This is a genomic window from Campylobacter concisus (assembly GCF_902460535.1).
Classification (GTDB): domain Bacteria; phylum Campylobacterota; class Campylobacteria; order Campylobacterales; family Campylobacteraceae; genus Campylobacter_A; species Campylobacter_A concisus_AS.
In genome coordinates this window covers 1-112,244 of the sequence record NZ_CABPTV010000002.1, presented here as the reverse complement: position 1 = coordinate 112,244, position 112,244 = coordinate 1, and the positions used below count along the sequence as shown (strand labels likewise).

Below are 112,244 nucleotides of genomic sequence, written 5' to 3'. Positions count from 1 at the left end.
GTTATCGAGATCAGCTCTGATCTAGTCGTAAAAAAGACAGCTGAAGAGAAAGAATTTACTCCAAGAACTAGAGAAAGAAGTAGCTTTGGTGATAAGCCACGTGAAAGACGTAGCACGAGCGATCGTGGCAGTAACAGGGGCAGCAGAGATGATAAATTTAAAAAAGATGACAAGCCAAGAAGAAGCTCAAACAAAGATGGCTTTAGAAAGATAAGCTACGCCGATGATAAGAAGCCAAAAGTAGTCAAAAAGGATAAATAATGATAAGTGCTAAGCTTATAGAACATATCTTTAAAGCAGCATCTATATCACGTTGGAACGACTATCCAAAGATGACAAATTTAGTCGAGCTTGACAAGCAGGCTCATAAATTTATCATCGCTTATTTCATAGCAAAACAAGAGCAAAATGCCGACATGAACTACATCATCGAGGCTGGAATTTTTGAGTTTTTAAGCAGGGTCGTAGTCACAGACATACGCCCTGACGTCTTTCACCACATCCAAAAGACAAAAAAAGAGCAGATAAATAGCTGGGTTTTAAGCAACCTTGAGACGCTCATCTCAGATATCGAGGGAGGCGAATTTTTAGAGAGATTTAAAAACCACTATAAAAACGACAAAACTCACGAAAAAGAGCGCCTTATACTAAAAGCAGCCAGCTATCTTGCCACGAGGTGGGAATTTTCTATCGTCTATCAAACGAGCCAGTTTTTAAGTGATATCGACGAGCTTAAGGGTAAAGTTGAGGAGGAGATGGAGGATTATTACGAGCTAATCGGCGTTAGAAAGATCGCTATGAACCAAAAGCTAGCCCGTCTTGTTGATCTAAGTGGCAGGCTAAGGTTTCAAAAGCGCTGGGCACAAACGCCTCGTATCCCTGAAACTGCGGTCTTAGGACATATGCTAGTTGTTGCGATACTTAGCTACTTTTACTCACTAAAAGCAAAAGCTTGCAAAAAACGCTTGGAAAATAACTTCTTTTGCGCACTATTTCACGACCTACCAGAGAGCCTTACAAGGGATATCATAAGCCCTGTAAAATACGGCGTAAAGGGGCTAAATGAGATTATCAGCGAGTATGAGATGAGGCTTATTGATGAGAGGATTTTGCCATTTGTGCCTGAAAAGATCAAAGATGAGTTTAGCTACATCCTTGGTATCAGAAAAGATGGCGAGAAATTTATCAAAGATGAGTTTGAAAATAGGACTTATGAGCGCAAGATCATCTGCCACGAAGGGACTATGGAGAACGTAAATGAGGATAAATTTAACCCAATAGACGGCAAAGCGCTAAAATACTGCGACAAGCTCTCAGCCTATATCGAAGCTGGAATTTCCATAAGCTACGGCGTCAAGTCAAAAGAGCTAACTGACGGCTTTAATAATATGTATAAATTTTTTAGCGAAAAACCTAAGATTGACGGAGTGGATTTTTTAGAAATTTGTGATAATTTTAATGAGCATTTTGGTTTAGAAAGACCCCCTCTCAGATGACTGCGGCACACACTTAATACAAGTGCTCTGCTGTGTTCCCACCCTGAAGCGGTGCTCATAAAAAGCATTGCACAGGTCTAAGAAGGAGCTTCGCAATCATACAAAAACTATACTTAAATTTAGTTTTATAGTTACATTTTTAAAAATTTAGCTTTAAGAGTATATAATCTCACATAAATTTCACCAAAAGTAGGGCAATGCCAGGAAAGATCAAGCTTCGTTTTTTATCGGCTTTTAGGGATTTTTTCATCTATCACCACAAGTCTTTAGAGTTTCGTGCCAAAATTTTTGCTGCTATGATTTCAGCTAAATTTGACCCAGACGAGGATGATTTTTACGTTTTAAACGATATCGTAAGTGAAATTTATGAAAACGACCAAACTAGAAAAGACTTCTTAATCCAAACCGTTAGAGAGTACGTCGCAAGGGTCAAAAGAAACGATAGGATCACGCTTGACACGCTTCTTTTATGCATAGATAAAGATATGAAAGACCACAAAAGATATGCTAAAAAGATAGACTTTTCGCACCTTCGCCGCTTGATGAGTGGCTGCGAGGAGGAAATTTTAGTCCAGCAAAGAGTTTATGAGTTTTTGATAAACGAGGTCAAACTCTACTCGCAAAGCGCTTAAATTTCACCCTAAATTTAATCATTTTCCGTGGCTTGTAGCTAAATTTTCTCGTTTCTGACCTTGTTTTTTCTATTTAACTCGCTAGTTTAGGCGATTTATGACTAAAAATTCGAAACAAAACTTTTACATTGATAAATGTGCATTATTTTGTGATAAAGCTGTTGCTAAGATAAAAAATAAGTGCATAGATTAGCCTGCTTACACTTTCTTGGCGTCGCTTGCTTGCTACCTTGCAAAGGGAAAGAGCTTAGAGGAGACCATAGGGCTTTCAAAAGAGTATATTTGCTCTATTATAAAAGAGAGTATCAATACAAAACTAGGCAAAAACCGCCTACTTTGGCACAGAGTGAAGTAAATTTAAGCTGCTTTTTGCACGGCGGCTGAGTGGGTGATGATGTCGTGTAAATTTAGCTTGTCTTTTCTAAAAAAGCAAAGGCAAAGTCCGATGATGCTAAAGCCAGCAAATGCAAAGCAAATTTGGCGCAAGATCGCGTGAAAAAGGCTTAGTTTTTTGCCGGTTTGTAAATTTATGAGATAAATTTCTTGCGCTTTGTAGCCTGGAGTTTGCGCCTTTATACTAAAAAATAGGCACATTATAAATGAGATGATGCTATTTACCACAAAGATGGCAAGCTGGTTGTGTAAAAACGCCTCTTTGCCGTCAAGCAAAAGATAGGTCGTGGCGTAAAATATCGGCATACCGATGATAAAAAGATCGATGATAGAAGCCTTTACTCTAGCCCAGATCGGTGCGATTTTTGCCTTTTGCTTTGCCAAGTTATTTTCCTGTGTTTATGTAGATACGGCTAAATTTCTCCCAATCATATAGGTAGATAAGGCAGTCGATCACCTCGCAGCTCTCATCATAAAGATCGCCGTCCTTGCCGTTGTCTTGCATGATAGGCAGCATGCCTGACCCTCTCAAAACCTCGCACCAATACTCATAAAAATCAAGCTTTTTGATATCGCTCTCTAGCACGCCAAACATGCCTAAAAACTGATAGACGCTAAGGTCAAAAAAACTCTTATTTTCAGTTTTTTGCAGGTGTTTTACACTATTTGTGTGCATCAAACTAGCTCAACGCCTTTATCACTTACCACTTCGCCGATCACGTAGCCATCGCTATTTGCTAGCACTGCATCAACATTTTCTTTAGGCACAACAAGGATCATACCAACGCCCATGTTAAAGGTCCTCATCATCTCGCTATCTTCTACTTTTTGCGCGAGGATTTTAAAAATTTCAGGCGTTTTTATAGTGCTTTTTTGCACCTTCGCACCAAGTCCAGCAGGAAAGACGCGAGGCAGGTTTTCAACTATGCCACCACCAGTTATATGCGCCATCGCTGTGATCTTATCTTTTAGGTTTAAAAAGTCGCTCACGTAAATTCTAGTTGGCTCAAGAAGGACGTCTATGAGCTTGCGCTCACCCACTTTTTCATCAAATTTTAGCCCAAGCTCGCTTACTACTTTTCTTGCAAGAGAGAAGCCATTTGAGTGCAGGCCGCTGCTAGGAAGTGCGACTAAAACGTCGCTTGCTTTTACAAATTTACTCCTATCGATCTCGTCAGCCTCAGCGATACCCACGGCAAATCCAGCAAGGTCAAAGTCGCCCTTTTCATACATCGACGGCATCTCGGCTGTCTCACCGCCGATCAGCGCGCACTGCGCCTTTTTGCAGCCATTTGCGATGCTTTTCACCACCTCTTTGGCGCTTTCTATCTCAAGCTTTGCAGTCGCGTAGTAGTCGAGGAAAAATAGTGGTGTGGCAAAGTTGCAGATGAGGTCATTTACGCACATAGCGACTAGATCCTCGCCCACGCCCTCAAATTTCTTAGCGTCGATAGCTAGGCGAAGCTTTGTGCCAACGCCATCTGTGGCACCTAAAATGGCTGGATTTTTATATCCGCTTGGCAGTCTGACCGCACCTGAAAATGATCCGATGCCGCCTATGACGTTTGGTGTTTGCGTAGATTTTACGAAAGGCTTGATCGCCTCAACAAAGCTATTTCCAGCATCTATATCGACTCCGGCATCTTTATAACTTATCATTTTCGCCCTTTTGGTTATTTTTTAAAACTTTAGCCAAAAGTTGCTAAAATTGTTATCAATTTTCAAAAATGGAGCGACTTTGCAAAAATTTCCAAACGCCTACGTCATCACAGGCTCGATCGCTAGTGGCAAAAGCACGGTTGTAAATTTACTAAAAGAGCGAGGATTTAGCGTGATCGATGCAGACCTTATCGCTCACGAGCAGCTTGAATTTTGCAAACGAGAGATCGTTAGAGAGTTTGGCGAGCAAATTTTAGATGAGGTTGGCTTGATAGATCGTAAAAAGCTTGGTGCTATCGTCTTTCGTGAGCCAAAGAAGCTTAAAAATTTAGAGCAAATTTTGCATCCAAAGATAAAGGCTGAAATTTTATCAAAGGCCTCGCAGCTTGAGCGCTTGGGGCAGGTTTATTTTGTCGATATCCCTTTGTTTTTTGAAAAAAAGGAGCGTTACGCTGAGTTTAAAAATGTAGCTGTGATCTACGCGCCAAAAGAGCTTTTGCTAAGCCGACTAATAAGCCGAAATGGTTTAAATTTAGAGGATGCAAAAGCTAGAGTAGGGCTTCAGATGGACATCGAACAAAAGAGAAAAATGGCAAAATTTGTTATAGATAATAGCAGCGACATGGAGAATTTACAGCTTGAGCTAGAGAAATTTCTAGGCCAAATTTGCGCTATTTCTTGATAAATTTACTAGCAAATTTATATGTTTGCATGGCCTCTTTACTACCCAAATCCCAGCTATCAAGCTCGGCTTTTACTAAATTTGGAAATTTCTTACTTATATCTTTTAAGGCATTGCCAACTGATTTTCTAAGATACTCGCTCGCACTATTTTTTAGACTAGAAAGCCGCCTAATGGCCTCATCTGGGTTATCTTTAAAATAGGGCCTACTAGTCCATATCCTAAGGCCCTCTGTTACGGCTCTTTTTGCATTTGTGTTGCCATTTTTTAGCCACTCATCGATGACAAAAAGTGCCTGCTCGTAGCCAACCTTTTTACAAAACTCATCAAACGCCTTTGCTAGCACCTCTTGAACTCGCCAGTTTTCATCCTTTGAAACCTGATCCCTCATAAACGCCAAAATTTCTTCACGATCCGAAAGGTGCCCAAAGAGAAAAACCGCATACATCCGCACTTGATAGAGCTTTGAGCCGTATGCTAGGTATGCAAGCTCTTTGCAGCGCTCATCTCCCTTTGCTTTATAGTCAGCCAAAGCCCTAGTTTCTTGCTCTTTAAAGCCATTTTCTATGAGAGAAAACTCTTTTTCTAAATTTAAGATGTAGCTCTTCAAGGTGGCTCCTTTAAATTTATTAACAACTCTTACCTAAATTTTAGTAAAATCAGGCAAAAAAAAGAAGGACAGCTCATGCAAGTCTCAAAGTACAACGCTAGTGGCAATGATTTTGTCATATTTCACACATTTTTAAGCAAAGATAGAAGCGAGCTTGCAAGGCAAATTTGTAGCCGAACAAACGGCGTGGGAGCTGATGGGCTCATCGTGCTTTTGCCTTATGAAAAGGGCGTGAAATGGGAGTTTTACAACAGCGACGGAAGCTACGCTGCGATGTGTGGCAACGGCTCGCGCGCGGCTGCTAGATATGCCTATCTAAACGGCCTTGTAAGTTCGAGCGAATTTGCCTTGCTGACTGGTAGTGGCGAGGTGATGGCAAGTGTGAAAGATGAGTGCGTCGAGGTCGTGCTAACAAGTCCAAAAATTTTAAGCGAGCCACTAAATGAAGGTGGCAAAACTTGGTATTTTTACGATACTGGCGTGCCGCACCTTGTAAATTTCACGCAAAATTTAGAGGATTTTGACGTCAAAGAGTGCAGGGCACTTCGTCAAAAATACAATGCAAATGTAAATTTAGCCAAATTTGATGGCGACGTTTTAAAGGTGAGAACCTACGAAAGGGGCGTGGAGGACGAGACGCTAGCTTGTGGCACTGGCATGGCGGCTTGCTTTTACGGTGCTACTTTAAATTTAAACGCAGCGCAATGCCTAAAAGTCTATCCAAAAAGCGGCGAGGAGCTTGGACTTAGGCTTGCTGGTGGCAAAATTTTATTTAGTGGAGCAGTGAAACACTGCTTTGATACGAGTATTGAAATTTAGTTATTTTGGTTGCTGGTAGTTAAATTTGGCTAGTAGTTTGTAAAAGTCGCGGGCTAAATTTCATATCAAATTTTGTGTAAAACAAAGAGTTTCTAGAGTTTTTGTTATTAAATTTTAAAGTATAAAAAAAGAAGATCTCCGCCGAAGCGGAGAAAAGGTGTTATTTCAAAGCATCTTTTGCTTGTTTTGCAAGTGCCGCAAATGCCTTCGCGTCATTCATAGCTAGATCAGCTAAAATTTTTCTATCAAGTTCGATCTTAGCTTTATTTAAGCCGTTGATAAATCTTGAATAGCTAATGTCATTTAGTCTGCAAGCTGCGTTGATACGAACGATCCATAAACGTCTGAAATCACGTTTTTTCTGACGTCTGTCGCGGTATGCGTAAACTAAACTTCTCTCTAGTTGCTCTTTAGCTTTTCTAAAGTGTTTATGTCTAGCACTGAAAAAGCCACGTGCTAGCTTTAAAACTTTCTTATGGCGTCTTCTTCTAACTACGCCTGTTTTTACTCTTGCCATATTTATCCTTTTACAAATTGGCGCTCACAAAGTGAGTCTTGCCCCTAAATTTGGGGGAGTTTGAATGACTTTTTGTCAAAAACTTAAATCTACAGCTGCTTATACGCCGAGCATTTTGCGAACGGCTGGGACATTTGTGCTGTCCACGTATTGTGGGCCACGAAGGTCTCTCATACGCTTACTAGGTTTTTTTGTTAAGATATGGCTTCTAAAAGCAGAGCCTCTTTTTATCTTATTTTTACCTACTTTAAAGCGCTTAGCAGCACCGCGAACGGTTTTCATCTTTGGCATGCTAATCCTTTTTGAAATTTTATACGCAAGTGCGTAAGATTTGGATTATAGCGAAAAATCCTTTAGAAAATTTAAATTTCACTTAGACAAAATTTGCAATAAATTTACATTTAACTTAAAAAAGTTTTAAAATTTAGAATTAAATTATTAAATTTGAAATATAATCACATATAAGAAATTTATTTTACTAAAGGAGTAAAAATGAAAGGCAAAATTCTTGCATCAATCGTCGCTATGAGTGCGATTTTAGGCACAAGTAGCTTGGCATGCACTACTATTTTAGTAGGAGATAAAGCTTCAAATGACGGCTCTATGCTAGTGGCTAGAAGTGCTGATAGCAAGGCTATAAAGGCTCAAGTCTTTTTGATCCATCCAGCTACGAAAAATCAAACTGGCATGCATAGCTCAAAGGCCCATGACGGCGCAAATGACTTTACATATCCGCTCCCAAAAGATGGCATGAGATACACAACCATCGCAAACTCACACACAAAGCTTCACGGAGCGGTCGGCTACAACGAGGCTGGCGTTGGACTAAGTGGCACTGAGACCATCTACGCAAAAGATGAGCTTTTAAAGATCGACCCATATAACGAAGAGACTGGTATCACCGAGGACGACATCCCAGACGTGCTTTTGCCACGTATGAAGAGCGCAAAAGAGGGCGTTAAGCTTCTTGGTGAGATAGTTGAGACAAAAGGCGCTGGAGAGGGCTTTGGCGTGGTATTTGTCGATGCAAATGAGCTTTGGTACTTTGAGACTGGCACAGGTCATAAATGGATCGCTTCAAAGATCCCGCAAGATGAGTATTTCGTCACTGCAAACCAAGGCAGACTTCACGCTTACAAAGAGAATGATCCAAATTTCATGGGTGCAAAAGATGTCATTAAATTTGCGATCGACAACAAGACTTATGACCCTGCAAAAGATGGCGAATTTAACTTTACAAAGGCCTATACAAGGGACGATGAAAGAGATGTGACTTACAACTACCCACGTGTTTGCTGGGTGCAAAGCATGTTTAATCCAAGCTTAAAACAAGACTTCGCCGATGGTCAGAAATTTCCAGTATTTTTAAAACCAGAGAAAAAACTAAGTGTTGAAGACCTAAAAGCTGCGATGAGAGCCCACTACGACGGCACTGCGTTTGACAACTACGCTAGCAAAGATGAAGATAAGAAAAACATCTACCGAGCTATAAGCGTCTTTAGAACATATGAGTCTCACATCATGCAGGTGCGCCCGTGGCTACCAAAAGAGATCGGCCGTGTGACCTACGTCGCTCTTGGCATGGCTGATCTTAGCGTTTATTTGCCGTATTACGAGGGACTTGATGGCTTTATAAAAGGCTACTCAGATGGCTCATACGATGCTGATGATACTTCGATATATTGGGTTTATAGAAAGCTTCAAACCCTTGTAATGACTGACTATGAGAAGTATTCGCCAGTGGTTAAAGAGGCCTACGCTAAATTTGAAAAAGAGTTGGCGGTAAAACAGGCAAAATTTGAAGATGAGTATGTCAAACTTTATAAAAAAGATAAGAAAAAAGCGGACAAACTCTTAAATGAATTTAGTAAAAAGACTATGCAAGAAGCTAAGGATTTAACTCAGGAGCTTACAAACAAGGTCTTTACTATGCTTACAGCCGATATGGACGCTAAGCTAAAATCCCTAAACAAAGGCAAAAAAGACTAAAAGTTTTGGGCGTGAAATTTAGTAGCGCCCAAATTTAAACAAAAATTTGGCAAAGAGCGTTTATAATTCGGCAAAAATTCACTACAAAGGAAAAACGCTGATGCCTTGTCCCATGCATAAAGCTCGTTAATCTCGGCAAAAAACATATCAGCGATTTTCAAAAAATACGCAAATTTTTAAATGATTTTACATTTTTTCACATTGATATTAGTCCATTTTTGCTAGCAGGTCCGCTGCATTGTAACTGCATTTTTAAAAATAAAACGAAGCAGTGTTTAAAATTTGGTAAGGATCTTTTTAGTAGGGTTTTTTATAAATTTTATTTTAGCTTAAGAAGAAGTGGGTGTCATCCACCGTGTTTGGGGTGATAAATTTAGTGCTTCGCACAGTTTTAATTTAAAAAGAAATTTAAAAAGGATAAAAATGATAAAAAGTTATGTTTTAGGTTTTCCAAGAATCGGTGAAAAAAGAGAGTTAAAGCGCGCGTTAGAGGGCTTTTGGGCTGGTAAAGAGGGTTTTAGTGAAGAGAATTTGCAAGAGACTGCAAAGACGCTTCGCCAAAGACACTGGAAATATCAACAAGACGCTGGCATTTGGGCTATTAGCGTTAATGATTTTTCATTTTACGACCTAATGCTTGATAACATCATCGCATTTGGCGCTACACCTCCAAGATTTGCAAATTTAAGTGGCTCGGAGCAATATTTCGCTTGCTCAAGAGGCAATAAAAATGGCGTTGCGATGGAGATGACAAAGTGGTTTAACACAAACTACCACTACATCGTGCCAGAGCTTAGCAGTGAGAGTAAATTTAGCCTAAAAGCGGACAAAATTTTGGCTGAATACAAAGAGGCGAAGGCTAACGGCGTAAAAGGTAAGGTAAATTTGATCGGCCCTATCACATTTTTGGCTCTTTCAAAGACGACTGACGGCAGCTGCCCATTTAAGCACCTTGACGCGCTTGTAGGCGAGTACAAAAAGCTGCTTGAGCAAATTTCTAAGCTTGATGATGAAATTTTAGTGCAGTTTGACGAGCCGATCTTTGTAACAGACAAAAACGAAGAGCTACTTTTGCCACTTATCACAAAGGTTTATAACGAGCTAACAGGCGTTGCAAACAACGTTAAGATCGTATTTGCGACATATTTTGAGCATGCGATCAAGGCAGTTAGCGAAGTGGCTAAAACTAAAATTTACGGCATCGCACTTGACTTTATCCACGGCAAGAGAAATTTCGAAGTCCTTGAGACTATCAAAAATAGCCATTTGACGCTATTTGCTGGCGTGATCGACGGCAGAAATATCTGGAAAAGCAACATCGACGAAAAAGTAAAACTTGTAGGTGAAATTTCAGAGAAAATAGGCGGTAAAGACCTTTACATCGGCACTTCATGCTCGCTTCTTCACGTACCATACACCCTAAAATATGAAGAGAATTTAAACCCAGAGATCAAAAGCTGGCTAAGTTTTGCGGTTGAGAAGCTTGATGAGATCAAGATCATCACAAAACTAGCAAATGGCGAGAAGCTTGATGAGAGCGAAACAAAAATTTACGAAGAGAACAAAAATGCTGTTAAAACTCGCGCCACTTCAAAGCTCATCCACTCTGAAAGCGTTCAAAATCGCGTTAAAAATTTAAGCAAATTTGAGCGTGACGAGAAATTTGAGGATCGCATAAAAATTCAGCGCGAAACACTAAAATACGGCATATTACCAACAACAACGATAGGCAGCTTCCCTCAAACGGTTGATCTTCGTGTACTTCGTCAAAATTTCAAAAAAGGCGAGATCGACGCGGCTGCTTATGAAGCAGGCATCAAAAAATATATCGATCACTGCGTGAAATTTCAAGAAGATATCGGCCTAGACGTGCTAGTACACGGCGAGCCAGAGAGAAACGACATGGTCGAGTACTTTGGCGAGCAGATCAGCGGATACGCATTTAGCCAAAATGGCTGGGTGCAAAGCTACGGCAGCCGCTGCGTCAAGCCACCACTTCTCTTTGGTGACGTAAGCCGCCCAGAGCCGATGACTGTTAAGTGGATGAAATACGCTCAAAGCATCACAAAACACGTAATGAAGGGCATGCTAACTGGACCTGTAACGATGCTAAACTGGAGCTTTGTGCGTGATGATCTTCCAAGAAGCGAGGTAGCAAAACAGCTTGCACTTTGTATCTATGACGAGATCGCAGACCTTCAAGATGCGGGCATTAGAGTGATCCAAGTCGATGAGGCAGCATTTAAAGAGGGTTATCCATTAAGAGCTGAAAATATCCCAGCTTATGAGAAATTTGCGGTTGATTGCTTCAAGCTTTCAGTAAGCTCAGCTGAGGCAAAAACTCAGATCCACACACATATGTGCTACTCTGAATTTAATGACATCATCAAGACCATCGAAGCTATGGACGCCGATGTTATCAGTATTGAGACTGCAAGAAGTGGCAACGAGCTACTTAAAATTTTCAAAGCTGTTGGCTACAAACAAGAGGTCGGACCTGGCGTTTACGACATCCACAGCCCACGTGTGCCAAGCGTCGAAGAGATCGTCGCTCAGATCAAAGCTCTGCTTGAGGTGTTGCCAAAAGAGCAGCTCTGGATCAACCCTGACTGTGGCCTAAAAACTAGAAAATGGGAAGAGGTCGAGCCAAGCCTTAAAAACATGGTAGAAGCCGTCAAGATCGTAAGAGGTCTATAGTACAAAATTTAGCGTCTAGGCTCTTCTAGACGCTAATCCTGCAAATTTAAAATCAAAGTTACGAAAAATGCTAAAAGAGAAAATTTTAAATAAAGAAAAAGGGCTCGTGCTCTATGGCCTCACGCCGCCAAAGGCTGAATTTGACGAGGCAAAGCTGCGTGAGATATCAGAGCGTTGGAGCGGGCGGATAAATGATATAAAGGCCGATGGGCTCGTGCTTTACGAGGTGCAAGACGAGAGCGAGCGAAATGATAGCGAGAGGACATTTGAGTTTAGTGGGACGCTAAGCCCAGAAATTTATTATAAAAAGTATCTAAATGTAGCCACTCCTAGTATATTTTATAGGGTGGCTAGCGGATACAGCGAGGATGAATTTCGCGCAGCGCTTGAGGCTCAAAGCTCAAATTTAAACGTTCTAGTTGGGGCAACTTCAAGCACGCAAAAAGTGAGGCTAAATTTAGCTCGCGCCTACGAGATAGCTAGCGAATTTAAAGAGTTAGCAGTAGGCGGCGTCTGTATCGCAGAGCGTCACGGCAAAAAGGGCGATGAGCCACAAAGGATGCGTGAAAAGATCGCAGCTGGGGCTAAATTTTTCATATCGCAAGCGATATTTGACGCACAGCTAACGCGTAAATTTTTAGAGGATTGCGCGGCTGCAAAGATAAGCGAGCCGATATTTCTTACATTTAGCACAGCGGGCAATGCAAAAACGCTTGAATTTATCAAATGGCTCGGAGTGAGCGTGCCAAACTCGGTCGAAGAGAGGCTAAATTTAAGCTCTGACTACCTAGCTAGTAGCTGCGAGATCATCAAAGAAATTTGGTGCGAGCTAAAGAAATTTGGCGATGAAAATGGGCTAAATTTAAGCATAAATATAGAAAGCGTCATGGCAAAACGCGCCGAGATCGAAGCGAGCCTGGAGCTTACAAAAAGCATAAGAGAGTTGGTGTAAAGCCAGCTCTTGCTATAAATTTATACAAATTCTTTCTTGATGACCTAGTGGCACTACAAATCCACAAAGAATAGTCGTTATGATTAGCTATCACAAGCTATTTTAAAGGTCGGTTGGCCACTGCTTTGCAAATTTTTAAAAAGTTGCTATAGCAAAAATGATATGGCTTGGATGAGATATATGATACGGCAGGCGCTACTACTATTTAAAATATAAAAAAAGGGGCAGGCAAATTTATATCAAAGCTGCCCCGAAAAATCGTTGCAATAAAATAGCCATACAAGACAAGAGTTTTTACAAATTTAAGCAAATTTGATCCAAAAGTATAGAAATTTAGCTTCAAATAAGATCTAAATTTGACTAAATCCCTCTCACTCTACCTTATATCCAGTGCCTCGTACGGTTTTTAGGCAAATAGTTGGTATCTTGGCTCTATCTCTCGTACGAGCGATCTTATGCGGTCTTGAGATAATGTCTCGTTTTTTGTATAAGTGATGATCTATCTCATCGTAGATGACGACGTAGGGCGAGTTTTTGCATAAAATTTCAAGTAGCTGGCTCTCTTTTTTGCCAAGGTAGATGACCTCGTCTCTTTTCTTATGCAAAGGGAGTCTTTGTCAAAGACTAGGCCATTTTTTAGCTCAAATTTAGAGCCTAAAAGCACCTTGCAAAGCTAAAAGTGTGAAATAAAAACTCTTCATGGCAAAATGGCTTAATGATAAAGTCACTCCCATAGCGTAGTAAATCCTCTTAAAAACGCTAGGGACGCTAACGCCCTGCAAAAGCATAATGGGAGTGATGTTTTAGCTATCTCTTATAAATTTAACCAGATCAAGGTTTAAATTTCTAGCCTTTACGTCAAAAACGTACAGATCATATCTGTTGCCACACTCAAAGTCCTTGATGACTGAGCACGCACTTTTGAGCTGGATCATCCTAAACCCAAAGCGGTAAAGCGATGTGTTTAGGATGACATTTTGCCAAAAGCCACTTGAGAGCGGTTAAGCTTTCTCGTCAGCCAGCCATGCCACCGCCAGCTGGTTTTTTGGCGTCTTTTTCAGCCTTTTGTTTTAAAAATTCTTCTTCGTCTTTTGTAGGTTTGTACTCATCTTTGAAGAATTTTTGCTTAGTTTCGATCCTCTTTTCGATCATCTTTTTATCATAAATTTTATATGTTGGCTTCCAATACTCAAGATAGTTTCTAAAGCCAGCACTGTGACCTGCGTCATAGTGGCAGCTTACGCATTTTAGCTCTTTAGGAGTGTCAAGGAGCTTTTTGTAGTGAACGTGCATCTTTTGAGCTTGCGCTGAAGTGTTGTTGCTATCTATCACGTTTGTGTGGCAGCTTGTGCAGCCGTTGTCAAATACGAAATGCTCGCGGTTTTTGAGGTTTTTGTGCCAATCAATAGCACTAGGATCGCCAAAGAAATGCACCCAGCCCTCTAAAATGCCGTTTTTCGCCTTTGTTAGGGCGTATTTTGCGATGTTGTCATGTGGTATGTGACAATCCACACATCTTGCTTTTATACCTGTTTTGCCGTTTCCGCTGTGGACATCGTCATTGTAGGCGATGACCATAGGGTCCATCTCGTGGCAAACTATGCAGAATTTATCCCCACTCGTCTCATCAAGCGCATAATGAACTGGTAAAACGACTAAAAATCCAACAATTCCGCTTATTAATATGATAAGCGCTAGTAGTTTTTTTGAAATTTTCATGGTGTTACTCCGTTCATCCATTGTGGCACCTCGTGTTCATGGCACTCAGAGCACATGTTTGTAGATTGTTTGTGCTCGTTGTGGCACTCGTCGCAGTACAAAGTTGGACCATCGTGAACAGAGTTGTGAGGATTTGCCTTTAGAGTATCCATAAATTTTAGCCTCTGGGCTAAGAGCTTTTTGCTCTTATGACAGGATAGGCAGCCAGCGTCGCCGATCGCTTTAAATTTGCTAGGATCATCGCCCTGGTTTTGGTGACAATCAACGCAGTCAAAGCTTAGGTGTTCATGATGAGGTTTGATCTTATACTTGGCTCTTAGCTCATCAGAGACTACTACTTTTGTGACGTTTAGATCGCCCTTTGGCATATCGGCGCCAAATAGATGAAGCGAAAATAAACAGGCAAAAATAGCGATGAATTTAAGCTTATTCATACCCTTTTCCTTTCTTTTAAAGTTTTATAAACATCAAATTTCAATGGAAAACTAATATTTTTACTTAAACTTATTTTTATGAAATTATAGTCCTTGCTTGATTAAATCTGCATTAATAATAAATTAGTGTGCCAAAATATAGACCAGTTTTATGAAGTTGAATTTTAAAGAAAAAGATAATTAAGCTAAATAAAATGGAAAATAAAATATAATCCCAAATCTTTGGTCCCGTAGCTCAGTTGGTAGAGCACTACCTTGACATGGTAGTGGTCGATGGTTCGAGTCCATTCGGGGCCACCATTTCTATATCAAATTCTCCAAAACACAAAAATCCAAAAAAATAAAATTTAAAAATATTTTTGTAACTCTGCCATTTTTAAATTTTAAACTAAATCCCTAAAATACAGCAAATTTTTACTAAATTTAACTCAAAAATTTATAACTTTACATTTCTAAAATGTCACAACTGTACCAAAGTACAATAGCTATAAAATAAATTTTTTACTTATAATTGACAACATAAAATACGCAAAGGGGAAAAATTATGAGTAAAGTTAAAGGACTAATCAAATCAATAATCGGCACGGATGCCATCGTCGCAGTTGATGCTAATGGAAATCAAAGAACTCTAAAAGCAGGTGACGTGATCTATGACAACGAGGTCATAAAAGAGCAAGACGGCGTAAAGGTTGAGGTGCAAGCTGCGCAAACTCAAAATGAAAATGCTAGCGATGAGACTAGCAAAGAGATAGCATCGCTACAAGAGCAATTATTAAATGGTAAAAATATCTCTGATCTTGAAGAGACTGCAGCTGGCGGCACTCAATCAGCAGGAGGAGTAAGCTCGAATGGTGTTAGCCTTGGCGCTGCTGGCTTTGCAAATGGTGGTCATGAGTCAAACGTAAATGCAAATTTTGAAAACCTAAGCTCTCAAGCAAACGCTAGCGCAGAGGCTTTTACAAATGTAAGCGGTGGCGCAAGCGAGGATGGCTTTAGTCTTGATACGCTTGCGGCTGCGATAGATAATGCATATAACAATATATTCTCGCAGACGCTAGAAGTATCTGTCACCGCAGTAGATGATAATGTAGTGACTGGCAATACAAACACTGTGACAAGCAGCAACCTTGACATTGAGGGCAATATCTTAGAGCATGAAAATTCACAAAGAACAGGTCTGCATATCACAAACGATAATACTCCAACTTTAGTTGGCAAGGCTACTTCAAACGCTACTATAAGCATATTTGATGGCGAAGGTGAAAATGCACCACTGCTTGGCACGACAACTGCTGATAATGATGGCAACTGGTCATATACTCCAACTTCGCCTTTAGCTGATGGAGATCATAAATTTACTATCGAGGCTAGCAAAGTAGCTGCAAACGGCGAAGAGCTAAAAGCTACAAGCACGCAAGAGATAACTGTTGATACAAGCAATAACACCTTGTCTATCACAAAAATATCTACTGATGATTTTACCGACTTAACGCAAGGTAGCCAAACGATGTATGATAGTAATAAACAATACGACTTCTCACCAACTATCGAAGGTAAGGCTGAGCCATTCGCTGATATAAATTTGGTTATTAGGATAGCGGATAATAACACTTCAGAAGGTCATATAGTTGAAGAATTAAAGACCAAAGCTAAAGCTGATGGCAGTTGGGAAGTTGAAAGTCAAATATTGGATAGTGAAAATTCTATTAAATACACAGTCCAAGCATCATCGGTAGATGAGGCAGGTAACAAATACTCTGAGCCTCAAGCATCAACGTTTTATTTACCGACAGAGCCTATATACCTAGCTCCAATTGACCACCTATAAAATAAATTTAATGTGGAGAGGCCTCTCTCCACGCACTCTTAAATTTACTTCAAATACTCTTTTACGTCGTACTCTTTGCCAGCATCGTGATCTTTTAAAAGTTTAGCCACGACTGGGCTTAGAAGGATAATGGCGATCAAATTTGGCACGACCATAAGACCGTTAAACATATCGGCTAAACTCCAGACAAAATCGACCTTTTGCAAGCTGCCTAAAAAGACAAAAACGACTACCAAAATTTGAAACGCCCTGACCGCTTTTGCGCCAAAGAGGTAGCGCACGTTGATCTCGGCAAAGTAGTACCAGCCAATGATCGTTGTAAATGCAAAGAAAAATAGGCAGATCGCCACAAAGCTATAACCGCCAGTTTTGCCAAAGATATGCGACGAGAAGGCCTCTTGCACCAAGGTGATACCTGTAAAGACTGCCTTGCCGTTTTCAAAGCTGATGACGTTTGCGGTTAGCACCACAAAAACGGTTATATTTAAGATGACAAAGGTGTCTATAAAGACGCTCATTATGCCAAGAACGGCTTGATCGACTGGGTGTTTGACGTTTGCAGCAGCGTGTGCGTGTGGAGTTGAGCCCATGCCAGCTTCGTTGCTAAAAAGTCCCCTTGCGATGCCGTATCTCATGGCAGCTGCTATGCTAGCTCCAGTTGCCCCACCCCAAGCAGCAGAAGGATCAAACGCAGCTCTAAATATTAGTGAGATCGCCTCTGGGATTTGATGAAAATTTAAAGCGATGATAGCCACGCCAACAACGATGTAAAGTAGCGCCATTAGTGGTACGATCTTTTCAGCGACCCTTGCGATCGCCTTTACGCCACCTATGAAAATTAGCGCGCAAATGAGAGCCAAAAACGCCCCTGTTAGCCACTGCGGTATGCCAAAAGCGCCGCTAAAGCCGTATGATATGGAGTTTGCTTGAACCATATTGCCGATAAAGCCAAGCGCGATGATGATAGCGATAGCGAAAAATCCAGCTAGAAATTTCGCCCATTTGCCCTTTAATCCGCGGCTTATATAAAACGCAGGACCGCCTATCGTGTGACCGCTGTCATCTTTGGTACGGTAAATTTGAGCGAGGCAAATTTCAGCAAAATTTGTAGCCATGCCCAAAAAGGCTGCGCACCACATCCAAAAAATGGCTCCAGGGCCACCCATGATAAGCGCTGTGGTCGCACCCACGAGGTTTCCAGTGCCAACTTGCGCCGCGATAGCGGTTGCGACTGCTTGAAACGAGCTCATGCCGGCCTTGCCAGCAGCTTCGCCGTGAAGCGAGAAATTCCCAAAAAGCTCTTTTAAGCCCATTTTAAATTTAAAAATTTGAACAAACCCAAGCCTAATAGTAAAAAATAGTCCAGTGCCGCAAAGTAGGGTAATAAGGAAGTATGGTCCCCAAAGAAATGAATTTATACTTTCAACACAATTATTTAAAATTTCAGCAAAATTTGTAGGCATTTTCTTGACTTTCATTGGTGTAGTTTAGAGAGCGAGTATATTTAAAAAAATATAAAATTAGAATAAATAAGAAAAATTTTTTAGCTTGGCTTAAAATTTCGTGCTAGTTTTCGGCTTACTCGCGGAGAACTTGCTTTTACTAGCAAGATTTTACGACCAATATTTTTACGCTCTAAGGCGTTTTTTGATTAATAATTTCTAAATTTATTCCGCAAAGACGGCTTATGAGGACTAAAATTATTTCTTGATTTTTGGATTTTAAAATTAGATTTTTACGTTTTTTAGAAGGCTTTTACAAACAATTCGCTGTTTTTCCTGCGTGGGCATAGCTTGGCAAAACGTATTTGGCTATTGATTTTGTTGAAAATTTTATCAAAGGCGTTTAAAAGGCTTTGACGCTAAAATGCTTAGCCACCTTTGTCAGAATTTGCCTGCCTTTTCTTAACTGGGTTAAATTTACCGCTTTGCGCCGATTTTTTATAAAATTAGGCAAACTAGCAAAATACCTTGCAGACTACCAGTAAGTTTTCTTTCTGGTTTAAGTTTAATGGTAAAATTTTCAGCCTTACCGCGTAATTTTAACGCTATTCTATAGGCTTAAACTGCGTAAAATCCACACCGGTCGCGTCAAGAACCGCACGCGAATAAAAGTAAAAACTATAAAACAAATCATCATCGTAAAAGTGCTCTTCCCAAAGCTCCTCGTCGTTTTCATCGCTTTGCGGCCACAGGTATTTTTCGGCTAGCATATCAGCAAAGCTACCCAGTGGTGTAGTATGATTAATTTTATCGGCATCGCTACAAACCATAAGCATAAACGCGAAAAATTCACCCAGACGGGACACGATAAGCTCTGCCACCTCGTCTTTATCGCCGTTATCAGCGACCAACTTCGCCCGCATAAAAATTCTCGCCAAAAATACAAGTGCAAAAGGCGTAGCGTGCCAAAAAGTACTTTGATGCTCTATTTCTTTAAAAATTTTATCAAGCACGTCACAAGCAGCTTTGGCGTTAAATTTTGCTTCATTGTTATTTGCTGGATTTGCCGTATTTTGTCCGCTATTTGACTTGCTGGTAGTCAAACTTTGCGTCAAATCTTTCTTGCCGATCGCTGCCGAAAGCTGTTTAAAAATTTCTGGAAATCTGCTTGCTCTGCCATAAGTCGTCGTTAATCTACTCCAAGGCACGTCTTCTATCTTTAAATTTGTGATGTATGCTAAATTTTGCCCATTCATCTACATACCTTTAAAATTTACTCTTATGCTTGCCATAAATAAATCTGACAGAGTAAAGCCCAAAAATTAGTCCTTAGATTTTATTTTATCTAGCCATTCATTTAGCGTTTTTTCAAAGCCTATGCCCTTGCTTTTGTAAAAAACGAGTGGTTTTTCTAGGTATTTTTGCTCGACCCAGCCGCCAAAATCATGCGGATAAAGGTAGTCTTTGCTCTCTTTTGTGTGATTTTTTAGATATGGCGGGATCTTTAAAATTTCTTCGCTTTGCACGTATCTTAGGGCGGCATTTATCGCGTTGTAGCTGGAGTTTGACTTTGGCGAGCTAGCTAGATAGACGGCGCACTGAGCCAGTATGATCCTAGCCTCTGGAAAGCCTATCTCTTTTACGACGCTAAGCGTGCTTGCGGCTAAATTTAGCGCATTTGGGTTTGCGTTGCCGATGTCTTCGCTGGCAAATATCGCCATCCTTCTAGCGATAAAGTCAGCACTCTCGCCAGAGTCTATGAGCCTTGCAAGGTAGTATATGACGGCGTTTTCGTCACTTCCGCGAAGACTTTTTATAAAAGCGCTTGCTAGCTCGTAGTGCGTGTCATCCTCTTTTGCCCCCTCTTTTAGGGCGTTTTGGCGAAGTGTTTTTAAATTTTCTATGCTAACATTTTCATCAAGCGTAACGGCAAATTCTAGTAAATTTAGCATAGCTCTTGCGTCGCCACCGCTACTTTTAAAGAGATACTCTTTGGCATCTTCATCTATGCTAAATGAAATTTGCTCCCTTATCTTGCCAAGAAGCTCCTCAAAATCACCACTGCTAAGCGGTCTAAACTCAAAGAGCATCGAGCGGCTTCTTATGCCTGAGCTTAGCGTGAAAAAGGGATTTTCCGTGCTAGCGCCGATGACTAGGGCTTTGTAGTTTTCCATGGGGATGAGCAGCGCTTCTTGCTGGGTTTTGCTAAGCCTGTGGATCTCGTCTATGAAAAAGAGCGGCTTATTTAGGGCGTTTTCGTAGTATTTTAAAATTTTGCGAAAGTCATCTATCTTTAAATTTCCGCCGTCAAACTCATAAAAGTCGTAGTTTGCCCCACTTGCCACAGCCCTTGCAAAGCTCGTCTTGCCACAGCCTGCTGGACCATAAAATATGGAGTGCGGTATCTTGCTTGTGGCTATAAATTTTAAAAAGGCCGCTTTAACCGCCTTTTGTCCGCAAATTTCATCCAAGTTTTTTGGTCTAAACATCAGTGCAAGTGAGCTCAAATTTACTCCTTTACCGCTTTTGGTAAAATTTTGGCCTTTGCGCTAAGGCTCTCTATCTTTAGCTCGTAAATTTTCATATTTTTTAGCCCATACTCGGCCGCCACGTCAAAGGTACTCATCGCGTAGGCGGTGTATTTTTGGCTGAGAATTTTTAAAATTTCATATCTTTTGGCTTCATCTGTCACTTCGTAGGCTCTTGTTTTTGCGATGGCGCTTTTGTATTCAGTCGTAAAGACCTTGCCACCAAGCGCCTTGCCATCGTCTTTTATCATTTCTAGCTCGCTATCATTTAGGTGTGGGACTTTATTAAAGCTAACGCAGACAAACTCCACTTTTCGCCCATTTTGAAGCAGTTTTGCCTTGCTACCAGCGCTCGCTCCGTGGATAAAAATGCTCTCACCAACTCTAACAGGCGAGATCGGTACGCTAAAAATTTCTCCCTCATCATCCACGCATGAGATCACGCAGTATTCGCAGTTATCGATAATCTCAAGCGCCTCGTTAGGGCTTAGTTCTCTATCTTTTCGCCTCATTTTTCATCCTTTTTTTGCAAAATATTTTAAAATTTAAGTGCTTAAAGGCTAGTATAACGCAAAAATTTCAAGGAAAAATATGAAAAAATCTCTAATTTTTGCCCTTTTGCTGGGCGTAAATTTATTTGGTGCAAGCGAGGTTTGCAAGGAGTATGTCAAACAAAGTAGGCTCTATCTTGACGAGCTTTATGCCAAAGAGAGCAAGAAGCTTGCGGGTGATGAGAAGGCGCTAAGGCTTTTTGAGCTTAAATTTGATGAGTTTAAGCAAAGACAAAGCGGTCAAGAGGCGATGATAATGCAAAATAACGATGAGAAATTTTGCAAAAGCGAGCTTGAAAAGGTAAATAAGCTTCTTGCTGAGCTTAAAAAATAGCTCAAATTTGAGCGTTTAAGTCCCACTCTATGGGCGTTTTGCCGTGGTTTGCTAGGTAGATATTTGCCTTTGAAAAGTGCCTGCAGCCAAAAAACGCCCCACGAGCTAGCGGACTTGGGTGGGCTGCTTCTAAGATGAGGTGCTTGCTGGCGTCTATAAGCGGTGCTTTTGCCTTGGCTGGGTTGCCCCAGAGCATAAAAACTATGTTTTGTAAATTTTGGCTAATCTTTCTTATGACGGCGTCTGTAAAGCCCTGCCAGCCAAAGCCAGCGTGAGAATTTGCCGTTCCAGCACTTACGCTTAAAGTCGAGTTTAGAAGTAGCACGCCTTGCTTTGCCCATTTTGTGAGATCGCCGCTATTTGGCTCTTTTATGCCAAGGTCGGCGTAAATTTCTTTATAAATATTCACAAGGCTTGGCGGCACTCTCACGCCACTTGGCACTGAAAAGCTTAGTCCCATGGCTTGATTTGCGCCGTGATATGGGTCTTGGCCTAGGATGACGACCTTTACGGCGTGAAATGGTGTTAGGTTAAATGCGTTAAATATAAGCCTGCTTGGTGGATAGACGACGCCAGCGCTCTTTGCCTTTAAGAAATTCTCTTTGATGCGAGCGAAATTTTCGCTCAAAAACTCATCTTTTAGCACCTCTTTCCAGCTTGGCTCGATCTTTACGTCATCTAAATTTATCTGCATTTTCCCGCCCTTTTTTGGTTTCAGCGGTATAATTTTAACTAAATTTATCCAAAGGAAAGAGCTGTGTCAGAGCAAATTTTTAATAAAATCCACGAGCTTCTTAGCAAAAATGGGGCTAAATTTAGAGTGATAGAGCATGAGAGTGCTAGGACTTCAGAGGAGGTCGCTAAGATAAGAGATACGAAGATGAGCCAAGGCGCAAAGGCGCTGGTCTGCTCTATAAAAGGGGTGGACGAGGAGAAATTTAGGCAAATTTTTAAAGATGAAAATGTGCTAGATGGCTACTTGCTAGATGACGAAAAGCCAGCGATGAAGGCTGGTAAAATTTACTTGCTAGCGGTCTTACCAGCTGACGAGCAGGCTGATCTTGACGCGCTTACGCAAAAATTTGATGGTAAAAAAGCAAGCCTTGCTAGCCCAGAGGAGGTCACAGCCTTGGCTGATTGCGTTTTTGGCTCGGTTCCACCATTTAGTTTTCATAAAAATTTGCACCTTGTTGTGGATGAGAGTTTGCTAGAGCGAAACGAGGAGATCGCCTTTAATGCAGGACTTCTTGATAGATCGCTCATCTTAAACGCAAAAGACTATGCCAAAATAGTAAGACCAACTCTTGTAAAATTTGTGAAAGAAAAGTGCTAGGCTAACCACTTCCTAGCACTAAATTTGTCGGGAGAAAAATGAATTTAAGTAATGCAAAGACGAGAAATTGCTAAATTCATTTCAAGAGCAAATATTATCAGGGATAATCTTAAAGTATAATAAAGTATATTGATAAAATATGTATATTTTAGGGATTTTTATATTTATATATAAAAAATTATATTTTAAAATCCAAAAATTTTGGCTCAAATTTTACTAAATTTAAAAAGAATTTATAAAAATTTGCTTAGCAATTATTAAGTTTAGCTTAAAGCCCATTTCGATAAAATCCTTAATCGTTCTTTTATCGTAAAAAAGACAATTTGATATAAGGAAAAACAATGAGCGATATCATCGCATACAAACTAAATGGCGAAATAGTCGATACTCAAAGTATCGCAGGGCGTGAGAGTAGTGCTGAGCCTATCTATTTTGACAACTCAAAAGAGGCACTACACGTTATCAGACACTCCTGTGCGCACCTCATGGCACAAGCTATCAAATCACTCTATCCAAAAGCGAAATTCTTTGTCGGACCAAACGTAGAAGATGGATTTTATTATGATTTTAGAGTTGATGATGAGGGCACGAAGCTAGGCGAGAGCGATCTAGCAGCGATCGAAGATAAGATGAAAGAGCTTGCTGAGAAGAAATTTGACATCGTTAAAACCTGCTCAACCAAAGCTAATATGAGTGAGAAATTTAAAAACGACGATCTAAAACAAGAGGTCTTAAAAAGAATTCCAGATGGCGAAGTGAGTAGCTACGCACAAGGCGATTTTGAGGACCTTTGCCGCGGACCGCACCTGCCAAATACTAAATTTTTAAAATTCTTCAAGCTTACACGCGTAGCTGGCGCATATCTTGGTGGCGATGAGAGCCGTGAGATGCTAACTAGAATTTACGGCACAGCTTACGCAGACAAAGAGAGCCTAAAAGAGCACATCCGCATCATCGAAGAGGCTAAAAAGCGCGACCACAGAAAGCTTGGCATCGAGATGAAGCTATTTACATTTGATGAAGAAGTGGGCGGTGGTTTGCCTATCTGGCTACCAAATGGCGGACGCTTAAGATCAAAACTAGAGCAGCTCTTATACAAAGCTCACAGAGATCGCGGCTACGAGCCAGTGCGAGGTCCTGAGCTTTTAAAGGCTGATGTGTGGAGAAGAAGCGGTCACTACGCAAACTATAAAGAAAATATGTACTTTACAACGATCGATGAGACAGAGTATGGCATCAAGCCGATGAACTGCGTGGGTCACATCAAAGTCTATCAAAGTGACATCCGCTCTTACCGCGACTTGCCGCTTAAATTTTTTGAATACGGCGTCGTGCATCGCCATGAGAAAAGCGGCGTGCTTCACGGACTTTTCAGGGTTAGAGAATTTGCACAAGATGACTCACATATCTTTTGTATGCCAAGCCAGATCAAAGAAAATATCTTAGAAATTTTAAAATTTGCTGGCACGATAATGGAAAATTTTGGCTTCCACTATGAGATGGAGATTTCAACCAAGCCAGCCAAAGCGATCGGTGGCGATGAAATTTGGGAAACTGCTACAAAAGCGCTAAAAGAAGCTCTTGATGAAAATGGCTTTAAATACGGCATCGACGAGGGCGGCGGCGCATTTTATGGACCAAAGATCGACATTAAGATCACTGATGCGCTTAAGAGAAAGTGGCAGTGCGGCACGATACAAGTCGATTTTAACTTGCCAGAGCGCTTTGATCTAGGCTACATCGACGCAAACAACGAAAGACAGCGCCCAGTAATGCTTCACAGAGCACTGCTTGGCAGTTTTGAGAGATTTATAGGAATTTTACTTGAGCACACTGCTGGTGAGCTACCATTTTTCGTAGCTCCAACGCAAGTCGTCATTGTGCCTATTAGCGATGCGCATTTAGACTATGCAAAAGAAATTTCACGCGAGCTAAGAAAGATCAACGTCGATAGCGAGATCGCAAGTAAAAACGAGAGTTTAAATAAGAGAATAAGAACGGCAGAAAAACAAAGGGTGCCTATGATAGTCGTGCTAGGAGACAACGAAGTAGCGAACAAAAGCGTTGCGTTGCGCGACAGACAGGCTAGGACGCAGAGCGATATGAGCTTGGCGGAATTTATAAATTTAACGAAGGAGAAACTTAGTGAGGTACATTTTTGAGTAAGGAAAATGAAGTATTGCTCAATGAGGACATAAGGGCGAGAGAGGTAAGATGTGTAGGGGATGATGGCACGGCATACGGTGTCATCTCAAGAGATGAGGCTTTAGAGATCTCAAACAAGCTTGGGCTTGATCTAGTGCTTATAGCGCCAGATGCAAAGCCGCCAGTTTGCAAGATAATGGACTATGGTAAATTCCGCTATCAGCAAGAGAAAAAGCAAAAAGAGGCCAAGAAAAAGCAAAAAACCATCGAGATAAAAGAGATAAAACTCTCTGTTAAGATCGCCCAAAACGATATAAACTATAAGGTTAAACACGCAAGCGAGTTTTTGCAAGATGGCAAACACGTTAAATTTCGTGTATTTTTGAAGGGTCGCGAGATGAGCACTCCAGAAGCTGGCGTGGCTATGCTTGAGAAGGTCTGGGAGATGATCAAAGATGAAGCTGACCGCGACAAAGAGCCTATAATAGAAGGTCGTTATGTAAATATGCTTGTAACTCCAAAAAAGGGTTAAAATCTCACAAAGAGCAGGCTGGTGCTTGCTCTTTTACTAAATTTTTAATACAAAAACTCATAAATAACTATTTCTCAAAAAATCCTATCATTTTTATATTTGCTAAATTTACGCAAGGGCGTTTTACTGGGATGATGTGGCTTGTGATTTTGTAAATTTAAGTGTTTGTGGGGGTGTTTTAAACCAAATTTTGTCTAATTGCAGGCTAAATTTGGCAAGAAAATTGATTATTTGTAGCTTAAATTTAGCAAAATTTAAATTCCCTTGTCCAAATTTGATTATCTTGCTGTCACTCGCAAAAGCGCTGTATCTAAAAACTTCTTGTGAGTTTTAAATTTCGTTTATATGCTTGCATGAGTGTTTTAGGCTAAATTTGACAAGAAATTTGTTTGTAGCTTAAATTTATAAAATTTTAATTTTTGCTTACCAGAATTTGCTCCATCCTTTTTTCTGCCACTCATTATAAAGCCGTCTAGTAAAGTAAATTTGATAACTTCTTTCGATTTGTAAATTTATGGTGCGTGTGCGAGTGTCGTGAGCTAAATTTCATCTAATAGGTTGCTAAACTTGACGAGAGAAATATAGCTTTAATAAGTGCCCTTTGCAAATTCTTGACTGCTTTTATTTTATTTGGAGCTAAATTTAGCAAGAAATTTCTTTGTTTATAACTTAAATTTATAAAATTTTAATTTTTGCTTACTGGAATTTGTTCGATTTTTATCGTTCGCATGGATGCTTTACAGAAATTTGGTTGGGTGAGAGCCGCATACTAGAGTAAAAATGAAAGCTTCTTTTGAGTAAATTCGATATTTGTAGTGTTTATGCGAGCGTTTTGAGCCAATTTTTGCTTAATAGCTGGCTAAATTTATAAGTTAAATTTGGTTTTTCTTGTAAAAATGCGAGCAGTTTTATCGCTTTAAAATGCTTTTTGCAAAGGATTTGACTGCTTTTGTTTTATGCGGTAGTAAAATTTGATAAGAGAAATTTAGATGTGGCTTAAATTTATAAAATTTAACTATCTCTTGCCAAAAATTAAATTCTTTGTCGTCTGGCTGGTTAAAATTTGGGAGTTGCTCTGCTGATGGTAGGATTTCACCATTTATCATTATTATGTCGAAGTTGCAAGTGCTATGAAATTTTTCGCTCGCAACGCATTTGCTGCAAATTTCTTCATCGCCAAGTAGTCACGCATAGACCGCTCCACTATTTGCCGCCATATCGGCTCTTTTGACAAAATTTCTATAAAAAGCTCTAAAAAAGGTGGTATGCTCGCCACCCTAGTGAAATTTAACCAAGCTTCAAATCCATATCCGCCACGCCAGCAAAAATTTGTCAAAAACGAACACCGCATAAAATGCTTCAAGCTAGCGTAAATTTGATAGCTTGCTAGTAAAATTTGCCGTGCAAAAGCCAAATCCTATTTTGGCTAAAAACCCTAGCAAGCCTTATATTGATTTACGTCCAAATTTAGCTTGGACGTAAAATTTACAGAGCAAATCAGCCTACACATATCCTTGATCTATCATCGCATCAGCCACTTTTCTAAAGCCAGCGATATTTGAGCCAAGCACCAAGTTGCCCTCATCGCCAAACTCTTTACTCGTTTCGTAGCTTAGTTCAAAGATGTGGTTCATGATGCCATGAAGTCTGCGATCGACCTCTTCAAAGCTCCACGAAGTCATGCCAGCATTTTGCATCATCTCAAGTCCGCTTGTGCCCACGCCACCAGCGTTTGCCGCTTTTGCTGGAGCAAAGTGAAAGTCTTTTTGTTCAAGCATGAAATTTATCGCATCAAGCGTGCTTGGCATGTTCGCGCCCTCAGCCACGAAGCGGCAGCCATTTGCGTAAAGCACTTTTATGTCAGCTAGGTGAAGCTCGTTTTGTGTCGCACATGGGAAGGCTCCGTCGCATGGCACGTCCCAGACGCCGTTTCTGCCCTCTTTATACTCGCTCACGCTTACATATTTTGCATTTGGTCTAAATTTGGTGTATTCGCTAAGGCGAGCGCGTTTTACTTCTTTTAGCTCTTTAAGCACCGCTAGATCGATGCCCTCAGCGTCATAGACATATCCGTTTGAGTCAGAGACAGTGATAGGCAGTGCGCCTGCTTGATAGAGCTTTTCGACTGTGTAGATGGCGACGTTTCCGCTACCGCTGACGCTGCATTTTTTGCCCTCTAGATCAAGTCCAGCTTTTTTTAGCATGTTTTGAGTGAAATATACTAGTCCGTATCCAGTAGCCTCTGTGCGCGCTAGGCTGCCGCCCCAGTTTAGCCCTTTGCCAGTTAGGATGCCATCAAATCTGCCAGTTAGTTTTTTATACTGACCAAACATATAGCCGATCTCTCTAGCACCCACGCCGATGTCGCCTGCTGGCACATCCACGGTGTTGCCGATGTGGCGGTAAAGCTCACTCATAAATGCCTGACAAAAGCGCATTATCTCGCCCTCGCTCTTACCCTTTGGATCAAAGGTGCTGCCGCCTTTTGCGCCGCCGATATTTACGCCAGTGAGCGAGTTTTTGAAAATTTGCTCAAATCCAAGAAATTTTAGCACGCCAAGATCGACGCTTGGGTGGAGCCTTAGACCGCCTTTGTATGGGCCAACAGCTGAGTTAAACTGCACGCGGTAGCCGTTATTTACCTTTGGTCTGCCATCGTCGCCCGTGTATGTCACGCGAAAGATCACCGTGCGCTCAGGGATGACGATACGCTCTAGGATCGCGTGTTTTTGGTACTTGCTCTCTCTTTTTATAAGCGGCTCTAGGCTGTTTAGAACCTCAGTCGCAGCTTGGACAAAGACGCCTTGACCTGGGTTGGTCTTCTTTATCCACTCCATCGTTTGTTCGATGTACTCGCTCATTTTTGCTCCTTTTTCCTTTTTTTTGTAGTTAAATATTAGCTCGACTAGAAAAAATTTTTATTTAAAGATATTTTAATATTTTTATTTTGGGCAATGAGTGTTACATATTGAAACTAAATTTATAAAAAGTGGTTTTTGCTTTGGTTACTAGGATAATTTTATAAAAGAGGATTTGGCTAGAGTGAGCCTAAATTTACTAAATTTGCGCCATCTCTTGCCAAAAAGAAAGTGCTGTGTCGTCTGCTTGGACAAAATTTAGGATATTCTGGGCTGATGGTATGGCTTCATCATTTAGCCTTGCTATATAGGTGCTGGCAAGCGCTATGAAAAATTTTTCAAAGTCGCTCGCAACGCGCCTGCTGCAAAGCTCCTCATCTTCAAGTAGCCACGCATAGACCGCACCACTCGCGCAATCAAGCAAAAATATCCATGGATCACCCACGGCAAAAACTATCAAATTTGCCGGACGAGCTTCGCCCTGCCACCATTTGCCTCCAAACTCATCTACGCTATTTAGCCGCACTAGCTCGCTCGCGTAGTCGCCTCTGGAGCCAAAACTGACATTGCAAATTTCAAAGTTGCCAAGGTCAAATTTGCTTAAAAGCTCTGTAAATTTAGCTGGGAAATTTACGCCAAGGCTCTTTTGCGCTTGCACGAGCGCCGAAGCGTCCTTTTGTGGCAAAAGTCTTATGCCAGTCATGCCCTCTTGCTCTAGCGGCAAAAAAATTTGATCTAGTTTTCTAGCGATCTCGTCTAATTTTAAAAACATATCGCTCCTTAAATTTGCTAAATTTGGCAAATTTTATCAAATTTAGCCCAGTGCGCTTTTAAATTTGGGTTATAATCGCCATAAATTTAAGGAGCTAGCGTGGTTAGATCATATCCTCTTGATATGCCTGGCGTGGAGTTTCGCGGACACGGCGTGACTGGCATTTACGAGATGGATGAGCGCATTGCATTTGTGCATTTTGCTTTTGGGGCGCCTAGCGAGCTAGAGATAGCTCAAAAACTAACGCCAAACTACGTGCTACTAGATACATTTTCGCTCGACTTTAGCGAGCATAAAAGATCAACGCTTACCTACAAACAAAGCGAAATTTTTATAGCTAGCAATGCGCGTTGCTACCCAGAAAATGGCTACTTCGTGCTAAATACTAGATACTACAAGGGCTACATAAACTCCCCAGCAAAGCTTATAAAGATAGATAACGGGCAGATGAGCGAGCTCGGCGTTGCTAAGGAGCCTGTAAAAGAGATATATAACGACGCTAAAACGTATGAATTTGATGGCTTTTGCGTGCGAATGAGCTCGCCATTTATGATGGAGTGCAAAGAAATTTTAGGCGGCGCAGAGCTCAAAAGCGAAGCAAAAGATGAAAATTTAAACGCTAATTTGCCGCCCAAAGAGCAGGGCGCAAGGATAGGTAAAACCATCTGGCAGCTAAAACTTGGCGCATATCTCTACACGCCAGTTTGCCTGAATGATGGGGTGCTTTACTTTGGCACTGCTGGCAAGGGCGGAGATCTATACGCCGTGGATGCAAAAAGTGGCGAGGTGATGTTTAAGTTTAAAACCAGCGGCACGGAGCATTTTGTTTGGGTCGAGGGTCAAATTTTGCTCGCAAACCGCAAAAATAAGCCAGTTTTGATAAGCGCTAAAGATGGCTTGCTATTAAAAGAGATAGAGTTTGAGAAATTTAGACTTAGCGCAGATCAGATCATGCTAGTAAGCGGTGGCAGGCTCTATGCTGTGGCAAATGACGGAGCTAAAATTTACGCAGTTTGCGCAGAAATTTAGCTTTGGCGAAATTTATCGCCAAAGCTGCAATGAGATAAATTTATCTCTTCTTTTTATATCTTTTTATCGCCTCTACGATGACCTCTTCTAGGTCGTCATTTGGCTCTTTGTTCATATCATCGTAGGTGTTTTCAAGGATAGTTTTTAAGTTTTTCTCAACATAGCTAGTATCGAAAAATCCCCTTCTAAATTCCTTACTCTTGCTGATCGTTAGCAAAAATGGGATGATCGTTCGCACGCCCTCGATAGTAAATTCTTCAAGTGCTCTTTCAAGCTTATTTACCGCGAGATCGTAGTCGGTTGCTTTGACGATCAGTTTTGCGATGAGTGAGTCGTAAAATGGCGGTATGGTGTAGTCCTTATAGACGTGGCTATCGACGCGCACAGATGGGCCAAGAGCTGGGTAGTAGCCCTCGATCGTGCCTGGTGCTGGGATGAAATTTTCCCAGACATTTTCAGCCGTGATCCTTGCTTCTATCGCGTAGCCGCGTGGTTTGATGTCGCTTTGCTCGATCTCTAAAATTTCACCAGCTGCGATCCTTATCTGTCTAACGACAAGATCATGTCCTGTGATCTCTTCAGTGATGCCGTGCTCCACTTGGATACGGGTGTTCATCTCCATGAAGTAAAAGTTGTTGTAGTCATCTAGCAAAAACTCGATAGTTCCTACGTTTGAGTAGCCCACAGCCTTTGCAGCAGCCACAGCAGTCACGCCCATGATCTTTCTTAAATTTTCGCTAATCGATGGGCAAGGTGCGATCTCGATGATCTTTTGGTGACGCCTTTGGATAGAGCAGTCACGCTCGCAAAGGTGGATGATGTTGCCGTAGTTATCGCCTAAAATTTGAAACTCGATGTGGCGAGGATTGACGACAAGCTTCTCCATAAAAACTTCGTCGTTGTTAAAGTATGCTTTTGCCTCTCTGGTGCACGACTCAAAGGCATCTTGCATATCTTCTTCTTGCCAGACCTCCCTGATACCGCGGCCACCACCACCACCGCTTGCTTTTAAGATGACTGGATAGCCGATGCGCCTAGCGTGCTCTTTTATGGCATCCATGCTCTCATCATTTAGCTTTTCAGTGCCTGGCACTATCGGTATGCCGTTTTTCTTCATCAGATATCTAGCGATGTTTTTATCGCCCATTTTCTTGATGACTTCAGCCTTTGGACCGATGAAGATAAGCCCAGCGTCCTCGACTGCCTTTGCAAATTCGTAGTTTTCGCTTAGAAAGCCGTATCCTGGGTGTATCGCATCAGCTCCGCACTCTTTAGCAAGCTTTACGATCGCTTTGGCGTCAAGATAGCCTTTGATCGGATCTTCACCCACTTGATAGGCCTCATCAGCGATCCTGACATGCAAGCACTCGCTGTCTGGCGCTGTGTAAATTCCTACGCTTTGGATGTGTAAATCCCTACAAGCTCTGACTATCCTAACTGCGATCTCACCACGATTTGCGATAAGAATTTTATGTATCATAGGCTATCCTTTTTGAGTTTTTCTTATCATATAACTATTCGTTTTATTTTTAGATAAATTTGTTAAGTCTGGTTTTAAAATTTGAGTGCAAAGGCTAAATTTACACTCAAATTTCTTTATTTGCTGATGATTTGGGGAAAAGGTGTGGCTAGGGCTTTTTTGCTAAAATCTTGCGACTCGATCGTGAAATTTGTAGCAAATCTTTGAATGCCCTCTTTTTTATAAGCACGCCTTTGGATGGTAAAAAGGACTAAATTTCCGCCTTGTTTGGTGTAGCGATATATCGAGTGCTCGGCCGTTGGAGTGCCATTTAAATTTGAAAATATCGTGATATCAAGATAAATTTCATTTGCGAGCGAGCCCTTTTTATAAGCTACTTTTAGCCCTTTTGCCTTTAGCTCTTTTAGATCATTTATCTTTTGTTCGACTGCTTGCTCTGGCGTAGCGTCAAATTTAAGGGTATTTAACGAGAGCATATAGCTAAAACTATCTAGTTTCTCACCAGGGAGCAAGTACTCCTGCGTGAATAAATTTGGCACAGGCTTGGCTGAGCTTGCTAGCGAGTAGAGTCTGTTGTCAAATTTTATCTGCATTGGCTCAAAATACTGAGTAGCCGCGAGCAAGAGCGCTGGCAAAGCGATAAATGCTAAAAATTTCTTCATCAAATTCCTTTAAAATGGATTTACTATCATGACCCAGATGATGATGAGCATCGCGATAGTTGGCACTTCGTTGTAAGCTCTAAAGAAGATGCCACTTTTGTTACAGCGTTTCTCTTTGAGTTGCTTCATGTAGCGTCCAAGGTCTAGGTGATAGATAGCCATTAAGATGACAACTAAAATTTTGACATGGATGTGACCAGTTTTTATAAGATCAGGAATCGCGATAAGTATAAAAATGCCAGTAACAAATGAGCCGATGAGTGCTACCCAACCGATGTAGTGATACATCTTATACTCCATCACCTCAACCACTTTTACAAAGTCTGGTTTGTCCATGTTTTCTACGTGATAAACGTAGAGCCTTGGCTGATAAAACAGCACTGCCATCCACGAGATGAAAAACAAATAGTGGAGGTATTTTAAGTAAAGATAATATTCTGCCATAACGTCTCCTTATCTAAAAAGTATCTCTTTTCTAGCTTCAAATTCAGCCTTGCTGATCGCACCACTCTCAAAAAGCTCGTAAAGCCTTTTTAAGTCATCTTCTTTATCTTTTAGTTTTAGTCTCTCTTTTAGCTCGACTTTTTGTAAATTTTTCTCGACATAAGCGCCAACCAAAAATGCGTCGATGATCCACCAAATGCCCCAAATAGCTAAGAATGGTATGCCTATAATGAAATAAAACGTAGGGTAGCCAACGAAAAATAACCCCATCATCAAAAAGCCAGTGATAAATTTACCAAGGTAAATTCTATGCGCTCCAAGCCAGCCAGTAAGTAGCCAAAGCGCGTATGCGACGTAGATATTATTTCCCACTCTCTCTCCTTTTTCTAAAACTTTGCCAAAGTATCATCACCACGCAAAGATCGATCATCACATCAGCGAAGTTAAAGACCGCAAAGTTAAACCACTTGTGCCAAAAGACGTAATCCACGACGCCGCCATGGATAAATCTATCTGTGATATTTGAGCTGCCAGCTCCTAGCAAAGCTCCAAGCCAAATGGCATGTGAGCAAAGCAGCTTTTTCTCAACGACCAGATAGACAAAAACGCCTAAAATGAGGGCGATCTGGATAAATTTCAGCCACTCATCTAAAAAGGCAAACATCGAAAATGCAACGCCCTTATTATATGTAAGAACTAGCGAGAAAAACTCGCCCTCCCACGAAAAACCATCTATAAATATCATTTTTATCGCTTGATCAACGATAAAAATTAGAAAAAACGCTATGAAAAATTTAACTAAATTTTTACGCATTTAGGGCTTTTACAAAAAATTTCTCAACTTCATCCATGCGTTTTTCAACTAAAGTTTGATTTTTGCCCTCAAGCAAAAGTCTGATCAAATTTTCAGTACCAGAGTATCTAAAGAGCGATCTTATGCCCTCTTTTGCAAGGCTAGCCTCAAGCTCTTTTAGCCCCTCTATCTTATCAAGCGGCTTTTTCTCTGTGATCTTTAAATTTAGCAAAATTTGCGGATACGGCTTTAGCTCGCCAAAAATTTCACTAGCCTTTTTGCCTTTTTTAAGCATCATCGCGACAACTTGCATCGAAGTAACAAGGCCGTCGCCAGTCTTAGCGTAGTCGTTAAATATGACGTGGCCGCTTTGCTCGCCGCCAAAATTTATGCCATTTTCTTTCATCATCTCAAGCACGTATTTATCGCCTACGTTTGAGCGAAGTAGCTTGATCTTGTGAGCTTTTAGATAGTCATCAAGCGCGGCATTACTCATAACAGTAGCCACGATGGCTCCGCCTTTTAGAGTCTTTTGCTCGTGTAAAAATGCAGCTAGTGAGCCAAGTATCGCGTCGCCATGCACTACTTCTCCGTTTTCATCGACAACGACAAGCCTATCAGCATCGCCGTCAAATGCAAAGCCGATGTCAGCACGAAGCCTTTTTACCTCGCTTGCTAGATCTTCTGGGTGAAGCGCGCCGCAGTTTTGGTTGATATTGCTACCATTTGGCTCGTTGTTTATGACGATGACGTCAGCTCCAAGCTCGCTAAATACAGTTGGTGCGACCTTGTAAGCAGCTCCGTTTGCCACATCTAAAACTACTCGTAAATTCTTTAAATTTAGCTCTTTTGGGAATGAATTTTTGATCTGCACGATATATCTGCCGATAACATCGTCGATCCTCTTGTTTGCGCCGATCTCTGTCATCGTCTTTTGGGCGTTTGCGATGAGCTCGTCGTCGTAGAAAATTTTCTCTATCTCAGCTTCTATCTTTTCATCTAATTTGTTGCCAAAACTATCAAAAAATTTGATGCCGTTGTCGTAGTATGGGTTGTGTGAGGCGCTTATCATTATGCCAGCGTCACAGCGCATATTTTCTGTTAAAAATGCGATCGCAGGTGTTGGCATAGGGCCTATTTGAAGGACGTTGTAGCCAACCGCAGTTAGTCCCGCAACGATGGCAGTTTCGATCATATAGCCGCTTTTTCTAGTATCTTTTCCGACCAATATCACATTTGTCGCTGAGGTCTTTCTAAAATAAATTCCAGCAGCCATTGCAAGGCGCATAGATGTCTGAGCTGAAAGCTTTTCGCCAGCCTTACCACGAACTCCGTCTGTTCCAAAAAGTTTCATAAATTTATCCTTTTTATTATAAAATGGTGCTATTTTATCAGAAATTATCAAATTTAAAATCTAAAATTTTATTTGTTTTAAAGCAGACTTAAATTCAGTTACAATTAAATATATTTTTCATATAATCACGGACTAAAATTATCAAAAAAGGTATATTATGGCAAACCATAAATCTGCTGAAAAAAGAGCTAGACAAACTATAAAAAGAACAGAAAGAAATAGATTTTACCGCACTAGACTTAAAAACATTACAAAAGCAGTGCGCATAGCTGTAGAAGCTAAAGATCTAAATGCTGCAAATGAAGCTTTAAAAGTTGCTAACAAAAGCATTCACAGCTTTGTAAGTAGAGGCTTTTTGAAGAAACAAACTGCTGCTCGTCGCGTTAGTCGTCTTGCTCAATTAGTAAATACTCTAAAAGCTGCTTAATCTATTAAATTTTAATGTTTGCTGATAAACTTCATCCATTTTTGGATCGCTATGATGAAATTTCTACGCTTCTAAGCGATCCAAATATAGCAAACGATATCGAAAAGATGACAAAGCTCTCAAAAGAGCAATCATCTATCGAACCAGTCGCAACTGCTGCAAAAAAATATCTACAAATTCTAAACGACATCGAAGAGAATAAAGCCCTACTTGAGGACTCTGAGCTTGGCGAACTTGCAAAAGATGAGCTTAAAAATTTAGAAATTTCAAGAGAGAAGCTTGAAGAAGAGATCAAAATTTTGCTTCTTCCAAAAGATCCAAACGATGATAAAAATATATTTTTAGAAATTCGCGCAGGCACTGGTGGTGATGAGGCTGCACTATTTGTTGGAGATCTTTTTAACGCTTACATCAGATATGCAGAGCTTCGCGGATATAAATTTGAGATCGTTAGCCAAAGCGAGGGCAACACTGGTGGTTTTAAAGAGATCATCGTGCTTATAAAAGGCAAAGGCGCTTACTCTAGGCTAAAATTTGAAGGTGGCACACATAGGGTTCAGCGCGTGCCAGAGACTGAGAGCCAGGGCAGGGTGCATACCTCGGCTGTGACTGTGGCTATCATGCCAGAGGTCGAAGATAGCGAGATCGAGATCAATCCAAATGATATAAGAGTTGATGTTATGAGAAGCTCAGGTCACGGCGGCCAGTCGGTAAATACAACTGATAGTGCCGTTAGGATCACGCACATACCAACTGGACTTGTTGTCACAAACCAAGATGGCAAGAGCCAGCACAAAAACAAAGAAGCTGCGATGAAGGTGCTAAAGGCTAGACTTTACGAGATGCAAGAGCAAGAGAGACTTGCAAAAGAGACTAGTGAGCGCAAAAGTCAGGTCGGTACTGGCGACCGCTCTGGCAGGATAAGAACTTATAACTACCCACAAAATCGCATAAGTGATCACCGCATAAATTTAACTCTTTACCGCCTTGACGCTATCATGGCCGCGGGATTATTTGATGAGATCATAGAGCCACTTATCACTCACTATCAAGCAGAAGCGATGCTTGAAGCTGGAATTTAAAGACCCTAACTTCTATTATTTCTAAACTCAAATTTATAAATTTCTCTTGTTTAAATTTAAAATTTAGAGTCAAATTTTATAAAAATAAGGTAAAGGTAATATTTAGTAATATTTATTTGAAAAAATTATTTAAATTATTTTTGTAAATTTGACCTTATAAATAGCGTTATTTTAGCGTTTGAGAAGTTTTAAATTTTAATTTTTGATATTATAAAATTTCATATAACAATTTTAAGTTTGCATTAAAAATATTACTTTACAATGTCAAAACAATTTAAATCATAAAAAGGAAAAATATGTCACTAAGTGCAAGAAATCAACTAAATGTTGAGATATCAGAAGTAAGAACAGGTGCGGTAAATTCGCTAATCGCTGGTAAAATCGCAGGTGGCGAAGTGCTAAAAGCGACTGTAACAGTTGATAGCGAGAAAGCTCTTGATCTTAAAGTTGGCAAAAAAGCTATATTTTTATTCAAGGCTTCAAGCGTTATCGTTTCAAAAGATGACAGCATCAAACTTAGCGCTACAAACCAAATCAAAGGCGTTGTAAGCGAGATAAAAGACGGCGCTGTAAATGCTGAGGTTATCATCGACGCGAGCGGCAGCAAAATTTCAGCTATCATCACTAGAGAGTCAGTTCAAAATTTAGCTTTAAAGGTAGGCGACAAAGTAACTGCTATCATTAAAGCAACTCAAATCATAGTTGGCGTTAAATAATTTCTCGGGGCAAATTTGCTCCGATCTTCCTTTAAACTAATATTTTTTATTAAGCTATAAAAGAAAATCCTCCCAAAAATCTAAAAAAATTGATCTATAAAAAATTTAATTCATATTTATTTCTGGCAAATTTTAAAATTTAAATTTCTAAACTTTATGCTAAATTTACTTTAAATGCCTATTTTACGTCAATCCAAAGTCAAATTTGGATAAAAATAGTGTCAATAAATATTACCAAACTACGCTCTAATCGCACTTAGCTTTAATAAAATTTAATTTAAAAAATTAATTAGACTATTTTAATAATAAAGTCGTATAATCTAGTTAGTGAATATCTTACTTCAAAGGAGAGAGCATGAAAAATTCAGGTTTATCTAGAAGAGATTTTGTCAAATTTAGCGCTATCGGTGCTACGGCACTAGGCATGGGCGCAACAAATTTAATGGCCACACCAATGAACGAAAAAGATGTCAAATGGGACGAGGAGTATGACGTAGTCATCATCGGCTCAGGCTTTGCAGCTCTTGCAGCTGGCGTGACATCAGCCAAAAAAGGCAACAAAGTCGTTCTGATCGAAAAAATGGGTCGCACAGGTGGCAACTCTGTCATCAATGGCGGAATTTTTGCCGTTCCAAACAGCGACATGCAAAAGAAAGCTGGCATCAAAGATAGCACCGAGCTATTTATCAAAGACTGCTTAAAAGCAGGTCGCGGCATCAACCACGTTGATCTTTTGGCAAAGATCGGCGAGAGAGCGCAAGATGCTTACAAACTCACAATTGATTGTGGTGCAAAATATATCGACCAGATCACTCACGCGGGCGGTCACTCAGTGCCAAGAAGCCTTCAAACAGAGGTCGGCAGCGGCGCTGGCATCGTGCTCCCTATGACTGCGACATTTGAAAAGTTAGATGGCGCATCGATCAAAAAAAGGACAAAATTTGATGATTTCGTCTTTGACGACAAGGGCGCAGTTGTGGGCGTCATCGTCAGAGAAAACTACAAATTTGATGGCAATTTGATGAGTGACGATGTCGAAAACAAAGGTGGCGATACAAAATATATAAAAGCCAAAAAAGGCGTCGTACTAGCAGCTGGTGGCTTTTGTAGGGATAAAATTTTTAGACGTCTTCAAGATCCAAGGATCACACCTGAGACAGACTCAACAAACCAACCAGGCTCAACAGCAGGCGCGCTTCTAGCAGCATTTAGAGCTGGTGCTTATCCAGTTCAGCCAAGCTGGATCCAGTACGGCCCTTGGGGATGTGCTGATGAGACAGGCTTTGGCGTGGGATCGATGTTTAACGTAAATGGCGCTTTTCCGTTTGGAATTTCAGTCAATCCAAGAACCGGCAAACGCTACATGAATGAGCTAGCTGACCGCAGGACAAGAACTGAAGCGATGTTTAAAGTCATCCATGAAAAAGGCGAAGACGATAAAAATTTCCCTATCAACTTCTGTGACTCAAGAGCACTTCCTCACATGCTTCCAGCTCACTATGAAAAGGCTATCGCAGCTGGAATTTGCAAGAAATTTGACACACTTGATGCCTTGGCAGCTGAGTATAAGATCCCAGTTGATGAGCTCAAAAAAACAGTCGCAAGATATAACGAATTTGTCAAAAAAGGCGTTGATGAGGACTTTGGCAAACCAGTTGTTGCGACTACGACAAAGGGCATTGATATCTCAGTTCCGCCGTTTTACGCAGAGCGTGGCACGCCAAAAGTTCACCACACAATGGGTGGCCTAAATATCAACACAAAAGCCCAAGTCATGAACTCTCAAACAGCTATGCCTATACCAAATTTATATGCAGCTGGCGAGATCACAGGTGGCGTTCACGGAGCCAGCCGTCTAGGATCAGTTGCGATAACTGATTGCTTGACATTTGGCATGATCGCTGCTGAGACTATAGGCTAAAACTACTAGTGGCAGGCATTTGCTTGCCACTATAAATTTTTAAATCTATAAACCCCGTTTTTTACCCGCTCAAAAATTTTCTTCTCTTCAAGTAGCTTAAACGTGCTTATCACGGTTGGTTTGCTAACATTTAGCTTCTCGCAAATTTCTGAAATTTTAAGCATGATAAAGCCATTTTCATCGCTTAGCTCGCAAAGTAAATTTATGATCTCTACCTTTTTCTCGCCAAGAAGCGCTTTGTAAATTTCTTTTTCTAGCCCCAAATTTTATATCCTATCGCCACGCACCAAAGCGCGCCACATAAGAAATTTGCGATCATCACGGCTGCGCTTCCAGCGTCCTTTGCCGCTTTTGCTAGGGCGTGATAGTCTGGGCTCGCAAGATCAGTCACTCGCTCTAGGCCCGAGTTTAGGCACTCGCAAACTAGCACAAATGCCATGCTAAAGATCAAAAATAGGTTAAAAATAAGGTCAAATTTCCAAAAAAATAGCGAGATCGTAGCTACCAAAAATATACAAATTTCTATGCGAAAGCTCTTCTCGTTTTTAAAAATTTCAGCCAAACCCTCTCTTGCGTAGCCAAAATTTTTAAAAAATTTATACGTTGGCTGGTTTCTCATAACTTTCCTTTTTGTGATTTTTGGCATAATTATAATTAAAAAAAGGATGAAATTTGAAACTTATTAGCTGGAACGTAAATGGTCTGCGTGCAGTCGTGGCAAAAGAGGGCTTTGCTTGGCTCGATGAGATTAGGCCTGATTTTTTGGGACTGCAAGAGATCAAAGTCAAAGAGGACGACGTCCCAAAAGAAATTTACAACCTTGGGTTTAAAGATATCAGTGTAAATTCAGGCGCAAGGGCAGGATATTCTGGTGTGATGAGCCTGGCTAAATTTGACGTGCAAACGCAAAAAGCGGCCTTTTTTGACGACACGGAGGGGCGAGTTTTGGAGCATAGATTTGGCGATATCGTGCTTTTTAACATCTACTTTCCAAACGGCCAAAAGGACGACAAGCGCCTGGCATTCAAGATGGACTTTTACGATAAATTTCTAGCTTACTGCAAAGAGCTGATAAAGGGCGGCAAAGAGGTGATATTTTGCGGCGACGTAAATACCGCTCACCGCGAGATCGACCTGAAAAATCCAAAGGCAAACGCCAAAACTTCAGGCTTTTTACCTATCGAGCGCGCGTGGATAGATGAGGTGCTAAAAAGTGGCTTTATAGATACCTTTAGAGCCGTAAATGGCGACGTTGCGGACGCTTACTCGTGGTGGAGCTACCGCTTTAATGCAAGGGCTAAAAATGTCGGCTGGAGGATTGATTATTTCTTCATCTCGCAGGGTCTAAAAGATAGGCTAAAAGACGCCTTTATCCTGCCAGAGATCACTGGCAGCGACCACTGCCCAGTTGGCATAGAGATAGAAATTTAGAGCACTCCCTCTTCTAACAGGTGGGTGATGAGGATTTTAAAGCCTAGAAATATAAGTATCGCTCCGCCCAAAAATAGCGCCTTTTTCTCTAAAATTTCACCCATAAATTTACCGATGTAAAAGGCGGCTAGGCTTAGCACAAAGCAGACTACGCCGATGATGAGCGCACTCTCAAATACATTAACTGCTTCAAAGCTAAGCGTGACGCCAACGGCAAGTGCGTCTATGCTAGTGGCAAATGCGCCTATAAAAATGGTCTTAAGATCCATGCCCAAAGAGTCGCCAGCCTCGCTGCTACAGGCCTCTTTTAGCATTTTAAAGCCAAGAAAGCAGAGTATAAAAAATGCGATAAAGTGATCAATGGAGCTTATAAATTTAGCAAAGCTAATGCCTAGAAAATAGCCAAAAAGCGGCATGAGAAACTGAAAAAAGCCAAGCATAAAAGCGATAAATAAAATTTTGCCAAGTGTAAGACTTTTATACCTTGCGCCGTTTGCCATATTTAGCGCTGCGCTATCCATGCTAAGAGCGAAGCTAAGAAGTAAAAGCTGCATAAATTCCCCTCAAAAAAGGGTGAATTTTAGTGCAAAAATATTAAATTTATTTTAAGCGTTTAGATATTTTTTGTATGATTTTGCTTTAAATTTAAAAAAGGAGAGAAGATGAAAAGATCTCTTATTATTCTGTGTGGCGCGCTTGCTCTAAATTTACAAGCCGCAAGCATGGATGATATGATAAATAAAGGTGTGAAAATCGCCACTCATGCATCAAGCGGTGACTATAAAAGCTTAGTTAGCGAGGCGCTAAATGCCGCTGTAAGCGAGCTTTCAAAAGAAGGCTTTATGAACAACGCCACAGCTAAAATTCCACTCCCAAAAAGCCTTGAGATGGCGTCAAATTTAGCCAAAAAAGTGGGCGGCGAGAAGTGGGCGCAGGACCTTAGCAAGTCAATAAACAACGCCGCAACTACGGCCGTGCCAAAGGCTGCAGAAATTTTTAGCGAGAGCATAAAAAATATGAGCGAGGCTGATGTCAAAAAGCTCTTTAACGGCGGCAACGACAGCGTTACGAAGTATCTGCAGCAAAGCTCCAGCCAAAAGCTAAAGGCAGCATTTACGCCGATAATTGAGAAAATGATGAGCGATAATAGCTTTGCGACTGCCTATAATGGGCTAAATTCTTTCATCGGCAACTCAGCAAAAAACAACGAAACGATAAAATCAGTAAAGAGCCTAGCTAAAAATTTAGGCGCAAGCGAATATGTGCCAGATGATGACGAAGACCTAAACGCATATATCACGAGAAAGACGCTAGATGGGCTATTTAACGTGATGAGCGAGAAGGAAAAGGGGCTAAGAAGTGGCTTTAGCCTAGATAGCGGCAAAAAGGTGCTAGACTCGATATTTAAATGAGAAATTTGACCGCTCAAAACAGAGCCGACATCGCTCTTATCGTAGTTGCCATCGTTTGGGGCGCTACGTTTTTACCCATGGCAAACGCACTAAAGACAAATGGCGTCTTTGTCATGCTTTTTTGCCGGTTTTTTCTCTCGGCCATCTTTATGGGCTTTGTCGCGCTTAAATTTACTACAAAATTTGACAAAAAAAGCGTCATCTACGGCGTTATCCTTGGGGCGGTGCTATTTTTGTCATTTGCCACGCAGACTTACGCCCTAAAGCTCACATTTAGCTCGAGCGTCGCCTTTATCACGGGGCTTGAGTGTGTGATAGTCCCTTTTATGGCGGCGGTGTTTTTTAAAAATAAGATAAGTATTTTTGCTATTTATGGTGCACTCATCGCTATTTTTGGGCTTTGGCTCTTAAGTGGCGCCACACTCGCACTTGGGGCTGGCGAGGCACTAGCGCTTGTTTGCGCCATATTTTACGCACTTTACACGACGCTAAATGGCCACTTTGTAAGAAAGAGTGAGCTTTATCTGCTAGTCTTTGTGGTCTTTCTCACAAATGCCCTGCTCTCGCTCGTTTTTGCGCTTTTTCAGGGCAGTATCGTGCCAAATTTCGATAGAGAATTTTTCATAGCGATATTTATCACGACAGTGATTGGCACCATATTTTGCTACTTTGTCCAAACGATCGCCCAAAGATATACGACCGCTAGCAAGGCAGCCTTGTTTTTCTGCCTAGAGCCAGTCTCTGCAGGGCTCATTGGCTACTTTTTTGCTGGCGAGATACTTAGCATCTGGCAAATTTTTGGAGCCATGCTCATCATCTTTGGCGTCATTTTTAGCGAATTTGGCAAGCAAATTTGCTCTAAATTTAAGCTTTAAAAGACAAAAAGCTTCATTTGAGAGTCAATTTTCTCGTCTATAAACTCGTCCTCAAATCTCTCTTTTAACATAGCTAAAACCGCCTTTTCATCGTAGTTCTTAGCTCCGTTTATCTCAAGGTGCCAGCAGATATTCTCAGCTGCTTCTTGCACGCTTCGTCTAGCGATCCTTGTCTCATTTAAAATTTGACTTTTGTAAGCGATGCCTTGCTCTTTTAGCCACGCTTCAAGCCTATTTACAACGTTTTTTTGCGAGAGCGTTCGGCCAAATTTTTCGAAAAATGGCTCAAGCAGGTCAGAGCTTCTAGGCTTGTCCCAGCCAAGATAGAGCTTTTGCTTGGCGCAGTTTTGAAATTTAGCAAAGTCCTCGTCGCTTGCAATGGCTGGGCTCATCGTACAAATGGCGATATCAAAGCGCTTTTTAGGCTTAAATTCTCTCCACGAGCAAACCTCGCTACTTAAATTTGTCACGCCAAATTTCTTTGCATCTTCGTTTAAAATTTCTATCATCTTTTCAGAGCTATCAATGCCTGTTATATGTTTAGCCGTTTTTGATAAAAATATGCTCCAAACGCCCGTGCCACAGCCTATATCTAAAATTTCTTTGCCGTTAAAGTCTATCCCCCGAGCCAAGGCTTTGGCAAAAATTTGCTGCTGGATAGCGCTGATCTTGCCGTCAAATCTTTGGTAGTTTGACGCCTTTTTATCCCATAAATTTTGCATTTTAGCTCCTCTTTTTGGTTATAATTTTAGCAAAAAAGGTCAAAAATGAGAGATTTTATCTACCGAGTCATCATCCCGCCACAAGCCATAGACATGCACGGACACATGAACAATGTCTATTATTTCACGCTTATGCAAGAGGCCGCATTTGCCCACTCTGCCGCAGTTGGCGACACGGTCGAGGCGCAGTATAAAAGGGGTGAAATTTGGCTCATTAGAAAAAATGAAGCAAAATATATAAAAAGCGCAAAGCTGATGGATAAGATAGAAATTCACACCTACACGCAGGCCGATGGCAAGGCCACTTCGAGCAGGTATTTTGAGTTTAAAAAAGATGGCGAGCTAATAGCAACTGGCAAGACCGAGTTTGTCTATATCGACCTAAAGACAAACCGCCCAAAGGCGATCCCAGCTGAGATCATCGCGCTTTACTCGTGACCGCACTCGTCGCAAACGCCCTTTATCACGGCACTTTTTATATTTTTAGCGACATTTAGGTGGGGCATATCGATGTTTGTTACTTTGTGGCAGACATCGCAGATGAAGTAGGCTTTGGCCTCGTTTGCTAGCTCGTAGTAGCTCTTGTGGTTGTTTTCGGTTTTTATTACGAGATTTTCTTTTTCAAAAATTTCCATACTTCTATAAAAGGTCGTCTTGTTTGCGTCAAGAATTTGCAAAATTTCATCATAGCTTAGCGGTGCTTTGGAGTTTTGTAAAATTTCAACAAGCTTTATGCGAAGCGTCGTGGCCTTGATATTGTGCTCTTCTAAGAAATTTCTCGCGTTCATCTTTGCCCTTTTTATTTTGCGTATATTAACGCTAAAAGATTTAAACTATATTTAAAAGAAAAGGCTAAATTTAGGCTTTTGAACTTTAAGTTGCAACCAAGTTGCATTTTGCTAAACTTCGCAATTATTTTTTAAAGGAGAGATAATGAGAAAAATTATCGTTTTTTTAGCTGTTTGTGCTTTGTCTCTTTTTGCAAAGCCGGTTGTGACTACTAGCATACTGCCAACGAAATTTTTTGTCGAGCAGATCGCTGGAGATACGCTAGATGTAAATACGATGGTTGGCAAAGGGGCTGATCCGCACACCTACGAGCCAAAACCAAAGCAGATGAAGGAGCTTGAAAAGAGCGAGCTTTACTTTGCTATCGGCATCGAGTTTGAGGATGCGTGGCTTGATCGCTTCTCAAAGACGTTTAAAAATTTACGCATCGTAAAGACGCAGGAAGGCATCGAAAAGATCGCTATGAGCGATGAGCATGAACATGAAGAGCACCACGAGCATAAGCACGATGGAGAGCATAAGCATGAGCACCATGACCACGAGGGAGAGCACCATCACCACCACCACGACGGCCTTGATCCGCACATCTGGCTTGACCCTATCTTGGTAAAAACTCAAGCTGATAACATCGCAAAGGCGCTAATAGAGAAATTCCCGCAAAATGCAAAGCTTTATGAAGAGAATTTGGCTAAATTTAAAGCTAGCCTTGACGAGCTTGATGGCTTTATCAAAAATGAGCTAAAAGATGTCAAAACTCGCGAATTTATCGTATATCACCCATCTTGGGGCTACTTTGCAAAGCGCTATGATTTAGAGCAAATAGCCATTGAAATAGAGGGCAAAGAGCCAAAGCCAGCTGAGCTAAAAGAGCTTATAGAAGAGGCAAAAGAGCACGGTGTAAAGGTCATTTTCGTAGCTCCACAGTTTCCAACAAAGGCTGCAAATTTGATCGCAAAAGAGACTGGCTCAAAGGTCGTCATGATAGATCAGTTGCCTGAAAACTGGCTAGCTGAGATGAAAAAAACGGCTGAAATTTTCGCAAAAAGTCTATAGAAATGTTAGCACGCCTGATCGTCATTTGCCTACTAGCCATAAATGCCTTCGGGTGTGCTCTATGCTCGCTTTATAGCCCAACAGCTCACGTTAGTGCGAAATTTGTAGCACACGAAAACAACATCACGCAGATAGCTTTTACTTGGACCTTTTCGCAAAATTTCTCAGATCTTATGAAGCAAAATTTTGACCTCAATCAAGATGAAAAGATAGACGAAAAAGAGCTTAGAAAGATCCGCTTAAATTTGCTAGACTACCTCGTGCCAAGGCACTATTTGACGCAGATTGAGTATTATTACAAGGACGAAAACGCCACTAAAATAGAGCCAAATTTAAATAATTACAAGCTCTACTTTGACGAGGGCAGGCTTAAATTTGATGTTAGTTTTAAGACAAATTTAGTGATCGCTGACGGTCTTGTCGTGTCGGTTGATATGGAGGATAAAGAGGGCTATTTTAACTTCAAATTCACACAAAATAACGCATTTTTGGTGGGTGAGAGCTTCTGGGCGATACCAAATTCAAACTCAAATTTGATATTTTTTACATTTTCAAGCAAAGAAGCGGCCAAAGCTCACAACGAAAAGCCAGCGCTTAAAGAGCTGCTAAAAGAGCCAGTAGCTAGCGTGAGCGATGAAAATTTAAGTCAGATAGATAAGATCGATGAGGCTAAATTTGACATCGTCTCAAAAACTAGCCTAAGCTTGCTTGATAGGCTAAAGCAAATTTTAAGAAGCGTGGATTACAAAAGTCCGCTTGCGCTGCTATTTTTAGCGTTTATCTCATTTGGCTATGGCTTCTTGCACGCTGCTGGCGCAGGTCATGGCAAGGTGCTAACAAGCTCATATTTTGCCGCAACTGGTGGTAGCTACAAAAGGGCGTTTTTATTTGCGTTAAAGATCGGCTTTTTACATGTTGTGGGCGCATTTGTCTTTGTCTTTGCTAGCTTTTTGTTGCTACGAGAGGTGAGTAACGACCTTACAAAGGACACAGCTAGTATAACGACCGCGTTTTCTGGAGTTGTGATCTTTTTTGTGGCGATTTTTATGCTCGTTAAAAAGATCAAATTTTATCTCTCAAACAAAAATGAGACTAAATTTTATATTTTTGGATCAAATTTAAGTCAAAATTTGAGTAAAAATACAAAATTTACAAGTGATTGTGGCTGTCAAATTTGCTCTACTAAAAAACCAAAGAGCAAAGAGGAGTGGCTAGTAGCGGCTGCTGCGGCTCTTGTGCCCTGTCCTGGCACGATACTAGTCTTTGTGCTGGCAAATGAGATAGGCAGCTACTTTGCAGGCGTGATAAGTGGCCTGTTTATGGCGCTTGGCATGAGTGTGGTGATATTTGTAGCGGCAGTTTTTGGCTCAAAGATCAGCACGAACATTAAGCTAAAAAAGTTTAAAATCTACGCAGAATTTGCAGCCCTTGGCATCATGCTTTGGCTTGGACTTTTCATTTTTGTCACGACATTTACGCAAAAGAGCCTGTTTTGAAAGATATTATAAAAATTAGAAATTTAAACTTTAGCTACGATAAACAAGTCGTTTTAGAGGGTATTAACTTAGACTATAGTAGCGACGAGTTTTTAGCGATAATTGGTCCAAATGGCGGAGGCAAAAGCACGCTTTTAAAGCTCATTTTGGGTCTGCTTAAGCCTCAAAGTGGCGAGATCAAGCTCTTTGGTAAAGAGCCAAGCGAGGTAAGTAAATTTATAGGCTACGTGCCGCAAAATTTCCTCTCAAATCAAAGCTTTCCGATGATGGTTTTAGAAGTTGTATTAATGGGGCTAATCGATAAAAAAATCTTTGGTTTTTACTCAAAAGATGAAAAAGCTCTAGCGCTAAGTGCCCTTGAAAAGGTCGGCATGAGCGAGTTTGCAAACGCGAGGATCGGCGAGCTAAGTGGCGGTCAAAGGCAGCGCGTCTATATCGCTAGAGCGCTTTGTGCAAATGCAAAAGTGCTTATCCTAGACGAGCCAACAGCGAGCATCGACACAAAAGGGCAGGCTGAAATTTATGAAATTTTAAAGGGCATAAATGCAAATGGCGTTGGCGTGGTTTTAGTTAGTCACGACCTAAATATCGTGCTAAATTACGCTACAAAGATCGCTTACGTGAGTAAAAATTTACACATTCATAAAACGCATGAAAACCTTGCGAAGAGGGAATTTATCGAGCATCTAGCTAGAACGCATAGCCATTTTTGTGATGTTGAGATCGCACTTGGCGAGTGTGGTTGCGAAAAGACAAAGAGCAATGTTTTTAAATTTTAAAGAGAGAAAATGAGTGAAATTTTAGAGTTAAATTTTATGCAAAATGCCTTTATTGCGAGCATTTTAGTAAGCATAATATGCGGCATGATAGGCTCGCTTGTGGTGATAAACAAGATGACCTTCATCGCTGGAGGCATCGCACACGGCGCATATGGCGGCATAGGACTTGCTTTTTTCTTCTCACTCGAGCCGCTTTTTGGAGCGAGCATATTTTCGCTGCTTCTAGCGCTCATCATCGCCACGATCACGCTAAAAGATAAGACAAACATCGACTCTGTAATAGGCGCTATTTGGGCGATTGGCATGGCGATTGGCATCATTTTCATCGACCTCACACCTGGCTATAATGCTGATCTTATGAGCTATCTTTTTGGCTCGATCCTTGCAGTTAGCGGCACAGATATCGCGTTTATGAGTGTTTTAGACCTCTTGTTTTTGGCGCTCATCGCGCTTTTTTACCGCCAGTTTGTGGCGATCAGCTTTGATGCGGAGTTTGCAAGGCTAAGGGGCGTAAATACCACCTTTTTTCACTATCTGCTAGTTTGTATGATGGCGCTTTGCGTGGTGGCTACGATACGCGTCGTGGGGCTAATACTTGTCATCGCGCTACTTACCATACCACCATATATTGCGCAAATTTTTGCCAAAAGACTTGGACTAATGATGCTAATCTCAACCATTTTTTCTATCATTTTTTGCTTTATCGGCCTTGTGATCAGCTTTTATTTCAATCTCACAGGTGGAGCTAGCATCATCTTAGTCGCCTCACTTTGCTTTTTTGCATTTAGCTTTAAATTTAAAAGCTTGCGCTCGTAGCTCTTTTTAACCTAAAAAGCGTCCAAGCCAAAAAGCAAATCGCCGTAAAATAGACGCTAAAAAAGAGCGCTAGCCACATAAATTTGATCTCAAGTCCTAGCCAAAAGACCACCGCGTAAAAGAGCGAGCATTGAAGCACGAGCTGTCTAAAGCCATTTAGCAAAAAGATCGCTACTGGGCGTTTTATCGCTTGTAGAGTGCTGCCTGAGATGTTTATCGTGCCGTAAGCCATGTAGGCAAGTGAGTTGATGCCAAGGTAGAGTTTGGCTACCTCAAGCACGGCTGGAGTGCTGTCAAAGAGCCTGATCGCACTCTCGCCAAAAAGCCTTATAAAGATGTAGGCAAAGACGCAGTAGATGAGCAAAAAAAGAAGCGATAGTTTGTAGCACTGCAATACTCTTTGAAAGCTCTTAGCGCCGTAGTTTCTTGAGACTATGCTTAAAACTGCAGCTGCCATGCCGATGGTTGGAAGCACTAAAATTTGCTCGATCCTTAAGGCTATGCCATAACCTGCCACTGCATTTACGCCGTAAAAGCTCACAAATTTTAAAAGTACGAGCGAGCCAAGCGACATTGAGAGGTAGTTTAGGCAAGCTGGCAAGGCTTGCTTTAGTATCTTTGCCCAGACGGCGAAATTTGGTACGAAGTAGCCTAAATTTCTAGGATCTATCATCTTGCTCTTTCTAACTTTAAAAAAGAGATAGAGCATGCCTAAAAACTGCACGCTAGCCGTCGCTAGAGCAAGGCCCTTTACGCCAAGATCAAAGCTAAAGGCAAAAAGATAGCAAAAAAATGCGTTGATAAAAAGGCCGCAAAATAGCCAGTTGCGGTAGCTTTTAGTATCGCCAAGCGCGACTAGAACACCGTTAAGCGATTTTATAAGCAAGAAAAATGGAGCTGCAAGAAAGATGACACCAGCGTAGTCAAGTGCCTCTTTGATGTAGTGATGGTCAGCGCCTAAAATAACTAGTAAATTTGGTGCTAGCAAGTAGCCACATAGCCCCATAAAAATGGCAAAAACTAGCACAAAGATGATGCCATTTGAGGCGTAAAGTTTAGCCATTTTTGGTTTGTTTGCGCCTAGGCTGTTGCCTATTAGCGCGGTGAGTGCCGAGCCAAAGCCAAGCCCGATGCCAACGACGCTTAGATAGAGCAAAAAGCTCATCGCCATGCCAGCGACGGCTATGGTAGAAATTTTAGCGGCGAAAAATGTGCCAGTGACGTTGTAAAGCGTGTTAAACATCATGCCCACACCAGCTGGCAGCGAGAGTGAGATGATTAGTTTATTTAGCGGGTCTTTTAGTAGGTCCAAGCTGCCTTCTTGTTAAATTTCATATGAGCTAAGTTCTATTAAATTTCCATCAAAGTCGTAAATATATAAACTCTTCATTGCCCCAAGTACTCCGTTTCGCCTAACGATGCCAAGCTCGATCTCTACGCCTTTTGCAAGAAACTCTGAGCGCACGTCTTCTATGTCGTCTTCAACTATTAAACATATATCAGCACTGCCCTTTGTTGGATGCTTTGCCGCAGGTAAAAACTCGCCCTCAAACCTATGTAAATTTATCTTTTGTGAGCCAAAATTTAGGCTAATGTGACCGTCATTCTGAGATAGTCGCATGCCTAAAATGTCGCAGTAAAATTTAAGCGCCTCTTTAACGTCGCTTACTACGATCACGATGTGATCTAAATTTTTTATCTGCATTTTGGCTCACATTTTTATTTTTGATCTCTTAATGCCCTTTTTCTAGCGTAGATATTTATGCACTCAACCGCCAGCGAGAAGCCCATAGCAAAGTAGATGTAGCCTTTTGGCACATGCACGCCAAAGCCATCAAGCACGAGCGCAAAACCAACAAGCACCAAAAATGCTAGTGCGAGCATTTTTATCGTTGGGTTGTTATCGACAAATTCTGAGATCGCCTTTGAGGCAAACATCATCACGCCAACTGCGATGATGACGGCAAGTATCATGATATCGATGTGCTGAGCCATACCAACTGCGGTGATAACGCTATCAAGCGAAAAGACTATGTCTAAAATGCCTATTTCTAGGATAGTCGCGAAAAATCCTGGATGAGACTTGCTCTCGTGAGCCTCTTCATGCTTGCCAGTGGCGTTTGCGTGGATCTCCATTGATGATTTTACTATCAAAAATAGACCGCCTATTATGAGCACTAGATCGCGCCCAGTGATGCTAAGCTCGCCTATGCTAAAGAGCGGCTTTGTAAGCTTCATGATCCAAAATAGCGAAAGTAGCAGGATGATCCTAGTGATCATCGCAAAGCCAAGCCCTAAAATGCGGCCTTTACCCCTTTGCTCTGGCGGCAGTTTGCCTACTAAAATAGCGATAAATATGATGTTATCTATGCCTAAAACTATCTCCAAGCCAGTTAGCGTAAGTAGCGATATCCACGCCTCTGGCGAACTCAACCATTCAAACATTTACTTCCTTTGTTAAAATTTTTATTATGCTTTGGGGCAAAATTTCATGCTCTATGGCGTGAATTTTAGCCTCCCACTCATCTAAACTCATGCCATCCTCACGCTCAAACGCCCTTTGCGCGATCAGTTTGCCCCCATCAAGCTCCTCACTCACATAATGCACGCTCACACCGCCTATCATCATGTCGCTCTCAAAGCTCTCCTTTATCGCATGTGCGCCCTTAAAAAGCGGCAGGATAGATGGGTGAAGGTTTATGGCTTTGACCTGCGCCGTAAAAACTGGCGTTAGTATCCGCATAAAGCCAGCAAGCACCGTTAGATCAGCCCCATTTTTTAAAATTTGCTCCACCAAAGCAGCGTCAAATTCCTCACGATTTTTAAATTTAGCGCTTTCTATTATCGTCGTTTCAAGCCCAAATTTCTTAGCTCGCTCTATGCCAAATGCACCTGGCTTGTTACAGATACAAAGGCAAACTTCGATCTTTACACCGTTAAAAATTTGATTATGAACTTTTTTAAGTATCGCTTCTAAATTTGAGCCACTACCGCTAAAAAGCACGGCTATCTTTTTCGTAAGCATTTTACTCCTTTGATGATGTCTGTTGGCTCAAGCGCGTAGCTGTTTTTGCTAAAATTTTTAAGGCTAAGTGCATGAGATAAGGTGGCTGAGATGGCAGCATTTAGTGGCTCGTAGCCTTGAGCTAAAAGTGCTAGCACAAGACCGCTTAGCACGTCGCCACTGCCACCTTTTGCAAGCGTGTTTTTGCCATAAGGCATGACGTAAATTTGCCCCTCTTTGGCGATTATGGTGTTTGCACCTTTTAGCACAAGAACAGCCTTAAATTTCTCGCTCCAAGCCCTCGCGTAAGCGTATCTGTTTTCTTGCAAAATTTGCACATCTATATCGGCTATTTTGCAAATTTTTAAAAGCGAGCAAAACTCCTTTGGATGAGGCGTCAAGACGCAGTTTTCGCTTAGCAGCTCAAGCACTTTTGGACTGTAAAAGATATCAGCGTCAAGAACGAGCTTTTTGCCTTTTAAAATTTGCACCTCAAGCTCTTCTACGCCTTTTTTGCCAAGCCCCATGCCAAGGGCTCCAGCGTTCATTTTCTCGCTTATCTTGCTAGCTTGCATGATATGCGTTGGTAAATTTAAACCCTGCTCGCCTATCACGCTAACTAGCCCAGCCCCAAAGGCAAATGCCGCCTTTGCGCAAAGCTTGCTAGCTCCTATGTGCTCGCCAGATATGATAAATGCGTGGCCAAAATCGCCCTTATTTACGCATTGATTTTTTCTATTTGGAAGCACGAGGTCGCATTTTTCAAGCAGATGATAGTCGCTCTCGCACTCGTAGTTTTGCGCGCTTATGCCAAGAGTAGCGACCTTTATCTTGCCCACGTAGTCCTTTGCCGCGTCACTATAAAGCCCTAGCTTTCTAGCTCCCATCGTGATAGTGGCGTCTGCTTTTACGCAAGCGCCAAGCACTTTACCCTCGCTACTTAGCCCGCTTGGCACGTCGCAAGCGATGATATAGGCAGTGCTGGCGTTTATTTTTGAGATTAATTCTATGTGCTTTTCGTCTAAATTTCTATTTAGCCCTGAGCCAAAAAGCCCGTCTATGACGCATTTTGCGCTATTTAAGCTATTTTCTGCGTCTTTGCTCTCTCGCACGCCAGCAAATTTAGCCCTTTCAAGCTGTTTGGCGGCAAGCGGCTTTAAGCTTTGGCTAGCTAGGATAAATTCACACTCAAACTCGCCCTCTAGCATCCTTAAAGCGCAAAGCACGTCAGCGCCGTTATTTCCGCTACCGCAAATGCCAAGCACTCTCTCGCTTTTTTTAAATTTCTTACGGATAAAATTTGCTATGCCTGCAGCTGCATTTTCCATCAAAAGCTCTTCACTAAGGTTAAATTTCTCGCCTGCTCGCTCGTCCAAAACTCTCGTGTCTAAATATAAATTTTTCATTTTACGCCCTAAAACTAAGCGCCTCTAGGATGTGGGGCTTTAAAATTTGCTCGCTCTCATCAAGATCGGCGATGCTTCTAGCCACTCTAAGCGTCCTTTTTATGCCCCTTTGAGAGAGGTTGTATTTCGTGGCGGCCTTTTGTAAAATGTCACTTGCCTCGGCGTTTAATGTGCAAAATTTAGCCACCTGCGCGTCGTTTAGCTTGCCATTTAGCTCATCTTGACCCCGCCTTTTTTGAAAGATAAAGGCTTTTAAAACCATCTCACTCATCTGCTGTGAGCTCAAACTCGCCTTGTCATCTGGCGAGCTCTCGTCCATCGCGACTTTTAAGTCTATGCGGTCAAGCACTGGGGCTGAAATTTTGGCTTTGTAGTTTTTTATCTCATTTTCGCTGCATTTGCAGTTTAGGTTGCGGGAGAATAAATTTCCACAAGGGCAGGGATTTTGAGCGGCCACGAAGATAAATTTAGTCTCATAAGTCACTTTTGAATTTACTCTTGCGATGTGGATTTGATTGTCCTCAAGTGGCTCTCTGAGGCTTTCTATAACCTGTTTAGAAAAGTGTGGAAACTCATCAAAAAATAGCACTCCGCCATTTGCAAGTGCGATCTCGCCGATCTTTGCGACGTTTGAGCCTCCGCCAAAGATCGAGCTTTTTGTCGAGGTGTGATGTGGCGAGCGAAAGGCTCTAGTGCTTGTAAATTCGCTATCTTGAAGATTTAGCGAGCGGTAGGCGGCGGACTTTAGCACATCTTCTAGGCTTTGTGGCGCCATGATATAGACGAGGCGTTTTGCGCACATGCTCTTGCCGCTGCCTGGGCTACCTTCAAATAAGATATTGTGCATGCCAACGGCTGCGATGATGCAGGCTCTTTTGGCTCTTTCTTGACCTAAAACGTCCTTAAAATCAAGTTCGTAATTTAAATTTGGAACATATCTTTTGCCAGAAATTTCTATCACATTTGAAAATAGCTCGTGTGTGGCGCTAAAATGCATGCTTTTAGCAAATTCTGCGTCGCTAAAAAACTTTATCGCCTCCTCTAGTGTGCTAACGCCATAAACCTCTAAATTTGGGATCATCGAAGCTTTTGCAGCTATCTCTTTTGGCACTAAAATTTTTGCCTTTTGCACCTGCGTGCTTAAAAAAAGTAGGATCGAAAACAAATTTGCCGTGCTTTTTACACTACCATCAAGTCCAAGCTCGCCAAAAACAAAAATTTTCTCCAAGCTTTTTGCCTTTTGAAGAGCGATTAAAAGGGCGATACTTAGATCAAAATGTGAGCCACTTTTTGGCAGGTCTGATGGGGATAAATTTATGGTTATTTTTTGCGCTGGAAAGGCAAAGTCAAGCGCTAAAAGTGCCGCCTTTACACGCTCTGTGCTCTCTTTGATGCTGGTGCTTGCAAGGCCCACGATGCTAAAGCCAGGAAGCCCGCGAGAAAAGATCGACTCAACATCAATGATCTTTAGTCCGTCGCCGTAAGTAGCACATTTTAGGGACTTCATGATGTCTTTTCTTTTTTCTGCTTTTTGTATTCCTTGTCGAATTTTTTGCGTTTGTTAAAGCCTATTTTTTCTATAAAAAGATGTCCGTCTAGGTGGTCATTTTCATGCTGGATAGCAATCGCTAGTAGCCCATCAGTTTTTAAGGTCTGCTCTTTGCCAAAGCGGTCTTGAAATTTGATAGCAACGACCTCACTTCGTTTAACGTCCTCGTAGTAGCCAGGCACGCTAAGGCAGCCCTCTTGATAGACGCACTCGCCCTCACGTAGCTCAAATTTTGGGTTTATGATCTCGATTAAATTTTCTTTATCTTGCACGCCCTCTTCGTTGGCTAAATTTATGATGAAAATTCTCTTTGCAACGCCTATTTGTATTGCTGCAAGACCGATGCCCTCTTTTGCGATCATCGTCTCATACATATCATCAAGAAGTTTGTGAAGCTTATCATCGAAAACTTCAACCTCTTTTGAAATTTCATAAAGCTTTTTATTTGGATAGGATAAAACTTCTAGGATCAAACTAATTCTCTGCTTTCTCGTCTAAAAATAGTGGCTCATTTAGGTCTTGGTTGGTCTCTAGCTTGTCAAGTGCATGAGAGAGCAGCTCTTCGGTACTCTTTGTTTTTGAGATCATGCTTGAGACGATCTGCACGTCTAGTTTGCACTCTTCGTTATCGATCTTCCAAGGCATAGATGAGAGCATGTTTAAAATTCTCGCGCACGCTTGCTTTGTGCCATTTTCGTCGGTGTATTTCATCACCATAGCAAAGCAGCCATTGCCGTAGTGTGCAACTATATCGCTTCTACGTGAAGTTCTTAAAAGAAGTTGTGACATGCTTTTAAACATATTGTTTCGCTCTTTTAAATTTTTAACGCGGTTTGCAAATTTGTCTTTTATCTTGACTAACAAAAATGAGGCATTATAGCCATAGCGCCTAACAGACTCGATCTCGCTGCTTATGGTCGCTACTAGAAATTTCTTGTTATAGACCTCGTATGTTGTGTCGTAGATCGACTGCTCTTCGATCGCCTTAAACATCTTGCCGACCTCTTCGTAGCTCATCTTGATGACGTCAAGATGCTTGTCCATGAGATCGTTTAGCTTGATAAGGTCTTGGTTAAAGGCGCTTAAGACATTTTGAAGCGCAAGGACGTTTGTGTTGTTTTTAAGCCCATCCATACGCTTTTGCACTAGGCTTCTCATAACGCCTAAATTTTTATAGATGAGCACGACTGCTTGAAGCATGCTCTTTATCTGGATAAAGCCTTGTTTTACCTCTTTTTCGATAGAGATGTTGCCATTTGTTGGCACTGAGCTTTCAGAATTTGCCACGATGATATCGCCGATCTCTTTTCTAAACTCATCCGACTGCCCATCAAGCATCTTTTCAAAGTAGATAGAGTAGTTTGTCGGCGTAGATGGGACGTTGTCGTCGCTTAGTTCGTGCAAAACGTCCTCTGAAAATTTATAGATATTTACCTTTTCTTTTTTGACAGCTGGTTTTGCTTCAGCTGCTTTTCTTTTTGGATCTGGTGCGTTATCTATCTTTATCACTTTGGGCCTTATTTAAAACTTTTCTCCAAAATTTTATCGACAAGTCCGTATTCTTTAGCTTCAGCTGAGCTCATAAAGAAGTCGCGCTCAGTATCTTTTACGATCTTGCTTAGTTTTTGACCTGTATTTTTTGCCAAAATTCCATTTAAAATTTCTTTCAAACGCAAAATTTCGCGAGCTTGTATCTCGATATCAGTCGCTTGTCCTCTAGCACCGCCGAGTGGTTGGTGTATCATGATACGAGAATTTGGCAGCGCATATCTCTTGCCAGGTGCGCCACAGCTTAGCAAAAACGCGCCCATACTAGCGGCCTGACCGATGCAGATAGTGCAAACATCTGGCTTTATGTAGTTCATCGTGTCATAGATACTAAAGCCACTTGTTATCACGCCGCCTGGTGAGTTTATATAAAGGTAGATATCTTTATCTGGATCTTCAGCCTCTAAAAATAGCAGCTGAGCGACGATAGAAGCAGCCATGCCGTCCTCTATCTCGCCACTTAGCATAACGATCCTGTCTTTTAAAAGACGGGAGTATATATCATAGCTTCGCTCACCTCTACTAGTTCTTTCAACTACGACAGGAACGTAATAGCTCATTACTCAGCCTTCTCTTTTTTGCTTGCTTTTTTCTCGTCTTTTTCTTTGCTGAAAAGCTCGCTAAATAGCTTCTCTTCGATCATCGACATCTTTATAGCTGGAAGCATGCCTTGGTTGCGGTACATCTCAAGGTGTGCTTTTGGATCTTGGCCGCTTCTATATGCCTCAAAATAGATCGCTTGAACAACCTCTTGATCGCTCACTTTCACGCCTCTTACGCGAGCTAGCTCATCGATGATGAAAGTTAGGCGAACGCTATTTTCAGCGTCTTTTCTATACTCGTCACGTTTTTTAGCTAGAGCATCTTTGTCTTCTCTAAATTTCTTCATATCGTCTGGAGTAAATGAGTTCCATGCGTTTCTAAACTGCATATCGATCTCTTGCTCGACGATATTTTTTGGCACGTCAAATTTAAATTTCTCAACCGCAGCTTCAGCAAATTTTGGTTTTAGCTCTTCGTTTATAAGTTTATAAATTTTCTCTTGGCGAATTTGCTCTTTTATGCGCTCTTCAAGCAGCTCTTCAGTTGGTTTTTCTTCGTTTGGAAGGATAGTTTTTAGCATCTCTTCGTCTAGTTTTTCAGGGATCTTTCTCTCTTGAATTTCATGAAGTTTGACTTTAAAAACAGCGTCTTTGCCAGCTAAATGTGCAGCGCCATAGTTCTCTGGGAATTTAACCTCGATATCTTTTTCGCCGCCAGCTTTTATGCCTACCATGCCATCTTCAAAGCCTGGGATGAATTGGTTTGATCCGATCTCAAGCACGTAGTTTTCAGCCTTGCCACCTTCAAATGCAACGCCATCAACAAAGCCTTCAAAGTCAAATTTAGCAAAATCGCCAACTTTTAGGCCTCTTTTGCTCTCTACTTTTTCAAGTGGAGCTATCATTTTTAGAAGCTCAGCTTTTTTCTCATCGATATCTTTTTTCAAAACGCGTGGGTTTGAAAACTCAGGTATCAAGCTCTCATAGCCGCTCACATCGACGCTTGGCTTAAATGAAACTGTTAGCTCAACGTCGATCTTGTCATCTTTTCTGTCAAATTTTGAAACGATAGGCTCGCCGATAAGGTCGTCATTTTTCTTGCCTGCTTTTTTGATAGCCTCTTCGACTACATCTCTTAAGACATCTTGTTCAGCGTCGTTTGTTAGCTCTTTCTCGTAGCGTTTTAGCACGACAGCGACTGGCACATGGCCTTGTCTAAAGCCATCTACTTTCATAGTTTTTGCTGCTTTTTTTGCTAGTTTTTCTACGCTAGACTTTATAGTATCTGCACTTATGGTTGTGCTTGCTAGGGTATTTACGCTATCTAGAGCTTTGATTTTGATTTCCATCGAATTCCTTTATGAATACAAATTTTTAGCCCAAAATATAGCAGAATTTTCCTTATTTCATTGTAAATTTGTAAATTTTTATAGATATAAAAGGCGTTTTAACGTAGAATTTGGCGATAAAATTATGGAGAAAATTTATGCAAGAGAGTTTTGAAAATTCAGTTAAAAATATGCTAACTATCATCGGCGAAGATCCAAACAGAGAGGGGCTTATTAAAACCCCTGAGCGCGTTTATAAGGCTTTTAAATTTCTAACTAGCGGATACGATCAAGACCCAAAAGAAGTCCTTGGTGACGCGCTATTTACCAGCTCAAATAACGAGATGGTTTTAATGCGAAACATCGAGTTTTACAGCCTTTGTGAGCACCATTTGCTGCCTATTATCGGCCGCGTGCATGTGGCATACATCCCAAATGGCAAGGTCGTTGGCCTTAGTAAAATTCCACGCATGGTAAATATCTACGCCAGACGCTTGCAAATTCAAGAGCAGATGACCGAGCAGATCGCAAAGGCGCTTGAGGACGTTATCGCTCCAAAAGGCGTTGGAGTAGTCGTCGAGGCTAGGCATATGTGCGTTGAGATGAGAGGTGTGGAGAAGATAAACTCGACTACCACGACCTCGGCACTTAGGGGCTGCTTTATTAAAAACGCAGACACAAGGCGGGAGTTTTTCTCGCTGATAAATTCGCCTAGGGAAACGCATTTTTGAGTTTAGAGCGTATAAATTCAAGGCTTAAAGAGGGCGTGAAGCTCTCAAACACTTTTGGTGTCATCACAAAGATCACAGCTACTACGATAGAGATCACCGGACTTCGCCCAAGTATCGGCGACATCGTGCGCATAGTGGCAAAAGACAAGAGTAAAAACGGCCTTGGCATGGTCACGCAGATAAAGACAGATGGCGCTTATATCAGCCCATTTGGCTTTGTCGAGGGCTTTAGGATAGGCGACTTTGTCTATGAGAGCGATCAGGGCATGAGCATACCTGTGGGGCCAAATTTACTTGGCCGCGTGGTTGATCCATTTATGAAGCCCATTGACGGCAAAGGGGCGATTGATACGACTGAATATATGCCGATCATGAGAGCGCCCATAGATGCGATGAAAAGGGGTCTTATAAACGAGCCTTTTAGCGTTGGCATAAAGACGATAGATGGGCTGCTTACTTGCGGCAAAGGGCAAAAGCTAGGAATTTTCGCAGGTTCAGGCGTGGGCAAATCAACCCTTATGGGCATGATCGTAAAAAATACGCTAGCTCCCATAAAAGTAGTCGCGCTAATAGGTGAGCGTGGCCGTGAGGTGCCTGAATTTATCGAAAAAAACCTAGGCGGCGACCTAGAGGGCACGGTCATCATCGTAGCGACCAGTGATGATAGCTCGCTCATGCGAAAATACGGTGCATTTTGTGCGATGAGCGTGGCTGAATACTTCAAACAGCAGGGCAACGACGTGCTTTTCATCATGGATAGCGTCACACGTTTTGCGATGGCGCAGCGTGAGATCGGCCTTGCGCTTGGCGAGCCACCGACCTCAAAGGGCTATCCGCCAAGCTCGCTCACACTCTTGCCACAGCTAATGGAGCGCGCGGGCAAAGAGGAGGGCAAGGGCAGTATCACGGCGTTTTTCACCGTGCTAGTCGAGGGCGATGATATGAGCGACCCGATAGCTGACCAAAGCCGCTCTATCCTAGATGGCCACATCGTGCTAAGCCGCGAGCTAACGGACTTTGGCATCTACCCACCTATCAATATCCAAAACTCGGCCTCGCGTGTAATGGGCGACGTGATCGGCAAAGAGCACAAGCTAAATGCGATGAAATTTAAGCGCCTTTACTCGCTTTTAAAAGAAAATGAGGTCCTGCTTCGCATCGGCGCATATCAAAAGGGCAGTGACAAGGAGCTCGACCTTGCGATCTCGAAGAAAGAATTTATGGAGAATTTCTTAAAACAAAGCTCGGAAGAGGCCTTTGCACTTGAAGAGGTCGAAGAGCTGCTTGATAAGATCAATCAGTAAATTTTTGTATAAATTTGACTACTAAATTTTCATAACCTTTTATTAAAAAAATCGGTAAATTTTGCTTTTTTGGTGCGAAAAAGTGCTGATGTAAAAAGTGTTGTAGAAAATTTGAAATTTATAGGGTTTTGCTAGGTTAAATTTCACGGAGTGGGCGGCTTTTGTGTTAGGAAAAATGATAAAGTGTTTTTAAAAAAGTAGTCACGCTAGCGCTTTAAATGGCAGATAAAATTTAAAGTTTTTGGCTTTTTGATAAAAAATGCGGTAGTAAATTTGAAGCGACGAGCTAAAATTATATTAGGCGGTTATGAGTGCATTTATCATGCTTGTGGTTTTTTGCAAATTTGCATAGACAAAACAAAATTTAATGCAAAAGCATAGCGACAAAACGTGCAACTAAAGCTCATTTGTTTTATTTATCTGAAAAGCCACAGAGTGGAAAATTTCAAAATTTGCGGTTTTTTGGATAAAAACTACCTATCTGCAAAGGTTGCAGTAGTAAATTTATGGCAGATGAGTGGGTAATTTTCTATAAGTTAGCACTTGCTATGCTGTAGTTTTTCGCTCAAATTTAATAGAAAAAATTTCACACTTTGACCCGCAGTCCTATATTTTAATGTAAAAGTCCGCAATAGATGGCAAAGTAAGGAAATAGCTTATGTAAAAATTTATCTGCCTAAACGAGAGGTACGGAGCGGATAAATTTCAAAATTTGGGATTTTTAAAAAATGCTTGCTTACAAAGGATGCAATAGTAAATTTGAGGCAAGTGATCGAGTTAAATTTATACTATGTGGTTTTGAGTAGTATCAAACCTATCTTAGTTTTGCGAAAATTTAATTGTAAAAACAAAAAAATCACGTTTAGTTTTGGCAAGTACCGATACTTTAGGCTTTACCTCGTGACGCAAAGCGTATATTTAAAAAAGCATAAGAGAATTACGCTAAAGATCAAATTTGTTTCGCATTTTCTATAAATTTTTAGTGGTAGGCTTTGTGTAAATTTGACTATAAAAACAAATTTGATATCCGTCTTTGGTCTTTGTTGCAGCGCAAACATTGCAAGATAGCTTTAAAAAGCACAAGAATAAAACCTATTTTTTCATCGTCAGAGCTTGAATTTATTTTGTGATCTCTATGTCTTTTATGGGTATGCTCCGTATAAAAACAAAATTTCACACCCTCGGCACTTATCTGCATTTTTTATCACCAAAGTTTAAATTTAACTCGTATTTTTCATGATTTTGGCAGCAAAACTCGTCTAAATTTTATTGGGTAAAGCAAATTTCTTATCAAACCAGCGGTTTTGTGTAGCGCAAAGTCAAATTTATAAATTAAGGGAAAAGCTAAGAGCCAAATCCCATCTTTTTATCCTCGCCAAAGCTTGAGTTTAGCTCGCGCTCTATCGTGGTTTTGAAGTCCTCAAAGGTAAAAATCCCATCATCTTTTATAGCCACTTTCAAAGCGGTGTTTTTTAGCGCAAGGACGATCTGCGCGCCACTTAGGTTAAACTCAGCCAGCCTTTCTACGCTAAAGCCATCTTCAAAGCTTGCATTTTCAGGCAAAATTTTACGCCAAATGGCGAGCCTACCGTTATAATCAGGCTTTTTAAACTCGATCTTATAGTCAAATCTTCTAGAAAACGCCACGTCAAGGCTTTGTAAGAAATTTGTCGTGGCGATCAGCACACCCTCAAAGCGCTCGATCTGCTCTAAGAAGATATTTTGCATTTGATTGTGCATCTTCTCAGCCCCGCTCGAGCTCTCCACTCTCGTGCTTAAAAACTGATCAGCCTCGTTTAGCAAAAGCACTGGCTCGCTACCACTTTTTTTGCAAATTTCTTTGTAAGTGTCAAAAATTTTTCTTACATTTTGCTCGCTCTCGCCGACATATTTGCTTAAAATTTTTGAGCAGTCAAAGCTTAGAATTTGCTTCTTTAGGCTCTTTGCAAGCCCAACGGCGCTCATGGTCTTGCCAGTGCCAGGCTCGCCGTAAAAGATGATCTTGGCGTCTATATTTTTTCTAGTTTTTATGCCCCAGCTGCTTAGTCTAGCGAGCACTTTTTTATCGACTTGCTTTAGTATCGTGCTTAAAAGCTGCTTTGTTTTTTCGTTTAGCACGACGTCTTCTAGGCTCGTTACTGGCTCTATTAGCTCAAAAATTTCTTGCTCTTTTACTAGGCTTTCGATCTTGATTTTCTTGCTGTTTTTGTCATTTTTTGGGTGCATTATGCTTTGCAAAATTTCTTCGTTTATAAAAAAACTTTTGCTCACATTTCCATAAGCGTTTAAAACCTCGTCGTAGTCGATTAGAGTGCCCTCGATGAGCCTTGAACCATCCTCTAAAAGAGTGCGATTTTTGATGCGTTCAAGCTCATCTTTGCTTATTAGCCCAACTAGCGTGTTTAGGTCGCGACCATTTTCAAAATCACCCGCATACTCCTCTTTTAAAAGGGCTAAAAATATGATCTGCTCTTTTTCATCAAGCGAATTTTCTTTAAAAATTTGCTCTATCTTTAGGCTGATCTTGCTTAGTTTTACACGCTCATTTATGCGCTTTGTTAGCTCAGAAATTTGCTCGTTTATGCGCTTTTTAGCGTCATTTGAGCCACCTTCAAATATCGCAGCCTTTGAGTAAAGCTCTATCTTTAAAAACTGATCTTTTAAATACTCCAAATGATCTTCATAAGGTGCAAGCTCTGGTAAATTTATATCAGCGTTGCCATCTTCAAGTATCTTTAAAAACGTGCTTGAGAGTGAAATTTCAGAGTGAAGTAGCGAGAGTAGCCCTTGGCTTGAGCTTTTTTGCGAGTTCTCTGGCATTTTAAAGAGGCCGTAGTTTTGCACTATCCAGCCACTATCTAGCAAATTTTTTATAAATTTAAGGTATAAAAGCTGCTTTTCATTTTGCGTGCCAAAAACAGCTCCAAGCAGCTCAAAAACGCTAATGCTAGCTGTGCCTTGCACGTAGGCTTTGCTTAGATATTTTAAAATTTCTCCCTCTTCATCGCCGCACTTTATAAGCTCGTAAATTTTACTTTTTTTGAGATCTTGGTTTAGAAAATCAAGCAAATACTTCACTAAATTTTATCCTTTATCTGCTCTTTTAGCACACGTTTTAGCACCTTGCCAGTGGCGTTTCTAGGTAGCTCCTCGGCAAAATAAATGCTTTTTGGAATTTTGAAATTTGCTAAGTTTTTCTTTAGATGCTCTCTAACCGTCTTTTCATCAAGATCCATGCCATCTTTTACCTGTATGAAAGCTACGACCTCTTCGTCTGCATGCACATCTTTTACGCCAATCACTGCTGCAGCCTCGACGGCTTCAAGCTTATAGATGACTTCTTCGATCTCGCGTGGATAGATGTTTATGCCCTTTGATATGATGAGGTCTTTTTTGCGATCAACGATGTAGATAAAGCCCTCTTCATCGATCTTGCCTAGATCTCCAGTCTTTAGCCAGCCATTTATGATGGTCTCATCTGTCACGCCTGGCATGCCGTAGTAGCCTTGCATGACGCAGTCGCCTTTTACGATGATCTCGCCGATCTGGCCAACTGGAAGCTCCATCATCTCATCATCTACGATCTTGACCTCATAGCCATTTAGCGCAGGGCCCACGCTTAGAAGCTTTTGCTTGTCAAATAAATTTGCCGCCACGATCGGAGAGCATTCGCTAAGGCCATATCCCTCAACGAGCGTTGCACGTGGGAATTTCACTCTAAAATCATCGATAGTCTGCTTAGCAAGCGGAGCAGCGCCACTTACAAATAGCCTTATGCGGTTAAACCATCTAAAATACCATGGAATTTTTGCCTTGCCGATGGCTGTATAGATGGCTGGGATACCCAAAAATACAGTTACTCTTTTAAGCAGCGTCTGTTTTAGCACATTTGAAAATGGAAAGACCGATCTTACAAGCACCATCGAAGCGCCCGCATATATCGGTAAAAGCACCATCGCTGTGAGCGTAAAGCTATGAAACATCGGTAAAAATACGATAAATCTATCGCTTTTTTTAACCTTAAAACGCTCATGAGCGCCGATGACGTTTGAGAAGATATTTTTATAGCTTATCATAGCGCCCTTTGGCTTGCCTGTGGTGCCTGAGGTGTAGATGATGTGCATGAGATCGTCTATTTTAGGGTATTTTGTGATGCTTAGGGTGTATTTGTGATTTAGCGCTTCGCTGAAATTTACATTTTTTACAACGCCATTATTTTCATAGCCCTTGCTCATATCCTCTTTTGAAATTTGTGGAGTTGAAGATAGATAGGCACTCTCGCCATACTCCTCATCAACGCTTACATAGTCGTCCTTTGAGGCACTTTGAAGCTTTTTAGGCGTTTGACCGATCCAGATTATTTTTCTTAAAATTTCAAGCTCACTAAGTGCGATTAGCTCCTTTGCAAGCGAGCTGGAGGCAAAGAGCACCCTTGCGCCGCAGTCATTTAATATATACTCAAACTCATTTGTCTTTAAAAAGGTGTTCATCGGCACTGCGACCGCACCGATAGCCGTGATAGCAAGGTATGAGATGATAAATTCTTTCGAATTTGCCACCGCCATAGCCACCTTGTCGCCAAAATTTACTCCACAAAGCTGTAAGTAAGCCGCCACTTTATCGACGTTTTGCTTTAGTTCGTGGTATTTTAGCTTCTCTTTTTCATCAAAGATCGCTATCTGGTTTGGACTCTGCTTTGCTACTTTGGTCAAAATTTCATAAAAATTATTATAAGAGTATTGCATTTTTAGCCCTAGAAAGAGTATTTAAATGTCATTGCAGCTATCTGGACGCTACTTGCGTCAAATTCGCCAGACATTGAGCCAGTGCCAGTTTTTATATCTGTCGCACGCTTTTTGTCTCTGTGCTGATAGAGATAGCCTAGCCCTAGCTCTAAATTTGGTGTAAATTTATAGTTTGCTCCAAACGAATATGCTTGAGATGTGGTGTTTGGGAGCTCTAAGCCAGTGTGCTCGCTGCTAGTTATATCCTCATCGTATGAAAAGCCAGCCATTAGTCTAAGCTTCTCATTTACGTCGTAAGCAAGGCCTATCCTATATGTGTTTGTATCCTTTGCGTTTTTAACGACTGGATCGTCCATAAACATTTTAAAAGCAGGGTGGTGTGAATGAGCTGCTGTCTTATCATCATATTCAAAGTCATAATCTTTAAATTTAGACCAGTAAGTCCTTTCAAAAGCTAGCAAAAGAGTAAAATCACTAAATTTATATCCAGTCGCAAGCACTAGCTGAGCAGGCAGTGGGATCTCAACTCTTGTTTTGCCATGATAGCTTATAGCTGCTAGCGGCGCGTTAAAATCAGCATCAGCACTACCTTTAAGCTCTAAATTTACCTTCGAGCGGTAAGTGACTGCAAAGCTTAGATCCTCGATAGGTCTATATGTAAGAGCGACGTTGTAGCCGTAGTTTATGCCATCGCCTTGTATCTCTCTGTAGCCAAAACGTCCAAAGTCACTTGCTATCTTGCCCTTGCTATAAACGCCTCTAGCGCCCAGAGCAATGGCAAGTTTGTCATTTATGCGGTAAGCTACGGTTGGATTTATCTCGACAACTTGTAGTTTAAACCTCTTGCCAGTAAAAGCAGTCTCTGGATCCTCCCACGAGATGCCAACAGCAGCAGGCACGGCAAGGGCCAGTCCAAATCTCCAGTTTTCATAAATTTCTGGCGTTACGAAGCTAAATGTGCCAGCTAGTGAGTCAAATTTCTTTGAGCTGTAGCTCTTGCCATCATCGCTTTTAAAGTCGATGGAATTTATATGAAACCAACCAAGCGTGCTTTCAAAATGGTGAAGCCCGTCTAAAAACATCATATTTGCAGGGTTAAAATAAGCCGCATCAGCCCCAAAACTAAAGGCTATGTTGCTAGCAGCAAGCCCCAAAGAGTCAGCACTTTGCTCAGGGACTTTATATCCGCCAGCGTTTAATAATGAACAAGTCGCAACAATGCTTAAAAGCACTCTTTTCATAGCTTTTCCTTTTCTAGGTTTCTTAAAATTTTGATCTCATCTTCCCAAATGCTCTCGTCAATCGTCTCTAAAATCAAGGGAATTTCGCCTATTTTATCATCATTTATTATATTTTCAAAAGCGCCAAGCCCAAGCTCACCCTTGCCAAGGCTCTCGTGTCTGTCTTTTTTTGAGCCAAGCCCAAATTTAGCGTCATTTAGGTGCATGCCAGATAGAAATTTATAGCCGATGATCGCGTCAAATTCGCCCATCGTCTTAGCGTAAGCCTCTTTGCTTCTTAGATCGTATCCAGCGGCAAATGCGTGGCAAGTATCGATGCAAACGCCAACTCTGCTCTCATCATCAACTCGCTCGATCAAATACGCCAGCTGCGCAAAGTCAAAGCCTAAATTTGAGCCTTGTGCGGCTGTGTTTTCGATGACAAGCTTTACGCCACTTGTTCGTTTTAGCGCTTCATTTATGCAACTAGCGATGTTATCTAGGCACTCATTTTGGCTTATTTGCTTTAGGTGCGAGCCTGGGTGGAAATTTAAAAGCTTTAGTCCAAGCTGGCTAGCTCGCTCTATCTCATCGATAAAGGCTTCAAGGGATTTAGCTCTTGCCTCTTTTTCTGGATGGCCTAAATTTATGAGGTAGCTTGCGTGTGGCAAGACGTGATCAGCGCTTATGCCAGAGGCCTTTAAATTTGCTTTAAACTGCTCTATCTCGCCCTCGCTTAGCTCTTTTGCGCTCCACTGGCGCTGGTTTTTTGTAAAAAGTGCAAAGGCATTTGCTCCTATTTTTGCAGCATTTATCGGTGCATTAAAGACGCCTCCAGCCGCGCTTACGTGAGCCCCAATGTATCTCATTTTAACTCTTTTATTATTACTTTTATTTTATTTTTGCTATCGATAAATTTGACGTAGTTATCGCAAACTTCGTATTTTATAAAATAAGAACTTAGATCTTGTCTAAAGCCGCACTCTGTGGTGCTTAGATCTTTGCCGTCATAAATTTTTTGTCTTTGCAAAATCTCTTCAAAAAGGCTCTCATAATGCGGCGCTAGAAAAAATTTCTCGTTAAATTCAGTCTTTTTAAAACAAGCGCTATTTACGCAAATTTTGTCCTTTATATTGATATTTGCGGTATTTACGCCAGAGCTATAAATTTGCAAATTTAGATCATTTTTGTATGTGTGAAAAAATCCAACATCATTTATCTTTATCATCGGAGAAAATAAAGTGACCTGAAAAGCTTGCGATCTTTGCGGTGTTTTAGTCGCAACACAGCCTGAAAAAATGAGAGCAAATAATAAAACAAGTGAAAATTTCTTCAACGATTTGTCCTTTTATGTAAATTTAAGTTAAAAAGTAATATAATCCCAACTTCATAACCGACCGTGGCCCATTCGTCTAGCGGTTAGGACATCGCCCTTTCACGGCGGTAACACGAGTTCGAGTCTCGTATGGGTCACCACTTCTAAAAGACAAAATCTTATCCACATAAGCTTTAAAATCTAGTTAATCCAAATTTTCAGCTTTTTTAAAGACAAATTCTTAAATTTAATTGTTGTAAAAGAGATCAAATTTCACGTCTAGCAAAATTTAAAAAGTAGGTTTTGCGCGAGTATAAAAGTAAAAAGCAGTTAAATTTAGCCTTTTAATAGGCTTTAAAGTAACTGCAAAATTTACATCTGATGTGGCTTGCCTAGTAAAAATCCCTGTGCATACGAAATTCCAAATTTCTTTATATACTCTAAAATTTCTTCGTTGCTCACAAACTCAGCCACGATTTTATAGCCTTGTCTTCTAGCAAAGCTCACGATAGTCTCAACCAAAACCCTTGCGTTTTCATCAGTTGGTAGCTTTTTGATGATCGAGCCATCTATCTTGATGTTATCTATATCAAGCTCTAAAATTCGGTAGTAGTTAGAGTAGCCAGAGCCAAAGTCGTCGATCGAGATTTTACATCCATATTTTTTAGCTCTTTTTATAAATTCATTTGCCATGGCGTAGTCGCTAAGCTCTTCGCTCTCTAGCATCTCAAAGCAAACTCTACTAGGATCTGGGCAGCTCTCTAGCTTCTCATCTAAAATTTCTCTAACACCTGGATCAGTTAGATCCGAGCTTGAGAGGTTGATAGAAAATGTATAGTCTGGATATTTTTTCACTAGATCAAAGGCTAGGGCGATCACTTTTTTTGTTATCTGAAGATAAAGTTGTGTCTTCATCGCGATCTCTAAAAACTCACCTGGATAGCGGATCTTGCCATTTTGATCGACTATGCGCACCAAAACTTCGTAGTATTTTGCCTCTGTCTCATTTTCTTGCACGTTAAAAATTCCCTGACACTCAACTATCACCTTGTCGTTTTCTAGGGCGTACTCGATGAGTTCGGTTATGAGTTGGTTTTTATAGTATCTCATCTCGATCGCGTCGTTTTCGAGATAGTAGTAGATCTCGTTGCCGCTATCACTTGCTTGTTGATTAGCTAGGATTGACTGCATTAGACGGTTTGTTTGCGGTGTATCATTTGATAAAGATACGCCAAGAGTTATCTTGATACCAGGTAGGTTTTCAAATTTACCATCTATCTCGATGTTCATCCTGCTAAAGTTAAAATACTCTTTTATAAAGCCGATATCTCTAACGATGTCATCGCCTTGATACCAGATGTAAAACGCATCATCTTGAAATCTAAATAGCTCAGCATTTATAGAGTAGGTATCAACACAGAGTTTTAGTGTATTTGCCACCGCTTTTAACATAGCGTCAATAACCTTTGTCTGGTAGAAAAATCTTAGCATCTTGTAGTTTTTGATGCTTATGCTGATCACAATTCCATCTTTTTTCGCCTCTATCATCTCAGTCAGAGCAAAATAGTTTCCAAAGCCAGTTAGCTTGTCGATTGAGGATTGAATTTTTATCTGCTCATTTTTTTGAGTTAGCTCTTTAAGCATGCTAAGCTCTTTTGTCCTATCAAGCTTTATAGCCATGTAGCCCTCTAGCTTGCCCTCAAAGAAAAATGGCGCAAAACGCACCTTTTCATAGAGCAGTTTGCCACTTTTTGTTCTGCTTATCAGCTCGTCGCTTTCCCAAGAAGTATGCTTATTTATGGCATTTCTTATCTCAGCATAAAAGCTCTCTGGGTGCATATTTGATTTTAAAATTTTAGGGCTTTTTCCGATAACGTCTTTTAGTTTATAACCAGTTTTTGCCTCAAAGGTTTTATTTACATATAAAATTTTATTGTTATTGTCACAAAAGACTATAGAGCTGTGTCCAGCATCCACTGTCGTTTTTAGAAGTTTTATCTGTTTTAACTGCTTAGCTAGTACCCTTGCTTGATAAAAAGTTAAAGCGCAAAATAACACAAAACTGATAAAGCAAAGCACTTGCATTATTACTATATTTCGTATCATTATTTTGTAAGAGGCTAGGGTATCATCTCTAAATTTTCTTAGTGTTTCTCCAAGTTTTAGATCAACAGAGTCTTGAGCTACGGCACTTAGGTTTTTTGCAAATTCAAGTGCGTAAGTTGCCTTATTTAGCACCAAGATCGCTTTTGTGTCGTTTTTGTAAGTATCTTTATATTTTTCTATCTGCTCTTTTGTTTGATTTAGCGTTTCGGGGCTGATTAGGGCTGAGCTTTTTATCGCGTGAAATATCACATTAAGCGCATCTAGCTTCTTTTCTGATGCTATTTCAAACTCACCTGATAAGATATAAGCAGCCATTGACGAGCTAGCGTAGTTTGACCTATCTACAAGTCTTTGTTTTTTTAAAAAGTCGTCGTTTATGACCTTTAAAGTTTTGGCATTTTTCTCTTGGTAAAAGACCTGTATGATCGCGTTTAGCTCATCAAGCTTGGTTAAATTTTGATCAAAACTTCTTAAATTTTTATTTACATCGTCGTAGTTTAAGCGAAGTACGTTGTTCTCTAGGGTGAAGCTTAGCTCATTATCTAGCAAGATAAGACTTAAGATCGTATCGTTAAATTTACTAACAGCAGTAACTGCTTTATTTGCCATGTAGATGTAGGTTGAGCTAAAGCAAAAGATGATTGCTAGGACGATTAAGATGATATTTGCTTGTCTTTTATTCATTTAGTATCCTAGGTCTGCGTCCATTTAGCGTTAGCAAAAATTTATAAATTTGCCCTATCTCTTCGCTATTTAGTGTATGGATTAGTTGATGATAGCTTACAAAGCCTATGACTTCTTTTAGATCACTCATTTCGCCACTACTTAGATATGGAGCTGTTCTTGCTACATTTCTAAGTGAAGGCACGCGCATAAGGCGTCTGCTCTCGCTAGCATCCTTTAAGCCCACGTTTTGCATCAAATTTCCACCTAAATTTCTACCATTGTGGCAAGCCACACAGCCTACTTTATTAAAGAGCTCAAAACCTTTTTTTGCCTCAGCGTTTATGGAGTCGTCATTGCCAGCTAGATACTCATCAAATGGCGAATCTATGCTTAAAATAGCCTTTTCAAATTCTGCCAAAGCACCTACTATATTTTCATAGTTTATGCCATCACTATATGCATCATTAAATAAAATCCCATACTCGCCTATGCTTTTTACCTTTTTTACTATCTCATCTTTGTTTGAATTTAGCTCATTTCTAGAATTTATCGACTCTTTTACCTGATCTTTTAAGCTTCTTACCCTGCCATCAGTAAAAAATAGAAAATTTAAAGCCGAATTTAGCACGCTAGGTGGGTTTATAACGCCCTTTTGGCTGGTGTAAGATGAGTTTGTACCGCTTAAATTCCAGTATAAGTTGTGGCAAGTTTCGCATGAGTAGTTTTCGGTGGTGCTTAGTCTTTTGTCAAAAAAGAGCTTCTTACCGATGTAGGCTTGTTTTTCGTTATATTTTGATGAAAGCACTGGCTCAAATGATGAATTTGCGCTCAAAATGCAAAAAGATACTACCATCCAAAATAAAACTTTTTTCATAAAATCTCCATATTCTTGAGCGTCATTATAGCGGAATTCTTTTTCATAACTACCAAATCGGCTAAATTGTAAAAAATTTAGTTTTTATTTGCCTTTTGAAAAAAATGTTGTATAATCCGTGAAAAATTACACAAATTTCAAGGAGGAACCATGAAAAAAGGTTTTACAATGATCGAGTTGATCTTCGTGATCGTAATTTTAGGCATATTAGCCGCAGTCGCTATACCAAGACTAGCTGCAACAAGGGATGATGCAGAGGTAACTAAGGCCGCTACAAACTTATCTACTTTATTGGGTGATGTTGGTGCTTATTATACTTCTCAAGGTAAATTTGCTGACAACTTATCACAAATGACAAATGTATCATTAGATCCCGCAACTGGCAAGGTTGGTCAATTACTAGCAGCTGGCAAAAAATGTATAAAAGTTACACTAACTGACTTTGATACTACAACAAAAAAACCAGCATACATAAGAGTAGAAAAAGGTGATGATGCTTCTCCCGCAGCTGGTACAACTAATATTTGCTCTAAAATTATAGCAAACACCGGTGTAGATAAATTGCTTAAAAATAAATTTAAATTTACAAATAACAGTGGTGCCGAAACAGACAGTGGCGAAGGCGAGTACCCAGTTAGTGGTCTTAGCGTAGCGTTCTAATACTTCTAAACTCAAATTTTTGGCAAGGAATTTCCTTGCCATCTCTCTTTAAACTTTACTTAAAAATTTATTCTTCATTTATAAAAATTCTAGTTATAATCTCGCAACTTCAAATTCAAGGATGAAGTAATGAAAAAAGCTTTTACTATGATCGAACTAATTCTCGTTATAGTTGTCATCGGAGTATTAGCCGCTATTGCTATCCCAAGGATTAGCGCTACAAGAGATGATGCGGTCTTAGTAAAGAGTATGGCGGAGATTAGAACCGCTATCGAAGAGATAAATGCCTACTATATATCACAAGGCAAACTAGCCCTTGATACTACAAACAATAAAGTTAAATTTAAAGAGATGACAAATGCTGGGATTGTGGATAGCTCTGGTGATCTTGGCATTTTTGCCAAAAACGAAAGGTGCATTTTATTAAAATTCTTTGCTGCAGACCAAAGCTGCTTAGGAGTAGATATCAGTGAGCAAGGCTTATGCAAAAAGCTTTGGCAAGCTCCAGAATTTAAGCGCTTTAGCCAGACCATGATAAAGCCAGCACAAGGAGCATTGCCAGCTCATATCAGCTTTAGTGCTGTTCGCATCGTTTTTTAGCTAGATATTTTTATCAAAAGTTTTAAAGTCTGAAATTTACACTTAATTCTTGAAATTTTATAAAAATAAAGTCCAAAACTAATTTTTTCTTGACAACAATAACATTTTTAGATAGAATGTGACTTTTTAATGAGGTAGTGGCATAAACTTACAAACACGACTCAGGCGGGGTGTAGCGCAGTCTGGTTAGCGCATCTGGTTTGGGACCAGAGGGCCGAAGGTTCGAATCCTTTCACCCCGACCATGTTAAATGGTGAGTGTAGCTCAGTCGGTTAGAGCATCAGATTGTGGTCCTGAGGGTCGTGGGTTCGATTCCCATCACTCACCCCATTTTGGGCGCTCGTAGCTCAATTGGATAGAGCGACAGACTTCGGATCTGTAGGTTATGGGTTCGACTCCTATCGGGCGCGCCACTTGAAAGACTTTATGCGCTCATAGCTCAGCTGGATAGAGCAACGGCCTTCTAAGCCGTAGGCCTCAGGTTCGAATCCTGATGGGCGTACCACTTATTATTGTTGTGCGGATGTGGTGAAATTGGCAGACACGCCAGACTTAGGATCTGGTGCCCCACGGCGTGGAGGTTCAAGTCCTCTCATCCGCACCATCTTTTTTTAAACTCCATTTTAAAACTTTCAGAAACTCGATTTTTATTTGAATTTATCAAATTTGCTTATTCAAAATTTAGTAGAAATTTTCATTTATCAAATCAATTGCATTAAATTTATAAAATTTATAGATCAAATTCTTAAATTTACACTTTTGGTAATAAAAATTTAGAAGCGAGTGTAGTAGCGTTGCTGGCTGTCGCTTTTAGTAACGCTTAAAGGCGCGCAAAGATCGGGCTTGATGAGAATTTTGAGCCATTTTTTGACGAGTTTGATAATACACTTTTGGGTTAAACAAGATCGATCAGTGTGGGGCAGAAAGATCTGTTGATATAAATGCTAGCTTGATAGTTGGTTTGTAAAATGGTGACTGGATAGATGGTTTGTTTTTTTGGTAGCAGCGTTACTTGCGCCTTTTTGTTGAGCAAATCAAAGCAAATATCTTGTTTTAAATGGCTTTTTAGCGCCTGTAATGGTGCTATTTACGAGTTTAGTGACGCTAGTAAAAACAAATATGTCATCTTAAAGAGCCATTTTGTCCTGCGCCGTAAAATGTGAAAATGGCTATGAAAGCGGTAAATTTATATTAAACCAGCGCCTTTGATGTTTAAAACAAAATTTATATGACAGTATGATTGATATTGAGTATTATGCATGAAAAAAGTTGTAGCACGACAATGGGCACGAGATGACTTATAAAAGGCACAAATGCAAATCTTGATAAGAAAAATTTATGGCTAAATTTGGCAATTTTTAGTTTAAACCTTTTCTACTAATCTTATATCAAAGTTAAATTTACTAGGCGAGAAAGTTGCTGTTGGACTATGAGACCCGCATGAACGTTGTGTGAATATATGCGAAAATGTTGTGGCAACTGCAGTAATGCCTTTGGGTGGGATAGCTGATGTTGGGAGGCGCAACTATAAATCCCAATATGATAAAGTAACCTTTAAATTTAGCCATTTTTTGGTTTAAGCCTTTAATATTTAAGGCGTAAAAATGCCAAATTTAAAATCAAATTTTGAACTATTGGCAAGCATAATCTAGTGCGGCGTAATAACAACAGCAATAGTTTGGTTGCAGCCGAGGCTCTACTGCTAAATTTGAGCGCAAATTTTAAAAATCAAGGGGCTAAATTTAGTTATTTTGGGTTTAAATTTAAAAATTTGGACGTTGTGATTTCAAATAATAAAATAAGCCAAATTTGAAATTTGGCAGTAAATTTATCGAGTAAAGGCGGCTTTTGTAGGTCTTATAATAGTAGAAGCCTATCGATTTAATAGTAAAGTTGGTTATATTTGATATACCTCACTAAATTTAACTGCAAAACCAAATAAGATAGAAATTTATGGCTAAATTTGTTTTGCTGTGGCTTAAATTTTTAGAAGCTACGATACTTAAAAAAGAGATCAAATTTACAATGAAGGCAGTAATTTTAAGCCATCTGTGAAATATCTTTCTTTTGTGGATTTGTTGGCAATGCCCTAATGGCACGTGTTAATGAAAAATGGGGGGGGTGTAGGAGTTACGGTTGATAAGCACTTACAAATTTACTATAAATAGAAATTTGCGCCTAAATTTAAACATTTTTGGAGCCAAATTCTGCTCGTAAATTTATATCTTGAGCTAAATTTAAAGAGTAAAAACAGGGTGGATTGTGAATTTGTGCTATTAAAAAAGCTTGCCTTGTGTTGGTTGCAGTGTTTTGAGAACTAGCGATAATGCAGTTAGCTATGATAGCTCTGCTCTTATTAAATTTGACGAGAAAACTTAGCAGCACGAAAATTTACGACGAAATTTAGTCGTTTCGGACTTAAATCTAAAATTTTACTAGCAAATTTTTAGCCAAATTTACACTTGCTTCGAAATTTACTCAGCAATCAGCTTGATCTAAAAGCGCCTTTAGATAGCATTTTGTTTTTTTGAAAAGATAGAAATTCTTTGCTTCGTATCTTTTAACTAGGCGATAAAGCGTGCCTAAATTTACGAAAATGTAAATTTAGTAGTGATCGTTTTGGTTTCATAGATAAATTTCTAGCGCCAGTTGTTGTTTCTGATAAGTGATATTTAGTGCCTTAGGGCAGGTTGATTAGACTAACTATGGGTCAAATTTAAGCCACAAGATTATTTTGATTAAAAACAGCAAATGATCAAATTTAGCCCCCCAAGCGAGGGCTAAATTTATATAAATTCTACAAAGATTGTAAAATTTTTGGTTTAGAAAATGCAGTGATCGGTTTGATCTCGCCTTTATATTTTTCCAAATTTGCAAGGATCGTGTGTCCGCAGTTGCTTTGAGCGATGCTAGATGTGCCTTTGTCACGAGTTAGGACATTGACGCAGCCATGCTTGCAAAGGCTCTTTTCGCCTAGCACTTCAGGGTCGTACCATGCGCCTTCGCAGATGGCGATGACGTGCTCTGGGATGATGTCAGTGACAAGCGCGCCGACCAAAATTTCGCCCCTGTCGTTAAATACTCTCACCACGTCGCCAGTTGCGATGCCTTTTGCTTTGGCGTCATTTACGTTTATTAGCATTGGCTCTCTTGCGCATACTTCAGCGTAGTTTCTGATCACGGAGTTATTTAGCTGTGAGTGGAGGCGGTATCTTGAGTGTGGGGTTGTGACGCTAAATGGATACTTTTTGGCTTTTTCGCTACCAAGCCACTCAAACGGCTCGATCCAAGCAACGTGTGACGCAAAGTCTTTGTAACCAAATTTAGCGATAGTTGGAGAGTAGAGCTCTATCTTGCCAGATGGCGTGCCTAGACGGTTTTTATGAGGGTTTTCTCTAAAAGCGCTAAGCCTTGTGTAGTATCTGCTCGCTTCGTCATCTTGCTCAAATCTAATATATCCCTCTTTCCAAAACTCATCAAAGCTTGGCATCTTGACATTTATGCCCTTGGCTTGCTCGGCTGCATCTGCGTAAAATTCTTTCGCCCAGCCAAGCTCATCTTTACCCTCTGTAAAGACCTCTTCTCTGCCCCAGCGTTTGCAGATTTGTGAGCAGATCCAGTAATCGCTCCTGCTCTCGCCCATAGGCTCTACGACAGGCTTGTAAGCCACGATGTATTCGTTTGTAGGCACGCTTTGGTTGATGTCGTTTCTCTCGACTTCAAGGGCTACTGGCAAGACGATGTCACTTAGTTTTGCTGTGCTTGTCCAAAATGGCTCAGCGGTTATTACGGTGTCAAATTTACGCCACGCTTTTACGGCATTATTTACATCCTGATGCCTTGTAAACATCGATCCAGACGCCATGTAAGCCACTCTCATGTGTGGTAGCTTGATCTTTGAGCCGTCATAGTCTATCTCTTTGCCAGGGTTTTGCAAAGCCTCGATCGATCTTGAAGATGGGATGGTGACGTTTTTAAATTTCTTCCAAGGAGCGCCATCTACGTTGTCGTATTTCTCGCTTATGCTAGTGCTGATGCCTTTTAGTGACGGAGCGATCTTGTCTGTAGCGCCATTTGAGTGGTAGAGGTTAAACTCAAAGCCAAGACCCTCTTTGCCTATCTGACCTAGCATCGCACTAAGCGTTACTATGCCCCAAAAGCCCATCTCGCCGTGATCTTGTCTTTGAAGTGATCTGCCTGCGATGATGACGCTTGGCTCTTTTGCAAGTGCTGTTGCAAATTTAGCGATATCCTCAGCTTTTACGCCACAAATTTTACTAGCCCAGTTGATGTCTTTTACCACCTTGTCGGTTGTGCCAAGTAGATAGTCTTTAAATTTATTAAAGCCAACTGTGTATTTTTTGATAAATTCCTCGTCATAAAGCTTGTTTTCATATAGATAGTGGCACATGCCAAGCATCATTGCTACGTCGGTATTTGGACGAACGATGATAGCTTCAGAGTCAAGGTATCTTGTGGTGTCGTTTTTAAAGACGCAAACGCTATAAGTTTTTATGCCTGCCTCTTTTATCTTTTTGATGCCAAGATAGCCATCATGTGTTGGTGGCTGCCATGAAATTTGATCAGTTACAAGTGGGTCAGTGCCCCAAAATACAACATTTTTAGCGTTTTTAGCGATAGCCTCCCACTTTGTCGGAGCATCATAAACGGCGCTGTTGCCTAGGACGTGAAGCATGATAACAAGGCCAGCACCCGTTGAGTAGTCGCCGCTCTCTTCTACATATCCGCCAAGCACTTTTAGCATCCTGTGACCAACAGTCCTACCCCAGCTGATCTTGCCGCTACCGCCCCACCAGTAGCACTCGCCGTAGATGCTCTCAGGGCCATACTTATCAAAATTTTCTTTTAAGGCTTTTGCTGCTAGATCAAGGGCAGTATCCCAGCTAACGCGCACAAATTCCTCTTTGCCACGAAGCTCGCTTTTTGCTGCGCCTTTTGCTTTTAGATAGCTCTTTCTTACGTATGGATAGAGTACGCGGCTCTCGTTTTGGATGAGGTCTGGCAAGCTATTGTTCATGGTATTTGGAAATTTATCGCCCTCAAATGGATCGACGGAGACGATTTGGTTTGAGTTGGTATTTGCCCAAAATAGCCCAAATCTATTTGCGCCAAAGGTCTTGTTTTGGTCAAAAATGGTCTTAGTCACGCCCTCTATCTTGTTTGCCTGCGCTGCTGTGGCAGCAAGTGCAGAAAATTTTATAAAATCTCGCCTTTTCATATTTTCTCCCTTATGAAAATTTATTTTACTTTTTTGGCATTGTGTTGTAGGTATTTAAGCACTAAATTTAGGTCAGTTTCATCTAGTGCGACAAATTTCGCATCGACCATACCAGATAAATTTGCTGGCCACTGAGCAGCTGTGAAGCTGTTTGGCTCATGCAGCCTGTGACATGCTGAGCAGGTCTCTTCGTAAATTTTCTTTGCCTTTGCGTAAAGCTCTTTTTGGTTGCCACCAAGCGCGTCATTTGGCACTTCATAAACGCCATCAGCTTGGTACCAAACCTCGCCATAGTCATCTTCAAGATCTTTTACTTTTTTGAAATTTGCCTCGCTCTCGTTATCAAAAGCTACAAAAACTTCAGGATCTTCTACACTTCTTTGAAGCTGAGCCAAGTAGTTTGCCGACACTACACCACTAACCTTGATCTTACTCGTTTTATCGCCTTTTTCTAAGACTTCAACTGGCGTTAAAACCTCGATCTTACCGATCATCTTGCCATCAAGTGTTATGTTTGCATCTTTTGCGATCACATCAGCACCAAAGGCAAGACTACAAGCTAGCACTGGGGCTAAAAATAGCATTTTCATTTGACAATCCTTAAAAAAAGAAATTAAATGAATTTTATAACCAGCATGCTTAAAATTATATTGCTATATTTAGATAAAAGTAAGTATTTTAGGGGACTTGAAAGGTTTAAAGTAAATTTAAAGTTATAAAATAGGGCGATTGCTCGCCCAAATTTAATTTAAGGATTATTTCTTCATCTGGATAGCAGTTTGTATCATCTCGTCGCTTGTTGTGATGCTTTTTGCGCTCGCTTCGTAGGCCTTTTGCGTGACGATCACCTCGCTTAGTGCTTGACCAAGATCGACGTTACTCATCTCAAGCTTATTTGCCAAAATTTGCGCCCCATAAACGGTTTCGCCAGCTTTATTTTTGTAAAAAAATGGCTCGCCAGAGTTGGCTGTGGCTTCATAGAGATTGTCGCCAACCTTTGCCACGCCTTGGTCGTTTATAAAGTGATAAAGGGCCACTTTTGCCACCGCAAATGCACGAGTGTTGTCGAAATTTGCCATGATGTTGCCACGATCATCGACGCTATATTTTGAAAGTAGCCCCTCAGCGTAGCCATCTCTTTTTATGTTGAAGTCTTTTCTGGCGTTTGCTGAGCTTGTCATACCGTTATAAACGTCCGCATCGCCATCGCCCTCGAAGTTTAAATTTACGCCGCCAACGCTCGTTAGTGTATTTGCCACAAGCCTGCCACTGCCATTAAATGTAAGTGAGCCCATCGCTGTATTTTGCACGGCTCCGCTAGCATCAGTTATCGTTGCCACAGCGTCCCAGATAGTCTGGTCGCCAGTTTGTGGGATCTGCTTGGTTAAATTTATAGTGACCAAGCTCTTTGTGCCGTCTGCGTTGTAGATATCAGAGGTTAGCTTTTCTTTGTTTGGCACTTCAACGAGCGAAGTGACTTCAGCATTTACCTCTAAATTTGCAAAATCCATAAATTTAAGGCTCTTGTCGTTTATCTGCCAAGTGCCGTCACCCTCAAGTGTGGTTGAAAACTCGCTAAATTTACCATCGCCGTCTTTTACTTTTACGACCACGCTGTCGCCAGCTTTTGCGCCAAGAGATGTGGTACTTAGCGGGATCTGCCCATTTAGTGAGATCGTCTTGTTTGTATTATCAAGCGTGTAGGCGTATTCGCTAGCCTCAAGGGCTGTCGTTTTTTTATCTGTTATGCGGCTTGAGTTTAGGTTGCCTTTTAGGCTGATGTTTGTAGTAGCCTCAGCTGGCATAAATAAAAAATGAGGCAGTGTTATGCCCTTTTGTGAGCCAGGATCGCCCAGACTTAGCTCCTCTTGCGAGACCGTGTAAGCTTGTGGGGTGCTTGAAGTTTGACCGTATTTTCTAAGAGCGCTCGCACTTGGCGTGGTTGGAGTGAAATTTGCAAGCGTGCCAAGGAGTAAATTTCCCCTAGTATCTACTAAATTTCCAGCCGCATCTATGTCAAAAGTGCCTGTTCTTGTGTAGTAGTTTTTGCCTGTTTTATCGACAACGCCAAAGAAGCCATCTCCGCCTATGGCAAGGTCAAAGTTGTTATCAGTGCTTTGAAAGCTACCATTTGACATATCAAGTGCAGTCGTTTGCTTGGTAGCTCCAAGTCCCACTTGATCGCTAGTCGGGCCACTTCCTGCTGAGACTAGGTTTTGGTTTATTAAATTTTTAAACTCAGGGATTGAAGCTTTGAAACCGACATTGTTTATGTTTGAGATGTTGTTTGACCAAACATCCATGCCAAAGCTTTGTGTCTTGATGCCGCTAACCCCGTTGTAAAAACCTCTCATCATGGCTTTTAGCCCTCGTAATATTCAGATACTTTATCCATTGAAACGTATTCGCCAGCTACTTTCATCATAGCCTTGCCATCTACAAATTTCACCGCCTCGACTGGGTAGTTGCCTATTTGCGTTTTGTACTCTTTACCATCTTTGCCAGTGTAAGTTGCCGAAATGGTATATGAGCCATTTGGCACTTGGTTGCCAGACGCGTCTTTGCCGTCCCAAGCTAGGTTATGAACGCCTGCATTTGTCTCGTTTAGATCAGTTGTTCTTACGACTTGACCATTTGCATTTTTGACCTCGATTTTGCCATTTGCAAGATCTGTCTTAAAGTAAAGCGCAAATTTTGCATCTTTTTTCTCATCTTTTAGTGTGACTGCATTTGAGCCAGTTGAGACCATCTTGCCAAGGGCTGAGATAGCGTAGGCGTTTGCGTTTGATTTTAGCTGACTTACTAGCTCTTTCATCGCTTTGTTTGTGTTTTCTTGCATCTCGACTGACGCTAGCTGGCTAGTTTGCGTTAGCATCTTTTCAGTATCCATAGGGCTTGTTGGGTCTTGATGCTGAAGCTCTGTTAAAAGTAGCTTCATAAATGCATCTTTGTCTAGCTGTCCATTTGGATTAGTTCCTGTGCTAGCTGCAGCGTCTTGTCTTGCTTTTGCCTTTTTTTCGGCGTTTTTTTGCTGCGTTGTTTGTGTAGTTATATCTGAAACTGAAGCCATAATCTCTCCTAAATATATCTTGGTATTACTAGCTCAAGCAAGCTTTGTTCCGCTTGGGCGTTTTCGCTCTCGTCGCTTTGATTTGAGCTATATTTATTCTTTGCTTGTTCTCTTTTTTCTTGTCTTTGGTTTTGGTCTGAGAAATTCATCTCAAGCTCGGTAAATCCCATATTTACAAGGCTGTTTTTAAACTCAGCCTGGTTTTGTAAAAAGAGGTTCATCGTAGCCGTTGTAGAGTTAAAATTTACATGCAAATTATTGCCGCGATTAACCATCGTGATCTCGACCTCGCCTAAATTTAGCGGGTTAAGCGTGATGTTAAAGCGAGTGATCGGCGCTTTGTAGTTTTGCACCTGCTCTTTTAGCGTAGAAGAGAAATTACTAAGCGTCTCTTTTATCTCCGCCTTTGTCTGAAGCTGGTGTTTAGCGCTGTTTGCGATGTCTTTTACCATTTGATTTAGCTCTGATTTATTATCACTGCTAAAGGTCTCCTCGCTCGGCTCAGCCTCGCTCATCTGCTCTCTTTCTGGAAAGAGTAGCGACTCAAGAGTTGGGGCTTTTTGCGCCTTTTGCTCGTGTAAATTTACCTTTACTTTTGGCTCTTTTGGCTGCTCCTCTGGCTCAACATCCACAAGCTCATCATCAAGCTTTACTTCGCTATCTAGCTTTTTAGGCTCTTCTTTGACTAAATTTTTAACTTCATTTGTTGGATTTGCCACTACCTCTTTTAGCAAAGTATCAAGCTTTACGACCTCTTTTGGCTCGTTTTTGATGATAGTTTGCTCGACCTCGTTTTTTAGCTCTTTTAGGTAAAAAGGCTTGTCTTCAGTCTTTATCGGCGTGAAAAATTCCTGCTTGCCCAAATTTTTAAACATCTCGTTTAGTTTTGGCACATCTTCATTTGAAATTTCTATATTTTCAAGGCCAAGGTCAAATTTCTTAGCAAGGTCGATAAGATCGCTAACGCTTTTAACATTGCTAAGCTCTTCGACGTTTTGGGGCACACTTAAGAAATTTGCTATTTTGTCGCTGAAATTTGGAAATTTACTTACTTTTTCATTGCCATTTAGTATCTCTAAAACTTGCAAAAGCTGCATGAAATTTGCATTTTCATAGAGCTCATTTTTTGTATCTTCGTCCAAATTTTCTTCAAGTGCGGTTGAAATTTTTGCCACGCTTTCGTTTTGCGCCTTTTCTATCGTCTCTTTTTGGATATCAACGGTTTTTACTATCTCTTTGACATCCTTTTCAGTGATCTTTTGACCGCTATTTGCCTTGCTCGCAGCCGCATCCAAAACCATCGACAAAAACTCGCCGTTGTTTTGAGACTTCTTCGCAGCTGCAGGCTTTTTGGTAGCCGCAGGAGCTAGCAAATCTACGTTATTTTTCGCTGTGTAAGCTTGCATTTAATCCCTTTAAATTTAAAAACTTAACGCTTACATGCAAAATCTATTCCAAAAATTAATTTCTTGATATCAGCTTAAAATTTATAAAAATTTGGCTATAATCTGCCCCTATTTAAAAACTAATGAAGCGAAAATATCAAACTAATAAACGGAGAAAAATTTGGAAAAGATACGAAATATAGCCGTCATCGCGCACGTCGACCACGGTAAAACAACAATGGTTGATGAGCTTTTGAAGCAGTCAGGAACATTTAACGAGCATCAAAACCTTGGCGAGCGCGTAATGGATAGCAACGACATCGAAAGAGAGCGTGGCATCACGATCCTTTCTAAAAACACCGCCATTCGCTACAAAGATACAAAGATCAACATCATTGACACCCCGGGCCACGCCGACTTTGGTGGCGAGGTTGAGCGTGTTCTTAAGATGGTTGATGGCGTTTTACTACTTGTCGATGCGCAAGAAGGTGTTATGCCACAAACTAAATTTGTCGTCAAAAAGGCGCTATCTCTTGGACTTCGCCCAATCGTCGTCGTAAATAAGATAGATAAGCCAGCAGGCGATCCAGACCGCGTTATAAATGAAATTTTTGACCTTTTTGTCGCACTTGACGCAAATGACGAGCAGCTAGAATTTCCAGTCGTTTATGCTGCTGCTAAAAATGGCTACGCAAAGCTAAAACTAAGTGATGAAAACAAAGATATGCAGCCGCTTTTTGAGACTATCCTAGCTCACGTACCAGCTCCAAGTGGTAGCGACGAGAACCCACTTCAGCTTCAAGTTTTCACGCTTGATTATGACAACTACGTCGGCAAGATCGGCATTGCGAGGATTTTTAACGGCAAGATAGCTAAAAACCAAAATGTTATGCTTGCAAAGGCTGATGGCACAAAGACAACTGGTAGAATTTCAAAACTCATCGGCTTTATGGGACTTGATAGGATCGATATAAACGAGGCTGGCACTGGCGACATCGTAGCGATCGCTGGCTTTGACGCGCTTGACGTTGGCGATAGCGTCGTTGATCCAAACAACCCTCATCCGCTTGATCCGCTCCATATCGAAGAGCCAACCCTTAGCGTTGTATTTTCTGTAAATGATGGCCCACTTGCAGGCACTGAAGGCAAACACGTCACATCAAACAAGATCGATGAGCGCCTTGCAAACGAGATGAAGACAAATATCGCGATGAAGTATGAAAACATCGGCGAGGGCAAATTTAAAGTAAGCGGTCGTGGTGAGCTTCAGATCACCATTTTGGCTGAAAATATGCGCCGCGAGGGCTATGAGTTTTTACTTGGCAGACCTGAGGTCATCGTAAAGGAGATAAACGGCGTAAAGTGCGAGCCATACGAGCTTTTAGTGATCGACGCGCCTGATGATACGACAGGAACGGTCATAGAAAAGCTTGGCAAAAGAAAAGCTGAAATGGTCTCTATGAACCCAACAGGCGACGGCCAAACAAGGATAGAATTTGAGATCCCAGCTCGCGGACTTATTGGTTTTAGAAGCCAGTTTTTGACTGATACAAAAGGCGAGGGCGTTATGAACCACAGCTTTTTGGAATTTAGGCCACTTAGCGGCACCGTCGAGCACAGAACAAACGGCGCGCTAGTTTCTATGGAAAACGGTGTAACGCTTGCTTATTCGCTATTTAACTTGCAAGATCGTGGCGTGCTATTTCTTGATCCGCAGGCAAAAGTATATGTGGGCATGATCATCGGCGAGCACAGCCGTCCAAACGACCTTGATGTAAATCCAATAAAAGGTAAAAACCTAACGAACGTGCGTGCAAGCGGTAGTGACGACGCGATCAAGCTAGTACCGCCTAGAAAGCTAAGTCTTGAGCGTGCGCTTGAGTGGATAGAGGACGACGAGCTAGTCGAGGTTACGCCTATAAATATCCGCGTTCGCAAGCGCTATTTAGACCCAACAGAGCGCAAAAGAAAAGCAAAACTATAATCAAAATTTGCTAGCAAATTCCCTTTGGTACCAGCCAAAGGGGCTAGCAAGTGAAATTTAAATCCTAAAACCAAATTTAATAATCTAGTTTGTAAATTTATCTCTTTATGCCAAGTGGAGTTGGCTAAATTTAGTCAAATTTAGGGCTTGGCTGCTTTAAATTTATAAAGGCTATCTTTTGATTCTGGCGCTTTAAATTTGTAAATTTATGCTTGGTAAGTAAATTTGCCTGATCTGATGCCGTCACGAAGAATTTATAGAGTAGTTTGCATTTTATAAAGACTATTTTTGCCCGCAAAAAGCAATCAGTTATGGTAAGTGGATTGGTTTATTTGAATTTACAAAAGGGTTAAATTTAGTTTTTGAGAGCTATTAAATTTACTTATTTGACTATCTCTGCACTAAAATTTTGGCAGTGGCTAAAATTTTAAATTTGTGGCTTGACTGAACTTACTTGCGTGGTTGTAGTGGTGTTACATCGAATGGCTACTTTATCTGCACAAATGAGCTAAATTTAATGAAATTTAGTCCTTTCTTGCTCTAAATTTGTAAATTTATGCGAGTTGGTAGGTTTTGATCGATATAAATTTTGGTTTTGTAGGCATTATATATTGGCTCAAATTTGTATTGGTTAGTGCTTGGCTAAAGTTGCTGACCTTAAATTTCAAAAAAGATAGTCTAGGACGAGGTTTATGATAAAAAATAGGTTAAATTTAGCCCAGCTATTTGCAAATTTATCTAGTTAGCAGAGCTATGTTGGTTTAAATTTAGGTTTTAACTAAAAAATACTTTTCTAAAACCGCTCTTGCAAGCTGTGAAATTTAGCAAATTTATCATCTCAAACCACAACAAAGCTACCTACATTTATAAAAAGTGCAGGGCGTAAATTTAACTAACGGATCTTTTTTAGTTTGGATTTTGAAATTTTATAAATTTTTGATGGTCTATCTTCAAAGAAATGCTCATCTACCACTTCATCAGCCACTCTTCTAGCCCAAGCTTCATCAAATTTCATGCCATTTTTGTTTGCGCTGCTTGAGTAAAGCCAGTCAAATTTGGTTAAAAATTTCTCGTGTTCGCACTCTTTTACGACTCTGATAGCCTTTAAATTTGGATATAAAAATGTCGTCTTTCTCGAGCGACGGATGAAATTTTTATATTTTTTTGGCACTCTTGCAAGCTCATGTAAAACGCTAAATTTAGCCGTCGTGATGAGGCAAGGTTTGCCCTCACTTCGCATTTTGGCGTGGTTTATCTCCTTGTAGTCCTTGCTTAAAAAGCCAGCTGTCGTGTCAGTTTGTGCTAGGTATATCATCTCTCTTCTTTGAAAGTAAAAATATGCAAGATATGATGAGAGCAAAGCCTAAAAAGTCCCAAAAGATGAACTTTGTCCCGAGCCAAAAGTAGCCAAAAAAGGCCGCACTTAATGGCTCTACGCAGGCTATCATGCTAGCTTTCGAGGCGCCTATGAGCTTAACTCCAGTCATATAAAAACTAAATGCAAATATCGTGCCAAGCGTGATAATGGCGAAAAATGCTAGCCACTGCGCCGTGCCACTAAGCCCCACAAACTCCCACACTCTCATATAAAGGCAAAGCACCACGCCACCTATCACCATGCCCCAGCCAAGCGTGAGAGCGACTGAGTATTTGGCATTTAGCCTTGTTGGTGCAAGGTTATAAACGCAGACGCAAACAGTACTTACCAAGCACCAAAATAGCGCTTTTGGTGAGATGACAAGAGATGAAATTTGAGCGTGCGTGGCTAGAAAAAAGACCCCAAGCATCGCGCAGAGTAGGGCTAAAATTTCAAGCGGCCTTGGCGCTCTTTTCTCTTTTAGGCAGATGATGACTAGGATAAGAACTGGGGCAGTGTATTGAATGACGGTCGCAACTGCGGCGTTTGAGAGCTCGATAGAGTAAAAATAAGCATACTGCGTCATCATGAGTCCAAGTATGGCATATATAAGAAGCTCTGCTAGCAGTTTTACGTCAGTAAGTGGCGCAAAAACGGCCTTTGGAGCCTTAAAAGCGTAGTAGAGCACGATAAAAGCACCAGCTAGCAAGAGTCTATAAGGTACTAAAAAATCAGCGCTAATGCCCTGCGAGAAAAGATACTGCCCGCAAACTCCGCTAAATCCCCAAAGTACGCCACCAACTAGCGTAAGAAGCACTCCTAGTTGGTGGCTGGACATTAAATTTATCTATCTTTATGTAGCTGGGCGTCTTTGCCGTAGTGCGGCGAATATGGCCCATACAGTATGCAGTTGTGGCAGTTGCTAGAAAAGAGATAGGCATCGGCCATTGCCGCTAGATCATATGATCTATCTGAGATGGTATTTGCCACCTGTGAGATGACGGCTGAGACTAGCATGCCAAGCAGGCTACTTTGACCGCTACTGCTATCTTCTATAGCTGTTGCAGTTCCTTCCCAGAGCTTAGCACCGCTTTTTATGTCGATTAACTTTGCTTCAAGGACGACCTTTGTAGAGCTTGAAATAACAGCATAGCTCGTGCCGTAGTCTTTTATGTTTATGTAAAGCACGCTATCGGCGTGGAAAATTTTATCAAGCTTATTTAGTGGCACTGCTGCGATCTCATTTGGCTCGGTTATGCCATTTTGCTTAAATGTATCATTTACAAGAGTCACTGGGAATACATAGTATCCAACCTCACTAAGTGGAGCTACTGCGTTAGCCAAAACTGCTGCTGAGCCTGTCACATCAGTGCTATCGTTTGTTGGCATGAGCACTAGGATGGAGCGTGGCTTTTTTTGTAAAAAGGCTGAGTAGTCGTATGGCTCAGGCTCTTTTACGGAACATCCAGTAAAAAATATCGCCAAAATTGCCACAGCTATAAATTTAAGGCTATTTTTCATTTTTGGCCTCCTCTACTTTAGGTGTTTGAACTAAATTTCTTGAGCCTTTGATGAAATTTATAAACTCTCTTGACTCTGGAAAATTTTCCACTTCTTTGTCAAAATTTGCATTCGCAACGCCTAAATTCCCGTTATTTAGGTATAAAAGTCCAAGGTGTGCATATACGCCTGGCGCAACCTTGTAGCCCTTTTGTATAGATGTCTGGATCAAATTTTCTAAATGTGAAATTTGCTCGTTTGCATCACCGCCCTCATTTAGATATGTGTATAAAGCATTGTTATACGTGCCATCCCAGTAGTAAAGCGACCTTGGTGTATCTGGTTGATTGCAACCTGCAAGCAATAGCGCAAAAAGCGCAAGGCAGGTAAGTTTTATTTTACTTGCCATGCTCCGCTCTCTATGCCATTTACTAGGTTATTTACCGCTTCAACTATCGCTAGGCTTAGCACCTTGCCATTTAGCGTAGAGTCGTATCCTGCGGTGCCGCCAAAGCCGATGATCTCTCTGTTTGAGAGAGTGTATTCGCCAGCACCGCTAACCGAATAGACAACCTCAGCCGTTTTTGTATCAACAACGTTTAAATTTACCTTTGAGTAGGCGGTTTGCTTTTTACCTCTGCCAAGTATGCCAAAAAGCTGGTGATCGCCTGTTGTTTTGCGTCCAAATTCGGTCACATCGCCAGTTATGACGTATCTTGAGCCTTTTAAATTTTGAGCCTCTTTGCTTAGCTCGCTCTCTTGTTTGAGGACTGACATATTTGATCTTTCAAGCACTGAAAATCTACCGCTTTGCTGTAAATTTGTGATTAGGATGCTTTGAGCTTGGTTACCAAGTCTATCCTCGCCGTCACCAAAAACGCCGTTTTGATAGGCTGATTGGTTATTAAAGCGACCAATAGAAACTGAGACTTTTTGTCCATTATAAACTGAGCCGTAGCTTGCTACTTTTGGAGTTTCGACCACTCTTGAGCTCTCGCTTGCACATCCAGTAAAAAGCGCTGCGATCACTAGAGCTGCACTAAATTTTAAAACATTTTTCATATATATCCTTTATGATAAAAATCTTCATATATTACTAAAATTCCTTTTAAATAGCTTTAAATTAATCTAGCTGTAAATCTAGTCTTATTTATTGACAAATTTGTCTTAAAGGGAGTAAAATCACGCCAGTTCTAAGTTTTAGAAAGACCTTTTTTGGATACAAAATGCACTCAATCGGAATCGATATAGGCTCAACTTCTGCAAAAGTAGCAGTCATGGAAGCTAGCGGCGAGATAAAGGAGCTATTTTTACTCCCAACTGGCTGGAGCAGCGCAGATACGGCTATGCTTATAAAAGAGCGAGTTTTAGCTTTAAGCCTTGGCGAGCTATATTTTACAGCGACTGGATATGGCAGAGTCTCGGTGCCATACGCTGATAAAACGCTTACAGAGATCACCTGTCACGCACTTGGGGTGCACTACTTTTGCAAAAGCGACTGCACTGTTATAGACGTGGGCGGCCAAGATACGAAGGCTATCAAGCTTGAAAATGGCGCAGTGACGGACTTTACGATGAATGATAAATGCTCAGCCGGCACTGGTAAATTTCTTGAAATTATGTCAAATCGCCTTGGAGTTAGATTTGATGAGCTTACAAGCCTTGCTAAAAATAGCGACAAAGATATCGCCATAAGCTCGATGTGCACGGTCTTTGCGGAGTCTGAGATCATAAGCCTCATCGCTCAAAACGTCTCACGAGAAAATATCGCAAAAGCGGTGATCGCCTCAGCTATAAATAAAATTTCAAATTTGGTCAAAAAACAGGCAAATACGAGCTATTTTCTAAGCGGTGGCTTTAGTAAGAGCGAGTATGTGAGAGAAAATTTAGAAGTTTGTTTGCAAGCTGGGGTCGCTACGCACAAAGATGCGATCTACTGCGGTGCGATCGGCGCTGGCCTTGCAGGGATAAGAAATTTAAGGAGAGAAGATGGCAATAAATGAGAGTATGAATTTGAGCGAAATTTTCGCTACCTATGACAGCGCTAAGAAAAATTTAGCCCAAAACGTCGAAGCGGTTAAAAATAGCGGCCAAAAGATCGCTGCTATCTTTTGCACTTACACGCCAAGAGAGATCATCCACGCGGCAAATGCCTATAGTGTGAGCGTCTGCGCTACTGGTGATAACGCCGTGGTCGAGGGCGAAAAATACCTGCCTAAAAACCTCTGTCCGCTCATAAAGGCAAGCTATGGCTTTGCCAAGGCAAACAAGTGCCCATTTGTGCGAAACTCTGATATCGTTATCGGCGAGACTACCTGCGACGGCAAGAAAAAGATGTATGAGCTAATGGGTGAGTTTAAAGACGTCTACGTCATGCACTTGCCACACTTCAAGAGCCAAAAGAGCCTAGAGCTTTGGCAAGATGAGGTTAGGGAGCTAAAGGAGCGGCTGGAGGCTAAATTTGACGTGAAAGTGAGCGATGAGGAGCTTAGAAACTCTATCAGGCTATTTAACAAAGAGCGCGAACTGATGGGCGAAATTCAAAATTTCATGAAACTAACGCCACCACCGATGAACGGCAAAGAGCTGCACGCACTGTTATATGGAAATGGCTTTATATTTGATAAAAAGGAGCAGATAAGCGACCTTGAGATCATCGTAAATAAGCTAAAAGAGTGCGTGAGGGACAAAATTTCACCCGTGCATAAGGACGCCAAACGCATCATCATCACAGGCTGTCCAAGTGGCGGGGTCTATGACAAGATAGTCCCAGCCATAGAAGAGGCAGGCGGTGTCGTGGTAGCTTACGAAAACTGCACTGGAACTAAAAACTTTAGCAACCTTGTCGATGAAAATGACGATCCAATCAGCGCCATAGCAAAACGCTACATGGCGATACCTTGCTCGATCATGTCGCCAAATAAAGATAGAGAAAATGTGCTTCAAGAGATGATAAAAGAGTATAAGGCGGACGGCGTGATCGACGTTGTGCTGCAAGCCTGTCACACCTATAACGTAGAAACTGCTAATATAAAAAGGGCATGTAGCGAGGTAGATACGCCTTATATGGCGCTTGAAACGGACTTTTCTACAAGCGATGCTGGGCAGATCAAGACAAGGCTCGAGGCATTTATAGAGATGCTTTAGGATAAATTTAAAAGAGTAGGGGGCTAAATTTAGCTTTAAATTTAAAGTGGCTGACTTGAAAATGGAGAAATTTACAAGTCAGCTAAATTTAATGAAAATACTTTATTTAATTACTTTATCTTTTCTAAAAGCCACCAGCTTGAATAATCACTGTGAATATATCGCATGTGCTTATAATCATAAAGAACAGAATTCCATTTTTCATCACCATTTTTCATCTTATCGTTATACTCTTTAGTCTTTTCTCTATCGCCTAAGTATTTATACATATCGCGTAGATCTCTACATATATAGGCACCTTTTAGTTCATTGCAGTCATATTCAAGCATTTTTACATCTGCTTTTGACTCAGAAAGGGCTTTTGCATAATCAGAATAAAGGTTATCTCTTTTTGCATTGTCATCACTACTCCTTACAAAATAAACTAATTTTCCTCTAATTAAATCAATGGCTGGTATATTGCACGCTGGAGCAAATTTTTTATCGTAGCAGTATTCTGGAATGGTTTTTCCGTAGAATTTTACAACCTTTTTAAGGTCTTTACTCTCTAAAGCTTCTAGTTTTTCTAGCGAAAGACAACCTAAATCATTACCTTTGTCAAAACACCAATATTTTGCATTGTCAGTGCTAATTGGTCTAGTATTTATTTCTATAAGCTTTTTATCGGCGCTATAATCATAATTTGGCTTTTCTCTATCACCGCCAAATAAACTCCATGCAGGGGCACTACTTATAGCAAGCGCACCAACTAAAATAGAAGCTAAAATTTGCTTTTTCATCTTGATATCTCCTTTTTGATTTAAAAAGGCATTCTACCTCTCCCCGTACTTAAAATAAATTTTAAAAGGATGCAGGCCTATGAAAAAGTATAAATTTAATGTCTAAGTGCTTGCTAAAATGTGCAGAGTATGTCAAGCAGTCTGCCAAGTTTTTGCATATCGTTTAAGAAAAGCTGGTTTGACTTTTGTGTAAATTCTTTAGCTTCTTCTAGGATTTTAGGCTCAGATATGCTATAAGCAAACTCCTTTTTTAGGATCTTTGCGCCCTTTTTATAGACAAATTTTGCCTCAATTAAACTTGCAAAAAAGCTATCATCTCTTAAGTAGTAGTTGGTGGCCGCATTTACAAAAACTGGCTTTTGAGCCAAGAACTCGTCACAAACGCCGTTTGGTGATCTAAATTTAACACTCTCAACCACATCAGGCCTTATCTCATAAAATCTTATCTCGCTAGCTTTTTTAAGAGCTAAAACGTCACTAGCTTTGTTTAAATTTATAGAGGCGTTGTCTGCTTCAATGACGTTTATAACGCCACTTACTAGAGAATAAGCACTTGTCGTTTTATTTTTATCAAGGAAATTTATCATGCCAAAAAATGGCACGCTGGCATTTTTATCAGCCAAATTTGGCATGCTTTTTATGAGTAGTTGCTGCTTTTTGCCATTTAGCTCAAAGTAGCTCACCATGATAGAAATTTCATCCTTTTTGCTAGGTGCCTTTTGTGAGCAGCCCGCAAAAAAGAGTATTGCTAGCAGCAAAACTACTAAATTTCTCATTTTATGAAGTAATCACCATCAAAGCTTACAAGCGAGTATTTTCTCTCATTGCCGATGCTCTCTTTAAGCTCATCGATACTCAAAAACTCCAAGCTATCAGCTCCGATGTATTCTCTGACCTCTTCGACGCTTTTTTTGGCGCTTATTAACTCCTCAAAGCTTGGTGTGTCGATGCCGTATCGCTCAGGATACTTTAGCTCAGGGCACGCAACTCTGAAGTGAATTTCTTTCGCCCCTGCGTGTCTTAAGAGATCGACCACCTTTTTAGAAGTGGTGCCACGAACGATGCTATCATCGATCACGACGATGCTTTTACCAGCTAGCACGCTTGACATTGGGTTTAGTTTTAGTTTGACCTTTAAATTTCTCATCTCTTGGCTTGGCTCGATAAAGGTCCTGCCAACATAGTGGTTTCTGGTGATGGCTAGCTCAAATGGAATTTTGCTCTCATTTGCATATCCAAGCGCTGCTGGCACGCCACTATCTGGCACTGGCACTACAAAGTCAGCCTTTACCTTGCTCTTTTTTGCTAGCACTTCGCCCATCTTTTTTCTCACTTCATAGACGCTTTTGCCTTCTATCACGCTATCTGGGCGCGCAAAGTAGATGTACTCAAAGGCGCAAATTCTAGGATCTGGCTCGAAGATTTGCAAGCTTTGAAACTCGCTCTTGCCATGCTCAAAAACTATCATCTCGCCAGGTCTAACATCTCTTATAAATGTCGCTCCCACAAGATCAAACGCGCAAGTCTCGCTAGCTACGATGTATCCGCCATCTTTTAGCCTACCAAGGCTTAGCGGCCTAACACCCCAGCGATCTCTAATGGCAAAGGTCTTGTGGCGTGACTGCACGAGCAAGCAGTAAGCACCTTTTATCTTATCAAGTGCTGCGATGATGCGATCTTGCAGGTGTTCGTCGTGGTTTCTTGCGATGAGGTGGATGATGTTTTCTGTGTCCATATTTGTCTGAAAAATCGCGCCATCTTTGATAAGCTCGTCTCTAACCTCGTCTTTATTGACCAAATTTCCGTTGTGAACGATAGAAATTTGACCTAGGGCGTAGTTGGCGGCTATTGGCTGGGCGTCACGGCCTGAGTTTTTGCCAGCTGTTGCGTAGCGGTTGTGGCCGATCGCCATGTCGCCTTTTAGTGAGCTTAATATCTCTTCGTTAAAGACCTCGGTGACTAGGCCGTTGCCCTTGTGAGTGGAGATCTCGCCGTCGTCACAGACGCTGATGCCACTTGCCTCTTGACCGCGGTGTTGCATAGAAAATAGCGCATAATACGCCGTTTTCGCCGCATCCTTAGAATTTATGATACCAACTATCGCACACATCTTTTATCCTCTTTTCATCTTTTTAAATTTATCTTTGCAGTTAAATTTCATAGCCAACGCCAAACACTTTTTGTAAGTGGCTTGTTATCCAAAGTGCCGGTATATTCGCCGTTATTTGCACCATTTATAACAATCCACATGCGCTAAAACTAAATTTCATCATCTCAAATCAACTCACCAGCTCTTAAATTTTGACGCTTTTTGCGCTCTGGTAGGTAGAATTTATCGCCAAATTCTAGCTTGTAGCTCTCTACATCATCAAGACTAAATTTAATCATCAAGCCCCAAACTATCGTCTATCGAGTATAGACCGCTGCTCTGATCTTTTAGCCAGATGGCAGCCTTAATGGCACCCTTTGAAAAGGTCGCTCTGCTAGTTGCAGTATGGTTTAGCTCGATAAATTCGCCGTCATTGTAAAAGCCAACCGTGTGACGACCGACCACGTCGCCGCCACGAAGCGCCATAACTGCGATCTCGTCTTTACTTCTTGCACCCACCATGCCAGCTCTGCCTGTTACTAAAACATCTTTTAAATTTAGATCCCTTGCCTCTGCCACGCAGCCTGCTAAGGTCATCGCAGTGCCACTTGGAGCGTCCTTTTTGTGTCTGTGGTGCTGCTCGACGATCTCTATATCAAATTCTCGTAAAACTTTCGAAGCTATCCTTGCTATGCGGTTTAACACTGCTACGCCTAGACTCATGTTTGTTGCGTAGAGTATTGGCATAGTGCCTGATGCTAGGTGAAGCAAGTTTTTCTCGTCGTCATTTAGTCCAGTTGTGCCGATAACTAGTGGTTTTGGGTTAGTTCTAGCGTAGTTTAGCAGTGCTACGGTCGCCTCTTTTTGGCTAAAATCGATGATGACGTCGCACGCTTCAAAAAATTTAGCAAAGTCGTTTGTCAAAAGCTCGCTACTTAAATTTTCAACCTCATTTTTTTGGCTAAAAGCGACGCTTAAAGTGGCGTCTTTTTCATCTTTTAAACAAGAGATGATGCTTTGAGCCATCTTGCCGCTAGCGCCGTAAAGTCCTATTTTTACCAAAATTTATCCTTTGATTTTTGGTTGAAATTTAACATAAAATTTATTATAGAGAGATTACGAAATGGCTTTTGAAAAGGGCTACTTGTAGCTAGAATTTAATTAAAAATTATCATTTTGGTAATTATTAGACGCACCTACTTTTGCCTATTTTGTGCAAAAAAGGCTATTGCACTATGTTTTAGAGTTATTTTATTAATACAATTTTTGAAAAAAAGTTCTGATAAGTCTAAAATCAATCATTTTTGAAAATAAATTTTGCTAAAAGCGGTTTATTTCGAAAGAGAAATTTAGCCAAAAAATTTGGCTAAATTTGAGTATTAATGTAAGCTTTCTATGTAGCTCATAGCGCTAAGTGCAGCCACTGCGCCATCACCTGCTGCTACAACCACTTGCTTTGGAGCGTCCTCTCTGATGTCGCCTGCTACAAATAGCCCTTTTAGGCTAGTTTGCATCTTAAGGTTAGTCTTGACCTGTCCGCCATCAGCCATTTCGCAGATAAATTTGCCGTTTTCATCTTTTAAAATTTCGTTATTTACATTTAGTCCGACAAAGGTGAAAATGCCCGGCACATCAAGCACGCGTTCGCCATTTTTAGTATCAAGCACGATCTTTGTTAAACCCGTATTATCGCCAAGCGCCTCTTTTACAGTCGCACTTGTTATAAACTCGATCTTCTCATTTTTTCTAGCTTTTTCAACGGTTGTTGGTGCCGCTCTAAACTCGTCACGTCTATGTACTAGATAAACTTTTGAGCAGATATTTGCTAGGTAAAGTGCCTCTTCAACAGCTGTGTCGCCACCGCCAAGAACGACTACCTCTTTATTTTTGTAAAAGAAGCCATCGCATGTTGCGCATGTGCTAACGCCTTTACCAAAGAACTCGTCCTCGCCTTTAAAGCCAGCACGTCTCGGGGTTGATCCAGTCGCTACGATGACAGCTTTTGCCTGCTCGCTCTTGCCACCTTCAAGCAAAATTTCAAAGCTGCCGTCGTTATTTTTTCTAACGCCAATAACGTTTGCCCACTTATGAACTAGTCCAAATGCACTGCACTGCTTCCACCAAGTGCTCATAAAGTCAAAACCGCTCTCGCCAGGGGCTTTTTGACCTGGGTAGTTTTCTATCTCTGAGCTAGAGGTGATCTGACCGCCAGGCTCGCCTTTTTCAAACATTACAACATTTTTTAATCCGCCTCTAGTGGCGTAAAGTCCGGCGCTTAGTCCTGCTGGACCGCCTCCGATGATCGCTAAATCAAGCATAAATTTCCTTTATTCTAAAACATTTATGGACGAATTTTGTTTGTAAATTTCGCCCCTTTGATGAACTATCTCAACACTGCTAGGTAGCTTCGTGATGCTTAAATTTCGCATCAGCTCTAAGACTGTATTTACATCAGAGCTTATGTATTTTAGTGTTGAGTTTGACTCATATCTTTTTTGAAAGATATCGATTGCTACAACTGTTTCATTTTTGGTTGGTAAAATTTCGTCTAATTTTGATTGATTTGAACTGAAGATTAAAAGCGTGTATTTTGGCTCTTTTGGAGTGAAAATTTCGCTTTTTTCGTAAAAAACTAGCTTCGCAAAATCAACAAATTTATATTGTGAAAAACGATAGTTGCTATACGCAAATGCAGCCGCTATCATAGCTGCACCAAAAAATGAACCAAATATATAGGTAAGAGGAAGCAGGCTTCCTCTTCTTTTTTCGCTCATTAAAGAAGCGAATTTAGTTTGTCGGTTAGGGCTTGTTTTGACTGCGCACCGACCATTTGCTCAACTAGCTCGCCATTTTTGAAAAATAGCAATGTTGGGATCGATCTGATGCCAAACTCAACTGCAAGATCTTGCACTTCATCAGTATTTACCTTGCAAATTTTCGCTCTGCCCTCGAAGTCTTCAGCAAGCTCTTCGATCACTGGAGCTAGCATACGGCAAGGTCCGCACCATGGAGCCCAGAAATCTACTAGAGCAACGCCTTCTTTTGTTACATCAAAATTTTCTTTTGTGAGTTCGATGTATTTTCCCATTTGTTCTCCTTATTTTCAAGATGTGGCAATTATACAAAATCAAATTTAAATTTTAGATAAATAATAAATTTTATTATAAACTAATATTTTCTATCAACTCAAAGCTTTTGCTTTTCACAACTAGCAGATCAAGCTGAAAGTCCCTGTTTGGCTCATTTTTCATCATATAAAAATTTATCGTTTTTAAAATTTTCATATATTTCGCCTTGTTTAGACGGTACTGGGCCTCGTATTCTTTGCTAGTTGCTTTTACCTCTATAAAGTGCAAAATTTTATCGCTACTTAGCGCGATGATGTCGATCTCGCCAAATTTAGAGTGAAAATTTCTCTCTAAAATGACAAAACCAAGCTTACGCAAAAATTCGCAAGCCCTATCTTCCGAGCTCTTGCCAAAGAGATACTCTTTTAGCCCCAAACTACTCCTCGATCCTCATCATAAATGGCTCTTCTTTTATATACTCTTGCTCTTTTAAAAGCTCTATCGTTCGCTTCGCATCAGCCTCTAAGCTCGTGTGCGTCGTGAAAAATAGCACGGCATACTCGCTCTCATCTTTTGGCTTTTGTAGCAAGCTATCGATCGAGAGATTATTTTCGCTCATCAAATTTGTTATCTTTGCTAGTACGCCCATCTTGTCTTCGACTTTTAGTCTAAAGTAGTATTTTGTCTTTATTCTATCGCGATCAAGCAGCTCTAAGGTGTTTAGCTCAAATGGCGCTTTGTATCCAAGCATAGGCGACTTGCTATCTCTTGCGATGTCGATAAGATCGCTAATTACTGCGCTTGCTGTTGCGTCGCCGCCAGCTCCTGGGCCATAGTACATCGTCTCGCCAACGACCTCTCCAACAACGCTGATCGCATTTGTCACGCCACTTGCCTTTGCTATCATTTTATTTTGCGGCACAAGCGCTGGATGTACGCGTAGCTCGACCTTGCCTTCGCTTTTTTTGGCGATAGCTAGAAGCTTGATCGAGTATTCAAAGTCTTTTGCAAAAAATATATCTTCTGGCGTGATGCCTTGAATCCCTTCTATCAAGATATCCTCTGGATCGCCGTGCACGCCATAAGCGATGCTTGCTAGGATGAGAAGCTTGTGAGCCGTGTCAAAGCCACCCACGTCAAAAGTAGGGTCAGCCTCAGCGTATCCAAGCTCCTGCGCCTTTTTAAGTGCGTCTTTAAAATTTGAGCCCTCATTCATCATCGAGGTTAGGATGTAGTTGCTCGTACCATTTAGTATGCCATTTATACTTAAGATGTGGTTGGCACTAAGCCCTTCTCTTAAGGCTCTAATGATCGGTATGCCACCAGCCACGCTTGCTTCAAAGCCAAATGGCGTGTTTTTGGCTAAATTTTGCAAAGCGTATCTATGATAGGCAAGAAGCGCTTTGTTTGCAGTGACGACTGCTTTTTTGCGTTTTAAAATTTCACTCACCACTCTAAAAGGCTCTTCAACACCGCCCATAAGCTCAACAAAAACGTCGATATCATCGCGGTTTATGACGCTATTTATATCATCAGTCAAAGGGATGCCAGCGTCTCTTTTTTTATTTAAATTTCTAACCACACCGATGACCGGCACTATCTCCTCGCCACATCTTGCTGCGATTAGCTTTTTGTTTTTTAGTAAAATTTTTGCGACCGACTCGCCAACGGTTCCAACGCCCAATATCGCTACATTCATTCAAATTCTTTCAAATATTTTTTTATATTTCTTGCTGCTTGCCTTATCCTATTTTCATTTTCGATAAGAGCTAAGCGCACATAGTCGTTTCCGCCCTCGCCAAAACCGATGCCCGGACTAACGGCGACAGAGGCTTTTGTAAGAAGCTGCTTTGAAAACTCAAGACTGCCTAAGTGGCTAACTTTTGGTGGAAGTTTTGCCCAGATAAACATGCTGGCATTTGGCTTTTTAAGCTCCCAACCAGCCTGAGTGAAGGCCTCTATCATCACATCTCTTCTTTTTTCATAAATTTGGCGTATCTCTTCAACGCAGCTTTGATCGCCGTCAAGCGCGACTGTGGCTGATACTTGTATCGGCGTAAACATGCCGTAATCAACCCATGATTTTATCTTTTTAAGTGCGGCGCAAAGTCTCTTGTTTCCGCACATAAAGCCAACTCTCCAGCCAGCCATGTTGTAGCTTTTTGAAAGAGTGTAGCACTCGACTGCGACGTCTTTTGCACCATCGACCTCAAAAATGCTTGGCGTTTTGTAGCCATCAAATGTAAGATCTGCGTAGGCGATATCTGAGATGATGTAAAATCTCTCTTGCTTTGCAACGCTTACAAGACGCTCGTAAAAGCTCTTTTGCACGGTCACGGTCGTTGGATTGTGAGGGAAATTTACGACTACATATTTTGGTCTTGGCGAGCTTGCATGTATCGTCTGGATCAAATTTTCAAAAAATTTATTCTCATCTAGCTCAAATTTATCGTTGTAGTGAAGCGGCATCTTTGCGACGCTTCCGCCAGCAAATAAAAACGCTTGCGTGTGTATCGGATATGCAGGATCAGGCACGATAGCCACGTCTCCTGGGTTTATCACGGCTTGAGCAAGATGCACAAAGCCCTCTTTGCTGCCCATGGTGGCAACTGCTTCGGTCTCTGGGTCTAAATTTACGCCGTATTTGCGCTTATACCAGTTGCAAATGGCAAGGCGGAGCTTGTAAATTCCAGCGCTGGCTGAGTAGCCGTGAGTCTTGTCTTTTTGCGCACTTTCGCATAGTTTATCGACGATATGTTGCGGTGTTCTGCCCTCTGGGTTGCCCATAGAAAAGTCGATGATGTCCTCGCCAGCTCTACGTGCTGCCATTTTGATCGCATTTACTTCGGCAAAAACGTAGTTTGGCAAACGCTCAATTGTATTAAATCTTATCTCATCAAACACTGTTTGCTCCTATTTTATAAGCTTGATAATTATCTCGTTTTTAATATTAGTTATGTCGTTATTGTCGCTAATTAACGCATATTTTGCGTCTTTAGCTAAATTTATGGTGTAGTTAGTTTTTATCTCGTTTTCTCTTTTTAGATCGATTTGGTTTAAGTTTTTATCATAAATTCTAACAAGTGGCACCCATTTGTTTGGCTCGTTTGAGATGATATTTAGGCTACTTGCGCCTGCTACATCTACGATATAGACGCCACCACTTTTTACAAGCGGGGTCTCTTCGTTAAAATTTACTTTTGAGGCATTTAGGCTCATATTTTTAGCGTCCAAATAAAGCGCTAAATTTCCATCAACTCTATCAAATCCCATGATCTTAAAGCCACTTTTACTAAGCGTGAAATTTAGCAAATTTGGATCTATGCCACCACTTTTTAGAGCTAAAATCCCATAAGAAATTTCATTGCCATTTTTTAGAGAATTTACCCTTGCCACGCTTATGTTTGCATCTTCAAGAGCTAAATTTATCGATTTTACAAATAGTGCTGAGGGGACTTTTTGCGTGCTTATAAATTTTAAATTTAAGCTATTTGAGCTAAAAGAGAGTGCATCGTAGTTTGAGCTTTGCTTTAGCCTTGAGACTAGCTCGCCAACGTTTAGCGAGCCGTTAGTGTCTAAATTTTCTAAAGAAATTTGCAGATCTTTTCCGCTACTTAGTGCGTTTGCGCTACTATTTAGATCAAAAGCGTATGAAAAAACGCTAAAAAGAAGAAATATGGCTAGTTTTTTTACCAAGATTTGCCCTTATTCATCTCGACAAACTCGTCATAAGTTAAAAATTTCATATCGCCATTTTCTACTAAAAATCTAGCTGGACGGCTTGGATTATATTTTGTTACTTTATCGCCGATCTTAAGCTCGATATTACCATTTCCGCAAACGACTAGCTGTCTTTGGTCTAAATTTATATTTACACTTTTGCTTGTGTCGCTTGATGTTTTTTGACCATTTTCAAGGTTGATGATGCCTATCCAAACGCGTTGTTTTGGTGTGATGACCGCCTCATTTAGTGGTTTTGTCACGTTTTGCTCTACTTTTGGAGCTGGCTGGGCTGCCATGCTAGGCTTTATGGCATTTTGATCAACGCTAGCAGGATTTACAGTCGCGTTTTGCTCAGCTGGAGCTGAAATTTTCACGCTTGAAGCGTTTGCATCGATCTTTGGAGTGTTTTGAGAGATTGTTACGTTTGTGTCGATTATATTTTTCTTCACTTCATTGACGATGCTTGATTGCGAGTAGCTCACGCTTGTGTTGTCTTCATTTAAGCTTGCGATGAAATTTTGGACGTATTTGTAAGCGTCAAAGTAGTAAGCGCCGCCAGCGATGATAGCTAAAATGATGATCCAAAAGAAAAAACCAGCCCCGCCACCGCTACTTTGCCTTTGGATCGAGACATCTTCAGGTGTGTATGATGAAATTTTTGGGCTAACTTTTGTTTTTTTGCTCTCATCAGGCATGTTTTCTTGCATAAATGCGTCGTATTCTGCTAGAAGTTCGCTAAGATCGACGCCATACTCACGCTGTAAAATTTTGGCGTAACCTCTAATGTTTAAGCGTGATAATTTTTCAAAATTTTTGTCAAAAATGTATTGTAAAAATGTGGGTTCAATGTGCGTTTTACGCGAAATTTCCTTTATGCCTATCTCTTTTAAATTTTCTAGTTCATTCATCTATCATCCTATCACAAATTATCGCAAAAGCTGCACTTACATTTAGGGAGTCCCAGCCGTCTTTTAGCTTGATGCCGACGCACTCATCGCACTTTGCTAGAGCTTTTTGCGGTATGCCTTCGCCCTCTGAGCCCATCACCAAAGCCCTTTTGCCAGCAAATTTCATCTCTTTTATATTTTTGCCCTCACTTGCCGTCGCGTAGAGCCTAAAACCACACTGTTTTAGCTCGTTTAGAAGGCTAAGTCCGTCCTCAAAAATGGCTATTGGTATCTCGTATGCAGCACCGCTACTTGACCTTAAAACGCCTTGCATATTTACACTTTTTGCAACAATGACTAACCCTTCGCAGCCTAGAGCATAGGCGCTTCTAGCGATGGCACCGATGTTTCCGACGTCACTTATGCCATAAAGCACGGCGATGAAATTTAGCTTTTTTAGCTCACTAAAGTCTGAAAACTCAAACTCGCTAACGCTTGCTAAGAAGCCTTGATGGTTGCCGCCATGCGCCATAGACTGCGCCTTTTGATTATCCACGCGGATGATCTTTTTGCCTGTGCCGCAAATTTTTGAGAAGAGTTTTTTATCACACTCTTTTGAGAGATAGATCTCTTCTAGGATCTGCGGGCGCTTGTTCAAAATATGTAAAAATAGCTGTTTTCCGTATATTATCATGGTTGCTTATGGTAGCTAAAGTCAAGTAAAATTTAACTTATTTTGCTTCTAAATTTGAGTGAATTTTTGAAACTTTTTGAGAAAATTTGAGCTTTTAAATTTATGATTTTATAAGCTCGTCGTAGATCTTTTTGACATCTTCGCCAGTTATTTTACTAAGCAGTTTTGCCTTTGCCTTTGGGGCTATATCAAGCGAGATGATCTCATCTTTTGTGATATTTTGAGTGGCTATGTTAGCACTTTTTGAGATGACAACTGCCCACTCGCCATTTAAATTTGCTTTTTCTAAAATTTGGGCTAAATTTTTGGCTGTGCCTTTAAATTTAGTCTCAAATTTTTTAGTAGCCTCTTTTATGGCAAAAATTTCTCTCTCTGGCTCTAAATTTGCGATGCTTTGCACTAAGCTTAATACGCGTTTTGGGCTTTCGTATATGACGGCTGGATAGGCTAAGCTTAGAGCGTTTTGTATGGCTAGTGCTCTTTCTCTGCCGGTGTTTGGTAAAAATCCTAAGAAAACAAACTCTTTATCGCAAAGCCCACTTGCGACCACGCTTAAAAGTGCAGCGTTTGCTCCGCTTAAAATTTCGTATTTGATATCATTTTTTTGAGCGTATCTTACTAGGCTAACGCCCGGGTCGCTTATGCCTGGCATGCCAGCATCGCTCATATAAGCTACGTTTTTGCTTAAAATTTCATCACTTAAATTTACAAAAAATTCATCTTCGTTGTGTGTGTGAAGCGGGATAAAATTTGAGATGTTTATATTTGCGTCAAAGCGTTCGTTTAGTAGATTTACAAGGCTTTTGCAAACTCTTGTATCTTCGCAGATAGCTATCTCGCATTCACGCAAAATTTTGATCGCGCGAAGCGAGATATCTTCTAAATTTCCTATTGGAGTAGGAATAAAGTAGAGCAAGGCTTATTTTTGAGCGTATTTTTTCTTAAATTTCTCAACACGGCCAGCGCTATCAACTATCTTTTCGCTGCCTGTGAAAAATGGGTGGCACTTGTCGCAAATGTCAATTCTGATTTCGCTTTTGTTTGACTTTGTCTTAAAAGTGTTGCCACACGCGCAAGTTACGGTGCAATCTACATACTCTGGATGGATCTCTTTTTTCATCATCTTTCCTTTATTGTTTTGGGCTATTTGTTACCTTAAAAGTTGCTGATTATATAAAAACTAATCTAAAAATCAAATAAATCAGGCAAGAAATTTTGCCGCCACAGATATGACTGCGGTCTGTGATCTTAGGATATTTTTTGTATTTAGGCCGTAGATATTTTTAAATTTAGCCGTCTCATCCTCGCTAAATCCGCCCTCTGGACCGATTATTAATATCTCATCATCTTTTTTTTCATTTAAATTTTTACCGCCAAAATTTATAGCCGAGACATTTTTATAAACGCTCATTAGCTCGTCTAAATTTTTATAAATTTCAAACTCCATTAGCGACGTTCTCCCGCACTGCTCGCATGAAAGTGCGTTTATGTAGTTTAGCTTTTCAAGGTCGATCTTGAAATTTGCCTGAGAAAATTTAGTGTAGACAAAGGCGATCTTGCCAACGCCAAGCTCATTTAAAAATGGCAGTGCCTTTTCGATCGTCTTTGGATCAACGACCGCCCAAGCGATGGTAAAGTCAAATTTATGCTCGCAGTTTAGGCTGGCAAAGACAAGACTTAAATTTGCACTTCTGCGCTCTATCTCATCAACCTCGTAGATGTACTCTTTGCCGTCGCATAAATTTCTAACACTTATGCGCTCTCCTGCTTCAACCCTTCTAGCTTTTAGGTGCAAAAATGCCTCATTTACTATCTTTAGGCGCTCTTTGCCAGCGTTTTTATCATATAAAAATTTCATCTAAATCCCTGCTATGATGATCAAAATAATGTCGCAAATGCCTTTAATAAGGGCAAATTTTTTAAATTTCTCTAGCCTGCCAGCAACGGCGTATCTTTTTAGCCTTTTATATCCAACGGCGCTAAGTGCGATCAGGGCTATCAAGATAAGAAGCATTTTTATGGCGTTAAATTTTGGCTCATAGCTATAATATGCCCACAAAATAAGTCCAGTTAGCACCAAAAAGCTAAGTAGCATATGATAAATAGGCAGAAAATATCTTATGTGAAGGACGTAGTTTTTGCTTCTCACTCCAAACTGAGTAAGCGCTAGATAAAGCACCGCCAAGGCAAGAAGCACATAAAAAAATGTCACGTGAAATGGCAAAGTATAAGCATAAAGCGAGCTTAAGTGTTCGTTCATTTCTTATCTTTAGGAGGCTCATTTTCTTCGACTACTGGCTCAGGTGGGAGCTGCTCGTCGATAGTTACATTCGCATCAGGCTGAGCTATCGTAACATCACTGGGGACTGGCTCGCTAACGTCACTTTTGGCCTCTTCTTTATCTCCACATCCCAAAAATACGCCAGCTATAAGCAAAAAAGAGGTTATAAATTTTTTCATTAAACGTCCTTTGGATTTTCTATTTTTATCTTATTTATCATCTTTTCAAGCAAATTTTTATCTTCCCACTCGTCTATAATGGCCTCAGAAAATTTGATATCGCTAAGCCTTATCTCGCCCATTTGTGGGTTTGTCGCGTCCTCTTTGAAGCACTGCGCATAGCCAGTATCGGTTTCATGGACGATGACGCTATGAAGCTTTACTTCGCGCTCGCCGTTGTTCATCACACTAAGCTCAAGTATCCGCTCGATCATCACAAAAAATATACGGCAAAACTGCTCTGCGCTTGGATTTTGTGGTATTTCTATCCACCTTGCAGAGTGCCTTTTAAGGTCGTTTTTGTATTCGTCACTATCGCCTGAAAATATGGTCGTAGCGTGATCAAAGCTATCGATGATCGTCTTTATATTTTGCTTCATCAGCCCAAAGTCATAGACCATACCAGCGTTGTCTAAGAAATTTGAGCTAAGTAAAATTTCTGCCACGTAGCTGTGGCCGTGGATGCTTGTCCTGCAGCGCTTTGAGCTACAAAATCTCACGATATGCGCATTTTCAAATCTAAAAAGTTTTCTAATAATCATCAAACACCCTCTTTATCGCCCCAAAGCCTGATGTGGATACGCTCTGAGTAGTTAAATCCATGCTTTATGGCAAATTGCGCTGTTTTTAGAGCATTTTTGCTTAGCTCGTCCACATTTGCACCCATCGCCATGCACCAAACTGGCAAATTTGCTCTATTTTTTATATATAAAATTTCCTCCAGCTCGCTTTTGTCAAAGCGCGAGATGACAAATTTTAAAAAGCTGCTTTTAGCGTTATCTTTGATAGCTAAAATGGCATCTAAATTTATGCGTTTTTGCTCGCTAACTCCGCTATTTGCTAGCTTTACGCCAAGTGCAAAATGGCAGTTTTTATAAATTTCAAATTTAGCAAAATTAACCAAGATCGTGCCATTTGTCTCAAAATGCACCTCGTAATTTATAAGCAAATTTCTTACCAAATTTATGAAATTTTCATTTTGATGCCAGATGAGTGGTTCGCCGCCTGTTAAAACGATGATCGGCTTTTGCTCTAAGCCTTTACAAAGCCCATCAACTAGGTTTAAAATTTCATCTGCGCTATATGTTTTGTGGTGAAAATGTCCTTTAAAAACGGCTCTTATGCTATCGCATCCCAAAAGCTCTTCGCCTGTTTTTAAAGATCTTGTCTTTACGCCAAAGCCAGAGCAGTTTAGGTTGCAGCCCAAAAAGCGTAAAAATATAGCGAGCCTGCCCTGATAAGCGCCCTCACCTTGGATGCTTAAAAATGCTTCAACTAATTCTAGCTCTTTGCTCATCAACCACCAGTTTGGTAAAAGGCCCTTGAAGAGGTTTCGTTTTCAGCTCCTAGAGCCCATTTGTTCTCTTTTGGCTTGTTGGCAAGCACTTGTCTTAAGATCTCGCTTGCTGCGACGATATCGCCATTTGCAACTGCTTTTTTGATACTTAGTGCATCTTCAAAGTAAAGGCAAGGTATCAAAAGTCCTTCAGCGCTTAGCCTAATGCGGTTGCAACTCTCGCAAAAGTCGTGTTTGTGGGGGTCAATGATGCCAAATTTATAGCCGTCATCAAGCCTATAAATAGACGCGGGTGCGTTTGGCAATTTTTCATCTTTTGTGACATTATATTTTTGCGAGATGATACTCAAAATTTCGTCGCTTTTTAGCCCTTTTAGATCATCTTTGGCGTGCGAGTTTTCCATATATTCGATAAATCTGATCTGAGAATTTCTAAATTTAGCAAACTCAAGCAAATTTACTAGCTCATCGTCGTTAAAGCCTTTTAGCGCGACTGTGTTTATCTTCACCTTTAATCCAGCATCAAGTGCTGCTTCAAAGCCAGCTAAAACCTCGTGCAAGACGCTCTTTTGGGCGATAAATTTAGCCTTTTGCTCATTTAGCGTATCAAGCGACATATTTATGCGCTTTAGACCAGCGTCCTTTAGCCTTTTGGCAAAGTGCGGCAGCATAAAGCCATTTGTCGTAAGCGCTAGATCGATGTCTGGCTTGTAATCGCTTATCATCTTTATAAAGACGTCCAGATCCTTGCGCACGAGTGGTTCGCCGCCTGTGATCCTGATCTTTTTCACACCCTCATCGATAGCTACTTTGACAAATAAAAATAGCTCTTCAAATGTCAGTAAATTCTCTTTTGGCGTCCAACTAAATGGCGTCGTAGGCATGCAATATCTACATCTAAAATTGCACCGCTGCGTCACGGAAATTCTTAAATAATCAACAACCCGACCATATTTATCTATTAGCATAAAGCACCTTTTTTAAGCTTGGTTAGAGCTTTTATTAATTTTTCAATTATATGTTAAAAGATTTAAATCTAAATAAAAATTTAAGCTAATTTTTGTAGTTTAAGAGTAGTTTTGTCTTTTAAAATTAGCCCAAATTTAGGCTAATTTATGAAATTTAAGCACAAACTCAACTCGCCCCATACCCACGTGAAGATCTTTAGCGATCATGGCTGCGCTTTTGCCATCTTTAAACATCTTTAGGATCTGCTCTTCTTCATTTATAACACTCGGGGCGATTTTATTGATATCTCTTGTTCGCTCCTCAAGGTTAAACATCCTATCTTTTTGCTCGTTTGCAAAGTCATCTATCACTCGCTCGATGCTCTTTATAGCGCGGATTATCGGCACGATTTTTTCATTGATCTGCTCATTTATCTGCTCTTTTAGCTCATCTTTTACATCTTTTAGCTGCTCGTCATCATCAGGCTTAAAGCTTGCCAGTGCGGCTAGCTGTTTTTTGAGATTGTAGTTTTCTTGTATGGCGCTCTCTATGGCACGCTCATATCTTGTAAATTTCTTATTTGTCTCGCTATCTTTTATAAATATCAAAGCTATTATTATCGCTAAAACGATGCCAAAACCTAAAAAAATGTAAATTTCCATATTTTTCCTTTATGAATTTGCCCTAAGCTCTCTTATCATCACACGCTCTCTAGCCGTCACGTAAGCGTTCCAGTCGGCCTCGTCCTCTTCGTGCATGTTCTCTATCTTTGCTAGCCTCTCATCCTGCGCCCTTAGATAAAGGCTCAAATTTCTTTTTGGAAAGATAGGCATCGCGATCCTTGCGTAGTAAATTTCATCTTTTTTAAATTTATCTTCGCTTATTTTTATATGCGTAAAGCCGATCTCATCGATATCTGCACTCTCACTTAGTGGCAGATACTGCTTGTGCTCATTTTTTATATAATCACTTAGCGCGTCGATCTTTCTATGAAGCTCGATGACAAGCGTTAGCAAGACTTGGTCGCTCTCTTTTGTCTCGCCGCGTGATTTGGCTCGCTTTAGCCACGCTCCAAGCGCATCTTCGTCACCTGGCAAGATAGAGTTAAATTCTCTTAAAAATTTCTCATCTCCCGAGCTATCACGCTCATAAACCATGCTAAGAGGCGCTTTAAAAAGCCTTACTTCGCTCATAGTACACTGATCCAAACAAAGATGAAAAATAAAATTCCCAAGTAGCCATTTAGCGTAAAAAACGCCCTGTCTATCTTGCTAAAGTCGCGCCTTACGATCCTGTGCTCGAAAAATAATATCACGCCGCTTACCACAATGCCAAAAAATGCCATCGCTCCAAGCCCAGCCGCCCAAGCAAAAAGTAGCCAAAGTATAAAAGCTAAGGCGTGAAAAATGGCTGATAAAAATAGTGTCGCCTTGTCGCCGTAAATGGCTGGTATGCTAAAGAGCTTGTTCTCTTGGTCAAATTTCATATCTTGAAGCGAGTAAAGCAGGTCAAATCCAGCCACCCAAAATGTCACACCAAGGCAAAGCAGCACGCTCCAAAGTGGTATTGCAGCGCTCACTGCGACCACGCCAGCGATAGGAGCAAGTCCAAGGCTAAGGCCTAGCGCCAAGTGCGCTAGCTCGCTAAATCTCTTAAACAGCGAGTATCCGCCAAGCACGGCAAGGATAGGGAAGCTTAGCCAAAATGCGAGCGAATTTACAAAATAAGCGCAGATGATAAAGATAAGCGCGTTTGCTGCGATGAAAAGCTGCATATTGCCCTTGCCGATGCGCCCATCTACGCTTGGACGGCTTGCGGTGCGTGGGTTTAGTTTGTCGATGTCCTCGTCTTGGTATCTGTTAAACGCCATGGCGAAATTTCTAGCACTAACCGCGCAAATAGTGCCTAAAATAAGCAGTTTAAAGCCAAACCAAGCCGAGCCATTTTCTATCTTGCTCGCAACTATCATCGCCACAAAGATAAAGGGCAGGGCAAAGACCGAGTGCTTAAAAACGATGAGTTCTGCGATATCTTTTAGCTTTTTGATCATATAAATTTCCATCTTTTTAAAAAGTGTCTGATTTTACACCATTTTGCTTTAAATCTAAATTTATATTATCATTGCGAGAGTAATTTAAAATGAAGGGTTATGATGAGTAAAATAGCGATTATCGGAGATGGTTTTAGTGCGTTATTTACGGCGCTTGAGCTAGCTAAAAAGGGCGAGGAAATTTTAGTTATTAGTAACCAAAAAGATGAGTTTGAAAGCGGAATTTTAACCCCATTTAACACCCCAGCGCTTGCAAGAGATGGAGCGATATCTAGCTCGTTTTTGGGGCTAGTTAGTAAAAAAAGCGAGCTTGATATAGCGCTTTGCTTAAATGAAAACTTTAGAGCTTGGATGGCAAATTTCACGCTTAAATCAACAAAGGCTCACGATAAAAAGATGAGAGTTTTGTTTAAGAAATTTGGACAAAAGAGCTTTGAAATTTTAAGAGAGCTAAGCGAAAAATATCCGCAGATAAATTTTGATGAGAGCGGCGTTTATCTCATCTTTAGCGAGGATGAGAGCTTTAAAAAGAGGCTTGATGAGATGAAAGTCGCTGATAGCGAGCAAGAAATTTTAAGCGTGGATAGTGAGCTTGCAAATTTTGGTCTAATAAATAAAAACATAAAAGGGGCGCTAAATTTAAGCAAAAACGCGAGTATCGACGCTGGAGAGCTAAAAAAAGCGCTTGTTAGTGAGCTAAACGAGCTTGGAGTGCAGTTTATAAACGATGAAATTTATGAGCTAAAAACACAGGGGCAAGCCGTGCAAAAGGCTGTTGGCAGTGACGATGAATACGAGGCTGACAGCTTTGTTGTGGCTAGTAGAAGCTTGGAGCTTTCAAGCAAGCTTGGGACAAATTTAAGCGCCATTTTGGCTAAATTTTACACGATCGATCTTGTGCTAAGCGAGGGTCAGATCCCTAAAAAACCGATCATTTTAAATGATATGTTTGCCAAAATTTATCCAACGAAAAATGGCGTTACGATCATCACAAATTTACAAGTGGGCGCGATTGATACACTCGTAAAAACAGAAAAGATCAACGCATTTTTAAACGAGCTAAAAAGACACCTTGGCATAAGCGAGCTAAAAGAGCCTAGTTTTAGGGCAAATTTCATCCTTCTTAGCTCAAACGACAAGCCAGCGATCGGACGCGACGAGACATATCAAAATTTACTTTATAACCAAGCGTACGGGCTAAATGAACTAAGCTTTGCACCGCACTTCGCAGGCGTTTTGGCTGATCTTTTAAAAGAGGGCAAAAGTAACGAGCAAAGCGATGAAATTTTGCTATTTAGCTCACTTTATGAGGGCTAAGCTTGTTTGGCGAGCTAGCACTAATTGGCACCACAGCAAGCGGCAAGAGCGATCTAGCCTTTGAGCTAGCAAAGAAGTTTAATGGCGTCATCTTAAGCCTTGACTCACTCGCACTTTATAAAGAGATAGATATCGCCAGCGCAAAGCCAAAGCCCTGGCAGCTAGCAGCTGTGAGGCACTTTGGGGTGGATGAAATTTATCCTGATGAGGAATTTAGCGTTGGGGCATTTTTTGAAATTTATAAAAAGGCAAAGGAATTTGCGCGCTCGCAAGAGTCTTTGCTCATCATCACAGGCGGCAGTGGCTTTTATCTAAAGGCGATGCTTAGCGGTCTTGCGCCAGACGTGCCAAAATGCGAGCTAAATTTAAGCAACGAAGAAATTTACGAGCTAGCTTTACAAAACGATCCAGAGTTTGCAAGTAAATTTAGTCAAAACGACTCTTATCGCCTTGAAAAATGGTATCAAATTTATAAATTTAGCGGGCAAATCCCAAGCATCTGGCTAAAGCAAAACACCAAAGAGAGCGTCATAAAAGAGCTTGCGATATTTGAAATTTTGTGGGACAAAGAGGAGCTTAGAGCTCGCATCGCAAAACGGACGAAAAATATGCTAGATGAGGGCTTGATAGATGAGGCGAAGTTTTTATTTGACAAGTATAAAAGCGAGCCAAAGCCACTAAAATCGATAGGTCTAAAAGAGTGCAAGCAGTTTTTGGAGGGTGAAATTTCAAAAAGCGAGCTAGAAACGCTCATCGCCACGCACACAGCCCAGCTTGCTAAGCGTCAGAGAACCTTTAACCGCTCGCAGTTTGAGAAGAAATTTGTGGGTGACTTGACGCAGACCAGAAGTGAAATTTTTAAATTTTTAAAAGGTTAAATTCAGATTGTCTAGGTGGTAAATTTAGTTTAGTAGAGTCGAACAGCTCCAAAAGAAGCCGTTCGATAAATTTATATAGGCATAACCCTGATCTTTGGGCTTAGGCTCTCTTGTAAGACATTTTCTATCGCATAAAGCGTGCCAGTCGAGCCGCTTGAACAGCCTGAGCAAGCGCCAAGATAGCGGATATAAACGTCGATATTTTCGCCGTTATCGTTTCTGATGTCTATGATCTCTAAATTTCCGCCATCCATCATAAGCATAGGGCGGATCTCCTTATCGATGATCGATTCGATCGCTTTTAGCTGACCAACCATCGTCATACTCTCAAAGCTAACGTCGCTTAGTGTGTTGTTTGCTTGAGCATTTGCCTGAGCTTCGAGCCTCTCTTGCTCCATCTCAGCCCTAGTATCGCGTAAGATATCAACCAAATAGTAGTCTTTTTTCTCGTGTCCGCCAGGTCTAACGCATGATTTACAAAATGCCCCTGCTTTGGTGTATTGCGTGATCTCCTCAACCGTATGAAGGTCGTTTAGTCTTATCACCTCTTTGATCGTGCCAAGGCTCACTCTAGCGCACTCGCAAACGATGATCTCATCTTCAAAGTGCTCTGGGTCTATGCCCTTGTAGCTTGCAGCAGCTGCCTTGATAACGTCGTATGCCATAACCGAGCAGTGCATCTTTTGAGGTGGCACAGCTGGGGTATCTGGGTTGTCGCGCATAGCTCTTTCTACATCAAGGTTTGTGATCTTAACCGCCTCATCGACTGTTTTGCCGATGCAAAGCTCAGCCATCGTATCAGAGCTAGCTATCGCCGTGCCACAGCCAAAGCTTTTAAATTTAGCGTCAATTATCTTGTCAGTTTTCTCATCAACGAGCCAGTAAAGCCTTACCGCATCGCCGCAGCTTTCTGCGCCAAAGTCAGCGATAATGAGCTTTGCGTTTGCTTTTTTGGCGTCTTCTTCGGTTAGCTCGCCCATGAATTTAGGATTATTCATCCTATCTTGCACTACCTTTGAGTATTCATCCCAGATAGAGCCGCCGATTAAGTTATTTTTTGCCATGTTTTTCCTTTAAATTTTATAATCCACTCTTGTGCCACTCTGGGGCGTATGCGAAAGTGCTTGATATGCTTCTTAGCCTATTTACCGCTTTTGTTATATGTTCGATCGCGTAGTCGATCTCCTCTTCGGTGTTAAACCTAGAAAGTGAGAGTCTAAGTGCGGTGTGGGCTAGCTCTTTGTCAGCGCCGATCGCCTCCATGATAGGGTTGCTCTCTAGTGTCTCGCTCGCACAGGCAGAGCCAGTAGATGCCGCTATACCAGCTCTATTTAGGTCCCAAAGCATAGCCTCGCCCTCGACGCCTTTGATAGAAGCTAGGATAGTGTTTGGCACGCGCTGATCTTTTTTGCCAACGATGCTAACGTCAGGAATTTGCAGTAGTGCGTCTTCTAGCTTGTCACGCAAACGGCGAACGTGTGAGTGCTCGTAATCCATAAATTTATTTGCCAGCTCAAGTGCCTTGCCCATGCCAACGATGCCTGGTACGTCAAGCGTGCCGCTTCTGCGTCCGCCCATGTGCTCGCCGCCGTGAAGCAAGCTGCTTAGTGGCATGCTATTTTTTATAAATAACGCTCCAACGCCCTTTGGTCCGTGAAATTTATGCGCTGAAAAGCTTAGAAAATCAACGTCTAGGTCTTGAACGTCTATCTTTATCTTGCCAACTGCTTGCACGGCATCGGTGTGAAATAATGCGCCGTATTCGTGGGCGACTTTGGCAAGCCCCTTTATAGGAAAGATCATACCAGTTTCGTTGTTTGCGCTCATTATGGCGACAAGTGCGACATTTTCGTCCATGACAGCCCTTAGCTGCTCTGGAGTAACGATACCATCGCTATTTACGTCTAAAACCGTAAGCTCCACGCCATACTTTTCTAGAAATTTACAAGTTGCTAAAATGGCTGGGTGCTCGACCGCGGTTGTTACAATGCGTTTTTTCTCACCAGTTGCTATTTTGTCGAAGTAGATGCCTTTTACAACCCAGTTGTTGCTCTCGGTCGCACATGATGTAACGACGATGTCATCGTTATCTTTTGCGTTTAATCCGGCGTAGAGCTGATCAAGCGCTGTTCTTAGTGCTGGGTGGGTTTCTGAGCCAAATTTGTGAAGTGAGTTTGGGTTGCCGTATTTTTCACAATAAAACGGCTTCATAAGCTCAAAAGCCTCTGGATCAACCATCGTTGTGGCGTTATTATCTAAATATACTCTCAAATTTAAAACCTTAATTCGGATAAAAAATATCCCTTTTATTTTTGATGGGATATTATAACAAAAAAGTTAAAAGCAAGTTTAAAAAATAGCTTTAGTTTTTTCAATATTTGGCTCATTTTGATAGTAAAATATATTGAAATTCTTTATCAATATTTGGCAGATACGTCATTTGCGAAATTTCGCCTAAAAAAGCCTATTTTACTCTTAATATTAATTCTTTTTCTTAAGGATTAAAAATTTTTTATATTAAATATTTTAAAC

118 protein-coding genes, 7 tRNA genes, 1 other RNA gene and 1 pseudogene (1 of these 127 running past the window's edge) are annotated in these 112,244 nt (G+C 41.0%); 43 read left to right on the top strand and 84 right to left on the bottom strand.

The features are described from left to right. Window positions 1-261 carry the final stretch of a preQ(1) synthase gene (gene queF, locus FZ945_RS02210; protein ID WP_262367134.1) on the top strand. Its footprint begins 372 nt before the window's first position, so the window shows 261 of its 633 coding nt (coding positions 373-633); its start codon lies off the left edge, out of view; its stop codon occupies window positions 259-261. Next, entirely contained in the window at window positions 261-1,496 is a 1,236-nt protein-coding gene (locus FZ945_RS02205) for an HD domain-containing protein (protein WP_148802189.1), read from the top strand. The genes queF and FZ945_RS02205 overlap by 1 nt, the downstream gene beginning before the upstream one ends. Here the strand turns inward: FZ945_RS02205 and ffs are convergent. Further along, window positions 1,483-1,580: signal recognition particle sRNA small type (gene ffs / locus FZ945_RS02200), an RNA gene on the bottom strand. The genes FZ945_RS02205 and ffs overlap by 14 nt on opposite strands. Before the next feature lie 113 nt (window positions 1,581-1,693). Here ffs and FZ945_RS02195 point away from each other — a divergent pair. Together FZ945_RS02195 and FZ945_RS02190 are read left to right on the top strand one after the other, a co-directional pair. Continuing rightward, window positions 1,694-2,128, top strand: coding sequence for a hypothetical protein (locus FZ945_RS02195; protein WP_148802187.1), 435 nt, complete (start codon window positions 1,694-1,696; stop codon window positions 2,126-2,128). A 208-nt stretch (window positions 2,129-2,336) separates the two neighbouring features. Further along, window positions 2,337-2,483 (top strand): bifunctional hydroxymethylpyrimidine kinase/phosphomethylpyrimidine kinase, encoded by a 147-nt coding sequence (locus FZ945_RS02190; protein ID WP_148802185.1) that lies wholly within the window; start codon window positions 2,337-2,339, stop codon window positions 2,481-2,483. 2 nt (window positions 2,484-2,485) lie between these two features. On the opposite strand, the gene FZ945_RS02185 is transcribed toward FZ945_RS02190, so the two are convergent. From FZ945_RS02185 to purM, 3 genes are read right to left on the bottom strand one after another with little or no spacing between them, the layout of a single operon-like run. Beyond that, window positions 2,486-2,905: an RDD family protein gene (locus tag FZ945_RS02185; RefSeq protein WP_148802183.1), complete on the bottom strand. Its 420-nt coding sequence runs from the start codon at window positions 2,903-2,905 to the stop codon at window positions 2,486-2,488. Window position 2,906: 1 nt separating this feature from the next. Next, window positions 2,907-3,197: a hypothetical protein gene (locus FZ945_RS02180; protein ID WP_148802181.1), complete on the bottom strand. Its 291-nt coding sequence runs from the start codon at window positions 3,195-3,197 to the stop codon at window positions 2,907-2,909. Then, window positions 3,197-4,180, bottom strand: coding sequence for a phosphoribosylformylglycinamidine cyclo-ligase (purM, locus tag FZ945_RS02175; RefSeq protein ID WP_148802179.1), 984 nt, complete (start codon window positions 4,178-4,180; stop codon window positions 3,197-3,199). The genes FZ945_RS02180 and purM overlap by 1 nt, the downstream gene beginning before the upstream one ends. Before the next feature lie 79 nt (window positions 4,181-4,259). Here purM and coaE point away from each other — a divergent pair, with 79 nt between their 5' ends. Continuing rightward, entirely contained in the window at window positions 4,260-4,862 is a 603-nt protein-coding gene (coaE, locus tag FZ945_RS02170) for a dephospho-CoA kinase (protein WP_148802177.1), read from the top strand. Here the strand turns inward: coaE and FZ945_RS02165 are convergent. Beyond that, entirely contained in the window at window positions 4,852-5,472 is a 621-nt protein-coding gene (locus tag FZ945_RS02165; protein ID WP_148802175.1) for a DNA alkylation repair protein, read from the bottom strand. The genes coaE and FZ945_RS02165 overlap by 11 nt on opposite strands. A 75-nt stretch (window positions 5,473-5,547) precedes the next feature. Between FZ945_RS02165 and dapF the strand changes: the two genes are divergently transcribed. After that, on the top strand, window positions 5,548-6,291 hold the full coding sequence (gene dapF, locus FZ945_RS02160) for a diaminopimelate epimerase (RefSeq protein WP_148802173.1): 744 nt from the start codon (window positions 5,548-5,550) through the stop codon (window positions 6,289-6,291). Window positions 6,292-6,451: 160 nt separating this feature from the next. Here the strand turns inward: dapF and rplT are convergent, their stop codons facing one another. Beyond that, window positions 6,452-6,808, bottom strand: coding sequence for a 50S ribosomal protein L20 (gene rplT / locus FZ945_RS02155; RefSeq protein ID WP_004317321.1), 357 nt, complete (start codon window positions 6,806-6,808; stop codon window positions 6,452-6,454). 99 nt (window positions 6,809-6,907) lie between these two features. Continuing rightward, window positions 6,908-7,099: a 50S ribosomal protein L35 gene (gene rpmI, locus FZ945_RS02150; RefSeq protein ID WP_012000969.1), complete on the bottom strand. Its 192-nt coding sequence runs from the start codon at window positions 7,097-7,099 to the stop codon at window positions 6,908-6,910. Window positions 7,100-7,300: 201 nt separating this feature from the next. Between rpmI and FZ945_RS02145 the strand changes: the two genes are divergently transcribed. From FZ945_RS02145 to FZ945_RS02130, 3 genes are all read left to right on the top strand, one after another. Then, window positions 7,301-8,797 carry a C69 family dipeptidase gene (locus FZ945_RS02145; RefSeq protein ID WP_148802171.1) on the top strand — a complete coding sequence of 499 codons (1,497 nt, stop codon included), beginning with the start codon at window positions 7,301-7,303 and terminating at the stop codon, window positions 8,795-8,797. 423 nt (window positions 8,798-9,220) lie between these two features. Continuing rightward, window positions 9,221-11,494 (top strand): 5-methyltetrahydropteroyltriglutamate--homocysteine S-methyltransferase, encoded by a 2,274-nt coding sequence (metE, locus tag FZ945_RS02135; protein WP_148802169.1) that lies wholly within the window; start codon window positions 9,221-9,223, stop codon window positions 11,492-11,494. A gap of 67 nt (window positions 11,495-11,561) precedes the next feature. After that, a complete protein-coding gene (locus FZ945_RS02130; RefSeq protein WP_148802167.1) occupies window positions 11,562-12,446 on the top strand; it encodes a methylenetetrahydrofolate reductase in 885 nt (294 codons plus the stop codon). Between the two features lie 371 nt (window positions 12,447-12,817). On the opposite strand, the gene FZ945_RS02125 is transcribed toward FZ945_RS02130, so the two are convergent. From FZ945_RS02125 to FZ945_RS02115, 4 genes are all read right to left on the bottom strand, one after another. Further along, window positions 12,818-13,051: a helix-turn-helix domain-containing protein gene (locus tag FZ945_RS02125; protein ID WP_148802165.1), complete on the bottom strand. Its 234-nt coding sequence runs from the start codon at window positions 13,049-13,051 to the stop codon at window positions 12,818-12,820. 198 nt (window positions 13,052-13,249) lie between these two features. After that, window positions 13,250-13,381, bottom strand: coding sequence for a hypothetical protein (locus FZ945_RS10100; protein ID WP_262367132.1), 132 nt, complete (start codon window positions 13,379-13,381; stop codon window positions 13,250-13,252). A gap of 79 nt (window positions 13,382-13,460) precedes the next feature. Continuing rightward, window positions 13,461-14,165 carry a cytochrome c3 family protein gene (locus FZ945_RS02120; protein WP_148802413.1) on the bottom strand — a complete coding sequence of 235 codons (705 nt, stop codon included), beginning with the start codon at window positions 14,163-14,165 and terminating at the stop codon, window positions 13,461-13,463. After that, the gene (locus FZ945_RS02115) at window positions 14,162-14,599 is read right to left on the bottom strand and encodes a cytochrome c3 family protein (protein ID WP_148802163.1); all 438 of its coding nucleotides are present in this window, start codon (window positions 14,597-14,599) and stop codon (window positions 14,162-14,164) included. Before FZ945_RS02115 ends, FZ945_RS02120 begins: the two co-directional genes overlap by 4 nt. 224 nt (window positions 14,600-14,823) lie before the next feature. Here FZ945_RS02115 and FZ945_RS02110 point away from each other — a divergent pair. Further along, window positions 14,824-14,899 (top strand) — tRNA-Val (locus FZ945_RS02110). 244 nt (window positions 14,900-15,143) lie between these two features. Continuing rightward, window positions 15,144-16,427: an Ig-like domain-containing protein gene (locus tag FZ945_RS02105; protein WP_148802161.1), complete on the top strand. Its 1,284-nt coding sequence runs from the start codon at window positions 15,144-15,146 to the stop codon at window positions 16,425-16,427. Between the two features lie 44 nt (window positions 16,428-16,471). Here the strand turns inward: FZ945_RS02105 and FZ945_RS02100 are convergent, their stop codons facing one another. From FZ945_RS02100 to FZ945_RS02085, 4 genes are all read right to left on the bottom strand, one after another. Then, window positions 16,472-17,890: an alanine/glycine:cation symporter family protein gene (locus tag FZ945_RS02100; RefSeq protein WP_148802410.1), complete on the bottom strand. Its 1,419-nt coding sequence runs from the start codon at window positions 17,888-17,890 to the stop codon at window positions 16,472-16,474. A 584-nt stretch (window positions 17,891-18,474) separates the two neighbouring features. After that, window positions 18,475-19,125: an ATP-dependent DNA helicase RuvA gene (locus tag FZ945_RS02095; RefSeq protein WP_103568687.1), complete on the bottom strand. Its 651-nt coding sequence runs from the start codon at window positions 19,123-19,125 to the stop codon at window positions 18,475-18,477. 66 nt (window positions 19,126-19,191) lie between these two features. Further along, window positions 19,192-20,358, bottom strand: coding sequence for a replication-associated recombination protein A (locus FZ945_RS02090; protein WP_262367140.1), 1,167 nt, complete (start codon window positions 20,356-20,358; stop codon window positions 19,192-19,194). A gap of 20 nt (window positions 20,359-20,378) precedes the next feature. Next, a complete protein-coding gene (locus FZ945_RS02085; RefSeq protein WP_103568689.1) occupies window positions 20,379-20,909 on the bottom strand; it encodes a pyridoxamine 5'-phosphate oxidase family protein in 531 nt (176 codons plus the stop codon). Window positions 20,910-20,988: 79 nt separating this feature from the next. Between FZ945_RS02085 and FZ945_RS02080 the strand changes: the two genes are divergently transcribed. Continuing rightward, window positions 20,989-21,282, top strand: a complete 294-nt coding sequence (locus tag FZ945_RS02080; protein WP_103568690.1) for a hypothetical protein — start codon at window positions 20,989-20,991, stop codon at window positions 21,280-21,282. 1 nt (window position 21,283) lies between these two features. On the opposite strand, the gene ung is transcribed toward FZ945_RS02080, so the two are convergent. Next, complete coding sequence (gene ung / locus FZ945_RS02075; protein WP_148802157.1) at window positions 21,284-21,976, bottom strand: uracil-DNA glycosylase; 693 nt, start codon at window positions 21,974-21,976, stop codon at window positions 21,284-21,286. 63 nt (window positions 21,977-22,039) lie between these two features. On the opposite strand from ung, the gene FZ945_RS02070 reads away from it, so the two are divergent. From FZ945_RS02070 to infC, 3 genes are all read left to right on the top strand, one after another. Further along, a complete protein-coding gene (locus FZ945_RS02070) occupies window positions 22,040-22,615 on the top strand; it encodes a YbaK/EbsC family protein (protein WP_148802155.1) in 576 nt (191 codons plus the stop codon). A gap of 341 nt (window positions 22,616-22,956) precedes the next feature. After that, entirely contained in the window at window positions 22,957-24,777 is a 1,821-nt protein-coding gene (gene thrS / locus FZ945_RS02060; RefSeq protein WP_148802153.1) for a threonine--tRNA ligase, read from the top strand. Continuing rightward, window positions 24,774-25,292 (top strand): translation initiation factor IF-3, encoded by a 519-nt coding sequence (gene infC / locus FZ945_RS02055; RefSeq protein WP_009295104.1) that lies wholly within the window; start codon window positions 24,774-24,776, stop codon window positions 25,290-25,292. The genes thrS and infC overlap by 4 nt, the downstream gene beginning before the upstream one ends. A 908-nt stretch (window positions 25,293-26,200) precedes the next feature. Here the strand turns inward: infC and FZ945_RS02050 are convergent. From FZ945_RS02050 to FZ945_RS02035, 4 genes are all read right to left on the bottom strand, one after another. Further along, window positions 26,201-26,398 (bottom strand): hypothetical protein, encoded by a 198-nt coding sequence (locus FZ945_RS02050; RefSeq protein ID WP_148802151.1) that lies wholly within the window; start codon window positions 26,396-26,398, stop codon window positions 26,201-26,203. Between the two features lie 2 nt (window positions 26,399-26,400). Continuing rightward, window positions 26,401-26,706 (bottom strand): hypothetical protein, encoded by a 306-nt coding sequence (locus tag FZ945_RS02045; protein WP_148802149.1) that lies wholly within the window; start codon window positions 26,704-26,706, stop codon window positions 26,401-26,403. An 88-nt stretch (window positions 26,707-26,794) separates the two neighbouring features. Beyond that, window positions 26,795-28,153, bottom strand: coding sequence for an NADP-specific glutamate dehydrogenase (gene gdhA, locus FZ945_RS02040; RefSeq protein WP_148802147.1), 1,359 nt, complete (start codon window positions 28,151-28,153; stop codon window positions 26,795-26,797). A gap of 196 nt (window positions 28,154-28,349) precedes the next feature. Further along, a complete protein-coding gene (locus FZ945_RS02035) occupies window positions 28,350-28,922 on the bottom strand; it encodes an SMI1/KNR4 family protein (protein WP_148802145.1) in 573 nt (190 codons plus the stop codon). A gap of 99 nt (window positions 28,923-29,021) precedes the next feature. Here FZ945_RS02035 and FZ945_RS02030 point away from each other — a divergent pair, with 99 nt between their 5' ends. Beyond that, window positions 29,022-29,951 carry an outer membrane protein assembly factor BamB family protein gene (locus FZ945_RS02030; RefSeq protein ID WP_148802143.1) on the top strand — a complete coding sequence of 310 codons (930 nt, stop codon included), beginning with the start codon at window positions 29,022-29,024 and terminating at the stop codon, window positions 29,949-29,951. A gap of 40 nt (window positions 29,952-29,991) precedes the next feature. Here FZ945_RS02030 and FZ945_RS02025 read toward each other — a convergent pair whose 3' ends face one another. The 6 genes from FZ945_RS02025 to glmM form a co-directional block, all read right to left on the bottom strand. Beyond that, entirely contained in the window at window positions 29,992-31,431 is a 1,440-nt protein-coding gene (locus tag FZ945_RS02025) for an acetyl-CoA carboxylase subunit A (RefSeq protein WP_004317286.1), read from the bottom strand. A 116-nt stretch (window positions 31,432-31,547) separates the two neighbouring features. After that, on the bottom strand, window positions 31,548-32,093 hold the full coding sequence (locus tag FZ945_RS02020) for an HI_0983 family protein (protein WP_021087019.1): 546 nt from the start codon (window positions 32,091-32,093) through the stop codon (window positions 31,548-31,550). 9 nt (window positions 32,094-32,102) lie between these two features. Beyond that, window positions 32,103-32,537 carry a CopD family protein gene (locus tag FZ945_RS02015; RefSeq protein WP_148802141.1) on the bottom strand — a complete coding sequence of 145 codons (435 nt, stop codon included), beginning with the start codon at window positions 32,535-32,537 and terminating at the stop codon, window positions 32,103-32,105. 9 nt (window positions 32,538-32,546) lie between these two features. Next, entirely contained in the window at window positions 32,547-32,909 is a 363-nt protein-coding gene (locus FZ945_RS02010) for an NINE protein (protein ID WP_148802139.1), read from the bottom strand. Next, on the bottom strand, window positions 32,899-33,351 hold the full coding sequence (lspA, locus tag FZ945_RS02005; protein ID WP_103601638.1) for a signal peptidase II: 453 nt from the start codon (window positions 33,349-33,351) through the stop codon (window positions 32,899-32,901). The genes FZ945_RS02010 and lspA overlap by 11 nt, the downstream gene beginning before the upstream one ends. Next, entirely contained in the window at window positions 33,344-34,684 is a 1,341-nt protein-coding gene (glmM, locus tag FZ945_RS02000; RefSeq protein ID WP_103558329.1) for a phosphoglucosamine mutase, read from the bottom strand. The genes lspA and glmM overlap by 8 nt, the downstream gene beginning before the upstream one ends. Before the next feature lie 157 nt (window positions 34,685-34,841). Here glmM and rpsT point away from each other — a divergent pair, with 157 nt between their 5' ends. From rpsT to FZ945_RS01980, 4 genes are all read left to right on the top strand, one after another. Beyond that, window positions 34,842-35,111 carry a 30S ribosomal protein S20 gene (rpsT, locus tag FZ945_RS01995; protein WP_103635885.1) on the top strand — a complete coding sequence of 90 codons (270 nt, stop codon included), beginning with the start codon at window positions 34,842-34,844 and terminating at the stop codon, window positions 35,109-35,111. A gap of 14 nt (window positions 35,112-35,125) precedes the next feature. Next, complete coding sequence (gene prfA, locus FZ945_RS01990) at window positions 35,126-36,193, top strand: peptide chain release factor 1 (protein ID WP_004317452.1); 1,068 nt, start codon at window positions 35,126-35,128, stop codon at window positions 36,191-36,193. Between the two features lie 296 nt (window positions 36,194-36,489). Beyond that, complete coding sequence (locus FZ945_RS01985) at window positions 36,490-36,909, top strand: TOBE domain-containing protein (protein ID WP_148802137.1); 420 nt, start codon at window positions 36,490-36,492, stop codon at window positions 36,907-36,909. Between the two features lie 355 nt (window positions 36,910-37,264). Continuing rightward, the gene (locus FZ945_RS01980) at window positions 37,265-38,830 is read left to right on the top strand and encodes a flavocytochrome c (protein ID WP_103574102.1); all 1,566 of its coding nucleotides are present in this window, start codon (window positions 37,265-37,267) and stop codon (window positions 38,828-38,830) included. 29 nt (window positions 38,831-38,859) lie between these two features. Here the strand turns inward: FZ945_RS01980 and FZ945_RS01975 are convergent, their stop codons facing one another. Together FZ945_RS01975 and FZ945_RS01970 are read right to left on the bottom strand one after the other, a co-directional pair. Further along, the gene (locus FZ945_RS01975) at window positions 38,860-39,093 is read right to left on the bottom strand and encodes a winged helix-turn-helix domain-containing protein (protein ID WP_087583391.1); all 234 of its coding nucleotides are present in this window, start codon (window positions 39,091-39,093) and stop codon (window positions 38,860-38,862) included. Next, entirely contained in the window at window positions 39,084-39,449 is a 366-nt protein-coding gene (locus FZ945_RS01970; RefSeq protein WP_148802135.1) for a diacylglycerol kinase, read from the bottom strand. Before FZ945_RS01970 ends, FZ945_RS01975 begins: the two co-directional genes overlap by 10 nt. A gap of 53 nt (window positions 39,450-39,502) precedes the next feature. On the opposite strand from FZ945_RS01970, the gene FZ945_RS01965 reads away from it, so the two are divergent. Next, a complete protein-coding gene (locus FZ945_RS01965; RefSeq protein WP_148802133.1) occupies window positions 39,503-40,261 on the top strand; it encodes an exodeoxyribonuclease III in 759 nt (252 codons plus the stop codon). On the opposite strand, the gene FZ945_RS01960 is transcribed toward FZ945_RS01965, so the two are convergent. Further along, the gene (locus FZ945_RS01960) at window positions 40,258-40,815 is read right to left on the bottom strand and encodes a manganese efflux pump MntP (RefSeq protein WP_148802131.1); all 558 of its coding nucleotides are present in this window, start codon (window positions 40,813-40,815) and stop codon (window positions 40,258-40,260) included. The genes FZ945_RS01965 and FZ945_RS01960 overlap by 4 nt on opposite strands. Before the next feature lie 108 nt (window positions 40,816-40,923). Here FZ945_RS01960 and FZ945_RS01955 point away from each other — a divergent pair, with 108 nt between their 5' ends. Together FZ945_RS01955 and FZ945_RS01950 are read left to right on the top strand one after the other, a co-directional pair. Continuing rightward, a complete protein-coding gene (locus tag FZ945_RS01955; protein WP_148802129.1) occupies window positions 40,924-41,673 on the top strand; it encodes a DUF4197 domain-containing protein in 750 nt (249 codons plus the stop codon). Further along, the gene (locus FZ945_RS01950) at window positions 41,670-42,548 is read left to right on the top strand and encodes a DMT family transporter (RefSeq protein ID WP_148802127.1); all 879 of its coding nucleotides are present in this window, start codon (window positions 41,670-41,672) and stop codon (window positions 42,546-42,548) included. The genes FZ945_RS01955 and FZ945_RS01950 overlap by 4 nt, the downstream gene beginning before the upstream one ends. Here FZ945_RS01950 and FZ945_RS01945 read toward each other — a convergent pair. Next, the gene (locus FZ945_RS01945; RefSeq protein ID WP_148802125.1) at window positions 42,545-43,270 is read right to left on the bottom strand and encodes a class I SAM-dependent DNA methyltransferase; all 726 of its coding nucleotides are present in this window, start codon (window positions 43,268-43,270) and stop codon (window positions 42,545-42,547) included. The genes FZ945_RS01950 and FZ945_RS01945 overlap by 4 nt on opposite strands. Window positions 43,271-43,315: 45 nt before the next feature. Between FZ945_RS01945 and FZ945_RS01940 the strand changes: the two genes are divergently transcribed. Next, window positions 43,316-43,708 carry an acyl-CoA thioesterase gene (locus FZ945_RS01940; protein WP_148802123.1) on the top strand — a complete coding sequence of 131 codons (393 nt, stop codon included), beginning with the start codon at window positions 43,316-43,318 and terminating at the stop codon, window positions 43,706-43,708. Here the strand turns inward: FZ945_RS01940 and FZ945_RS01935 are convergent. Further along, window positions 43,699-44,058: a Fur family transcriptional regulator gene (locus FZ945_RS01935; RefSeq protein ID WP_148802121.1), complete on the bottom strand. Its 360-nt coding sequence runs from the start codon at window positions 44,056-44,058 to the stop codon at window positions 43,699-43,701. The two genes, FZ945_RS01940 and FZ945_RS01935, sit on opposite strands and share 10 nt — an antisense overlap. Window positions 44,059-44,203: 145 nt before the next feature. Between FZ945_RS01935 and FZ945_RS01930 the strand changes: the two genes are divergently transcribed. From FZ945_RS01930 to FZ945_RS01915, 4 genes are read left to right on the top strand one after another with little or no spacing between them, the layout of a single operon-like run. After that, window positions 44,204-45,112 carry a metal ABC transporter solute-binding protein, Zn/Mn family gene (locus tag FZ945_RS01930; protein ID WP_148802119.1) on the top strand — a complete coding sequence of 303 codons (909 nt, stop codon included), beginning with the start codon at window positions 44,204-44,206 and terminating at the stop codon, window positions 45,110-45,112. Window positions 45,113-45,114: 2 nt separating this feature from the next. After that, complete coding sequence (locus tag FZ945_RS01925) at window positions 45,115-46,608, top strand: nickel/cobalt transporter (RefSeq protein WP_148802117.1); 1,494 nt, start codon at window positions 45,115-45,117, stop codon at window positions 46,606-46,608. Beyond that, a complete protein-coding gene (locus FZ945_RS01920) occupies window positions 46,605-47,387 on the top strand; it encodes a metal ABC transporter ATP-binding protein (protein WP_021092586.1) in 783 nt (260 codons plus the stop codon). Before FZ945_RS01925 ends, FZ945_RS01920 begins: the two co-directional genes overlap by 4 nt. Before the next feature lie 9 nt (window positions 47,388-47,396). After that, window positions 47,397-48,203, top strand: coding sequence for a metal ABC transporter permease (locus FZ945_RS01915; RefSeq protein ID WP_148802115.1), 807 nt, complete (start codon window positions 47,397-47,399; stop codon window positions 48,201-48,203). On the opposite strand, the gene FZ945_RS01910 is transcribed toward FZ945_RS01915, so the two are convergent. From FZ945_RS01910 to tig, 10 genes are read right to left on the bottom strand one after another with little or no spacing between them, the layout of a single operon-like run. Further along, window positions 48,184-49,515: an MATE family efflux transporter gene (locus tag FZ945_RS01910; RefSeq protein WP_148802113.1), complete on the bottom strand. Its 1,332-nt coding sequence runs from the start codon at window positions 49,513-49,515 to the stop codon at window positions 48,184-48,186. The two genes, FZ945_RS01915 and FZ945_RS01910, sit on opposite strands and share 20 nt — an antisense overlap. Before the next feature lie 12 nt (window positions 49,516-49,527). Next, window positions 49,528-49,908: a VOC family protein gene (locus tag FZ945_RS01905; protein ID WP_148802111.1), complete on the bottom strand. Its 381-nt coding sequence runs from the start codon at window positions 49,906-49,908 to the stop codon at window positions 49,528-49,530. Window positions 49,909-49,922: 14 nt separating this feature from the next. Beyond that, entirely contained in the window at window positions 49,923-50,648 is a 726-nt protein-coding gene (locus FZ945_RS01900) for a TerC family protein (protein ID WP_021087117.1), read from the bottom strand. Continuing rightward, complete coding sequence (gene purN / locus FZ945_RS01895) at window positions 50,641-51,228, bottom strand: phosphoribosylglycinamide formyltransferase (protein ID WP_148802109.1); 588 nt, start codon at window positions 51,226-51,228, stop codon at window positions 50,641-50,643. The genes FZ945_RS01900 and purN overlap by 8 nt, the downstream gene beginning before the upstream one ends. Then, window positions 51,210-52,613 carry an NAD(P)H-hydrate dehydratase gene (locus FZ945_RS01890; protein WP_148802107.1) on the bottom strand — a complete coding sequence of 468 codons (1,404 nt, stop codon included), beginning with the start codon at window positions 52,611-52,613 and terminating at the stop codon, window positions 51,210-51,212. The genes purN and FZ945_RS01890 overlap by 19 nt, the downstream gene beginning before the upstream one ends. A 1-nt stretch (window position 52,614) precedes the next feature. Then, the gene (locus tag FZ945_RS01885; protein ID WP_148802105.1) at window positions 52,615-54,120 is read right to left on the bottom strand and encodes a YifB family Mg chelatase-like AAA ATPase; all 1,506 of its coding nucleotides are present in this window, start codon (window positions 54,118-54,120) and stop codon (window positions 52,615-52,617) included. Continuing rightward, window positions 54,117-54,635: a peptide deformylase gene (gene def, locus FZ945_RS01880; protein ID WP_148802103.1), complete on the bottom strand. Its 519-nt coding sequence runs from the start codon at window positions 54,633-54,635 to the stop codon at window positions 54,117-54,119. The genes FZ945_RS01885 and def overlap by 4 nt, the downstream gene beginning before the upstream one ends. A gap of 1 nt (window position 54,636) precedes the next feature. Beyond that, window positions 54,637-55,671 carry a GGDEF domain-containing protein gene (locus FZ945_RS01875; RefSeq protein ID WP_148802101.1) on the bottom strand — a complete coding sequence of 345 codons (1,035 nt, stop codon included), beginning with the start codon at window positions 55,669-55,671 and terminating at the stop codon, window positions 54,637-54,639. 8 nt (window positions 55,672-55,679) lie between these two features. Next, entirely contained in the window at window positions 55,680-56,270 is a 591-nt protein-coding gene (clpP, locus tag FZ945_RS01870; protein WP_004317374.1) for an ATP-dependent Clp endopeptidase proteolytic subunit ClpP, read from the bottom strand. After that, a complete protein-coding gene (gene tig, locus FZ945_RS01865) occupies window positions 56,270-57,601 on the bottom strand; it encodes a trigger factor (protein ID WP_148802100.1) in 1,332 nt (443 codons plus the stop codon). Before tig ends, clpP begins: the two co-directional genes overlap by 1 nt. A gap of 137 nt (window positions 57,602-57,738) precedes the next feature. On the opposite strand from tig, the gene folE reads away from it, so the two are divergent. After that, the gene (folE, locus tag FZ945_RS01860; RefSeq protein ID WP_004317386.1) at window positions 57,739-58,311 is read left to right on the top strand and encodes a GTP cyclohydrolase I FolE; all 573 of its coding nucleotides are present in this window, start codon (window positions 57,739-57,741) and stop codon (window positions 58,309-58,311) included. Further along, complete coding sequence (gene fliI / locus FZ945_RS01855; RefSeq protein ID WP_103567868.1) at window positions 58,308-59,615, top strand: flagellar protein export ATPase FliI; 1,308 nt, start codon at window positions 58,308-58,310, stop codon at window positions 59,613-59,615. Before folE ends, fliI begins: the two co-directional genes overlap by 4 nt. 1,344 nt (window positions 59,616-60,959) lie before the next feature. On the opposite strand, the gene FZ945_RS01850 is transcribed toward fliI, so the two are convergent. From FZ945_RS01850 to FZ945_RS01830, 5 genes are read right to left on the bottom strand one after another with little or no spacing between them, the layout of a single operon-like run. After that, complete coding sequence (locus FZ945_RS01850) at window positions 60,960-62,693, bottom strand: ATP-binding protein (protein ID WP_103635873.1); 1,734 nt, start codon at window positions 62,691-62,693, stop codon at window positions 60,960-60,962. Beyond that, the gene (locus FZ945_RS01845) at window positions 62,693-64,360 is read right to left on the bottom strand and encodes a fatty acid--CoA ligase (RefSeq protein ID WP_148802098.1); all 1,668 of its coding nucleotides are present in this window, start codon (window positions 64,358-64,360) and stop codon (window positions 62,693-62,695) included. The genes FZ945_RS01850 and FZ945_RS01845 overlap by 1 nt, the downstream gene beginning before the upstream one ends. 8 nt (window positions 64,361-64,368) lie before the next feature. Continuing rightward, window positions 64,369-65,601 carry an OmpP1/FadL family transporter gene (locus FZ945_RS01840; RefSeq protein WP_148802096.1) on the bottom strand — a complete coding sequence of 411 codons (1,233 nt, stop codon included), beginning with the start codon at window positions 65,599-65,601 and terminating at the stop codon, window positions 64,369-64,371. Beyond that, window positions 65,598-66,449 carry a deoxyribonuclease IV gene (nfo, locus tag FZ945_RS01835; RefSeq protein WP_148802094.1) on the bottom strand — a complete coding sequence of 284 codons (852 nt, stop codon included), beginning with the start codon at window positions 66,447-66,449 and terminating at the stop codon, window positions 65,598-65,600. Before nfo ends, FZ945_RS01840 begins: the two co-directional genes overlap by 4 nt. Further along, window positions 66,446-66,916 (bottom strand): hypothetical protein, encoded by a 471-nt coding sequence (locus FZ945_RS01830; RefSeq protein WP_103574123.1) that lies wholly within the window; start codon window positions 66,914-66,916, stop codon window positions 66,446-66,448. Before FZ945_RS01830 ends, nfo begins: the two co-directional genes overlap by 4 nt. A 65-nt stretch (window positions 66,917-66,981) precedes the next feature. On the opposite strand from FZ945_RS01830, the gene FZ945_RS01825 reads away from it, so the two are divergent. Continuing rightward, window positions 66,982-67,056, top strand: a tRNA-Glu gene (locus FZ945_RS01825). 211 nt (window positions 67,057-67,267) lie between these two features. Here FZ945_RS01825 and FZ945_RS01820 read toward each other — a convergent pair. Beyond that, on the bottom strand, window positions 67,268-69,685 hold the full coding sequence (locus FZ945_RS01820; protein WP_148802092.1) for a bifunctional diguanylate cyclase/phosphodiesterase: 2,418 nt from the start codon (window positions 69,683-69,685) through the stop codon (window positions 67,268-67,270). Further along, entirely contained in the window at window positions 69,678-70,541 is an 864-nt protein-coding gene (locus FZ945_RS01815; protein ID WP_148802090.1) for a cytochrome-c peroxidase, read from the bottom strand. The genes FZ945_RS01820 and FZ945_RS01815 overlap by 8 nt, the downstream gene beginning before the upstream one ends. A 150-nt stretch (window positions 70,542-70,691) precedes the next feature. On the opposite strand from FZ945_RS01815, the gene FZ945_RS10375 reads away from it, so the two are divergent. The 7 genes from FZ945_RS10375 to FZ945_RS01780 all read left to right on the top strand — a co-directional run bounded on the left by FZ945_RS10375 (window position 70,692) and on the right by FZ945_RS01780 (window position 72,405). Beyond that, complete coding sequence (locus FZ945_RS10375) at window positions 70,692-71,201, top strand: type II secretion system protein (RefSeq protein WP_148802088.1); 510 nt, start codon at window positions 70,692-70,694, stop codon at window positions 71,199-71,201. 129 nt (window positions 71,202-71,330) lie between these two features. Beyond that, the gene (locus tag FZ945_RS01805; RefSeq protein ID WP_148802086.1) at window positions 71,331-71,801 is read left to right on the top strand and encodes a type II secretion system protein; all 471 of its coding nucleotides are present in this window, start codon (window positions 71,331-71,333) and stop codon (window positions 71,799-71,801) included. A 166-nt stretch (window positions 71,802-71,967) separates the two neighbouring features. Further along, a tRNA-Pro gene (locus tag FZ945_RS01800) sits at window positions 71,968-72,045 on the top strand. A 9-nt stretch (window positions 72,046-72,054) separates the two neighbouring features. After that, window positions 72,055-72,131: transfer RNA gene (locus FZ945_RS01795), tRNA-His, on the top strand. A gap of 6 nt (window positions 72,132-72,137) precedes the next feature. Then, window positions 72,138-72,214: transfer RNA gene (locus tag FZ945_RS01790), tRNA-Arg, on the top strand. Between the two features lie 15 nt (window positions 72,215-72,229). Further along, window positions 72,230-72,306 (top strand) — tRNA-Arg (locus tag FZ945_RS01785). Window positions 72,307-72,320: 14 nt separating this feature from the next. Continuing rightward, a tRNA-Leu gene (locus FZ945_RS01780) sits at window positions 72,321-72,405 on the top strand. A gap of 2,193 nt (window positions 72,406-74,598) precedes the next feature. On the opposite strand, the gene FZ945_RS01775 is transcribed toward FZ945_RS01780, so the two are convergent. The 5 genes and pseudogenes from FZ945_RS01775 to fliK all read right to left on the bottom strand — a co-directional run. Beyond that, on the bottom strand, window positions 74,599-77,040 hold the full coding sequence (locus FZ945_RS01775; RefSeq protein WP_148802084.1) for a molybdopterin-dependent oxidoreductase: 2,442 nt from the start codon (window positions 77,038-77,040) through the stop codon (window positions 74,599-74,601). Window positions 77,041-77,060: 20 nt separating this feature from the next. Next, entirely contained in the window at window positions 77,061-77,630 is a 570-nt protein-coding gene (locus FZ945_RS01770; RefSeq protein WP_103602770.1) for a hypothetical protein, read from the bottom strand. 165 nt (window positions 77,631-77,795) lie between these two features. Then, a complete protein-coding gene (locus FZ945_RS01765; protein ID WP_148802082.1) occupies window positions 77,796-79,397 on the bottom strand; it encodes a flagellar hook-basal body complex protein in 1,602 nt (533 codons plus the stop codon). Between the two features lie 5 nt (window positions 79,398-79,402). Beyond that, window positions 79,403-80,110 (bottom strand): flagellar basal body rod modification protein, encoded by a 708-nt coding sequence (locus FZ945_RS01760; RefSeq protein ID WP_148802080.1) that lies wholly within the window; start codon window positions 80,108-80,110, stop codon window positions 79,403-79,405. Between the two features lie 121 nt (window positions 80,111-80,231). Beyond that, window positions 80,232-80,430: pseudogene (gene fliK / locus FZ945_RS10690) on the bottom strand (flagellar hook-length control protein FliK); the annotation flags it as partial. 1,246 nt (window positions 80,431-81,676) lie between these two features. On the opposite strand from fliK, the gene typA reads away from it, so the two are divergent. Then, window positions 81,677-83,479 carry a translational GTPase TypA gene (gene typA, locus FZ945_RS01750; RefSeq protein WP_004317297.1) on the top strand — a complete coding sequence of 601 codons (1,803 nt, stop codon included), beginning with the start codon at window positions 81,677-81,679 and terminating at the stop codon, window positions 83,477-83,479. 892 nt (window positions 83,480-84,371) lie between these two features. On the opposite strand, the gene FZ945_RS01745 is transcribed toward typA, so the two are convergent. From FZ945_RS01745 to FZ945_RS01725, 5 genes are read right to left on the bottom strand one after another with little or no spacing between them, the layout of a single operon-like run. Further along, complete coding sequence (locus tag FZ945_RS01745) at window positions 84,372-84,794, bottom strand: Sua5 YciO YrdC YwlC family protein (RefSeq protein WP_148802076.1); 423 nt, start codon at window positions 84,792-84,794, stop codon at window positions 84,372-84,374. Beyond that, complete coding sequence (locus FZ945_RS01740) at window positions 84,772-85,674, bottom strand: DMT family transporter (protein WP_148802074.1); 903 nt, start codon at window positions 85,672-85,674, stop codon at window positions 84,772-84,774. The genes FZ945_RS01745 and FZ945_RS01740 overlap by 23 nt, the downstream gene beginning before the upstream one ends. Before the next feature lie 5 nt (window positions 85,675-85,679). Then, the gene (locus FZ945_RS01735; RefSeq protein ID WP_148802072.1) at window positions 85,680-86,357 is read right to left on the bottom strand and encodes a DUF799 domain-containing protein; all 678 of its coding nucleotides are present in this window, start codon (window positions 86,355-86,357) and stop codon (window positions 85,680-85,682) included. Then, window positions 86,347-86,745, bottom strand: coding sequence for a DUF4810 domain-containing protein (locus tag FZ945_RS01730; RefSeq protein WP_107832293.1), 399 nt, complete (start codon window positions 86,743-86,745; stop codon window positions 86,347-86,349). Before FZ945_RS01730 ends, FZ945_RS01735 begins: the two co-directional genes overlap by 11 nt. Continuing rightward, window positions 86,730-87,398, bottom strand: a complete 669-nt coding sequence (locus FZ945_RS01725) for a CsgG/HfaB family protein (RefSeq protein WP_148802070.1) — start codon at window positions 87,396-87,398, stop codon at window positions 86,730-86,732. The genes FZ945_RS01730 and FZ945_RS01725 overlap by 16 nt, the downstream gene beginning before the upstream one ends. A gap of 164 nt (window positions 87,399-87,562) precedes the next feature. On the opposite strand from FZ945_RS01725, the gene FZ945_RS01720 reads away from it, so the two are divergent. Continuing rightward, complete coding sequence (locus FZ945_RS01720) at window positions 87,563-88,339, top strand: acyl-CoA dehydratase activase (protein ID WP_148802068.1); 777 nt, start codon at window positions 87,563-87,565, stop codon at window positions 88,337-88,339. Next, on the top strand, window positions 88,326-89,483 hold the full coding sequence (locus FZ945_RS01715; protein ID WP_148802066.1) for a double-cubane-cluster-containing anaerobic reductase: 1,158 nt from the start codon (window positions 88,326-88,328) through the stop codon (window positions 89,481-89,483). The genes FZ945_RS01720 and FZ945_RS01715 overlap by 14 nt, the downstream gene beginning before the upstream one ends. 110 nt (window positions 89,484-89,593) lie before the next feature. On the opposite strand, the gene FZ945_RS01710 is transcribed toward FZ945_RS01715, so the two are convergent. The 24 genes from FZ945_RS01710 to mqnP all read right to left on the bottom strand — a co-directional run bounded on the left by FZ945_RS01710 (window position 89,594) and on the right by mqnP (window position 107,517). Further along, window positions 89,594-90,262 carry a hypothetical protein gene (locus tag FZ945_RS01710; RefSeq protein ID WP_148802064.1) on the bottom strand — a complete coding sequence of 223 codons (669 nt, stop codon included), beginning with the start codon at window positions 90,260-90,262 and terminating at the stop codon, window positions 89,594-89,596. A 113-nt stretch (window positions 90,263-90,375) separates the two neighbouring features. Then, window positions 90,376-91,038, bottom strand: coding sequence for a DUF8095 domain-containing protein (locus tag FZ945_RS01705; RefSeq protein ID WP_103651855.1), 663 nt, complete (start codon window positions 91,036-91,038; stop codon window positions 90,376-90,378). Next, a complete protein-coding gene (purF, locus tag FZ945_RS01700) occupies window positions 91,035-92,372 on the bottom strand; it encodes an amidophosphoribosyltransferase (protein ID WP_148802062.1) in 1,338 nt (445 codons plus the stop codon). The genes FZ945_RS01705 and purF overlap by 4 nt, the downstream gene beginning before the upstream one ends. A gap of 270 nt (window positions 92,373-92,642) precedes the next feature. Continuing rightward, a complete protein-coding gene (gene dapB / locus FZ945_RS01695; RefSeq protein WP_012001050.1) occupies window positions 92,643-93,413 on the bottom strand; it encodes a 4-hydroxy-tetrahydrodipicolinate reductase in 771 nt (256 codons plus the stop codon). Between the two features lie 317 nt (window positions 93,414-93,730). Continuing rightward, entirely contained in the window at window positions 93,731-94,669 is a 939-nt protein-coding gene (locus tag FZ945_RS01690) for an NAD(P)/FAD-dependent oxidoreductase (RefSeq protein ID WP_148802061.1), read from the bottom strand. Window positions 94,670-94,678: 9 nt separating this feature from the next. Next, window positions 94,679-95,125 carry a hypothetical protein gene (locus tag FZ945_RS01685; RefSeq protein WP_103590356.1) on the bottom strand — a complete coding sequence of 149 codons (447 nt, stop codon included), beginning with the start codon at window positions 95,123-95,125 and terminating at the stop codon, window positions 94,679-94,681. Then, entirely contained in the window at window positions 95,125-95,439 is a 315-nt protein-coding gene (gene trxA, locus FZ945_RS01680; RefSeq protein ID WP_087586842.1) for a thioredoxin, read from the bottom strand. The genes FZ945_RS01685 and trxA overlap by 1 nt, the downstream gene beginning before the upstream one ends. Before the next feature lie 73 nt (window positions 95,440-95,512). Continuing rightward, window positions 95,513-95,854, bottom strand: coding sequence for a YraN family protein (locus tag FZ945_RS01675; protein ID WP_148802059.1), 342 nt, complete (start codon window positions 95,852-95,854; stop codon window positions 95,513-95,515). Between the two features lies 1 nt (window position 95,855). After that, window positions 95,856-97,118 (bottom strand): homoserine dehydrogenase, encoded by a 1,263-nt coding sequence (locus tag FZ945_RS01670; protein ID WP_021089485.1) that lies wholly within the window; start codon window positions 97,116-97,118, stop codon window positions 95,856-95,858. Beyond that, a complete protein-coding gene (locus FZ945_RS01665; protein WP_148802057.1) occupies window positions 97,115-98,323 on the bottom strand; it encodes an LL-diaminopimelate aminotransferase in 1,209 nt (402 codons plus the stop codon). Before FZ945_RS01665 ends, FZ945_RS01670 begins: the two co-directional genes overlap by 4 nt. A gap of 9 nt (window positions 98,324-98,332) precedes the next feature. Then, window positions 98,333-99,115, bottom strand: a complete 783-nt coding sequence (locus FZ945_RS01660; RefSeq protein ID WP_148802055.1) for a hypothetical protein — start codon at window positions 99,113-99,115, stop codon at window positions 98,333-98,335. Continuing rightward, a complete protein-coding gene (locus FZ945_RS01655) occupies window positions 99,109-100,050 on the bottom strand; it encodes a helix-turn-helix domain-containing protein (RefSeq protein ID WP_148802053.1) in 942 nt (313 codons plus the stop codon). Before FZ945_RS01655 ends, FZ945_RS01660 begins: the two co-directional genes overlap by 7 nt. Next, on the bottom strand, window positions 100,043-100,723 hold the full coding sequence (gene rlmB, locus FZ945_RS01650; protein ID WP_103635627.1) for a 23S rRNA (guanosine(2251)-2'-O)-methyltransferase RlmB: 681 nt from the start codon (window positions 100,721-100,723) through the stop codon (window positions 100,043-100,045). The genes FZ945_RS01655 and rlmB overlap by 8 nt, the downstream gene beginning before the upstream one ends. Before the next feature lie 100 nt (window positions 100,724-100,823). After that, the gene (gene rsmI / locus FZ945_RS01645; RefSeq protein ID WP_148802051.1) at window positions 100,824-101,639 is read right to left on the bottom strand and encodes a 16S rRNA (cytidine(1402)-2'-O)-methyltransferase; all 816 of its coding nucleotides are present in this window, start codon (window positions 101,637-101,639) and stop codon (window positions 100,824-100,826) included. A gap of 3 nt (window positions 101,640-101,642) precedes the next feature. Continuing rightward, window positions 101,643-101,843, bottom strand: coding sequence for a 50S ribosomal protein L31 (gene rpmE, locus FZ945_RS01640; RefSeq protein WP_009295018.1), 201 nt, complete (start codon window positions 101,841-101,843; stop codon window positions 101,643-101,645). Between the two features lie 81 nt (window positions 101,844-101,924). Next, a complete protein-coding gene (locus FZ945_RS01635) occupies window positions 101,925-102,581 on the bottom strand; it encodes a 16S rRNA (uracil(1498)-N(3))-methyltransferase (protein WP_148802049.1) in 657 nt (218 codons plus the stop codon). Further along, complete coding sequence (locus tag FZ945_RS01630) at window positions 102,582-102,983, bottom strand: hypothetical protein (protein ID WP_148802047.1); 402 nt, start codon at window positions 102,981-102,983, stop codon at window positions 102,582-102,584. Then, window positions 102,980-103,183: a hypothetical protein gene (locus FZ945_RS01625; RefSeq protein WP_004318036.1), complete on the bottom strand. Its 204-nt coding sequence runs from the start codon at window positions 103,181-103,183 to the stop codon at window positions 102,980-102,982. The genes FZ945_RS01630 and FZ945_RS01625 overlap by 4 nt, the downstream gene beginning before the upstream one ends. Then, a complete protein-coding gene (locus FZ945_RS01620) occupies window positions 103,183-103,764 on the bottom strand; it encodes a 6-pyruvoyl trahydropterin synthase family protein (protein ID WP_148802045.1) in 582 nt (193 codons plus the stop codon). Before FZ945_RS01620 ends, FZ945_RS01625 begins: the two co-directional genes overlap by 1 nt. Continuing rightward, window positions 103,764-104,519: a 7-carboxy-7-deazaguanine synthase QueE gene (locus FZ945_RS01615; RefSeq protein WP_148802043.1), complete on the bottom strand. Its 756-nt coding sequence runs from the start codon at window positions 104,517-104,519 to the stop codon at window positions 103,764-103,766. Before FZ945_RS01615 ends, FZ945_RS01620 begins: the two co-directional genes overlap by 1 nt. Further along, window positions 104,519-105,487: a GTP 3',8-cyclase MoaA gene (gene moaA, locus FZ945_RS01610; protein WP_148802041.1), complete on the bottom strand. Its 969-nt coding sequence runs from the start codon at window positions 105,485-105,487 to the stop codon at window positions 104,519-104,521. Before moaA ends, FZ945_RS01615 begins: the two co-directional genes overlap by 1 nt. 135 nt (window positions 105,488-105,622) lie before the next feature. Beyond that, window positions 105,623-106,129 (bottom strand): DUF6115 domain-containing protein, encoded by a 507-nt coding sequence (locus FZ945_RS01605; RefSeq protein WP_004318037.1) that lies wholly within the window; start codon window positions 106,127-106,129, stop codon window positions 105,623-105,625. 9 nt (window positions 106,130-106,138) lie between these two features. Beyond that, on the bottom strand, window positions 106,139-106,660 hold the full coding sequence (locus FZ945_RS01600; RefSeq protein ID WP_103599406.1) for a hypothetical protein: 522 nt from the start codon (window positions 106,658-106,660) through the stop codon (window positions 106,139-106,141). After that, complete coding sequence (gene mqnP / locus FZ945_RS01595) at window positions 106,657-107,517, bottom strand: menaquinone biosynthesis prenyltransferase MqnP (protein WP_410369041.1); 861 nt, start codon at window positions 107,515-107,517, stop codon at window positions 106,657-106,659. The genes FZ945_RS01600 and mqnP overlap by 4 nt, the downstream gene beginning before the upstream one ends. 102 nt (window positions 107,518-107,619) lie before the next feature. On the opposite strand from mqnP, the gene FZ945_RS01590 reads away from it, so the two are divergent. Continuing rightward, window positions 107,620-108,834 (top strand): NAD(P)/FAD-dependent oxidoreductase, encoded by a 1,215-nt coding sequence (locus FZ945_RS01590; RefSeq protein WP_148802039.1) that lies wholly within the window; start codon window positions 107,620-107,622, stop codon window positions 108,832-108,834. Window positions 108,835-108,836: 2 nt separating this feature from the next. Beyond that, window positions 108,837-109,712: a tRNA (adenosine(37)-N6)-dimethylallyltransferase MiaA gene (gene miaA / locus FZ945_RS01585; RefSeq protein WP_148802036.1), complete on the top strand. Its 876-nt coding sequence runs from the start codon at window positions 108,837-108,839 to the stop codon at window positions 109,710-109,712. A gap of 71 nt (window positions 109,713-109,783) precedes the next feature. Here the strand turns inward: miaA and FZ945_RS01580 are convergent, their stop codons facing one another. Next, window positions 109,784-110,776 (bottom strand): iron-sulfur cluster assembly scaffold protein NifU, encoded by a 993-nt coding sequence (locus tag FZ945_RS01580; protein ID WP_004318029.1) that lies wholly within the window; start codon window positions 110,774-110,776, stop codon window positions 109,784-109,786. Window positions 110,777-110,792: 16 nt separating this feature from the next. After that, window positions 110,793-111,983: a NifS family cysteine desulfurase gene (locus FZ945_RS01575; protein WP_148802034.1), complete on the bottom strand. Its 1,191-nt coding sequence runs from the start codon at window positions 111,981-111,983 to the stop codon at window positions 110,793-110,795. Window positions 111,984-112,244: the final 261 nt, after the last annotated feature.

What these genes read in the sequence shown, in the direction of transcription:
- FZ945_RS02050 (WP_148802151.1), bottom strand. Translation starts at nt 26,398, where the DNA reads ATGATAAATGGTGAAATCCTACCATCAGCAGAGCAACTCCCAAATTTT.
- FZ945_RS01980 (WP_103574102.1), top strand. Translation starts at nt 37,265, where the DNA reads ATGAAAAATTCAGGTTTATCTAGAAGAGATTTTGTCAAATTTAGCGCT.
- FZ945_RS02090 (WP_262367140.1), bottom strand. Translation starts at nt 20,358, where the DNA reads ATGTTTAGACCAAAAAACTTGGATGAAATTTGCGGACAAAAGGCGGTT.
- FZ945_RS02120 (WP_148802413.1), bottom strand. Translation starts at nt 14,165, where the DNA reads ATGAAAATTTCAAAAAAACTACTAGCGCTTATCATATTAATAAGCGGA.
- FZ945_RS01615 (WP_148802043.1), bottom strand. Translation starts at nt 104,519, where the DNA reads ATGAGCAAAGAGCTAGAATTAGTTGAAGCATTTTTAAGCATCCAAGGT.
- FZ945_RS02180 (WP_148802181.1), bottom strand. Translation starts at nt 3,197, where the DNA reads ATGCACACAAATAGTGTAAAACACCTGCAAAAAACTGAAAATAAGAGT.
- FZ945_RS02115 (WP_148802163.1), bottom strand. Translation starts at nt 14,599, where the DNA reads ATGAATAAGCTTAAATTCATCGCTATTTTTGCCTGTTTATTTTCGCTT.
- prfA (WP_004317452.1), top strand. Translation starts at nt 35,126, where the DNA reads ATGTTTGCTGATAAACTTCATCCATTTTTGGATCGCTATGATGAAATT.
- FZ945_RS01730 (WP_107832293.1), bottom strand. Translation starts at nt 86,745, where the DNA reads ATGGCAAGTAAAATAAAACTTACCTGCCTTGCGCTTTTTGCGCTATTG.
- FZ945_RS02035 (WP_148802145.1), bottom strand. Translation starts at nt 28,922, where the DNA reads ATGTTTTTAAAATTAGACGAGATCGCTAGAAAACTAGATCAAATTTTT.
- FZ945_RS01625 (WP_004318036.1), bottom strand. Translation starts at nt 103,183, where the DNA reads ATGAAAAAATTTATAACCTCTTTTTTGCTTATAGCTGGCGTATTTTTG.
- rpmE (WP_009295018.1), bottom strand. Translation starts at nt 101,843, where the DNA reads ATGAAAAAAGAGATCCATCCAGAGTATGTAGATTGCACCGTAACTTGC.
- FZ945_RS01970 (WP_148802135.1), bottom strand. Translation starts at nt 39,449, where the DNA reads ATGAGAAACCAGCCAACGTATAAATTTTTTAAAAATTTTGGCTACGCA.
- FZ945_RS02130 (WP_148802167.1), top strand. Translation starts at nt 11,562, where the DNA reads ATGCTAAAAGAGAAAATTTTAAATAAAGAAAAAGGGCTCGTGCTCTAT.
- FZ945_RS10100 (WP_262367132.1), bottom strand. Translation starts at nt 13,381, where the DNA reads ATGATCCAGCTCAAAAGTGCGTGCTCAGTCATCAAGGACTTTGAGTGT.
- FZ945_RS10375 (WP_148802088.1), top strand. Translation starts at nt 70,692, where the DNA reads ATGAAAAAAGGTTTTACAATGATCGAGTTGATCTTCGTGATCGTAATT.
- glmM (WP_103558329.1), bottom strand. Translation starts at nt 34,684, where the DNA reads ATGAAACTTTTTGGAACAGACGGAGTTCGTGGTAAGGCTGGCGAAAAG.
- FZ945_RS01690 (WP_148802061.1), bottom strand. Translation starts at nt 94,669, where the DNA reads ATGCTTGATTTAGCGATCATCGGAGGCGGTCCAGCAGGACTAAGCGCC.
- FZ945_RS01600 (WP_103599406.1), bottom strand. Translation starts at nt 106,660, where the DNA reads ATGAGCGAAGTAAGGCTTTTTAAAGCGCCTCTTAGCATGGTTTATGAG.
- FZ945_RS01725 (WP_148802070.1), bottom strand. Translation starts at nt 87,398, where the DNA reads ATGAAAAATGTTTTAAAATTTAGTGCAGCTCTAGTGATCGCAGCGCTT.
- FZ945_RS01630 (WP_148802047.1), bottom strand. Translation starts at nt 102,983, where the DNA reads ATGAACGAACACTTAAGCTCGCTTTATGCTTATACTTTGCCATTTCAC.
- FZ945_RS01685 (WP_103590356.1), bottom strand. Translation starts at nt 95,125, where the DNA reads ATGAGCGAAAAAAGAAGAGGAAGCCTGCTTCCTCTTACCTATATATTT.
- FZ945_RS01890 (WP_148802107.1), bottom strand. Translation starts at nt 52,613, where the DNA reads ATGAAAAATTTATATTTAGACACGAGAGTTTTGGACGAGCGAGCAGGC.
- FZ945_RS01885 (WP_148802105.1), bottom strand. Translation starts at nt 54,120, where the DNA reads ATGAAGTCCCTAAAATGTGCTACTTACGGCGACGGACTAAAGATCATT.
- folE (WP_004317386.1), top strand. Translation starts at nt 57,739, where the DNA reads ATGCAAGAGAGTTTTGAAAATTCAGTTAAAAATATGCTAACTATCATC.
- FZ945_RS01950 (WP_148802127.1), top strand. Translation starts at nt 41,670, where the DNA reads ATGAGAAATTTGACCGCTCAAAACAGAGCCGACATCGCTCTTATCGTA.
- mqnP (WP_410369041.1), bottom strand. Translation starts at nt 107,517, where the DNA reads ATGATCAAAAAGCTAAAAGATATCGCAGAACTCATCGTTTTTAAGCAC.
- FZ945_RS01580 (WP_004318029.1), bottom strand. Translation starts at nt 110,776, where the DNA reads ATGGCAAAAAATAACTTAATCGGCGGCTCTATCTGGGATGAATACTCA.
- FZ945_RS01590 (WP_148802039.1), top strand. Translation starts at nt 107,620, where the DNA reads ATGAGTAAAATAGCGATTATCGGAGATGGTTTTAGTGCGTTATTTACG.
- FZ945_RS01935 (WP_148802121.1), bottom strand. Translation starts at nt 44,058, where the DNA reads ATGAACGCGAGAAATTTCTTAGAAGAGCACAATATCAAGGCCACGACG.
- FZ945_RS01770 (WP_103602770.1), bottom strand. Translation starts at nt 77,630, where the DNA reads ATGAAAATGCTATTTTTAGCCCCAGTGCTAGCTTGTAGTCTTGCCTTT.
- FZ945_RS01815 (WP_148802090.1), bottom strand. Translation starts at nt 70,541, where the DNA reads ATGAAAAAAGTTTTATTTTGGATGGTAGTATCTTTTTGCATTTTGAGC.
- FZ945_RS01905 (WP_148802111.1), bottom strand. Translation starts at nt 49,908, where the DNA reads ATGCAGATAAAAAATTTAGATCACATCGTGATCGTAGTAAGCGACGTT.
- FZ945_RS02015 (WP_148802141.1), bottom strand. Translation starts at nt 32,537, where the DNA reads ATGGCAGAATATTATCTTTACTTAAAATACCTCCACTATTTGTTTTTC.
- FZ945_RS02095 (WP_103568687.1), bottom strand. Translation starts at nt 19,125, where the DNA reads ATGAATGGGCAAAATTTAGCATACATCACAAATTTAAAGATAGAAGAC.
- FZ945_RS01955 (WP_148802129.1), top strand. Translation starts at nt 40,924, where the DNA reads ATGAAAAGATCTCTTATTATTCTGTGTGGCGCGCTTGCTCTAAATTTA.
- FZ945_RS02145 (WP_148802171.1), top strand. Translation starts at nt 7,301, where the DNA reads ATGAAAGGCAAAATTCTTGCATCAATCGTCGCTATGAGTGCGATTTTA.
- rpsT (WP_103635885.1), top strand. Translation starts at nt 34,842, where the DNA reads ATGGCAAACCATAAATCTGCTGAAAAAAGAGCTAGACAAACTATAAAA.
- FZ945_RS01765 (WP_148802082.1), bottom strand. Translation starts at nt 79,397, where the DNA reads ATGATGAGAGGTTTTTACAACGGGGTTAGCGGCATCAAGACACAAAGC.
- FZ945_RS01925 (WP_148802117.1), top strand. Translation starts at nt 45,115, where the DNA reads ATGTTAGCACGCCTGATCGTCATTTGCCTACTAGCCATAAATGCCTTC.
- FZ945_RS01840 (WP_148802096.1), bottom strand. Translation starts at nt 65,601, where the DNA reads ATGAAAAGAGTGCTTTTAAGCATTGTTGCGACTTGTTCATTATTAAAC.
- FZ945_RS02100 (WP_148802410.1), bottom strand. Translation starts at nt 17,890, where the DNA reads ATGCCTACAAATTTTGCTGAAATTTTAAATAATTGTGTTGAAAGTATA.
- FZ945_RS01715 (WP_148802066.1), top strand. Translation starts at nt 88,326, where the DNA reads ATGGCAATAAATGAGAGTATGAATTTGAGCGAAATTTTCGCTACCTAT.
- FZ945_RS01635 (WP_148802049.1), bottom strand. Translation starts at nt 102,581, where the DNA reads ATGAAATTTTTATATGATAAAAACGCTGGCAAAGAGCGCCTAAAGATA.
- FZ945_RS02025 (WP_004317286.1), bottom strand. Translation starts at nt 31,431, where the DNA reads ATGATACATAAAATTCTTATCGCAAATCGTGGTGAGATCGCAGTTAGG.
- FZ945_RS02105 (WP_148802161.1), top strand. Translation starts at nt 15,144, where the DNA reads ATGAGTAAAGTTAAAGGACTAATCAAATCAATAATCGGCACGGATGCC.
- purM (WP_148802179.1), bottom strand. Translation starts at nt 4,180, where the DNA reads ATGATAAGTTATAAAGATGCCGGAGTCGATATAGATGCTGGAAATAGC.
- FZ945_RS01985 (WP_148802137.1), top strand. Translation starts at nt 36,490, where the DNA reads ATGTCACTAAGTGCAAGAAATCAACTAAATGTTGAGATATCAGAAGTA.
- gdhA (WP_148802147.1), bottom strand. Translation starts at nt 28,153, where the DNA reads ATGAGCGAGTACATCGAACAAACGATGGAGTGGATAAAGAAGACCAAC.
- clpP (WP_004317374.1), bottom strand. Translation starts at nt 56,270, where the DNA reads ATGAGCTATTACGTTCCTGTCGTAGTTGAAAGAACTAGTAGAGGTGAG.
- lspA (WP_103601638.1), bottom strand. Translation starts at nt 33,351, where the DNA reads ATGCGTAAAAATTTAGTTAAATTTTTCATAGCGTTTTTTCTAATTTTT.
- FZ945_RS02195 (WP_148802187.1), top strand. Translation starts at nt 1,694, where the DNA reads ATGCCAGGAAAGATCAAGCTTCGTTTTTTATCGGCTTTTAGGGATTTT.
- FZ945_RS02205 (WP_148802189.1), top strand. Translation starts at nt 261, where the DNA reads ATGATAAGTGCTAAGCTTATAGAACATATCTTTAAAGCAGCATCTATA.
- rpmI (WP_012000969.1), bottom strand. Translation starts at nt 7,099, where the DNA reads ATGCCAAAGATGAAAACCGTTCGCGGTGCTGCTAAGCGCTTTAAAGTA.
- trxA (WP_087586842.1), bottom strand. Translation starts at nt 95,439, where the DNA reads ATGGGAAAATACATCGAACTCACAAAAGAAAATTTTGATGTAACAAAA.
- purF (WP_148802062.1), bottom strand. Translation starts at nt 92,372, where the DNA reads ATGTGTGCGATAGTTGGTATCATAAATTCTAAGGATGCGGCGAAAACG.
- metE (WP_148802169.1), top strand. Translation starts at nt 9,221, where the DNA reads ATGATAAAAAGTTATGTTTTAGGTTTTCCAAGAATCGGTGAAAAAAGA.
- FZ945_RS02020 (WP_021087019.1), bottom strand. Translation starts at nt 32,093, where the DNA reads ATGAAGAAATTTTTAGCATTTATCGCTTTGCCAGCGCTCTTGCTCGCG.
- FZ945_RS02085 (WP_103568689.1), bottom strand. Translation starts at nt 20,909, where the DNA reads ATGAGGCGAAAAGATAGAGAACTAAGCCCTAACGAGGCGCTTGAGATT.
- FZ945_RS02080 (WP_103568690.1), top strand. Translation starts at nt 20,989, where the DNA reads ATGAAAAAATCTCTAATTTTTGCCCTTTTGCTGGGCGTAAATTTATTT.
- FZ945_RS01705 (WP_103651855.1), bottom strand. Translation starts at nt 91,038, where the DNA reads ATGAGAAATTTAGTAGTTTTGCTGCTAGCAATACTCTTTTTTGCGGGC.
- tig (WP_148802100.1), bottom strand. Translation starts at nt 57,601, where the DNA reads ATGGAAATCAAAATCAAAGCTCTAGATAGCGTAAATACCCTAGCAAGC.
- FZ945_RS01900 (WP_021087117.1), bottom strand. Translation starts at nt 50,648, where the DNA reads ATGTTTGAATGGTTGAGTTCGCCAGAGGCGTGGATATCGCTACTTACG.
- purN (WP_148802109.1), bottom strand. Translation starts at nt 51,228, where the DNA reads ATGCTTACGAAAAAGATAGCCGTGCTTTTTAGCGGTAGTGGCTCAAAT.
- FZ945_RS01670 (WP_021089485.1), bottom strand. Translation starts at nt 97,118, where the DNA reads ATGAATGTAGCGATATTGGGCGTTGGAACCGTTGGCGAGTCGGTCGCA.
- FZ945_RS01655 (WP_148802053.1), bottom strand. Translation starts at nt 100,050, where the DNA reads ATGAATGAACTAGAAAATTTAAAAGAGATAGGCATAAAGGAAATTTCG.
- FZ945_RS01930 (WP_148802119.1), top strand. Translation starts at nt 44,204, where the DNA reads ATGAGAAAAATTATCGTTTTTTTAGCTGTTTGTGCTTTGTCTCTTTTT.
- thrS (WP_148802153.1), top strand. Translation starts at nt 22,957, where the DNA reads ATGAGCGATATCATCGCATACAAACTAAATGGCGAAATAGTCGATACT.
- FZ945_RS01945 (WP_148802125.1), bottom strand. Translation starts at nt 43,270, where the DNA reads ATGCAAAATTTATGGGATAAAAAGGCGTCAAACTACCAAAGATTTGAC.
- FZ945_RS01760 (WP_148802080.1), bottom strand. Translation starts at nt 80,110, where the DNA reads ATGGCTTCAGTTTCAGATATAACTACACAAACAACGCAGCAAAAAAAC.
- FZ945_RS01940 (WP_148802123.1), top strand. Translation starts at nt 43,316, where the DNA reads ATGAGAGATTTTATCTACCGAGTCATCATCCCGCCACAAGCCATAGAC.
- FZ945_RS01710 (WP_148802064.1), bottom strand. Translation starts at nt 90,262, where the DNA reads ATGAAAAAGCAAATTTTAGCTTCTATTTTAGTTGGTGCGCTTGCTATA.
- rlmB (WP_103635627.1), bottom strand. Translation starts at nt 100,723, where the DNA reads ATGATAATATACGGAAAACAGCTATTTTTACATATTTTGAACAAGCGC.
- FZ945_RS01735 (WP_148802072.1), bottom strand. Translation starts at nt 86,357, where the DNA reads ATGAAAAATAGCCTTAAATTTATAGCTGTGGCAATTTTGGCGATATTT.
- FZ945_RS01805 (WP_148802086.1), top strand. Translation starts at nt 71,331, where the DNA reads ATGAAAAAAGCTTTTACTATGATCGAACTAATTCTCGTTATAGTTGTC.
- FZ945_RS01960 (WP_148802131.1), bottom strand. Translation starts at nt 40,815, where the DNA reads ATGCAGCTTTTACTTCTTAGCTTCGCTCTTAGCATGGATAGCGCAGCG.
- FZ945_RS01915 (WP_148802115.1), top strand. Translation starts at nt 47,397, where the DNA reads ATGAGTGAAATTTTAGAGTTAAATTTTATGCAAAATGCCTTTATTGCG.
- moaA (WP_148802041.1), bottom strand. Translation starts at nt 105,487, where the DNA reads ATGCTAATAGATAAATATGGTCGGGTTGTTGATTATTTAAGAATTTCC.
- nfo (WP_148802094.1), bottom strand. Translation starts at nt 66,449, where the DNA reads ATGAGATACATTGGGGCTCACGTAAGCGCGGCTGGAGGCGTCTTTAAT.
- FZ945_RS01620 (WP_148802045.1), bottom strand. Translation starts at nt 103,764, where the DNA reads ATGATTATTAGAAAACTTTTTAGATTTGAAAATGCGCATATCGTGAGA.
- FZ945_RS01740 (WP_148802074.1), bottom strand. Translation starts at nt 85,674, where the DNA reads ATGTCCAGCCACCAACTAGGAGTGCTTCTTACGCTAGTTGGTGGCGTA.
- FZ945_RS01720 (WP_148802068.1), top strand. Translation starts at nt 87,563, where the DNA reads ATGCACTCAATCGGAATCGATATAGGCTCAACTTCTGCAAAAGTAGCA.
- ung (WP_148802157.1), bottom strand. Translation starts at nt 21,976, where the DNA reads ATGCAGATAAATTTAGATGACGTAAAGATCGAGCCAAGCTGGAAAGAG.
- FZ945_RS01820 (WP_148802092.1), bottom strand. Translation starts at nt 69,685, where the DNA reads ATGAATAAAAGACAAGCAAATATCATCTTAATCGTCCTAGCAATCATC.
- FZ945_RS01605 (WP_004318037.1), bottom strand. Translation starts at nt 106,129, where the DNA reads ATGGAAATTTACATTTTTTTAGGTTTTGGCATCGTTTTAGCGATAATA.
- FZ945_RS01745 (WP_148802076.1), bottom strand. Translation starts at nt 84,794, where the DNA reads ATGATATACCTAGCACAAACTGACACGACAGCTGGCTTTTTAAGCAAG.
- FZ945_RS01775 (WP_148802084.1), bottom strand. Translation starts at nt 77,040, where the DNA reads ATGAAAAGGCGAGATTTTATAAAATTTTCTGCACTTGCTGCCACAGCA.
- rplT (WP_004317321.1), bottom strand. Translation starts at nt 6,808, where the DNA reads ATGGCAAGAGTAAAAACAGGCGTAGTTAGAAGAAGACGCCATAAGAAA.
- FZ945_RS01845 (WP_148802098.1), bottom strand. Translation starts at nt 64,360, where the DNA reads ATGCAATACTCTTATAATAATTTTTATGAAATTTTGACCAAAGTAGCA.
- dapF (WP_148802173.1), top strand. Translation starts at nt 5,548, where the DNA reads ATGCAAGTCTCAAAGTACAACGCTAGTGGCAATGATTTTGTCATATTT.